The 113505-nt window shown below is 61.1% G+C and carries 110 protein-coding genes and 1 pseudogene (1 of these 111 only partly in view); 54 read left to right on the top strand and 57 right to left on the bottom strand.

Annotated features, from left to right (window positions below):
• Positions 1 to 1296, bottom strand: partial view of a ricin-type beta-trefoil lectin domain protein gene (locus M5B42_RS32210; protein WP_248747461.1) — the 5' portion only. The gene continues 726 nt to the left of window position 1, outside the view; the window shows 1296 of its 2022 coding nt (coding positions 1–1296); the start codon lies at positions 1294 to 1296; its stop codon lies beyond the left edge, outside the window.
• A gap of 485 nt (positions 1297 to 1781) precedes the next feature.
• Here M5B42_RS32210 and M5B42_RS26355 point away from each other — a divergent pair, with 485 nt between their 5' ends.
• The 3 genes from M5B42_RS26355 to M5B42_RS26345 all read left to right on the top strand — a co-directional run bounded on the left by M5B42_RS26355 (position 1782) and on the right by M5B42_RS26345 (position 4304).
• A complete protein-coding gene (locus tag M5B42_RS26355; RefSeq protein WP_103496265.1) occupies positions 1782 to 2789 on the top strand; it encodes a methionine ABC transporter ATP-binding protein in 1008 nt (335 codons plus the stop codon).
• Positions 2789 to 3463 (top strand): methionine ABC transporter permease, encoded by a 675-nt coding sequence (locus M5B42_RS26350; RefSeq protein WP_248747460.1) that lies wholly within the window; start codon positions 2789 to 2791, stop codon positions 3461 to 3463. The genes M5B42_RS26355 and M5B42_RS26350 overlap by 1 nt, the downstream gene beginning before the upstream one ends.
• Positions 3464 to 3530: 67 nt before the next feature.
• Positions 3531 to 4304, top strand: a complete 774-nt coding sequence (locus M5B42_RS26345) for a MetQ/NlpA family ABC transporter substrate-binding protein (RefSeq protein ID WP_103496263.1) — start codon at positions 3531 to 3533, stop codon at positions 4302 to 4304.
• A 134-nt stretch (positions 4305 to 4438) separates the two neighbouring features.
• On the opposite strand, the gene M5B42_RS26340 is transcribed toward M5B42_RS26345, so the two are convergent.
• Positions 4439 to 5299 (bottom strand): LysR family transcriptional regulator, encoded by an 861-nt coding sequence (locus M5B42_RS26340; RefSeq protein ID WP_152736531.1) that lies wholly within the window; start codon positions 5297 to 5299, stop codon positions 4439 to 4441.
• A gap of 105 nt (positions 5300 to 5404) precedes the next feature.
• On the opposite strand from M5B42_RS26340, the gene M5B42_RS26335 reads away from it, so the two are divergent.
• Positions 5405 to 5830, top strand: a complete 426-nt coding sequence (locus M5B42_RS26335) for a VOC family protein (RefSeq protein ID WP_103496261.1) — start codon at positions 5405 to 5407, stop codon at positions 5828 to 5830.
• A gap of 3 nt (positions 5831 to 5833) precedes the next feature.
• Here the strand turns inward: M5B42_RS26335 and M5B42_RS26330 are convergent, their stop codons facing one another.
• The 5 genes from M5B42_RS26330 to M5B42_RS26310 are packed head-to-tail and all read right to left on the bottom strand — an operon-like array spanning position 5834 to position 9748.
• Positions 5834 to 6469, bottom strand: coding sequence for an SCO family protein (locus tag M5B42_RS26330; protein ID WP_248747459.1), 636 nt, complete (start codon positions 6467 to 6469; stop codon positions 5834 to 5836).
• Complete coding sequence (gene cyoE / locus M5B42_RS26325; protein WP_248747458.1) at positions 6466 to 7365, bottom strand: heme o synthase; 900 nt, start codon at positions 7363 to 7365, stop codon at positions 6466 to 6468. Before cyoE ends, M5B42_RS26330 begins: the two co-directional genes overlap by 4 nt.
• Positions 7353 to 8432 (bottom strand): COX15/CtaA family protein, encoded by a 1080-nt coding sequence (locus tag M5B42_RS26320; protein ID WP_248747457.1) that lies wholly within the window; start codon positions 8430 to 8432, stop codon positions 7353 to 7355. The genes cyoE and M5B42_RS26320 overlap by 13 nt, the downstream gene beginning before the upstream one ends.
• Before the next feature lie 10 nt (positions 8433 to 8442).
• Positions 8443 to 9036 carry a hypothetical protein gene (locus M5B42_RS26315; protein WP_103496257.1) on the bottom strand — a complete coding sequence of 198 codons (594 nt, stop codon included), beginning with the start codon at positions 9034 to 9036 and terminating at the stop codon, positions 8443 to 8445.
• Positions 9002 to 9748 (bottom strand): SURF1 family protein, encoded by a 747-nt coding sequence (locus M5B42_RS26310; protein ID WP_152736535.1) that lies wholly within the window; start codon positions 9746 to 9748, stop codon positions 9002 to 9004. The genes M5B42_RS26315 and M5B42_RS26310 overlap by 35 nt, the downstream gene beginning before the upstream one ends.
• 71 nt (positions 9749 to 9819) lie before the next feature.
• On the opposite strand from M5B42_RS26310, the gene M5B42_RS26305 reads away from it, so the two are divergent.
• Complete coding sequence (locus M5B42_RS26305) at positions 9820 to 10023, top strand: twin transmembrane helix small protein (RefSeq protein ID WP_100939991.1); 204 nt, start codon at positions 9820 to 9822, stop codon at positions 10021 to 10023.
• Positions 10024 to 10043: 20 nt separating this feature from the next.
• Here M5B42_RS26305 and M5B42_RS26300 read toward each other — a convergent pair whose 3' ends face one another.
• From M5B42_RS26300 to coxB, 4 genes are all read right to left on the bottom strand, one after another.
• On the bottom strand, positions 10044 to 10934 hold the full coding sequence (locus tag M5B42_RS26300) for a cytochrome c oxidase subunit 3 (protein WP_103496255.1): 891 nt from the start codon (positions 10932 to 10934) through the stop codon (positions 10044 to 10046).
• Positions 10935 to 10967: 33 nt separating this feature from the next.
• Positions 10968 to 11516, bottom strand: coding sequence for a cytochrome c oxidase assembly protein (locus M5B42_RS26295; RefSeq protein WP_103496254.1), 549 nt, complete (start codon positions 11514 to 11516; stop codon positions 10968 to 10970).
• Positions 11517 to 11519: 3 nt separating this feature from the next.
• Positions 11520 to 13118, bottom strand: coding sequence for a cytochrome c oxidase subunit I (gene ctaD / locus M5B42_RS26290; protein ID WP_100939988.1), 1599 nt, complete (start codon positions 13116 to 13118; stop codon positions 11520 to 11522).
• 82 nt (positions 13119 to 13200) lie between these two features.
• Positions 13201 to 14331 carry a cytochrome c oxidase subunit II gene (coxB, locus tag M5B42_RS26285; RefSeq protein WP_248747456.1) on the bottom strand — a complete coding sequence of 377 codons (1131 nt, stop codon included), beginning with the start codon at positions 14329 to 14331 and terminating at the stop codon, positions 13201 to 13203.
• Between the two features lie 372 nt (positions 14332 to 14703).
• On the opposite strand from coxB, the gene M5B42_RS26280 reads away from it, so the two are divergent.
• Positions 14704 to 15354, top strand: a complete 651-nt coding sequence (locus tag M5B42_RS26280) for a hypothetical protein (RefSeq protein ID WP_248747455.1) — start codon at positions 14704 to 14706, stop codon at positions 15352 to 15354.
• A 209-nt stretch (positions 15355 to 15563) separates the two neighbouring features.
• Here the strand turns inward: M5B42_RS26280 and M5B42_RS26275 are convergent, their stop codons facing one another.
• From M5B42_RS26275 to M5B42_RS26250, 6 genes are all read right to left on the bottom strand, one after another.
• A complete protein-coding gene (locus M5B42_RS26275; protein ID WP_248747454.1) occupies positions 15564 to 17099 on the bottom strand; it encodes a SulP family inorganic anion transporter in 1536 nt (511 codons plus the stop codon).
• A gap of 95 nt (positions 17100 to 17194) precedes the next feature.
• Positions 17195 to 17926, bottom strand: a complete 732-nt coding sequence (locus M5B42_RS26270; protein WP_103496250.1) for a carbonic anhydrase — start codon at positions 17924 to 17926, stop codon at positions 17195 to 17197.
• A gap of 255 nt (positions 17927 to 18181) precedes the next feature.
• A complete protein-coding gene (locus M5B42_RS26265; RefSeq protein WP_248747453.1) occupies positions 18182 to 19240 on the bottom strand; it encodes a PA0069 family radical SAM protein in 1059 nt (352 codons plus the stop codon).
• A 213-nt stretch (positions 19241 to 19453) separates the two neighbouring features.
• Positions 19454 to 20728 carry a cytochrome c gene (locus tag M5B42_RS26260; protein WP_248747452.1) on the bottom strand — a complete coding sequence of 425 codons (1275 nt, stop codon included), beginning with the start codon at positions 20726 to 20728 and terminating at the stop codon, positions 19454 to 19456.
• A gap of 12 nt (positions 20729 to 20740) precedes the next feature.
• Positions 20741 to 22525, bottom strand: coding sequence for a GMC family oxidoreductase (locus tag M5B42_RS26255; RefSeq protein ID WP_152736541.1), 1785 nt, complete (start codon positions 22523 to 22525; stop codon positions 20741 to 20743).
• A gap of 2 nt (positions 22526 to 22527) precedes the next feature.
• Positions 22528 to 23268 (bottom strand): gluconate 2-dehydrogenase subunit 3 family protein, encoded by a 741-nt coding sequence (locus M5B42_RS26250; RefSeq protein ID WP_152736542.1) that lies wholly within the window; start codon positions 23266 to 23268, stop codon positions 22528 to 22530.
• Between the two features lie 301 nt (positions 23269 to 23569).
• On the opposite strand from M5B42_RS26250, the gene M5B42_RS26245 reads away from it, so the two are divergent.
• On the top strand, positions 23570 to 24214 hold the full coding sequence (locus M5B42_RS26245) for a dual specificity protein phosphatase family protein (protein ID WP_152736543.1): 645 nt from the start codon (positions 23570 to 23572) through the stop codon (positions 24212 to 24214).
• On the opposite strand, the gene M5B42_RS26240 is transcribed toward M5B42_RS26245, so the two are convergent.
• The 3 genes from M5B42_RS26240 to prlC all read right to left on the bottom strand — a co-directional run bounded on the left by M5B42_RS26240 (position 24192) and on the right by prlC (position 28716).
• Complete coding sequence (locus M5B42_RS26240; RefSeq protein WP_248747451.1) at positions 24192 to 26216, bottom strand: M3 family metallopeptidase; 2025 nt, start codon at positions 26214 to 26216, stop codon at positions 24192 to 24194. The genes M5B42_RS26245 and M5B42_RS26240 overlap by 23 nt on opposite strands.
• 137 nt (positions 26217 to 26353) lie before the next feature.
• Positions 26354 to 26641, bottom strand: a complete 288-nt coding sequence (locus M5B42_RS26235) for a YheV family putative zinc ribbon protein (RefSeq protein ID WP_248747450.1) — start codon at positions 26639 to 26641, stop codon at positions 26354 to 26356.
• Positions 26638 to 28716 (bottom strand): oligopeptidase A, encoded by a 2079-nt coding sequence (gene prlC, locus M5B42_RS26230; protein ID WP_247263085.1) that lies wholly within the window; start codon positions 28714 to 28716, stop codon positions 26638 to 26640. The genes M5B42_RS26235 and prlC overlap by 4 nt, the downstream gene beginning before the upstream one ends.
• A 62-nt stretch (positions 28717 to 28778) precedes the next feature.
• On the opposite strand from prlC, the gene M5B42_RS26225 reads away from it, so the two are divergent.
• The gene (locus tag M5B42_RS26225; RefSeq protein ID WP_177103933.1) at positions 28779 to 29327 is read left to right on the top strand and encodes a gamma carbonic anhydrase family protein; all 549 of its coding nucleotides are present in this window, start codon (positions 28779 to 28781) and stop codon (positions 29325 to 29327) included.
• Positions 29328 to 29354: 27 nt separating this feature from the next.
• Positions 29355 to 29999 carry an HAD family hydrolase gene (locus tag M5B42_RS26220; RefSeq protein WP_248747449.1) on the top strand — a complete coding sequence of 215 codons (645 nt, stop codon included), beginning with the start codon at positions 29355 to 29357 and terminating at the stop codon, positions 29997 to 29999.
• A 119-nt stretch (positions 30000 to 30118) separates the two neighbouring features.
• On the opposite strand, the gene M5B42_RS26215 is transcribed toward M5B42_RS26220, so the two are convergent.
• Positions 30119 to 31168: an aminopeptidase gene (locus M5B42_RS26215; RefSeq protein WP_248747448.1), complete on the bottom strand. Its 1050-nt coding sequence runs from the start codon at positions 31166 to 31168 to the stop codon at positions 30119 to 30121.
• A gap of 176 nt (positions 31169 to 31344) precedes the next feature.
• Here M5B42_RS26215 and M5B42_RS26210 point away from each other — a divergent pair, with 176 nt between their 5' ends.
• A complete protein-coding gene (locus tag M5B42_RS26210) occupies positions 31345 to 31761 on the top strand; it encodes a hypothetical protein (protein ID WP_103496241.1) in 417 nt (138 codons plus the stop codon).
• Positions 31762 to 31763: 2 nt separating this feature from the next.
• Here M5B42_RS26210 and M5B42_RS26205 read toward each other — a convergent pair whose 3' ends face one another.
• Complete coding sequence (locus M5B42_RS26205) at positions 31764 to 31997, bottom strand: DUF1161 domain-containing protein (RefSeq protein WP_103496240.1); 234 nt, start codon at positions 31995 to 31997, stop codon at positions 31764 to 31766.
• 128 nt (positions 31998 to 32125) lie between these two features.
• A complete protein-coding gene (locus M5B42_RS26200) occupies positions 32126 to 32557 on the bottom strand; it encodes an OsmC family protein (protein WP_103496239.1) in 432 nt (143 codons plus the stop codon).
• 220 nt (positions 32558 to 32777) lie between these two features.
• Here M5B42_RS26200 and M5B42_RS26195 point away from each other — a divergent pair, with 220 nt between their 5' ends.
• Positions 32778 to 33779, top strand: coding sequence for an LLM class flavin-dependent oxidoreductase (locus M5B42_RS26195; protein WP_248747447.1), 1002 nt, complete (start codon positions 32778 to 32780; stop codon positions 33777 to 33779).
• Positions 33780 to 33833: 54 nt separating this feature from the next.
• On the opposite strand, the gene M5B42_RS26190 is transcribed toward M5B42_RS26195, so the two are convergent.
• Positions 33834 to 34064: a DUF1161 domain-containing protein gene (locus M5B42_RS26190; protein WP_248747446.1), complete on the bottom strand. Its 231-nt coding sequence runs from the start codon at positions 34062 to 34064 to the stop codon at positions 33834 to 33836.
• Positions 34065 to 34199: 135 nt separating this feature from the next.
• Positions 34200 to 34415, bottom strand: coding sequence for a dodecin (locus M5B42_RS26185; RefSeq protein ID WP_100939968.1), 216 nt, complete (start codon positions 34413 to 34415; stop codon positions 34200 to 34202).
• A 162-nt stretch (positions 34416 to 34577) separates the two neighbouring features.
• Here M5B42_RS26185 and M5B42_RS26180 point away from each other — a divergent pair, with 162 nt between their 5' ends.
• A complete protein-coding gene (locus M5B42_RS26180) occupies positions 34578 to 34904 on the top strand; it encodes a DUF883 family protein (protein ID WP_103496236.1) in 327 nt (108 codons plus the stop codon).
• Here the strand turns inward: M5B42_RS26180 and M5B42_RS26175 are convergent.
• Positions 34901 to 35794, bottom strand: coding sequence for a LysR family transcriptional regulator (locus tag M5B42_RS26175; RefSeq protein ID WP_248747445.1), 894 nt, complete (start codon positions 35792 to 35794; stop codon positions 34901 to 34903). The two genes, M5B42_RS26180 and M5B42_RS26175, sit on opposite strands and share 4 nt — an antisense overlap.
• Positions 35795 to 35906: 112 nt before the next feature.
• On the opposite strand from M5B42_RS26175, the gene trpB reads away from it, so the two are divergent.
• From trpB to M5B42_RS26155, 4 genes are all read left to right on the top strand, one after another.
• Positions 35907 to 37127, top strand: a complete 1221-nt coding sequence (trpB, locus tag M5B42_RS26170) for a tryptophan synthase subunit beta (protein ID WP_100939965.1) — start codon at positions 35907 to 35909, stop codon at positions 37125 to 37127.
• Positions 37127 to 37933 carry a tryptophan synthase subunit alpha gene (gene trpA, locus M5B42_RS26165; RefSeq protein ID WP_103496234.1) on the top strand — a complete coding sequence of 269 codons (807 nt, stop codon included), beginning with the start codon at positions 37127 to 37129 and terminating at the stop codon, positions 37931 to 37933. Before trpB ends, trpA begins: the two co-directional genes overlap by 1 nt.
• 192 nt (positions 37934 to 38125) lie before the next feature.
• Complete coding sequence (locus M5B42_RS26160) at positions 38126 to 38407, top strand: hypothetical protein (protein ID WP_248747444.1); 282 nt, start codon at positions 38126 to 38128, stop codon at positions 38405 to 38407.
• A 143-nt stretch (positions 38408 to 38550) separates the two neighbouring features.
• On the top strand, positions 38551 to 38991 hold the full coding sequence (locus tag M5B42_RS26155; protein ID WP_248747443.1) for an anti-virulence regulator CigR family protein: 441 nt from the start codon (positions 38551 to 38553) through the stop codon (positions 38989 to 38991).
• Positions 38992 to 38995: 4 nt separating this feature from the next.
• On the opposite strand, the gene M5B42_RS26150 is transcribed toward M5B42_RS26155, so the two are convergent.
• Complete coding sequence (locus tag M5B42_RS26150; protein WP_152736554.1) at positions 38996 to 39322, bottom strand: DOPA 4,5-dioxygenase family protein; 327 nt, start codon at positions 39320 to 39322, stop codon at positions 38996 to 38998.
• 35 nt (positions 39323 to 39357) lie between these two features.
• Positions 39358 to 40308: a LysR family transcriptional regulator gene (locus M5B42_RS26145; RefSeq protein WP_103496230.1), complete on the bottom strand. Its 951-nt coding sequence runs from the start codon at positions 40306 to 40308 to the stop codon at positions 39358 to 39360.
• Positions 40309 to 40422: 114 nt separating this feature from the next.
• Between M5B42_RS26145 and betC the strand changes: the two genes are divergently transcribed.
• The 3 genes from betC (at position 40423) to M5B42_RS26130 (ending at position 44741) form a co-directional block, all read left to right on the top strand.
• Positions 40423 to 41937, top strand: coding sequence for a choline-sulfatase (gene betC / locus M5B42_RS26140; protein WP_177103944.1), 1515 nt, complete (start codon positions 40423 to 40425; stop codon positions 41935 to 41937).
• 19 nt (positions 41938 to 41956) lie between these two features.
• Positions 41957 to 42877: a choline ABC transporter substrate-binding protein gene (gene choX / locus M5B42_RS26135; RefSeq protein ID WP_248747442.1), complete on the top strand. Its 921-nt coding sequence runs from the start codon at positions 41957 to 41959 to the stop codon at positions 42875 to 42877.
• A 295-nt stretch (positions 42878 to 43172) separates the two neighbouring features.
• The gene (locus M5B42_RS26130; protein WP_248747441.1) at positions 43173 to 44741 is read left to right on the top strand and encodes a SulP family inorganic anion transporter; all 1569 of its coding nucleotides are present in this window, start codon (positions 43173 to 43175) and stop codon (positions 44739 to 44741) included.
• A gap of 73 nt (positions 44742 to 44814) precedes the next feature.
• Here M5B42_RS26130 and aroE read toward each other — a convergent pair whose 3' ends face one another.
• Entirely contained in the window at positions 44815 to 45636 is an 822-nt protein-coding gene (aroE, locus tag M5B42_RS26125; protein ID WP_248747440.1) for a shikimate dehydrogenase, read from the bottom strand.
• Complete coding sequence (gene hemF, locus M5B42_RS26120) at positions 45636 to 46556, bottom strand: oxygen-dependent coproporphyrinogen oxidase (RefSeq protein WP_103497201.1); 921 nt, start codon at positions 46554 to 46556, stop codon at positions 45636 to 45638. The genes aroE and hemF overlap by 1 nt, the downstream gene beginning before the upstream one ends.
• A gap of 179 nt (positions 46557 to 46735) precedes the next feature.
• Between hemF and M5B42_RS26115 the strand changes: the two genes are divergently transcribed.
• Positions 46736 to 47713, top strand: coding sequence for a quinone oxidoreductase (locus M5B42_RS26115; RefSeq protein ID WP_248747439.1), 978 nt, complete (start codon positions 46736 to 46738; stop codon positions 47711 to 47713).
• Positions 47714 to 47881: 168 nt separating this feature from the next.
• Here the strand turns inward: M5B42_RS26115 and M5B42_RS26110 are convergent, their stop codons facing one another.
• From M5B42_RS26110 to M5B42_RS26100, 3 genes are all read right to left on the bottom strand, one after another.
• A complete protein-coding gene (locus M5B42_RS26110) occupies positions 47882 to 48439 on the bottom strand; it encodes an L-threonylcarbamoyladenylate synthase (RefSeq protein ID WP_103497199.1) in 558 nt (185 codons plus the stop codon).
• Positions 48440 to 48486: 47 nt separating this feature from the next.
• On the bottom strand, positions 48487 to 49587 hold the full coding sequence (dprA, locus tag M5B42_RS26105) for a DNA-processing protein DprA (protein ID WP_152736560.1): 1101 nt from the start codon (positions 49585 to 49587) through the stop codon (positions 48487 to 48489).
• A gap of 113 nt (positions 49588 to 49700) precedes the next feature.
• Complete coding sequence (locus M5B42_RS26100) at positions 49701 to 50723, bottom strand: LysM peptidoglycan-binding domain-containing protein (protein ID WP_103497197.1); 1023 nt, start codon at positions 50721 to 50723, stop codon at positions 49701 to 49703.
• Positions 50724 to 50875: 152 nt separating this feature from the next.
• Here M5B42_RS26100 and def point away from each other — a divergent pair, with 152 nt between their 5' ends.
• The 5 genes from def to M5B42_RS26075 all read left to right on the top strand — a co-directional run bounded on the left by def (position 50876) and on the right by M5B42_RS26075 (position 55514).
• Positions 50876 to 51382 (top strand): peptide deformylase, encoded by a 507-nt coding sequence (gene def / locus M5B42_RS26095; protein WP_103497196.1) that lies wholly within the window; start codon positions 50876 to 50878, stop codon positions 51380 to 51382.
• A gap of 142 nt (positions 51383 to 51524) precedes the next feature.
• Positions 51525 to 52469 carry a methionyl-tRNA formyltransferase gene (fmt, locus tag M5B42_RS26090; RefSeq protein ID WP_248747438.1) on the top strand — a complete coding sequence of 315 codons (945 nt, stop codon included), beginning with the start codon at positions 51525 to 51527 and terminating at the stop codon, positions 52467 to 52469.
• Positions 52466 to 53776 carry a 16S rRNA (cytosine(967)-C(5))-methyltransferase RsmB gene (gene rsmB / locus M5B42_RS26085; protein WP_248747437.1) on the top strand — a complete coding sequence of 437 codons (1311 nt, stop codon included), beginning with the start codon at positions 52466 to 52468 and terminating at the stop codon, positions 53774 to 53776. The genes fmt and rsmB overlap by 4 nt, the downstream gene beginning before the upstream one ends.
• Positions 53777 to 53798: 22 nt before the next feature.
• Entirely contained in the window at positions 53799 to 55172 is a 1374-nt protein-coding gene (gene trkA, locus M5B42_RS26080; protein ID WP_103497193.1) for a Trk system potassium transporter TrkA, read from the top strand.
• Positions 55173 to 55190: 18 nt separating this feature from the next.
• On the top strand, positions 55191 to 55514 hold the full coding sequence (locus M5B42_RS26075) for a hypothetical protein (protein ID WP_103497192.1): 324 nt from the start codon (positions 55191 to 55193) through the stop codon (positions 55512 to 55514).
• On the opposite strand, the gene M5B42_RS26070 is transcribed toward M5B42_RS26075, so the two are convergent.
• The 3 genes from M5B42_RS26070 to M5B42_RS26060 form a co-directional block, all read right to left on the bottom strand.
• Positions 55501 to 55746 (bottom strand): PilZ domain-containing protein, encoded by a 246-nt coding sequence (locus M5B42_RS26070; protein WP_100939945.1) that lies wholly within the window; start codon positions 55744 to 55746, stop codon positions 55501 to 55503. The two genes, M5B42_RS26075 and M5B42_RS26070, sit on opposite strands and share 14 nt — an antisense overlap.
• A gap of 74 nt (positions 55747 to 55820) precedes the next feature.
• Positions 55821 to 56708 carry a lysophospholipid acyltransferase gene (locus M5B42_RS26065; protein WP_177103960.1) on the bottom strand — a complete coding sequence of 296 codons (888 nt, stop codon included), beginning with the start codon at positions 56706 to 56708 and terminating at the stop codon, positions 55821 to 55823.
• 38 nt (positions 56709 to 56746) lie between these two features.
• Positions 56747 to 57310, bottom strand: coding sequence for a DNA-3-methyladenine glycosylase I (locus M5B42_RS26060; RefSeq protein ID WP_248747436.1), 564 nt, complete (start codon positions 57308 to 57310; stop codon positions 56747 to 56749).
• A gap of 81 nt (positions 57311 to 57391) precedes the next feature.
• Between M5B42_RS26060 and glyQ the strand changes: the two genes are divergently transcribed.
• The 4 genes from glyQ to M5B42_RS26040 are packed head-to-tail and all read left to right on the top strand — an operon-like array spanning position 57392 to position 61791.
• Positions 57392 to 58345, top strand: coding sequence for a glycine--tRNA ligase subunit alpha (gene glyQ / locus M5B42_RS26055; protein WP_053253611.1), 954 nt, complete (start codon positions 57392 to 57394; stop codon positions 58343 to 58345).
• Positions 58342 to 60396, top strand: a complete 2055-nt coding sequence (gene glyS, locus M5B42_RS26050; protein ID WP_248747435.1) for a glycine--tRNA ligase subunit beta — start codon at positions 58342 to 58344, stop codon at positions 60394 to 60396. The genes glyQ and glyS overlap by 4 nt, the downstream gene beginning before the upstream one ends.
• Before the next feature lie 9 nt (positions 60397 to 60405).
• Complete coding sequence (gene gmhB / locus M5B42_RS26045) at positions 60406 to 60939, top strand: D-glycero-beta-D-manno-heptose 1,7-bisphosphate 7-phosphatase (protein ID WP_152736566.1); 534 nt, start codon at positions 60406 to 60408, stop codon at positions 60937 to 60939.
• A gap of 57 nt (positions 60940 to 60996) precedes the next feature.
• Positions 60997 to 61791, top strand: coding sequence for a lysophospholipid acyltransferase family protein (locus M5B42_RS26040; protein ID WP_248747434.1), 795 nt, complete (start codon positions 60997 to 60999; stop codon positions 61789 to 61791).
• 334 nt (positions 61792 to 62125) lie between these two features.
• Here the strand turns inward: M5B42_RS26040 and M5B42_RS26035 are convergent, their stop codons facing one another.
• Together M5B42_RS26035 and M5B42_RS26030 are read right to left on the bottom strand one after the other, a co-directional pair.
• The gene (locus M5B42_RS26035) at positions 62126 to 63748 is read right to left on the bottom strand and encodes an MFS transporter (RefSeq protein ID WP_103497186.1); all 1623 of its coding nucleotides are present in this window, start codon (positions 63746 to 63748) and stop codon (positions 62126 to 62128) included.
• A gap of 101 nt (positions 63749 to 63849) precedes the next feature.
• The gene (locus M5B42_RS26030) at positions 63850 to 65499 is read right to left on the bottom strand and encodes a GMC family oxidoreductase N-terminal domain-containing protein (protein WP_248747433.1); all 1650 of its coding nucleotides are present in this window, start codon (positions 65497 to 65499) and stop codon (positions 63850 to 63852) included.
• 137 nt (positions 65500 to 65636) lie between these two features.
• Between M5B42_RS26030 and M5B42_RS26025 the strand changes: the two genes are divergently transcribed.
• Complete coding sequence (locus M5B42_RS26025) at positions 65637 to 66524, top strand: LysR family transcriptional regulator (RefSeq protein WP_103497184.1); 888 nt, start codon at positions 65637 to 65639, stop codon at positions 66522 to 66524.
• A gap of 12 nt (positions 66525 to 66536) precedes the next feature.
• On the opposite strand, the gene M5B42_RS26020 is transcribed toward M5B42_RS26025, so the two are convergent.
• The 13 genes from M5B42_RS26020 to M5B42_RS25960 form a co-directional block, all read right to left on the bottom strand.
• Positions 66537 to 67808, bottom strand: a complete 1272-nt coding sequence (locus M5B42_RS26020; protein ID WP_248747432.1) for a TerC family protein — start codon at positions 67806 to 67808, stop codon at positions 66537 to 66539.
• A gap of 25 nt (positions 67809 to 67833) precedes the next feature.
• Positions 67834 to 69072 carry a divalent metal cation transporter gene (locus M5B42_RS26015; protein ID WP_248747431.1) on the bottom strand — a complete coding sequence of 413 codons (1239 nt, stop codon included), beginning with the start codon at positions 69070 to 69072 and terminating at the stop codon, positions 67834 to 67836.
• Between the two features lie 71 nt (positions 69073 to 69143).
• The gene (locus M5B42_RS26010) at positions 69144 to 70025 is read right to left on the bottom strand and encodes a protease modulator HflC (protein WP_103497181.1); all 882 of its coding nucleotides are present in this window, start codon (positions 70023 to 70025) and stop codon (positions 69144 to 69146) included.
• Positions 70022 to 71077: an FtsH protease activity modulator HflK gene (gene hflK, locus M5B42_RS26005; RefSeq protein ID WP_177103984.1), complete on the bottom strand. Its 1056-nt coding sequence runs from the start codon at positions 71075 to 71077 to the stop codon at positions 70022 to 70024. Before hflK ends, M5B42_RS26010 begins: the two co-directional genes overlap by 4 nt.
• 187 nt (positions 71078 to 71264) lie before the next feature.
• Positions 71265 to 72332 carry a chemotaxis response regulator protein-glutamate methylesterase gene (locus tag M5B42_RS26000; RefSeq protein WP_103497180.1) on the bottom strand — a complete coding sequence of 356 codons (1068 nt, stop codon included), beginning with the start codon at positions 72330 to 72332 and terminating at the stop codon, positions 71265 to 71267.
• A complete protein-coding gene (locus M5B42_RS25995; RefSeq protein WP_248747430.1) occupies positions 72301 to 72819 on the bottom strand; it encodes a chemotaxis protein CheD in 519 nt (172 codons plus the stop codon). The genes M5B42_RS26000 and M5B42_RS25995 overlap by 32 nt, the downstream gene beginning before the upstream one ends.
• A 14-nt stretch (positions 72820 to 72833) precedes the next feature.
• Positions 72834 to 73640, bottom strand: a complete 807-nt coding sequence (locus M5B42_RS25990) for a protein-glutamate O-methyltransferase CheR (protein ID WP_248747429.1) — start codon at positions 73638 to 73640, stop codon at positions 72834 to 72836.
• Positions 73641 to 73662: 22 nt separating this feature from the next.
• Positions 73663 to 74196, bottom strand: a complete 534-nt coding sequence (locus M5B42_RS25985; RefSeq protein WP_248747428.1) for a chemotaxis protein CheW — start codon at positions 74194 to 74196, stop codon at positions 73663 to 73665.
• A 41-nt stretch (positions 74197 to 74237) separates the two neighbouring features.
• Positions 74238 to 75899, bottom strand: a complete 1662-nt coding sequence (locus M5B42_RS25980) for a methyl-accepting chemotaxis protein (protein ID WP_248747427.1) — start codon at positions 75897 to 75899, stop codon at positions 74238 to 74240.
• The gene (locus M5B42_RS25975) at positions 75896 to 78154 is read right to left on the bottom strand and encodes a chemotaxis protein CheA (protein ID WP_248747426.1); all 2259 of its coding nucleotides are present in this window, start codon (positions 78152 to 78154) and stop codon (positions 75896 to 75898) included. The genes M5B42_RS25980 and M5B42_RS25975 overlap by 4 nt, the downstream gene beginning before the upstream one ends.
• Positions 78155 to 78212: 58 nt before the next feature.
• Positions 78213 to 78512: an STAS domain-containing protein gene (locus tag M5B42_RS25970; RefSeq protein ID WP_103497174.1), complete on the bottom strand. Its 300-nt coding sequence runs from the start codon at positions 78510 to 78512 to the stop codon at positions 78213 to 78215.
• A gap of 42 nt (positions 78513 to 78554) precedes the next feature.
• Complete coding sequence (locus M5B42_RS25965; RefSeq protein WP_040071872.1) at positions 78555 to 78923, bottom strand: response regulator; 369 nt, start codon at positions 78921 to 78923, stop codon at positions 78555 to 78557.
• Positions 78924 to 78932: 9 nt separating this feature from the next.
• Positions 78933 to 80144, bottom strand: coding sequence for a methyl-accepting chemotaxis protein (locus M5B42_RS25960; protein WP_248747425.1), 1212 nt, complete (start codon positions 80142 to 80144; stop codon positions 78933 to 78935).
• A 354-nt stretch (positions 80145 to 80498) separates the two neighbouring features.
• On the opposite strand from M5B42_RS25960, the gene M5B42_RS25955 reads away from it, so the two are divergent.
• On the top strand, positions 80499 to 81758 hold the full coding sequence (locus M5B42_RS25955) for an ATP-binding protein (protein ID WP_349292790.1): 1260 nt from the start codon (positions 80499 to 80501) through the stop codon (positions 81756 to 81758).
• A gap of 178 nt (positions 81759 to 81936) precedes the next feature.
• On the opposite strand, the gene gyrB is transcribed toward M5B42_RS25955, so the two are convergent.
• From gyrB to dnaA, 4 genes are read right to left on the bottom strand one after another with little or no spacing between them, the layout of a single operon-like run.
• Positions 81937 to 84354, bottom strand: coding sequence for a DNA topoisomerase (ATP-hydrolyzing) subunit B (gyrB, locus tag M5B42_RS25950; protein WP_103497171.1), 2418 nt, complete (start codon positions 84352 to 84354; stop codon positions 81937 to 81939).
• A 4-nt stretch (positions 84355 to 84358) separates the two neighbouring features.
• Positions 84359 to 85462: a DNA replication/repair protein RecF gene (gene recF / locus M5B42_RS25945; RefSeq protein ID WP_100939924.1), complete on the bottom strand. Its 1104-nt coding sequence runs from the start codon at positions 85460 to 85462 to the stop codon at positions 84359 to 84361.
• A 35-nt stretch (positions 85463 to 85497) separates the two neighbouring features.
• Positions 85498 to 86601, bottom strand: a complete 1104-nt coding sequence (gene dnaN, locus M5B42_RS25940) for a DNA polymerase III subunit beta (RefSeq protein ID WP_177103994.1) — start codon at positions 86599 to 86601, stop codon at positions 85498 to 85500.
• Between the two features lie 38 nt (positions 86602 to 86639).
• Positions 86640 to 88160 carry a chromosomal replication initiator protein DnaA gene (gene dnaA, locus M5B42_RS25935; RefSeq protein ID WP_248747424.1) on the bottom strand — a complete coding sequence of 507 codons (1521 nt, stop codon included), beginning with the start codon at positions 88158 to 88160 and terminating at the stop codon, positions 86640 to 86642.
• A gap of 566 nt (positions 88161 to 88726) precedes the next feature.
• On the opposite strand from dnaA, the gene rpmH reads away from it, so the two are divergent.
• From rpmH to M5B42_RS25820, 23 genes and pseudogenes are all read left to right on the top strand, one after another.
• Positions 88727 to 88861: a 50S ribosomal protein L34 gene (gene rpmH, locus M5B42_RS25930; RefSeq protein WP_003213577.1), complete on the top strand. Its 135-nt coding sequence runs from the start codon at positions 88727 to 88729 to the stop codon at positions 88859 to 88861.
• 13 nt (positions 88862 to 88874) lie between these two features.
• Positions 88875 to 89282, top strand: coding sequence for a ribonuclease P protein component (gene rnpA / locus M5B42_RS25925; RefSeq protein WP_178129707.1), 408 nt, complete (start codon positions 88875 to 88877; stop codon positions 89280 to 89282).
• Entirely contained in the window at positions 89275 to 89520 is a 246-nt protein-coding gene (gene yidD / locus M5B42_RS25920) for a membrane protein insertion efficiency factor YidD (protein WP_100939920.1), read from the top strand. The genes rnpA and yidD overlap by 8 nt, the downstream gene beginning before the upstream one ends.
• A 2-nt stretch (positions 89521 to 89522) precedes the next feature.
• A complete protein-coding gene (gene yidC, locus M5B42_RS25915; RefSeq protein WP_248747423.1) occupies positions 89523 to 91205 on the top strand; it encodes a membrane protein insertase YidC in 1683 nt (560 codons plus the stop codon).
• A gap of 82 nt (positions 91206 to 91287) precedes the next feature.
• Positions 91288 to 92658 carry a tRNA uridine-5-carboxymethylaminomethyl(34) synthesis GTPase MnmE gene (mnmE, locus tag M5B42_RS25910; RefSeq protein ID WP_103497166.1) on the top strand — a complete coding sequence of 457 codons (1371 nt, stop codon included), beginning with the start codon at positions 91288 to 91290 and terminating at the stop codon, positions 92656 to 92658.
• A 668-nt stretch (positions 92659 to 93326) separates the two neighbouring features.
• On the top strand, positions 93327 to 95219 hold the full coding sequence (mnmG, locus tag M5B42_RS25905; protein WP_100939917.1) for a tRNA uridine-5-carboxymethylaminomethyl(34) synthesis enzyme MnmG: 1893 nt from the start codon (positions 93327 to 93329) through the stop codon (positions 95217 to 95219).
• Positions 95216 to 95860 (top strand): 16S rRNA (guanine(527)-N(7))-methyltransferase RsmG, encoded by a 645-nt coding sequence (gene rsmG / locus M5B42_RS25900; protein WP_103497165.1) that lies wholly within the window; start codon positions 95216 to 95218, stop codon positions 95858 to 95860. The genes mnmG and rsmG overlap by 4 nt, the downstream gene beginning before the upstream one ends.
• A gap of 18 nt (positions 95861 to 95878) precedes the next feature.
• Positions 95879 to 96673: a ParA family protein gene (locus tag M5B42_RS25895; protein ID WP_248747422.1), complete on the top strand. Its 795-nt coding sequence runs from the start codon at positions 95879 to 95881 to the stop codon at positions 96671 to 96673.
• A gap of 9 nt (positions 96674 to 96682) precedes the next feature.
• Positions 96683 to 97555: a ParB/RepB/Spo0J family partition protein gene (locus M5B42_RS25890; RefSeq protein WP_103497163.1), complete on the top strand. Its 873-nt coding sequence runs from the start codon at positions 96683 to 96685 to the stop codon at positions 97553 to 97555.
• A 157-nt stretch (positions 97556 to 97712) separates the two neighbouring features.
• Positions 97713 to 98120 carry a F0F1 ATP synthase subunit I gene (locus tag M5B42_RS25885; protein WP_103497162.1) on the top strand — a complete coding sequence of 136 codons (408 nt, stop codon included), beginning with the start codon at positions 97713 to 97715 and terminating at the stop codon, positions 98118 to 98120.
• Positions 98121 to 98136: 16 nt separating this feature from the next.
• Positions 98137 to 99009: a F0F1 ATP synthase subunit A gene (gene atpB / locus M5B42_RS25880; protein ID WP_103497161.1), complete on the top strand. Its 873-nt coding sequence runs from the start codon at positions 98137 to 98139 to the stop codon at positions 99007 to 99009.
• 133 nt (positions 99010 to 99142) lie between these two features.
• Positions 99143 to 99400 carry a F0F1 ATP synthase subunit C gene (gene atpE / locus M5B42_RS25875; protein WP_002555987.1) on the top strand — a complete coding sequence of 86 codons (258 nt, stop codon included), beginning with the start codon at positions 99143 to 99145 and terminating at the stop codon, positions 99398 to 99400.
• Positions 99401 to 99458: 58 nt separating this feature from the next.
• On the top strand, positions 99459 to 99929 hold the full coding sequence (locus M5B42_RS25870) for a F0F1 ATP synthase subunit B (RefSeq protein WP_103497160.1): 471 nt from the start codon (positions 99459 to 99461) through the stop codon (positions 99927 to 99929).
• Between the two features lie 12 nt (positions 99930 to 99941).
• Positions 99942 to 100478 (top strand): F0F1 ATP synthase subunit delta, encoded by a 537-nt coding sequence (locus tag M5B42_RS25865; protein ID WP_103497159.1) that lies wholly within the window; start codon positions 99942 to 99944, stop codon positions 100476 to 100478.
• A gap of 21 nt (positions 100479 to 100499) precedes the next feature.
• Positions 100500 to 102044, top strand: coding sequence for a F0F1 ATP synthase subunit alpha (gene atpA, locus M5B42_RS25860; RefSeq protein WP_100939909.1), 1545 nt, complete (start codon positions 100500 to 100502; stop codon positions 102042 to 102044).
• A gap of 50 nt (positions 102045 to 102094) precedes the next feature.
• Complete coding sequence (atpG, locus tag M5B42_RS25855; protein WP_152736580.1) at positions 102095 to 102955, top strand: F0F1 ATP synthase subunit gamma; 861 nt, start codon at positions 102095 to 102097, stop codon at positions 102953 to 102955.
• Between the two features lie 27 nt (positions 102956 to 102982).
• Positions 102983 to 104359: a F0F1 ATP synthase subunit beta gene (gene atpD, locus M5B42_RS25850; protein WP_100939907.1), complete on the top strand. Its 1377-nt coding sequence runs from the start codon at positions 102983 to 102985 to the stop codon at positions 104357 to 104359.
• A 45-nt stretch (positions 104360 to 104404) separates the two neighbouring features.
• On the top strand, positions 104405 to 104830 hold the full coding sequence (locus tag M5B42_RS25845; protein ID WP_040071848.1) for a F0F1 ATP synthase subunit epsilon: 426 nt from the start codon (positions 104405 to 104407) through the stop codon (positions 104828 to 104830).
• 112 nt (positions 104831 to 104942) lie between these two features.
• Positions 104943 to 106310 carry a bifunctional UDP-N-acetylglucosamine diphosphorylase/glucosamine-1-phosphate N-acetyltransferase GlmU gene (gene glmU / locus M5B42_RS25840; RefSeq protein WP_248747421.1) on the top strand — a complete coding sequence of 456 codons (1368 nt, stop codon included), beginning with the start codon at positions 104943 to 104945 and terminating at the stop codon, positions 106308 to 106310.
• A 120-nt stretch (positions 106311 to 106430) separates the two neighbouring features.
• On the top strand, positions 106431 to 107207 hold the full coding sequence (locus tag M5B42_RS25835) for a DeoR family transcriptional regulator (protein WP_103497205.1): 777 nt from the start codon (positions 106431 to 106433) through the stop codon (positions 107205 to 107207).
• A gap of 3 nt (positions 107208 to 107210) precedes the next feature.
• The gene (glmS, locus tag M5B42_RS25830; RefSeq protein WP_152736582.1) at positions 107211 to 109046 is read left to right on the top strand and encodes a glutamine--fructose-6-phosphate transaminase (isomerizing); all 1836 of its coding nucleotides are present in this window, start codon (positions 107211 to 107213) and stop codon (positions 109044 to 109046) included.
• A gap of 559 nt (positions 109047 to 109605) precedes the next feature.
• Positions 109606 to 109866: pseudogene (locus M5B42_RS25825) on the top strand (transposase); the annotation flags it as partial.
• Between the two features lie 222 nt (positions 109867 to 110088).
• Entirely contained in the window at positions 110089 to 111438 is a 1350-nt protein-coding gene (locus M5B42_RS25820; protein ID WP_248747420.1) for an IS110 family transposase, read from the top strand.
• 90 nt (positions 111439 to 111528) lie between these two features.
• On the opposite strand, the gene M5B42_RS25815 is transcribed toward M5B42_RS25820, so the two are convergent.
• The gene (locus M5B42_RS25815; RefSeq protein WP_248747419.1) at positions 111529 to 111834 is read right to left on the bottom strand and encodes a hypothetical protein; all 306 of its coding nucleotides are present in this window, start codon (positions 111832 to 111834) and stop codon (positions 111529 to 111531) included.
• Positions 111835 to 112037: 203 nt separating this feature from the next.
• The coding region (locus M5B42_RS25810) for a hypothetical protein (RefSeq protein WP_248747418.1) at positions 112038 to 113505 on the bottom strand (1468 nt) is incomplete at its 5' end.

Raw genomic sequence — 113505 nt, 5'->3', positions numbered from 1 at the left:
GGCCTGGCGCATCATCGGCGTCATGCGACTCTCTGTCAGAATCGGCCCGTTGGCGGTGACCCTGTCAATCAACGCACTTCTGAGACGAGGTGCGATGGGGGCCACCCAATGCGCGCCGCGGTTATTTGACGATGCCAACAACGAGTAGTCCTTGAAGCTGGTCGCCAGGGTTTTGCTATTGGTGTGCTCATAACTGGCACCCAGACTGAAAGGGGATTTGGCCACGTAGGTGGCCTTATCCGTCGCTCCGGGTCCGAATTCGGCACCTACCGAGCCACCGATGGTGAAACCACGGGTCTGCGTCTCGTTGTAACTGAACTCCGTTCGGCCATCACTCGGGGGAGCAAATCTCACCAGGCCCGGACCGGCACCGGCGGCCTCGACCACATGGCTTACCCGGTACGTCTGGGGCAGATAGGAGGCCCAGAGATTCCTGACACCGGGTATCGGTGTGAGAATGCCATTTCTCTCCGATTTAATCGTCGTCGGATTACCCTTGATAATAATGAACTTCTTGTCTTGAGCGCGCAGGGCACTTCTGATGATCTCGATATTGGCCAATGTCGAGACTTCACCCCTGCGGCCCGTTTGAGACAAGTTGAATGTCAGGCTCGGCACCGCTGTAAAATCCGAAGAACTTACTTGCACCGGAGCACCGGCAGGTAGATGTTCTGCCGATCCCTGTAATGTCGCGACGCCTTCTTCCGCCTCAGTGGCCGTATGCCCATCTTGCCCGGACTGCCACTTCAGCACTTGTTCTTCGAGTGCGGCAATCTGTTCCTGCGTGTTCAAATCATCGAAACCCTGGACCTCTACCTGGGCGTTATTTTTTCGGTAAAACAGCGTATAGCGCGAGGAACCGGCGATACCAAACAAAGCGGCAACCTGCCCCTTCAACTCGGCATTATCACCGTCCATTTTCAGCAAAACAGGTATCTGCTCGGCAAACAGCTGACCCACCTTGGCCTGAACGTCCTCATCTTGCGTAACGGCCGCGATATCCAGATAAGCCAAAGCAATACCTGCCCGCTGCCGCTCTATCTCCTCGGGCTCCAGGGCATCGGCCATCAGGCGTGGCCAGGCCTCAAACGTCTCCGGAAGCACCTGTGCGGAAGGGGGGCCGAACATCAGCAGTTTTTGAGAGGAGATAATATTCTGGGCGCTCGACGAACCCGTCGAACTATCACTGGCGGCTGCGATATTATGAATCGACAGGGCAAGCAAACCCATAACCATGGTCTTGAGTGGTTTCAATGCGATCACCTTATTTATTGTTTCCAAACTTATCGGAAACACGGAAATTCCGTGTCAAACAAATAAAACGACTAAGGCCATCCATTGCTTTCCGGCTAAACACTCAATTCACAAATTTCAATCAAGAAACTTGTAACACCCGAAGATAACACCCCACTTCGGGAGCCGGATTAGTTAAAAGCCTACTTGAACAAAAACAACAAGTCTCGGAAAAAGCCGATTCAAAATATTAACATCCAGAAGCCGAATTGGATCCACTCGCTACTATAAGACCCTGAACTTCACACAAAAGAAACCTCCTACACAACACAGCACAATCGATGTAAACCCGTTACCCGCTGATGGGGAGACTGCCAGCCAATACCGCCACTCGACGGCGCCCGGCGCGACGACCGCCGCTGATCGAGATATGCCCAAATTAAAGGTAGAATGCGAAATAAATGCTAAGACGACCTATACGGACAGGCTAAAATGCCCGCCCGGCTAACCGCTGACCTTTTTCCATTGCGCCCCACAAGGTTCGCTACGTGATCGAGTTTCATAACGTCCATAAAACCTACCGGGTCGCCGGTAAGGATATTCCCGCCCTGCACCCCACCAACCTGCGGGTTGAGAACGGCCAGGTCTTCGGCCTGATCGGTCATTCCGGCGCAGGAAAAAGTACCCTGCTGCGTCTGATCAATCGCCTGGAAGCCCCCAGCGGCGGCCAGATCATCGTCGACGACGAAGAGGTCACGGCGCTCGACGCCAATGGCCTGCGGCGTTTCCGCCAACAGGTCGGGATGATCTTCCAGCACTTCAACCTGCTGGCCTCCAAGACCGTGGCCGACAACGTCGCGCTGCCGCTGACCCTGGCCGGCGAGCTGTCCCGGCGCGAGATCGACCAGCGGGTCGCCGAACTCTTGCAACGGGTCGGCCTGTCCGACCACGCGAAGAAATACCCGGCCCAGTTGTCCGGCGGCCAGAAGCAGCGGGTCGGCATTGCCCGCGCCCTGGCGACCAAGCCGAAGATCCTGCTGTGCGACGAAGCCACCAGCGCCCTCGACCCGCAAACCACCGCGTCGGTCCTGCAACTGCTGGCCGAGATCAATCGCGAGCTGAAGCTGACCATCGTGCTGATCACCCATGAAATGGACGTGATCCGCCGGGTCTGCGACGTGGTCGGGGTGATGGATGCCGGCGTGATCGTCGAACAGGGTCCGGTGGCCGAGGTGTTCCTGCACCCCAAGCACCCGACCACTCGCCGCTTCGTCCAGGAAGACGAACAGATCGACGAAAGCGAGCAGCGTGACGACTTCGCCCATGTGCCGGGCCGTATAGTGCGTCTGACCTTCCAGGGCGAAGCCACCTACGCGCCGCTGCTGGGTACCGTCGCCCGTGAAACCGGCGTGGACTACAGCATCCTTGCCGGGCGCATCGACCGCATCAAGGACACCCCTTATGGGCAACTGACGCTCGCCGTCACCGGCGGCGACATGGAGGCCGCCTTCGCGCGCTTCACCGCCGCCGACGTCCATATGGAGGTACTGCGCTGATGGACCTGTTTCTGAGTTTCTTCGCCAACGTCGACTGGGCGGATATCTGGGAAGCCACAGGCGATACCATGCTGATGCTCGGCACCTCGCTGGTGTTCACCATCCTGCTGGGCCTGCCCCTGGGGATCCTGTTGTTCCTCTGCAGCCCGCGCCAGTTGCTGGAGCAGAAGGCTACCTACGCGATCCTGGCCTTCGTGGTGAACGTGGTGCGCTCGCTGCCATTCATCATCCTGCTGATCGTGATGATTCCGTTCACCGTGCTTCTCACCGGCACCTCCCTGGGCGTGGCCGGGGCCATCCCGCCGCTGGTGATCGGCGCCGCGCCGTTCTTCGCGCGGCTGGTGGAAACCGCGCTGCGCGAAGTCGACCGGGGCATTATCGAAGCCACCCAGGCGATGGGCGCGACCACCCGCCAGATCATTCTCAATGCGCTGTTGCCGGAAGCCCGGCCGGGCATTCTCGCGGCGATTACCGTGACCGCCATTACCCTGGTGAGCTATACCGCCATGGCCGGTGTGGTCGGTGCCGGCGGCCTCGGCGACCTGGCGATCCGCTATGGTTACCAGCGTTTCCAGACCGATGTCATGGTGGTCACGGTGATCATGCTGATCGTCCTGGTGCAGGTGCTGCAGAGCATCGGCGACCGGCTGGTGGTGCACTTTTCCCGTAAGTAAAATCCGCCTTTTACACCTGAATAAGCCGGCCCCAGGCCGGCATGCGCCCCTCACATGGAGTCGTTCGATGAAAAAACTGATTGCTGCCTTTGCCGCCGTTGCCGCCCTCTCGGCCCACGCCGCCGAAACCCTGACCGTTGCCGCCTCGCCGGTCCCCCACGCGGAAATCCTCGAGTTCGTCAAACCGGCCCTGGCCAAGGAAGGCGTGGACCTGAAGGTCAAGGTCTTCACCGACTACGTGCAACCGAACGTGCAAGTGGCCGAGAAACGCCTGGACGCCAACTTCTTCCAGCACCAGCCGTACCTGGATGAGTTCAACAAGAGCAAGGGCACCCACCTGGTCAGCGTTGCCGGCGTGCACGTGGAGCCGCTGGGCGCCTACTCCAGCAAGTACAAGAAACTCGCCGACCTGCCAGGCGGCGCCAATGTGGTGATCCCGAACGACGCCACCAACGGCGGCCGCGCCCTGCTGCTGCTGCAGAAAGCCGGCCTGATCAAGCTGAAGGACGCCACCAACATCCTGTCGACGCCCAAAGACATCGTCGAGAACACCAAGGACCTGAAGATCCGCGAACTGGAAGCCGCCACCCTGCCGCGCGTGCTGACCCAGGTCGACCTGGCCCTGATCAACACCAACTACGCCCTGGAAGCCAAGCTGGACCCGGCCAAGGACGCACTGATCATCGAGGGTAGCGACTCGCCGTACGTGAACATCCTGGTGGCCCGCGAGGACGACAAGGATTCGGACGCGATGAAGAAGCTGGTCGCGGCGCTGCACAGCCCTGAAGTGAAAGCCTTCATCCTCGAGAAGTACAAGGGCGCGATCGTACCGGCGTTCTAAGCCACACAGTTAAGACCGAACACCGTTCCTGTAGGAGCAGGGCTTGCCCGCGAAGCTTTTAGTGGCCTTCAGGGCCGCGGGCAAGCCCTGCTCCTACAAGGGTTGGTGCCGTTTGCAAGGAATCGAACAGGCCGTTATACCGGCTGACGCAGACACTCCAGCAGACAATCCAGCGCCGGCTGCCGCTGGGCGCGACGCAACACCGCAATCAACTGCCGCTCGAAAGTCAGCTCGCCCAACCCGATCACCCGCAACTGATCCGCCCGCTGCAACCACAGTCCCGCCCGTGGCACCAGCGACACCCCCAGCCCGCACTCCACCATCCGCGCAATCGCTTCCAGCTCATCCAGCTCCAGCGCATCGCGTACCTGTATCCGCTGTTCCCGCAGAAACTGACTGACCAGCCGCCCGCCAAAGGATGCCCGGTCATACCGTACGAACGGCTGCTCGGCGAGCAATTGCAGCGGGTCATCACCCGGCAGATGCAGCGGCGCGATCAACACAAAGGGCTCGCTGGCCAGGGGAATCTCCAGCAACTCCTTGGGCAGCTCGAACGGCGGCTTGATCAACAGCGCCAGGTCCAGCTCACCGGCATCCACCTGGCCCAGCAGATTGAGGGAAACGCCCGGCACCAGCTTCAACTCCACCCGTGGCGCCGCCTGGCGAAAGCGCGGCAAGGCCTGGGGCAACAAACCGGTCTGCACCGTGGCAATGGCGCCGATACGCAACTCCCCCTGCCACTCGGCGGCGCTCGTCGACAGGGCCATCTGCCCGTACAAGGCGAGGATCTGCTCGGCCAGGGGCAGCGCATGGCGACCCGCCGCATTCAGCACGGCGGCCCGCCCACTGCGGTCGAACAGGCGCACCCCGAGGTTCTGCTCCAGCACGCGCATCTGCGCGCTGACCGCCGACTGGGTCAGCCCCACCTGCTGGCCGGCGGCGACAAAGGTGCCTTCGCGGGCAACGCGGATAAAGGTCTTGAGTTCACGAAGCATGGCTTACTCAACAAAAATAGTCGGGCTCGGAAACAAGAATATGCGCTTTTCAGCAAAATAATCATCGCTACACTGAAAGCTCCTTCCCCCAGCCTGGTATCCGACATGGCGCTTTCACCCTTCCACCTGGCAATCCCGGTCCATGACCTGGCCGCGGCCCGACATTTCTACGGCGATGTTTTTGCCTGCCCGGAAGGACGCAGCAGCGATCACTGGGTGGACTTCGACTTCTTTGGTCATCAGTTGGTGATTCACTACCAGGCCAAGACGGCGGCCCAGGAACAGGCGTTGAGCAACCCGGTGGACGGCCACGACGTGCCGGTACCGCATTTCGGCGTGGTGCTGGAATGGGAAACCTGGGAAGCCCTGGCCGAGCGCCTGAAAGAGAAGGGCACCCGGTTCGTGATCGAACCCTACGTGCGCTTCAAGGGGCAGGTGGGTGAACAGGCAACCATGTTCCTGTTCGACCCGTGCGGCAATGCCCTGGAGTTCAAGGCCTTCAAGGATATCGGGCAGATGTTTGCCAAATAGCGGCTACCTGCGCGTGAGCAACCCCGGCAACTGCGCCACCAGCTTCTGGTTGTTCAGCGGCGCGCGGATAAAGCCGCGCTGGGTACCGTCCGGCCCGACGATCGCCAGGTTGCCACTATGGTCGACGGTGTAGTTGGGCTTGCTGGTGTCCGCCGGAATAAACGGAATGCTCAGCGCATTGGCGACCTTCTGCAGGTCGTCGATCGAACCCGCCGTCAGCCCGCGGAAATCCGGATCGAAATACCCCAGGTACTGCTTGAGCTGCTGCGGCGTATCGCGGTTCGGGTCGACGCTCACCAGGATCACCTGCAACTGGCCGACCACGTCCTTGGGCAACTCGCTCTTGATCTGGCGCAGCTGGGCGAGGGTGGTCGGGCAGATGTCCGGGCAGAAGGTGTAGCCGAAGAACAGCAGGCTCCACTTGCCCTTGAGCTCGTCGACCTGCACCGGCTGGCCGTTCTGGTCGGTCATCTTCACCCCGGGCAGCGAACGGCTCTGGGGCAGCAGGATAATCCCGGCGTCGATCATCGCCGTGGGCTCGCCCTGGCGCTGGTTATGGATCACTTTGTTGACCGTCAGGCCCAGGACCAGGGCCACCACGGCGACAAGAATAAAAACGGTTTTCTGAACTCGAGTCATAGATTCAACAATAGGTAGTGATCGACAAGCAGCGCGATAAACAGCAGGAACAAGTAGTAGATAGAGTACTTGAAGGTGCCGATCGCCGCATGCGGCTGACTGCCACGGTACAGCACCCACGCCCAGTGCAGGAAGCGCGCGCCCAGGAGCGTGGCGCAGACCAGGTAGAGCAGGCCGCTCATGTGGATCACGAACGGCAGCAGGCTGACCGCCAGCAGGACACAGGTGTAGAGCAGGATATGCACCTTGGTGTAATGCTCGCCATGGGTCACCGGCAGCATCGGGATATCCGCCTTGGCGTACTCTTCCTTGCGGTGGATGGCCAGGGCCCAGAAATGCGGCGGGGTCCAGGCGAAGATGATCAGCACCAGCAACAGCGGTTCGGCGCTGACATGACCGGTGGCCGCGACCCAGCCGAGCAACGGCGGCGCCGCCCCGGCCAGGCCGCCGATCACGATATTCTGCGGCGTGGCGCGCTTGAGAAAGCCGGTGTAGATCACCGCGTAACCGAGCAGGGACGCCAGGGTCAGCCAGGCCGTCAGCGGGTTGGTGAAACTCAGCAGCAAGGCCTGCCCGAGCACCGCGAGGACCAGCGCGAAACTCAGCGCCGCCGCCGGCGATACCCGGCCCTGGGCCAGCGGCCGCTTGTGGGTGCGGGCCATCAGCGCATCGATGCGCCGATCCACCACATGATTGACCACCGCCGCGCCGCCGGCACACAGGGCGATGCCCAGGTTGCCGAACACCAGCACGGTCCAGGGCACGCCGGCACGGGTCGCGAGAAACATGCCCACCAGCGAGGTGATCAGCATCAGCACCACCACCTTGGGTTTGGTCAGCTCCAGGTAGTCGCGCCAGAGCGCCTGGGCCTGAGCCTCACCGATTACAGTCGCCACGGCATTTCTCCCTTGATCGTGATGGGCGCATGGACCGCTTTGATCGGGCTCAGACGCCAGCGTGCCGGCGCTTGCGCGCGCACCCGGACCAGCGCGGTACGCGCGTGGTAGTTGACCAGCACCAGCGTCAGCAACAAGGCCGCGCCGCCGGCATTGTGCGCCACGGCCACCGGCAGCGGCAGATGAAAGTAGACATTGCTCAGGCCCAGGCAGATCTGCGCCGCCAGCGCCAGCAGCAGCAACCCGGCGAGCCGGGTCATGCCCACCGCCCGCAGTTGCCAGGCCAGGCCTAGCAGCACCAGGGTCACCAACAGGGCGCCGATGCGGTGGGTCAGGTGAATGGCCGCGCGCGCATCGCTGTCGAGCTGGCCGCCCAGGTAGTTGGGGCCGATATGCTGGGTCAGGTGGAAACCGTTGGCGAAATCCGCGTTCGGCCACCATTGCCCGTGACAGGTCGGCAGGTCGATACAGGCCACCGCCGCATAATTGGAACTGACCCAGCCGCCGAGGGCGATCTGCAGAATCACCAGCAGCAACCCGGCCGTGGCCCAGCGCTGCAAACGCCGTGGCACCGCCAGCGCCGGCAGCACGCCGGACAGGCGCAAGGTCAGCAGGAACAGCAGGCTCAAGGTGGCAAAACCGCCGAGCAGATGGGCCGTGACCACCTGGGGCCAGAGCTTGAGGGTGACCGTCCACATGCCGAAGGCCGCCTGGGCGAAGACCACTCCCAGCAGGAACAGCGGCAGCTTCAGTGGTTGCCCGTCACGCCGGCGTTCATGCCAGGAGCGTGCGGCCAGCAGCACGATCAGCAGCCCCAGGGTCCCGGCGAAGTAGCGATGGACCATCTCGTTCCAGCCCTTGTGGGCTTGCACCGGGGTATCGGGAAAATGCAATTCGGCATGGGCCAGTTGGACTTCGCCCTTGGGCACGCTGATAAAGCCGTAGCAACCCGGCCAGTCGGGGCAGCCCAGGCCGGCATGGGTCAGGCGGGTGTAGGCGCCCAGCAGGACGACAATCAGCGCCAGCAGCGTGGCGAACAGCGCGAGGCGAAATCCAGGTTTGGCCATGACGATGCCCTCATCCGATATTCGACAGTTTCAACAGTTGCACCAGGTCGTTGAGCAGGTCCTTGCCGTTGACCCCCGCGTCATAACGCAGCACCAGGTTGCCGTGGGGATCGACGATCCACAGTTGCGCCGCGCCGTTGCCCTTGGCCTCCCGGTTGTAGGCCGCAAGATCCAGCGGGTAGCGTTGCAACTGCGGGTATTCGCGCTTGAGCTTGGCGTCGTAGAACGTCTCCAGGGGTTGCGCCGTCGCCAGGGCATGGCTGGCCCGGGAAGCATCGCGGCCCAGGGCGATCTGGATCTGCCGCGCCAGGTAGACCAGTTGCTGGCAGTCCGCGGCACAGTCCCCCGGCGCGGTCACCAGCATCTGCCAGCGCTGCTCGTCGGTCTGCACGCCCAGGTCGGCACGGCTTTCGCCATTGCCGATCAACTCGCCGTGATAACTGCGGCTCTCCGGCACCCAGAACTGCAACTTGTACATCCCGGTGGCGAGGACCATCGGGCCGATCACCACCAACAGAATCATGATCAGTTGCCAGCGACCGCGGGCACGCCGTGGCGGGGTCGGGGCTTCAGCTGTGTTCAGTGGATTCATGGCCGCTCCCATGGTGTTTCTCCCTTGCGTTATGCCATCCGAGGTAGAGATAAAGGCCGAACAGCGCCAGTGCCATGGCGAACCACTGCACGGCATAGGCCACATGTTTTTCCGGCCCCATGCCTTCGGAGACCACCGGCCAACCGGCCTCATAGGCCGCCGGGCCGGACTCCTGGCGCAGTTCGTAGTTGAAACCTGTGCGTCCCAGCTCCGCCCAGAGCTTGTCCGGGTCGATCGCGGTCACCAGCCGTGGCCAGCTCGCATTGGCCGGGTCGCTGCCCAGTTGGAAGGTCGCGCCAGGCGAGACATACACCCAGGCGCCGATCTCCAGCCGTTGCGCAGGGGTGCTGAACACCGGCGGCGTGCGCCGATCCGGCCAGGGCAACCAGCCCCGGTTGACCAGCAGCCACAGGCCGCTGGCCTCGTCGTGGAACGGCTGCAACAGCTCGACGCCGACCCGGTCGTCGCGCATGCGGTTATCCAGCAGGTAACTGTGTTCGGCGTCGAACTGCCCGCTCAATCGCACCCGCCGGAAAGCCGGATCGGTCATGGCTTTCAACTGGTCGCCCGCCACCGGTTCGGAAGTGCGACGCTGGGCATGGTTCTCCAGCAGCACGCGTTTCTGCTCGCTGCGACTCAGCTGCCAGAACCCCAGGCAGACCAGCAACGGCAGCAGCACAAGCACCACCAGGGTCGGCGCGATGCCGGGCTGGAAGCGCCTCATGAGCGCGCTCCTGCGGCCGTTATTCGACTCGCTATACTCAATTGCATGCGCATCTCCCCCGGAGTCTCACCATGTTGAAAGCGGCGATTGTCCTGATGCTGTTGGCCACGGTGGCCAGCCTGTTCAGCGGCCTGTTCTTCCTGGTGAAGGACGACGCGCACTCCAAGCGCCTGGTCCATGCCCTCACCGTGCGGGTCGGGCTTGCCGTGATCACCCTGGCCTTGATCACCTGGGGCTTTTTCAGCGGCCAACTGGTGTCCTCGGCGCCCTGGTAGGAACCCTGGCCCGGCAAGGCTCAAAGCACGTAGACGAAGACGAACAGGCCGATCCAGACCACGTCGACGAAGTGCCAATACCAACTGGCCGCTTCAAAACCGAATTGATGCTCGGCATTGAAGTGCCCGCGCATGACCCGCATCAGCATCACGAACAGGATCAGGGTGCCGATGGTCACGTGGGCACCGTGGAAACCGGTGAGCATGAAGAAGGTCGCGCCGTAGATGCCCGAGCCCAGGGTCAGCCCCAACTCGTGATAGGCATGCATGTATTCCTTGGCCTGGAAGCTCAGGAACGCGATCCCCAGCAGCACGGTGATCGCCAGCCAGATCTTCAGCGCGCCGCGATGGCCGTTCTTCAGGGCATGGTGAGCGATGGTCACGGTGACGCTGGAACTGACCAGCAACACGGTATTGAGCAGCGGCAAGCCCCAGGGACTGATAGTTTCCCTGGGTCCGGGAAAGAGCTTCGGATCGGGGTTGTTCAGCAAGGGCCAGGCATTCTGGAAGTTCGGCCACAACAGGTGGGCGATCCCTTTCGCGCCACCGTCACCGGCCAGCCAGGGCACCGACAGATTGCGCACATAGAACAGCGCGCCGAAGAAGGCGATAAAGAACATCACCTCGGAAAAGATGAACCAGCTCATGCCCCAGCGGAACGAGCGGTCCATCTGCGGGCTGTAGAGCCCGGCGCGACTTTCCTTGATCACCGTGCCGAACCAGCCGAAAAGCATATAGGCCAGCAGCAGTCCGCCGACGAAGAAAATCAGCGGGCCGTGGGAATCCGGGCGCGCCGCCTTCAGGTCGTTGAACCAGGTGCCCAGACCGAACATCGTGGTCAGCATGCCCGCCGTGGCAATGATCGGCCACTTGCTCTGGGCCGGTACGTAGTAATGCTCATGAATCGCCATTTATTGTTCTCCTTATCGGGCACGCCAAATGTCCTAGCCGCCCGTACCCGCCACGGGCGGATTGCGGGCGGTGATGTCGAACAGCGTGTAGCCCAGTGTCAGTTGCTTCACATCCTTGGGCATGTCGCGGTCAACGATGAAACGTACCGGCATCTCGATGCGCTGCCCGGGCTGCAGGGTCTGCTGGGTGAAGCAGAAGCATTCGGTCTTGTGGAAATACACCGCCGCATTCGCCGGGGCGATGCTCGGGATGGCCTGGGCCTTCATCACATGGTCGGTGGGGTTGTAGGCCACGAAGAGCATCTCGTTGACGGCACCGGGGTGCACGGTCAACTGGTTGGCCTTGGGATAGAACTCCCAGACCATGTCGACGGCATTGGTCGAGAGAAACTGCACGCCGATCTTGCGCGACAGGTCGACCACCTGCTCACCTTCATACTGCCCGGCGGTCTTGCCGTTGATCCCGAAGGCCTTGCACATCACGTCGTAGAGCGGCACCAGGGCAAAACCGAAGGCGAACATCGCTACCACCACCAACAACAGGCGTGTGACCAGGCGCTTGAGCGAGATCGAGTCGGCCATGATCTATTTCACTTCCGGCGGCGTGGTGAAGGTGTGGTACGGCGCCGGTGACGGAATGCTCCACTCCAGGCCTTCCGCGCCATCCCAGGGCTTGGCCGGGGCCGGCGGGCCGCTGCGGATGCACTTGATGACGATAAACAGGAACAGCAGCTGGGTGACCCCGAACATGAAGCCACCGATCGAGGAGACCATGTTGAAGTTGGCGAACTGCAGGTTGTAGTCCGGCACCCGCCGTGGCATCCCCGCAAGGCCCACGAAATGCATCGGGAAGAAGGTCAGGTTCATGCCGATGAACGACAGCCAGAAGTGCAGCTTGCCGAGGGTTTCGTCGTACATGTGACCGGTCCACTTCGGCAGCCAGTAGTAGGTGGACGCGAAGATCCCGAAGATCGCCCCCGGCACCAGCACGTAGTGGAAATGCGCCACCACGAAATAGGTGCCGTGGTACTGGAAGTCCGCCGGCGCCATCGCCAGCATCAGCCCGGAGAAGCCGCCGATGCTGAACAGGATGACAAAGGCCACCGCAAACAGCATGGGCGTCTCGAAGGTCAGCGAACCTTGCCACATGGTGCTGACCCAGTTGAACACCTTCACCCCGGTCGGCACCGCGATCAGCATGGTCGCGTACATGTAGAACAGCTCGCCGACCAGGGGAATGCCGACCACGAACATATGGTGGCCCCAGACGATGAACGAGAGGAAGGCGATGCTCGCCGTGGCGTAGACCATCGAGGTGTAGCCGAACAGCGGCTTGCGGGAAAACGCCGGGATGATCGCACTGACCGCGCCGAACGCCGGCAGGATCATGATGTACACCTCGGGGTGGCCGAAGAACCAGAACACGTGCTGGAACAGCACCGGATCGCCGCCACCGGCGGCGCTGAAGAAGCTGGTGCCGAAATGGATATCCATCAGCATCATGGTCACCACACCCGCCAGCACCGGCATCACCGCGATCAGCAGGAACGCGGTGATCAGCCAGGTCCAGACGAACAGCGGCATCTTCATCAGGGTCATGCCCGGCGCACGCAGGTTGAGAATGGTCGAGATCACGTTGATCGCGCCCATGATCGAACTGATGCCCATCATGTGGATGGCGAAGATAAAGAAGGTCACGCTTTCGGGCGCGTAGGTGGTCGACAGCGGCGCATAGAAGGTCCAGCCGAAGTTCGGCCCGCCGCCGGGCATGAACAGGGTCGAGACCATCAGCGAGAAGGCCGCCGGCAACAGCCAGAAGCTGAAGTTGTTCATCCGCGGCAAGGCCATGTCCGGCGCGCCGATCATCAGCGGGATCATCCAGTTGGCCAGGCCGACGAAGGCCGGCATCACCGCGCCGAAGACCATCACCAGGCCGTGCATGGTGGTCATCTGGTTGAAGAACGCCGGCTCGACAATGTGCAGCCCCGGCTGGAACAACTCGGCGCGGATCACCATGGCGAAGGAGCCGCCGAGCAGGAACATGGCGAAGCTGAACCACAGGTACAGCGTGCCGATATCCTTGTGGTTGGTGGTCAGCACCCAGCGCATCAGGCCCTTGGCGGGACCGTGGGCGGCGTGCTCATCGTGGCCGCCATGGCCATGGTCATCGATCACTGCACTCATGTCCTGTCTCCTGCAAACGGGGGAACGGCTTGGCCCGGGAGCCTCGGCTCCGACCGGTTCAGCGAACACGCAACGGAGCTGTTCATTTGCTGCCCTCCGCCTGCTTCAGTGCCAGGACTTCCTTGGGCGTGACCATGTCGCCCTTGTTGTTGCCCCAGGCATTGCGTTCGTAGGTCACGACGGCGGCGATATCGACTTCCGACAACTGTTTGCCGAAGGCCGCCATGGCCGTGCCCGGCTTGCCGAAGAACACCCGGTGCAGGTGGTCTTCCTTGGGACCGGTGGCGATTTTCGAGCCCTTGAGTGACGGGAACATCGGCGGCAGGCCCTGGCCCTCGGCCTGGTGACAGGCCACGCAGGTGGTGTGGTAGACCTTGTCGCCGCGCTCCTTGAGCTCGTCGAGGGTCCACTCCTTGCTGGTCAGTTCCTTGAGCTTGGCGGACTCGGCCTTGCGATCGGCCAGCCAGCTGTCGTAGTCGGCCTTGGTGCGGACATCGACCACCACCGGCATGAAACCGTGGTCCTTGCCGCACAGTTCGGAGCATTGCCCGCGGTAGAGGCCGGGCTTGTCGATCCGGGTCCAGGCTTCGTTGAAGAACCCCGGAATGGCATCGCGCTTGACCGCCAGGGCCGGCACCCACCAGGAATGGATCACGTCGGCGGAGGTCACCAGGAAACGCACCTTGGCGCCCACCGGCAAGACCAGCGGCTGGTCGACTTCCAGCAGGTAGTTTTCGCCCTTGGGCACCTGGTTATGCATCTGTTCGGCGGGGGTGGACAGGTTGCTGAAGAACTCGACATCCTGGCCCAGGTATTTGTAGTGCCATTTCCACTGATAGCCGGTGATCTGGATATCGACGTCCGACTCACTGGTGTCATACATCTTGATCAGCGTGGCGGTCGCGGGAATCGCCATGACCACCAGGATCAGCAAGGGCACGATGGTCCAGAGGATTTCCACGGTGGTGCTTTCATGGAACTTGGCCGCCACCTGGCCGGTGGAGCGTCGGTGCATGATCATCGACCAGAACATCGCACCGAACACGATGATGCCGATCACCACACAGATCCAGAAAATGGTCATGTGCAGATCGAAGATCTCGTGACTGACTTCCGTCGCTCCTGGCGCCATATTCACGGTCCAGGCGGCATGCGCCTGACTGAATATCGACCACAACAGGAGGCCCATCCAGACTCGTGGATGTCGCATCATTGCGGGTTCCCCTTATCGTTCTTGTTATCCCGCCGGCTTTCACCTGCGGCCAAGGGAATGGTCGTACTGCGTAAGCGGACCATTCGGCCGGGCCTGCAACAGCTGCCGGGCGTCAACAGCTAACTCCCTACGAAATCGAGTATAGACAGCGACCGGGACAGCGCCATGCGATCTGGGAAATGAACTGAAGGCGACTTTGCATCAGGCTGGAGGCCACGAATTACCTGGGGCAGAGCAGAAATGACGGCAAACCGATATAACCCACGCATATAAGCATGAAATAATTATTACAAATGCGTCTGAACATCTTTTATAACCCAGCTACTTTGTACTCTCCCTATTTTCCCTTTGCCGTCCCCCCCTGGAGTTTTCATGAACACCGCCGCATTGCGCGAGCAGATTCAACGTGCCCATCAACACGAGGCCGGTAGTGGCCAGTTGACGCGTCAACTTGAAGTTCAATTGCCGCACCTTCACCCCGCTATTCAACTGCCGGATGTTGACGCCAAAGGCGTGCTGACCCGGTTTGTCAAAGCCTATATCGACCTGGTTCCCGACCTGCTGGATGCGGCCAATGAAGTAGCGCGCGAAGCCGGTATCGAGTCGCAGATCAAGCCGGTGCTGAAAATCGCCGAGCAGTTTTTCCTGCAGCCCCCGGCGATCCTGGAAGGCCATGTCGGGCTCGACGGCCTGCTGGACGAAGCCTATCTGGCGCATCGCCTGGTGGAGGAGGTCAATGACTTGTACATCAAGCATTTCGGCCAGCCGTTGATTCCCTCGGACATTACCGTGGCCAACCTGATCGCCCACCAGTTGATCGGCGAGACGTTCGCCAACCAGCTGGATGAAGCGGTGCATCACGCGGTCGATGAGATGCTCAATGAAGAAAGTTTTGCCCTGGAGTCGGTGGAAACCTATCGCGAGCGCCTGCACAGCCCGGACACCGAGGCGGCGTGGAAGCGCTGGCCGTGCCTGTCGCGCCAATTGGGCGTGGGGCTGGAGCTGGAGCAGCCGGGCGCTTGAACCGACAACGCTATTGATCGCAAGCGAACGCGATCCGCTGCCGACGCGCTCTCCTGTAGGAGCCGAGCTTGCTCGCGATCGGCTGCGCAGCAGTCGTAAAACCTGCGCATGCGGTGCATCTGGCACACCGAGTCAGCCGGATTGCGGCCGCTGCGCGCCCGATCGCGAGCAAGCTCGGCTCCTACAGGTTTTGTGGCGTTTTACCATCGTCAGGCTGCGGCGGAACCGATACCGCTGGTGGTCCGCAGCCGCCCTTCCAGGCGCCGTTTCAAGCCATGGGCCTCGATCACCAATCGCGAACCCTTGGCCCGGTTGGCGCGGTCCCACTCCTCCAGCAACTCCAGGCAAGAGTGGTCGATATAGCTCAGGTTGCCCAGCGGCACGTGCACCACCGTGCCCGTGGGAACCGTCGACAGCACCCGGGTCAGCGCAGGCACCTTGAGAAAGGTCGCCGCTCCCAGCAGGCGCAGCTCCATCTCACCCTCGGCAGGCAAGTCCACCAGGCTGATTTTCAGGCGCGAGGCTTTCCAGGCCAGCTTCGCCAGGGTCAGGCCGAAACCGATCAACACACCCGTCAACAGATCAGTGCAGACAATCGCCAGGGCCGTGGCCCCATAGGTCAGCATCGGCATGCGCCCGTAGCGCCCCAGGCCGCGAAAGACCTTGAGGTCCACCAGCTTGATGCCCGTATACACCAGCACACCCGCCAGGCTCGCCACCGGAATGCTTTGCAGCACGCTGGACAACAGCAGCACAAAGGCCAGCAGCCACAAGCCATGGAACATCGTCGACAGGCGGGTCCGGGCACCGGCCTGGACATTCGCCGAACTGCGCACGATCACCCCGGTCATGGGTAGCGCCCCGAGCAAGCCGCAGAGCATGTTGCCCACCCCCTGCGCCGACAGTTCGCGGTCGAAGTCCGAACGCTGGCCGTCGTGCATGCGGTCAACGGCGGCGGCTGAGAGCAGGGTTTCGGCGCTGGCGATAAAGGCCACGGCAAAAGCCGCGATCAGCAGGTTGGGATCGGCCAGGTTGAGCAGGTCGGCGGGCCGCAGCCAGTCGATGGCCTCGGCCAGGTTGGCGGGGACTTCCACGCGCTTGACCGACAGCGCCAGCAGCAGGCTCGCCAGGGTCGCCAGGCCCACGCCAAGCAGTGCACCCGGAACAAAGCGCAGGGCATGGGGTTTGCGCTTGTCCCAGAGCCACATCACCAGGATGGTTCCCAGGCCCAGCGCACCGGCCTGCCAGCCGCTACCTTCGCCGGAAAACGCCTGGCCCACAGCGGCGGGGAAGCCCAGCAGGTTGTCCAGCCCCGAGGGTAGGGGAGAGCCGTCGAGCATCACATGGACCTGGGACAGCACGATCAACACACCGATCCCGGCAAGCATGCCGTAGACTACCGCCGGGGCGGTCACCCGGAACCAGCAGCCCAGGCGCAGGCGGCCAGCCAGTAATTGCAATACGCCGGCCAGCAACAGGATCGGCCCGAGCATGGCCATGCCGTGCTCGCGCACCAGTTCGAACACCAGCACCGCCAGGCCCGCGGCCGGACCGCTGACCTGCAACGGCGAACCCGCCAGCCAGCCCACCACCAATCCACCGATGATGCCGGTAATCAGCCCTTTGGCCGGCGGCATGCCGGACGCGATGGCGATCCCCATGCACAGCGGCAGGGCCACCAGGAATACCACCACGGAAGCCAATAGCTCCCGTGGCAAAACCGCTTTCAGTTGTGCAGCACGCATGATCAATCTCCCGAGGATTTCTTCAGGCATGGCCAAGCCCGACCGCTCGAACGTCGGTCGTGGCTGAACCCAATGGATGGAGGAGGCTTCAGGCGCTAGAAGCGGGCTTTGGGCGTCGCACTCGGGATCGGATGAGTGCCATCGAGGGGCAGGAAGCAGGCCCGATCGGCGTCATACGCTTTGATTTCGCTGGTTTCGATGTTGTAGATCCAACCATGGATAAACAGGTGACCGTTGGCCATGCGCGAGGCTACCGAAGGGTGCGTGCGCAAGTGCTGCAACTGGGCGATAACATTTTCTTCGGTCAGCACCTGCATGCTTTCACTTTCGTTGGCACAGTTGCAGTTTTCATGGACCATGGTCTTCGCCACTTCGGCATGGCGCAGCCAAGCCTTGACCGTGGGCATCTTTTCCAGGCTGTCGGGGTTGAGCACCGCACGCATGGCGCCGCAGTCCGAATGCCCGCAGACGATGATGTGCTGCACGCCGAGGGCCAGCACCGCGTACTCGATGGCGGTCGAGACACCGCCGTTCATCTGCCCGTAGGGCGGCACCACGTTACCGACATTGCGGGTCACGAACAGGTCGCCGGGCGAGCTATGGGTAATGAGCTCAGGCACGATCCGCGAATCCGCGCACGTGATGAACATCGCCCGGGGGCTCTGGGCCGTGGCGAGCTTCTTGAACAGCTCCTCCTGCTGCGGAAAGATTTCATGATGAAAATGCAGGAAGCCATCGACGATATGCTGCAACGCCGCATCGGCGGTTTCGGCCCCGGGGAGCCCTGGTGCCGACGCAGCCGACGGCTGTTTATCCTTGTCACTCATGATTCATCCTCTTTTCTGACGGATTGAAGGGGATTTTCCTGATTGGGCTCGCTCATGGCCAGCACCCATCGGATCAATACGCCCGATTCCTTGAACGCACCTGTACACAACAGGCAGCTTCACCCTAGTCGCGAAAACTTAACTCAAGCTGAATCAGAGGCTCTAGGACGGACGTTCCAGAAGTTTCTTAGGCGGCTTACCCGAGAGTATAGGCGCAGGCCAAACGCCATCAGACACCTTTGTCCGGATCCCGACTCAGAGTAACGACATTTGCCCTCCGGGGGGACAAAACGCCGTGCAATCGAGGTTGTAACCTTCGCGGCGGTTGAGGCCCAGGCGCTTGATGGCCTTGGCAAAACGTTGCGCCAACAGGTCGGCAAACGGCCCTTCGCCGCGCATCCGCGCACCGAACCGGCTGTCGTAGAGCTCGCCGCCGCGGGTCTGGCGAATCAGGCTCAAGACATGGGCTGCCCGTTGCGGATAGTGGGCGGCGAGCCACTCCTCGAACAGCGGCGCTACCTCCAGGGGCAGGCGCAGCATCATGTAGGCGGCGCTCTGGGCACCGGCGTCGCGGGCCTCGGTGAGCAGGCTTTCCAGCTCGCTGTCGTTGATCATCGGAATCATCGGCGAACATAAAACGCCAACCGGGATACCCGCTTCACCCATGACCCGGATCGCCCGCAAGCGCGCCTTGGGCGCCGCCGCACGGGGCTCGAGGATGCGCTTGAGTTCGTCGTCGAGGCTGGTCAGGCTGATCATCACCGCCACCAGGCGCTGCCGTGCCAGTTCCGTGAGCAGGTCGAGGTCGCGCAGGATCAGCGAGCCCTTGGTGACGATGGTCACCGGATGCCGATAACGCAGCAACACCTCGAGGATCCGCCGGGTGAGCTGGTGCTCGCGTTCGATCGGCTGGTAGGGATCGGTATTGGAGCCCAGGTTGATCGGTGCGACGCGATAGCCCGGCCTGGACAATTGCTGCTCCAGCACGGCGGCGGCGTTGGTCTTGGCGATCAGCCTGGTTTCGAAATCCAGGCCTGGGGACATATCCCAGTAGGCATGGCTGGGGCGTGCGTAGCAGTAGATGCAACCGTGCTCGCAGCCGCGATAGGGATTGATGGAGCGGTCGAAGGGGAGGTCCGGCGAGGTGTTGCGGGTGATGATGGACTTCGCCGTCTCGATGCGCACCTCGGTGCCCTGGGTCAGCGGAACCTCCTGGTACCAGCCGTCGTCCTCGGCCACCGAACGATGGGGCGCGAAGCGGTTGTGCGGGTTGGTCGCGGTGCCACGGCCACGGGGTGGGAGCGGGGTGAACATGGGAAAGGCTCCATTACTGTATCTATATACAGTAATAGAGCCAGGCGGATCTGCCTAGCACCGTCTGGCAGAGGCACCATAACGGCCACGCCGAACGCGGACCTTGTGGGAGCCTGGCTTGCCAGCGATGGCGGCCGTGAGGACACCGCAAGACTCAAGGGCCTCATCGCCGGCAAGCCGGCTCCTACAGGGGTCCGTGGTGCTCTTGGGATCTTATGGCTTGGCCGGCATATCCTCCTTGCGCAACGCCGCCACATCGCTGGCCTTCACCGCGCCGCCCTGATTACCCCAACTGCCGCGAATGAAACCGACCACGTCCGCCACTTCCTGGTCCGACAATCGCCAGGCAAACGCCGGCATGGTGAAGTTCGAAGGTGCGGTGTGGGTCGCCGGCAAGGTGCCGCCCTTGAGCACGATATGGATCAACGACGTCGGGTCCGCCGATTGCACCACCGGGTTACCGGCCAACGCCGGGAACACCCGGGTATAGCCGTGACCGTCGGTACGGTGGCAGGCCGCGCAGTTGTCGATATAGACCGACGCCCCCGGCTTGCTGTCATCACCTTTCCACAGGGCTTGTGCGACCTGCGGCTCATAGGCGTGAGGCGCGTCCTGCGGATCCACCGGCGGCAAGCTCTTGAGGTAGCGGGCAATCGCCGTCAGATCGTCATCGCTCATGTATTGCATGCTGTGCACCACCACATCGCTCATGCCGCCGAATACCGCGCTGCGATCGCTGCGACCGGTCTTGAGGAACTGCACCAGCTGCCCTTCGTTCCAACTGCCGAGGCCATCCTTATGGTCGCCGCGCAGGCTTTTCGCGATCCAGCCCTCGAGCGGCGCGCTGCCCGCCAGGAAGGCACTGCCGTCATTCGCGCTCAAGGCTTTTTCCTGCATGGTCAGGGCCCGTGGCGTATGGCAGGCACCGCAATGGCCGAGCCCTTCGACCAGATAGGCGCCACGGCTCACCACCGGGTCAGCGCCGCTGCCGGCCTGGTATTCGGCGACCTTGGGCGCAAACACCCAGCGCCAACCCGCCAACGGCCAGCGCATGCTCAGCGGCCAGGGGATATCGACAGCCTTGTTGTCCTGGGCCACCGGCGCCACGCCCTTCATGAAGTAGGCGTACAGCGCCTGCATATCGCTGTCGCTGACCCGGGCATAGGACGGATAGGGCATCGCCGGGTAAAGCGTACTACCGTTCTTGGCGACACCATGGCGGACCGCCTGGTCGAAATCCTCGAAGCTGTAGGCGCCGATCCCACTTTTATCCGGGGTGATATTGGTCGAATAGATCGTGCCGATGGGCGTCTGCATCGGCAGCCCGCCGGCGAACGGCTGGCCGCCCTTGGCCGTGTGACAGGCCACGCAGTCCCCGGCTCGCGCCAGGTATTCTCCCTGCTTGATCAGGGCCGACGGATCGGCCTCGGCGGCGCTGACCGCGCCATTGCCCAACAACGCCAGGGTGGCGATAACCAGTGCTTTCATGTTTATCGCTCCTTATGCCTGGACCAACGGGCCGGGATTTTTCAGGTACTGCTCGCGGATCGCCCGGGCCGACCAGTAGGTCAGCGCCGCCACCAGGCCGGTGGGGTTGTAGCCCAGACCCTGGGGGAAAGCCGAAGCGCCAGGGACAAAGACGTTGTGCACATCCCAGCATTGCAGGTAGCGGTTCAGGGCGCTGGTCTTCGGGTCGGTGCCCATGATCGCGCCACCGTTGAGGTGGGTGGTCTGGTAGGACGACGTGTTGAAGTGCTCACCGACCTGCTTGCCCAGCAGGGCAATGGACTTGGGGTTCATCGCCTCGGCGACCTTGCTCAGTTTGTCGACCATGAAGCGGTTCATCTTGATGTCGTTTTCCTGCCAGTCGAAGGTCATCCGCAACAGCGGCAAGCCGTAGGCATCACGGTAAACCGGGTCGAGATCCAGGTAGTTGCCCCGATAGGACTGGTGCGCACCGTGGGCATCCATCGACACCTGGTGGGTGTAGTAATCGGCCGTGGCACGTTTCCAGGCACTGCCCCAGGCTGGTGTGCCCGGCGGGTTCGAAGTCCCGGCAATCGGCCGGCTGCCGGCCTGGTTGACCCACATCGGCGACCCGCCGACAAAGCCATGGGGGCCGTGGTCGAAGTTATCGGCGTTGAAATCGTCGATCGCCACACCGTTGCCGCCGGCACCGATAAAGTTGTTGGTGTGCACGTCCTTGTCGAAGAAGGCCTTCACGGTGGCCATGTTCTGGTAGGCGAAGTTCTTGCCCACCACGCCTTCACCGGTGACCGGATCGTAGGGCTTGCCGATGCCGGACAGCAGCATCAGCCGCACGTTATGGAACTGGAAGGCGCCGAGAATCACCAGGTCCGCCTCTTGCTCCACCTCGCGGCCCTGGGCGTCGATGTAGGTCACGCCGGTGGCCTTGCGCTTGGTGCTGTCGAGATTGACCCGTAGCACGTGGGAATTGGGCCGCAGTTCGAAGTTCGGCACCTGGCGCAACGCCGGCAGGATGTTCACGTTCGGCGAGGCCTTGGAATACATGTAGCAGACATAACCGCTGCAGAAGCCGCAGAAATTGCACGGGCCCATCTGCGCACCGTAAGGGTTGGTGTAGGGCCCTGAAGTATTTGCCGACGGCAGATTGTAGGGCTTGTAGCCGACTTCACTGGCGGCTTTCTGGAACAGCTGCGCGGAGTAGGTGTTCTTCTGCGACTCCAGCGGAAAGGGATTGGAACGATCCGGCGCGTAAGGGTTGCCGCCCTTGCCCTGGCCGACCAACTGGCCCTTGACGGTCCAGGCCTGGCCCGAAGTGCCGAAGACCTTTTCGGCATGGTCGAAGAACGGTTCCAGCTCTTCGTAACTGACGCCGAAGTCCTGGATGGTCATGTCCTTGGGAATGAAGTGTTTGCCGTAGCGCTCTTCGTAGTGACTGCGGATGCGCAACTCGATGGGGTCGACCCGAAAGTGCACGCCAGACCAGTGCAGCCCCGCACCACCCACGCCATTGCCCGGCAGGAACGCGCCGAGCTGGCGGTTCGGCAGGGCGACGTCATTGACGCTATGGCGAATGGTGACGGTTTCCTTGGAGATATCCTGGAAGAGTTTCTTGCGCACGCTGTAGGTGAGCTCGTCGATCACCTGTGGGTAATTGCCGTCTGGGTAGGTGTCCTGCATGGGACCGCGTTCCAGGGCCACGACATTGAGCCCGGCTTCGGTCAGTTCCTTGGCCATGATCGCCCCAGTCCAGCCGAAACCGACGATTACCGCGTCGACCTTCTTCATTTGAATCGCCATGCTCATGCCCTCTCGCCGCGAATGGATACAGCCGGGAAGGGGTATTGCTCGTTGCGTTCAACCCAATCCATAAAATCGGCGCGGGCGCCGGGAAAGCCGATCATGGTCCAGCCGACCAGACCTTTGTTGCCGCCATGGATCGGGTCGCTGAAGAAACCTTCCTTGGTGTTTTGCAGCAGGAAGCTGAAGAAAATCTTCGGCGGGACACTGTCGAAATCGGCGTCTCCGACCTCCAGTCGCTTGAGCAAGGCATCCTGGGTAGCGCTGTCTTGCGCGGCAAAGGTTGAACCGTGCAGCTTCTTGCACCAGGCCTCCGTAGCAGCGATGCCCAGCCGATAGATCTCGCGGGGCACCAGTTTGCTTTGCCAACCCATCTCCGGCGGCGCATCGGCGGCGAAGGGCCCCTGCATAAACCACAAGGCGCCACTGGCGTAAGGGGTGTTCATTTGCCGGTCGATAAATTCCGGCACACCAGCTTCCAGGGCACCCGGCCCCTGGGCATCGGCCGGAATCAATCGGGCCACGGCGGCATTGAGAAAAGCCCATTCCTCGGCGGTGAAGAAGCTCGGCTCGTAATGCCCGCTGTTGACCGGAGCCTTGTCGGCGGCCGCTGGCGTCACTTGCGAGGCGGCTTGCAGGACACTGCTGCCCAACGCGCTGCTCGCCACGGTGACCACCGGGATCAAGGTCAGGGTTTTGCGCAGGAACTCACGCCGCGGGTTATCTCGATCTTGATCAGACATGGCGTTACCTCTCTCATCTTGCACGCACGGATTATTCGGTCACTTCAATTGAGCAACCTGTCTTTTTCGGGTAGCGGTCTCTATCGAGACACCTCGAATTGAGAACACACTGGCAACCTTTAGTTACAAATGATAGCAGCCTAAGCATCAGGATGAATCGATTCAGCTAAAAATCTCGACCTTTTCCGCCCCCATTCCACCCCTCTCACAAATCTTTGACGCTCGACTCACGGGCTTTTGATCCGTAAAAAACAATGCTATAGGGCAATATCGAGTTCTCTTTTCCGGGCGCCGTCCATCTATGTCGATCGTTCGCTGGTTTTCCCTCCTTGGCCTGATGCTGATCAGCGGTCTGGTGCTGCTCGCCGCCCAGGCCGGCGACAACAGCAGCCAACGCCCGCCGCAATGGGCCACGCCGGTGGGCAACCAGTACAACCTCAACCAGATGACCCCGACGCTCTATCGCAGCACCTTGCCCGACAGCAATGCCGTGCCGATCCTGGCCAGGCTGAACATCACCACGGTCATCAACTTCCAGCCGGAGGCCGACTCCAGCTGGCTGTCGGCCCCGAACATCAAGCAGGTGCAACTGCCCTACCGGATCGGCCATGTCGATGACGCCGACGTGTTGACCGTCTTGCGCGCGATCAAGGACGCCGAGGACCGGGGTTCGGTACTGATCCACGACCGGAAGGGCACGGAACGCACCGGCCTGATGGCGGCGATGTACCGCGTGGTGGTGCAGGGCTGGAGCAAGGAGGAAGCCCTGAGCGAAATGATGATGGGAGGGTTTGGCGACACCCCGCACTTCAAGGACAGCATCCGTTACATGATGCAGGCGCCGGTCGACAAGCTACGCGAGGCCCTGGCCAGCGGCGCGTGCAGCACCAGTCCCTACGCTACCTGCGCGGTGCAGAGCTGGCTCAAGTCGGCACAGGTGCAGTGAGTTCATCGAGGGTTCGTCCCAGAAACGCCTCAATGGATTTCAGGATGGGCCGGGAACCGCCCGGCGCGAAGACCAGCTCGCGCAGGCGCCTGCCTTCCACGGGATCGAAGAGCCCCTGCTCTTCGAAACGGCTGAACACCGCCCTCGCCAGCATCTGCCCCCAGGGATAGATGAAATAGGCGGCGTCCGTGCCGGTGACCAGGTGACTGAAACTGTAGACCTGACGCACATCGCTCGGTGCCGGCAGCGACAAGACCTCATCGCGCACCCGTGCGCTGCGCTCCAGGACGCTTTGCTCCCGGGCGGGGTTCTGGTGCAGCTCCAACGCGAGCGCGGCAAGAATCAGGGTACTGGCCGACTTCAAGCCGTTGCCGGTGGTGAGTGAAATCATCAACCGGTCGGCCTGATCGGCAGAAAGCGCGGCGCCGGTCTGGTGGTGCCGACTGATCTCGACGAGATAGGCAGGCGAATGACACCAGCACTCCAGCAACGCCGAGAAGAACTCGCCAGCATCCCTGGCCGAATCGGTACCGGACAAGCTCCAGCAAGGAGAGCGGTCCAGCAACTGATGCAGGCAGTGCCCGAACTCGTGGAACAGTACCCGCATCTGTCCGTGCTTGAGCAGCAGGGGCTTGTCAGCCGCGGGCCGCGGAAGATAACAGTACAGCACCACGACCGGCAGGGTCAGGCTGCGGCCCTCGACCGATAGCAGCCGATGGCGCAGCGCATACATCGCGCCGCTCCTGGTGGTCTTCTCCTCGCGGGCGAACAGATCGAGGAACAGGTAGCCTATCGCCTGCCCATACTCGCGAACCTCGAACGGGCGGACGTCGGGGTGCCAGGTATCCAGTTCGTCGCGGGCGATGAATTCAACGCCGAACAGGCGAGCGGGGAGTGCCAGCAGGCTTTTCAGAACCTGCTCGAGTTCGAAGTAGGCGCGACTTTCATCCTCGCTGATCGCGCCCTTGTGCAGGCGCAGCTGCTGGCTATAAAAGGGCCGGTCCCAGGGTTTCAGCTCCGTCAGGCCCTGCTCGGCGGCAAACGCCTCCAGTACCTCCACTTCGCGGATCCAGCCTGGTTTTTCCGCGGCCACCAGTCGGCGCAAGAATCCCTCGACCTGCTCGGCAGAACTCAACGAAAGGCTTTGCAGTTGCAGTGCCGCGCTGTTGGCGAAGCCCAGCAGCTCAGCCTTCATGAAGCGCAATTGCAGCAACTCGTCGAGCACGGGCGTATTGTCATGGTCCGTTTCGGCATCGCTGGCACGGCTCACAACGGCCTCATAGACCTGCTGGCGCAGCTCGCGCCCTCGCGCATCCCGAAAGATCGAGCTGACCGCCTGCGGATCGTCGATGTTCAACCACCAACCGGCAAAGTTCGACTCGTGGTACAGCTCCATATGGACCTTGTCCTCGTCCGAAACGCCCTCCAGGGTACTGTCGTCGCTGAAGTACAGGCTGCCGTCTTCACTGGCGATGCGCACATTGTTGAGGAAGCGCAATTCCAGTTGCCGGATTCGCGCGTCCAGCGCCCGCAACCGGGTCTTCTGTTCCTCGGACAAATGCGCCCCCGCCAGCCGGCAATCCAGCACGACCCGCTGGAGCGCGGCGACACGCGTGGCGTCGAACAGGCGCGCGTTCGCGCTGCCCGCCAGGCGTTCGTAGAGTTGAAAGAGCCCGGGATGCTGGCTGACTTCAAGGCGGTAAGCGAGATAACGCCGGCGGCAACTGTGGAACGCCTCTCCCCACACGGGGTAGGGACGGGCGGTACTCAAGGCGGTAATGACGCCCATAAGCCCCGCCAGGCGCCCCCGCAAGGCGTCGACCGGTACGAAGAAGTCGTCCCAGGTCGGGTTTTCGCTCTGGTTCGCGATAATCTCGTCGATCGCGCTCCAGTGGTGTTTGATCAGCGCCTCGAGCGCCGGCAGCAGGTGCTCGACACGCACCGATGAATAGGCCGGCAGATCAGGCGGCTGCGCGTGCAGCAAAGGGTTGAAGGTCCCCACGGTTCACTCCTGGACAGGCACGGACCGCCAGCGGGTCCGCTCAAGGCCACAGTCTGGGGTAGCAGGCGCTTGCGCGAGTGGTACAGGGATAAGACATCCCCGGGCCTTGGACGGCCCGGGAAAGCGGAGCGGCGGGATTACTTGTCGTCGGGCTTTTTCAGCTTCGGATTTGGGAAAAACTGCACGGTCTGGACCTTATTGTCCTGCGGGGCCTTGGCCGGTGCGGTATTGACCCGCGTGCCCAGCTCCTTGGGCACCGACAAACCCTGTTCATTCAGGGTGTCGGCATAGCCGCAAGCCACGCACTCACGGTGCGGAACGTCGTCTTCGCTCCACATCATCAGCTTGTCCTGCTCGCTGCACGCCGGGCAGACCGCCCCGGCGATAAAGCGCTTCTTGGTCTTGATCACGGGTGCCTCGCTCATGCCGCGGCATCCTCGCTCAGGCCGCTATGACGCAAGAGTGCGTCAATCGACGGCTCGCGGCCACGGAAGTCGACGAACAGCACCATCGGCGCCTGGGAGCCACCGCGGGCCAGGATCGCTTCACGGAAGGCACGACCGGTCTGTTCGTTCAGCACACCCTCTTCCTCGAACTTGGAGAAGGCGTCGGCCGACAGCACTTCCGCCCATTTGTAGCTGTAGTAGCCCGCCGCGTAACCGCCGGCGAAAATATGCGCAAAGCTGTTGGGAAAGCGGTTGTAGGCCGGCGGACGCATCACCGAGACCTCGTCGCGCACGCCTTCGAGGACCTGTGCCACGCTGCGGCCGTCGCCGTGGGTGGCATGCAGTTCGAAGTCGAACAGCGAGAATTCCAGCTGGCGCACCATCATCAGCCCGGACTGGAAGTTCTTTGCCGCGAGCATTTTTTCCAGCAGGTCCTGGGGCAGCGGTTCGCCGCTTTCGTAGTGACCGGAGATCAACGCCAGGCCTTCGGGCTCCCAGCACCAGTTTTCCATGAACTGGCTCGGCAGCTCCACGGCATCCCAGGCCACGCCATTGATACCGGACACGCCGGCATGGTCGATACGGGTCAGCAGGTGGTGCAGGCCATGGCCGAATTCGTGGAACAGGGTGGTGACTTCGTCATGGGTCAGCAGGGCCGGCTTGCCGCTGTCGGCCGGGGCGAAGTTGCACACCAGGTTGGCCACCGGGCTTTGCAGGACGCCATCAACCGTACGCCGACGATCACGGGCACCGTCCATCCAGGCCCCGCCACGCTTGTTGGCGCGGGCATAGAGGTCAAAGAAGAAACGCCCGACGTGCTGGCCGTTTTCCTTGATTTCGAACAGGCGGACATCCGGGTGCCAGGTGTCGAAACCGCTCTGCTCGGCAATCTCGATGCCGTACAGGCGCTGGACAATGGCGAACAGCCCGCCGAGCACCTTGTCGATCGGGAAGTAGGCGCGCAGGGCTTCCTGGGAAACGCTGTAGCGTTGCTCACGCAGCTTCTCGCCGTAGTAACCGCTGTCCCAGCTTTGCAGCTCGGCACAGCCTTGTTCGGCGGCGTAGGCCTTGAGTTGTTGCAGGTCCTGGGCGGCAAACGGCTTGCTGCGCTTGGCCAGGTCGCGCAGGAAAGTCAGCACCTGGTCGCTGGAGTCGGCCATCTTGGTCGCCAGGCTCAATTCCGAGAAGCTGGCGAAACCCAACAATTGCGCCAGTTCCTGGCGCAGGTCGAGGATTTCTTCCATCACCGGACCGTTGTCGTACTGGCCGGCATTCGGTCCCTGGTCCGAGGCACGGGTGCAGTAGGCGGCGTACACCTCTTCGCGCAGGGCGCGGTCCTGGGCGTAGGTCATCACCGCGTAGTAGCTCGGGAATTCCAGGGTGATCAACCAGCCGTCCAGGCCCTTGGCCTGGGCCGCGGCGGCCATTTGCGCCTTGGAGGAGTCGCTCAGGCCGGCAAGACCGGCCTCGTCGGTGACGTGCCGGGTCCAGGCCTGGGTCGCGTCGAGCAACTGGTTGGAGAAGCGGCTGCCCAGTTCGGACAGCTTGCTCTGCACCTCGGCGTAGCGCTTTTGCTGCTCGGGCGGCAGGTCGATACCCGACAGGCGGAAGTCGCGCAGGGAGTGTTCGAGAATGGTTTTCTGGCCGACGTCGAAGCTGGCGGCCTGCGGGCTGTTCGCCAGGGCTTCGAAGGCCTGGAACAGTTCGCGGTTCTGGCCCAGCTCCGTGGAGTAGGCGCTCAAGGCCGGCAGGCAGGCCTCGTAGGCTTCGCGCAACTCAGCGCTGTTGCACACGGCATTCAGGTGGCTGACCGGACTCCAGGCGGCGCCCAGACGATCGTTGAGTTCATCCATCGCCAGGATCAGCCCGGCCCAGGTAGGCTGTTGGCCTTGAGTGGCGAGGATTTCGGCGATGGCCGCGCGGTTGTCCGCCAGGATCTGTTCGATGGCCGGCAGCACGTGTTCCGCGCGGATCGCCGAGAACGGCGGCAGGTCGTAGGACTGCAGAAGAGGGTTGTTCACGCTCACGGTTGGCACCTTGGCTGGAAGAAACATGGGCCCATCTTAATTACAATCGACGTCGACCGCAGCTATCAACCAAAGAGAGAGCGCCTATCGTGACCCTTCGTACCTATCAGAACCTCACGCCGGCACTCGGTGAACGGGCCTTTGTCGACCGTTCGGCGGTGGTGATCGGCGACGTCGAAATCGGCGCCGACAGCTCCATCTGGCCGTTGACCGTGATCCGCGGCGACATGCACCGCATCCGCATCGGCCAACGCACCAGCGTGCAGGACGGCTGCGTGTTGCATATCACCCACGCCGGGCCTTTCAACCCCGAGGGTTTCCCGTTGCTGATCGGCGACGACGTGACCATCGCCCACAAGGTCATGCTGCATGGCTGCACGGTGGGCAGCCGGATTCTGATCGGCATGGGCAGCATCGTCATGGACGGCGCGGTGATCGAGGACGAGGTGATCGTCGGCGCCGGCAGCCTGGTGCCGCCGGGCAAGGTCCTGGAAAGCGGCTTTCTCTATGTCGGCAGCCCGGTCAAGCAGGCGCGCGCGCTGACGGACAAGGAACGGGCGTTTTTCACCTACAGCGCGGCGAACTACGTGAAGCTCAAGGACCTGCACATGGCCGAAGGTTATCACCAGGCCGTTTGATTATTTTTTGTACAGCCAGGACATTCCATGCATTACCAGACGATTCTCTTCGACCTCGACGGCACCCTGACCGACCCGCGCGAGGGCATCACCCGTTCGATCCAGTACGCGCTGGGCAAACTGGGGATCGACGAGCCGGACCTCGGCAAGCTCGAACACTTTATCGGCCCGCCGTTGTTGCAGGCGTTCATGCAGTTCTACGGGTTTGACGAGGCCAAGGCCTGGGAGGCGGTGAACTTCTACCGGGAGCGCTTCAAGGTGACCGGGCTGTATGAGAACCGGGTGTACGAAGGGGTCATGCCGTTGCTGGAGCTGCTGGGCGGGCAGGGGCGCACCTTGTATATCGCCACGTCCAAGCCCTGGGTGTTTGCCCGGGAGATTGCCCGGCATTTCGATTTTGCCCGGCACTTCAAGATGATCTACGGCAGCGAGCTGGATGGCACGCGGACCGACAAGGTCGAGCTGATTGCCCACCTGATCGCCGAAGAAGGGCTGGAACCGAGCGATACGCTGATGATCGGCGACCGCAAGCACGACCTGATCGGCGCGCAACGCAATGGTCTGGATGCGGCGGCAGTGGGGTATGGGTTCGGCAGTTTCGAGGAGTTGAGTGCGCAGCAGCCGGCTTATCATTTCCAGACGTTGGCGCAGTTGCATCGGGCGTTTGTGTAAGACGTGAAACCGTGTCGCCTGCATCGCGAGCAAGCTTGCTCCTACAAGATATCGGTCGTCCGCAACTTATTGGCACGACACAAACATTGTAGGAGCAAGCTTGCTCGCGATGGCGCCCTTCAGCCAGGCATCAGCTTGCGCAACGCCGCCGTACGATCGCCAACCGGCAAGCCCCCCAGCTTTTCCACAGCCTTGAAGAACGATGGCCAGTCGCCATTCACCTGCTTGAACAACGCCGCAAACGCCGGCACCCACTGGTCATACAGCCCGAAGGGCAGCAGCTTGGCGTTATTCAGCGGCCCGTTGATCCAGGCGTCATAACGCTTGTCACCCGCCCACTGACTCGCCTGCATCTGGTGGTACTCGTCCCGCAAGCGCTGGAACTCCTGCGCCTTGCGCTCACGCATCTGCTCGACCGGCAAGGCCTGCGCATACAACTGCTGCAAGCGCGTCCGGGTCTTCAGCACCAGCTCGATAAACTGATCCTTCTGCGCTACATCGTTGACCTTGGCCGGCGGCAAGCCTCGCGCCGCCCGCCATTGCCGCGTGCCTTCCTGTTCGACGAAGTTGGCATAGGACTCATTGAACTCGGTGTCGTCCTTCACATAAAAACGCTGGTGCGCCAGTTCATGAAAGATCAGCGTCGCCAGGCGCTCGTCGCCCCAGGTCATCATCGAACTGATAATCGGATCGTCGAACCAGCCCAGCGTCGAGTAGGCCTCGACCCCGCCGATATACACGTCCATGCCCTGCTGCTTCTGCAGCGCCGCCTCACCCCGCGCCGCGCCCTGGTTGTAATAGCCGCGATAGGCCACGCAACCGGCAATCGGGAAACAATGCTGCTGCGGGGTCAGGGAAAATTCCGGCGTGGCAAAGACATTCCAGACCACATAAGGGCGTTTGATATCCGCATACAAGCGGTAACTGCGGTTGTCCGGCAGGTGCAGATGCTCGCTGGCAAAGGCCCGCGCCTGCTGGGACTGGGCCAGGTGTTCGCGCAGTTTCGGGTCCCGGGCCGGATCGGCAATCACCTCGGCCACCGGCTCCCGGGCGTGCAACAGGCTCAACTGGCCACCGGCCAGCTGGCTATAATAATTGAGACTGCTGCAACCACCGAGCAACAGCAGCAAGGCGCCTATCGAACCGCGTACCACGGGCCTGAACATCATGGGAATCACCTGCAGGGAGCAGACACAAGACTAGCGCGCGGGCTGAAGGCTTTTCCATGAAGATTATCGAGGTTGAGGTGTTCACCGCAGGGAGGCCCCACCACAAGCTTCACGCCCGGGCGTCCCGATACCCCTGAACGCAGGTATGCTGATCTCCTGAACAGAGTGGAAACATCATGCGCAAACATCTCCCCGTACTCTTCGCCCTGGCCAGCCTGGGCGGCTGTATCAGTCCGTTACCGGCGGTGAATCCGCAAATGGCCTGGGTCGACCTGGACACCCACACCGGTACGGTGATCATGGCCGAAAGCCTGGACAAGCAGCGTCTGCGCGACGGACGCTTTTTCCAGGTCACGCCGGGCAGCCATGACCTCCTGGCTCGTTTCGATTACGAGGTCTATATCGGCGGCATGGCGATGAACACCGACCCGCCGAACCGGCTGTGCTACCTGAGCGTGCACTACGACCACTTCGAAGCCGGCCGGCGCTACCGCCTGGAGGGTATAGCCCTGGGCTTCAACGCCAGCGCGCGGCTGTACAACGACAAGGGTGAAGTCGTGGCGGAGCAGAACAATGTGTTCTGCATTCCGTAGCTTCAGCGGTCGTTCTTCTGGTAGATGATTTTCTTGCTGCCGCCTTCACAACTGCCCACGACCATGTTCTGGTCGTGGACTTCATCCCTGGCAACGATCTCCAGGGTGTAGGAACTGACGCCGGCCGCCTGGATCTTGGTTTCGATCTCGGACTTGAGCTCTTCACACGGCTTGGTCGCGGCCAGGGCCGAGGTGGCCAGCACGCAACAGAAAATCCCCAGGGCAATACGTTTCATGGTCGAACTCCTTGACTACGGCAGCGCGTCGCCAGGGCGTACGCGCAAACTGCCACAGTTCATTCGACCACACTTGCGCCAGCCAAGTTCTGAGCCGCCTCACATCCCTGGGTCTTGCCAGTGCACAATCAGTGCACCAAGGTCCCGGTGAGGCTGATCTTCGCGTTCAACACCTTGGACACCGGACAACCTTCCTTGGCCTTTTTGCTCAGCTCATCGAACTGCTGCTGGCTGGCGCCGGGGATTTTCGCCTTGAGAATCAGGTGCACCGCGGTGATCGCAAAACCACCGTCAACCTGGTCCAGGGTCACTTCGGCCTGGGTGTCGATACTGTCGGCCTTGAGCCCGGCCTCGCCGAGAATCATCGAAAAGGCCATGGAGAAACACCCCGCGTGGGCGGCGCCGATCAGTTCTTCCGGGTTGGTGCCCTTGCCGCCTTCGAAACGTGCCTTGAAACCGTAAGGCGCTTCACGCAACACCCCGGTTTCCGTGGAAATGGAACCAATACCGGTTTTCAGGTCGCCTGCCCAATGAGCCGATGCTTTCTTCGTGATACTCATAGCTGCCTCCTCAAAAGCCGGCGCGAAGGGTTCACGCCGGGGTCAAGGTTCTGAGGATAGACGCTGGATTAAAGTTCACCCTGTCAGACTCATCTGAAAAAAATGCCGGTTAAAAACAGCGCCCCCCTTGAAACTCGGGTATATGCCCACATTCCCTGGAGACCGGCAGGTTTTTCGACAGCAGACGAAGCCTGCGTACCCTCACAGGAGTAGCAGGCTCATGAAGCGACTGTCCGACGTCAAGTTTTCCACCCTCGACCTGGTGCCCGTGCGCCAGGACGGCAGCCCGAGCCAATCCCTGCGCAATTCGCTGGATCTGGCCCGTCATGTGGAAAAGTTCGGCTACCACCGCTTCTGGGTCGCCGAGCACCACAACATGGACGGGATCGCCAGTTCGGCGACGTCCGTGCTGCTGGGTTACCTGGCGGGCGGCACCTCGACCATTCGCGTCGGTTCCGGCGGCGTGATGCTGCCCAACCATGCGCCCCTGGTGATCGCCGAACAGTTCGGCACCCTGGAAAGTCTCTATCCCGGCCGTATCGACCTGGGCCTGGGCCGCGCCCCGGGTTCCGACCAGATGACCGCCCGGGCCCTGCGCCGCGAGCGTTCGGGCAGCGCCGACGACTTCCCCGAAGATGTCACTGAGCTGATGGGTTACCTCGGCCCACGCACACCGGAACAACGGGTCATCGCCATGCCGGGCACCGGTACCCAGGTGCCGGTCTGGCTGCTGGGTTCGAGCCTGTTCAGTGCACAGCTGGCCGGGGAGCGGGGTTTGCCCTACGCCTTCGCCTCACATTTCGCACCGCGCTACATGCATGAGGCGATTCGCGTCTACCGCAATCACTTCAAGCCTTCGGCGGTGCTCGACAAACCCTACGTGATGCTCGGCGTACCGCTGGTGGCCGCGGATACCGATGAAAAGGCCGACTACCTGGCGACCTCGGTGTACCAGCGCATCCTCGCGCTGATGCGTGGCCAGAGCCTGGTGCAACGGCCGCCGGTGCAGACCATGGATGGCCTGTGGCTGCCCCATGAAAGAGAAGCGGTGGCGAGTTTCCTCGGCCTGGCGATGGTCGGCAGCCCCGAGAAGATCCGCGCCAAGCTGGAAGTCCTGATCGAGCAGACCCAGGCCGATGAGCTGATCTTCACCTGCGACCTGTATGAACATGCCGATCGACTGCATTCCTACGAGTTGCTGGCGCAGGTCATGAAGGGCTGACGGCCAGAAACAGAAAAGCCGGCGCCTGGCGCCGGCTTTGATCCCCACTCACGCTTATTTGCGCTTGTAGACGATTTCCTTCTTGCCCGCCTCGCAGCGGCCAACGGTCTTGCCATCGGAACCGGAATTGCTGGCCTTATCGACGATCTGCAGCGAATAGCCATGGATCCCTTTGGCTTCAATCTTGTCCTTGATTTCCTTCTCCACCACGTCACATGGCTTGCCCGCCGCAAGGGCGGTTCCCGCCAGACTCAACAACGCTACCGCCAGCACAAGCTTCTTCATCGATCATATTCCCTGGTCAGATCAAAAAAAGTGCGTCGGCTTTTGGGCGACGCACTGGGGGGCTATTTAGCGCCCTCTGTATAGCAATCAATATGGCAGTCGGCCAGTCTATAAGTTCAAAAGGCCAGTATTTGTTCAGCTATTGGCGATTCTGAAGCCGACTTTCAGGGTGACCTGGAAGTGCGCGGCCTTGTTGTCCTTGATATGCCCACGGGTATCAAGCACCTCGAACCATTCCAGATGCTTGATGCTTTTACCGGCTTCGGCCAGGGCATTGTTGATGGCGTCTTCGATACTGGTGGGGGAAGAACCTACCAGTTCGATTTTCTTGTAGGTGTGGTGGTCGCTCATGCTGTTCTCCTAAGTCCCGGGGGCTGTCCAGAGAGCCTAGCAGTGATTTTTCCCACAGCTCGCTGTCGAGTGATTTCGTGATCCGCTGCAGATTTTCTGCACTTTCACACAACGCTGAAGTCCCAATCTGCACACGCCACTCAACTGCGGGAGAACGCCGATATGGCCAGCAACGCACTACGCAAAGCCTCATTGCAAAGCATGGAAGCCGAAATCGAGAGCCTGCTCAAGTCCCTCGAAAGCCTCAAGGACGACGCCTCGGACGAGTCGCGCAAAACCCTCAAGGCCCTCAAGAGCAATGCCGAGAACGCACTCAAGCATTCACGTCACCTGCTCAGCGATGCCTATGAAGAGGTCAAGGTCAGAACCCGCGAAACCGGGATTGCGACCCGTGATTATGCCCAGGAACATCCGTGGACAACCGCCGGTGTCGCGGTGGGTGCGCTGGGGCTTTTGGCCGCTTACCTGTTGTGCAAACGCGGCGATTAAGCCCTGTGTTCCAACTCGGTCTTGAGCCATTGGGCCAACTGCTGGGCGCGTCCGTCCGTGGCGCGCCGGGGTAGCCACAAGGCCAGCCGCCCCGGGGTTTCATTGAAGCCCCAGGGCGCCACCAGCCGACCGCCACGCAAATCGTCCGCGACCAGCGGCTGCGGCGCGATCGCCACCCCCAAACCGGCCACCGCCGCTTCGAGCAGGTAGTACAGATGCTCGAAACCCTGTCCGTACTTCAACTGCGCCGCATCGATACCGTTCTGCCGCGCCCAGCTGGGCCAGGCCTGGGGTCGTGAGGTGGTGTGCAACAACGCTTCACCCACCAGGCCACGGGCCGGGGACCGCAGCAATGACTCGTAGCGGGCAAAATGCGGACTCATGACCGGGCCGATGCGCTCGCTCGCCAGTTCTATAACCTGCATATCCGCCGGCCATGGCGGCTCGGCGAACAGCAGCAGGGCATCGAGCCCCGGCTTGCGCGGATCGAGATCGCCTTCACCCGCCGACAGGTGCAGGCGCAGGTCGGGCAAATCGGCATTCAGCCGCCCCAGTCGCGGAATAAACCAGCGCGCCAGCAGGCTCCCGGAACAGCCCAGCACAAAGGGCGCATCCGCCGTGTTCTGGGTCAACTCGGCGCAGACCGCCCGCAGCCGCTCGAACGCCTCGAAACTGGCGTCGCGCAGGCGAATGCCCGCATCTGTGAGTTTCAGGCCGCGGCCTTCCTTGGCGAACAGGCTCAGGCCCAGATGCTCCTCAAGCACTTTCAACTGCCGGCTGACCGCTCCATGGGTCACATGCAGCTGTTCGGCGGCCTGACTGACGCTGTTCAAGCGGGCGGTGGCCTCGAAGGCGCGCAAGGCATTGAGCGGGGGAAGGTCACGGCTCATGGTATCTGTGAGTTTTCCTGACAGGTTACGGCGATCTTATCGGTTTTCATCCGCGCCTGTCATGGTTAGAGTGAACCCCATCGAACATTCAATCGCCCACCTGGAGCCTCCCATGACCCAGTCCAACCTGCGCAACGGCCCCGACGCCAACGGCCTGTTCGGCGCATTCGGCGGCCGCTACGTGGCCGAAACCCTGATGCCGCTGATCCTCGACCTGAACCGCGAATACGAAGCCGCCAAGATCGATCCTGCGTTCATCGAGGAACTAGCCTACTTCCAGCGCGACTACGTCGGTCGTCCGAGCCCGCTGTACTTCGCCGAACGCCTGACCGAACACTGCGGCGGCGCGAAGATCTACCTCAAGCGCGAAGAGCTGAACCACACCGGCGCCCACAAGATCAACAACTGCATCGGCCAGATCCTGCTGGCGCGGCGCATGGGCAAGAAACGCATCATCGCCGAGACCGGCGCCGGCATGCACGGCGTGGCCACCGCCACCGTCGCCGCGCGTTTCGGCCTGGACTGCGTGATCTACATGGGCACCACCGACATCGAGCGCCAGCAGGCCAACGTGTTCCGCATGAAGCTGCTGGGCGCCGAAGTGATCCCGGTGGTCGCCGGCACCGGCACCCTGAAGGACGCAATGAACGAAGCCCTGCGCGACTGGGTGACCAACGTCGACAGCACCTTCTACCTGATCGGCACCGTCGCCGGCCCGCACCCGTATCCGGCCATGGTCCGCGACTTCCAGGCGGTGATCGGCAAGGAAACCCGCGACCAGTTGCAAGCCCAGGAAGGGCGCCTGCCCGACAGCCTGGTGGCGTGCATCGGTGGCGGCTCCAACGCCATGGGCCTGTTCCACCCGTTCCTCGATGACACCAGCGTCGAAATCATCGGCGTCGAAGCGGCCGGCCACGGTATCGAAACCGGCAAGCACGCCGCCAGCCTGAACGGCGGCGTCCCGGGCGTGCTGCACGGCAACCGGACCTTCCTGCTGCAGGACGACGACGGCCAGATCATCGATGCCCACTCGATTTCCGCCGGCCTCGACTACCCCGGCATCGGCCCGGAACACGCCTGGTTGCACGATATCGGTCGCGTCCAGTACACCTCGATCACCGATCACGAAGCCCTGGCCGCGTTCCACCAGTGCTGCCGTCTCGAAGGCATTATCCCGGCCCTGGAAAGCGCCCATGCCCTGGCCGAAGTGTTCAAGCGGGCGCCGACCCTGCCCAAGGATCACCTGATGGTGGTCAACCTGTCCGGTCGCGGTGACAAGGACATGCAAACCGTCATGCACCACATGCAACAGTCCCAGCAGGAGAAACACTGATGAGCCGCCTGCAAACCCGCTTTGCCGAGCTGAAAGAACAGAACCGCGCCGCCCTGGTGACCTTTATCACCGCCGGCGACCCGGGTTATGACACCTCCCTGGCGATCCTCAAGGGCCTGCCCAAGGCCGGTGCCGATGTGATCGAGCTGGGCATGCCCTTCACCGATCCGATGGCCGACGGCCCGGCGATCCAGCTGGCGAACATCCGTGCCCTGGGCGCCAAGCAGAACCTGGCAAAAACCCTGCAGATGGTTCGCGAGTTCCGCGCCGAGAACAACGACACCCCGTTGGTGCTGATGGGTTACTTCAACCCGATCCACCACTACGGCGTACCGCGTTTTATCGCCGATGCCAAGGCCGCCGGTGTCGACGGCCTGATCGTGGTCGACCTGCCGCCGGAACATAACGGCGAGCTGTGCGACCCGGCCCAGGCCGCCGGCCTGGACTTTATCCGCCTGACCACGCCGACCACCGACGACGTGCGCCTGCCCACCGTGCTCAACGGCAGCTCCGGCTTCGTCTACTACGTGTCGGTGGCCGGTGTGACCGGTGCCGGCTCGGCGACCCTGGAACATGTCGAAGAAGCGGTGGCCCGCCTGCGTCGTCACACCGACCTGCCGATCAGCATCGGTTTCGGTATCCGCACCCCGGAGCAGGCCGCGGCCATCGCCCGGCTGGCGGACGGCGTGGTGGTCGGCTCGGCGCTGATCGATCACATCGCCAACGCCAGCAGCGATGAGCAGGCCATCGATGGCGTGCTGAGTCTCTGCGCGGCCCTCGCCGAAGGCGTACGTACCGCGCGCTGACTCGCGCGGCACGGCACAGAGGGATCCAGGACCACCGCCCTGGGTCCCTTTTTCATGGGCGCCGACCTGAGCGTTTATTGACAGAACTGCGCTGTCAAAGGGGTAATCATTACATGCTCTTTCCGGGAAATACCGGCAAGAGACGGCCGCGCAGGAGCGCTGGATCGTTACCTATGAACATGGATGCCCCCTATGACCCTTGCTGTCGCCTGTACCTTCCTCGATCACCTGTCCGTCACTGAAGTCCCACGCCCAAAGCGGCTCAGGTCGGTCACTTCGCGTCCACGCCAAACGCCGCCACCACGACAAGACCTGTCCAGCCTGTTCGCGTTCGAAGCCCTGGCGCCCAGTGCCACGAACCTGGCCTCCGATCCCGCAAGAACCGTTGGCGAGCCAGCGAACGATGCCTCCTTGCGCGAACGCCTCGAAGCCCTGCGACACGGCATGAGCGAACAGCATGATCGCTGGCGATAACGTCGGCGCCGGCCAAAGGTAAAGTTCCTGATACAAAGGAATCTAAATGCCACCATGTGGACTAATAAAGTATGACCCGGGGGTTTGAAGCCAGATCTTCACCCCTATTCGATGTATTGCCCGTGTGGTGAGGAATGCCCCCGATGAAAATGTCCAAACGCCTGATGGCCGGTCTCGGTCTGCTGGTACTGAGCGCCAGTCCGCTGCTGCATGCCGAGGATCAATGGCACGGCGAAGACCATGATCACGGTGGCTATGACCAACGGGGTCCCGACAGAGGCCCGGACAGAGGCCATGACGAACGCAATATGCACCGTCCGCCCCAGGACTTCGGCCCGGTCCGGCAGATCATTCATGATGACCGTGAACACTTCGGCCGTGGCGCGCCACCGCCACCGGGCTATCGTCTGGAACGCGGCCGGCCGCTGCCACGGGGCTACGAAGGCGAGCGCCTGGACGACCGGGCACTGAGCCGCCTGCCGAGGTATGAGGGTTACGAGTGGCGGCGCATAGGCAATGACGTGGTCCTGATTACCATCGGCACCGGGGTTGTCTACGAGATTCTCGACGGCGTGCTGAACTGACCGCCTAGAACAGCGACAGATCCAATGGCCTGACCGCCCCCATCCAGATCCCATGATCGCGATGGTCGGCCAGGTCATCGCCGGTCAGGGGATGGATGAACACCACCAGGCCCTTGCGGTGCAACGCCAGCCACGGCAAGACCACGCCGATATATTGCGCTTCGAACGCCAGTTGGCAGCTCCAGTCCGGATGAGGTCCCACCGGGCGCTCGTGCACCCGTCCCATCTGCAGTGGAAAGGTCGTCGCCGCCAGCTCACATAGCTCACGGGCCTGCTCCAGGGTCGAAGCATCGAAATAGATGTGGGCGTGATAACCCTTGATACGTTGCATGCCGCTCTCGTTCAGCGTCGGTTAATGGCCTAACGCTACACCGCAATCGAGGGCAAGCCCAGCCCCACCAGCGATTGCGCACTGTCGGCCTGCTCGGCCATCAACCAGTCGAAGAAACGCTGGATCAGCGCGCCACGCCGTTTACGCTGGGGCAAGACCACGTAATAGCCAAAAGTGGAAATCGCCGTCTGGCTGATCGGCCGGCATAACAATCCCTGCTCCAACAGATTATCCACCAGGTGACGCCAGCCGATGGCCACGCCCTGGCCGCCGATCGCCGCCTGGATCAGCAAGGTGTAGTTGTCGAAGCGCAATTGCCCCGGCGCCGGTGCCGTGGTCAGTCCCAGTTCGCGAAAAACCCCGCTCCAGTCGAACCAGTGGCTGCTGTTTTCGCCCTTGAGGTGCAGCAGGGGAAACTCCAGCAGGGCCTCGGTGGGCAGCGGCAGCTCACGGCCCTTGAGCAATTGCGGGCTGCACACCGGGAACACTTCCTCGCTGAACAGCCAATGACTCTCGCCCTGCTTGAAACGGCCCTTGCCGAACAACACCGCCACATCGATATCAGTGCGCAACATGTTGTGGCTACGCTCACTGGTCACCAGGCTGACATCGACCTGCGGATTGGCCGCATGAAAACGGTGCAGGCGCGGCATCAACCAATAGGCGGCAAAAGCAAAGTCGGTAGCGACCTGCAGCACCTCGTGCTGACGCTGGGCGGTGACCGCGCTCAAGCCACTGTCGATGCTCTGCAAACCGGCCTGCACCTGCTCGAACAGAATCGAGCCGGCTTCGGTCAACTCGATGCCCCGGTAGATGCGGTCGAACAGGCGGGTGGTCAACTGGTCTTCCAGGCGCTTGATCTGCTGGCTGATGGCCGGCTGAGTCGTGCCCAGCTCCACCGCCGCGGCGGTAAAGCTGTGATGACGGGCCGCCGCTTCAAAGGCCCGGAGCAGATCGAGGGACAGGTCACCCAGCGCTTCATACATAAGCTGTACTTATCCTAGTCATTGTTTGGCAGGGGCTTTACCACAGATTCCGTGGGCCACATGCTGGATCACAGCACTATCGCATAACAATTCACTATGGAATGCCGCGATTACATGAAGCGCAAGAACATTCTCTTCATCATGGCCGATCAAATGGCCGCGCCCCTGTTGCCGCTCTACGGTGCATCGCCCATCAAGCTTCCGAACCTGAGCCGCCTGGCCGCCGAAGGCGTGGTCTTCGATGCCGCCTACTGCAACAGCCCGCTCTGCGCGCCTTCACGTTTTACCCTGGTCAGTGGCCAGTTGCCGAGCAAGATCGGTGCCTACGACAACGCCGCCGATTTCCCCGCCGACGTACCGACCTATGCCCACTATCTGCGGCGCCTGGGCTATCGCACCGCGCTGTCGGGCAAGATGCACTTCTGCGGGCCGGACCAGTTGCATGGCTACGAAGAGCGCCTGACCAGCGATATCTACCCGGCGGACTATGGCTGGGCGGTGAACTGGGACGAGCCCGACGTGCGGCCGACCTGGTACCACAACATGTCCTCGGTGCTGCAGGCCGGTCCCTGCGTGCGCACCAACCAGCTGGACTTCGATGAAGAGGTGGTCTTCAAGGCGCAGCAATACCTGTTCGACCATGTGCGCGAAGACGGCAACCAGCCGTTCTGCCTGACCGTGTCCATGACCCACCCCCACGATCCCTACACCATTCCCAAGGCCTTCTGGGACCTGTATCGCGACGAAGATATCCCGTTGCCGCAGACCCCGGCCCAGGACAGCCTCGATCCGCATTCCCAGCGTCTGCTCAAGGTCTACGACCTGTGGGACAAGCCGCTGCCTGTGGATAAGATCCGCGATGCCCGTCGTGCCTACTTCGGCGCATGCAGCTATATCGACAGCAACGTCGGCAAACTCCTGCAAACCCTGGAGGAAACCGGGCTGGCCGAGGACACGGTGATCGTGTTCTCCGGCGACCACGGCGACATGCTCGGCGAGCGCGGCCTCTGGTACAAAATGCACTGGTTCGAAATGTCCGCGCGGGTGCCGCTGCTGATCAGCGCCCCGGGTCAGTTCGCCGCCGGACGCGTCAGCGCAGCGGTCTCCACCGCCGACCTGCTGCCGACCCTGGTGGAACTGGCCGGCGGCACGCTGCAGGCCGAGCTGCCGCTGGACGGGCGCTCGCTGGTCCCGCACCTGAAAGGCGAGGGCGGCCACGACGAAGTGTTCGGCGAATACATGGCCGAAGGCACCATCAGCCCGCTGATGATGATTCGTCGCGGCGCCTACAAATTCATCTACAGCGAAGACGACCCCTGTCTGCTCTTCGATATCCACCATGACCCACGCGAGGAGGAAGAACTTAGCCAATCAGCGCCGCACCAAGCACTCTTCAACGACTTCCTGGCCGAAGCCCGGGCGAAATGGAACATCCCGGCGATCCACCAACAGGTGCTCGCCAGTCAGCGCCGGCGGCGTTTCGTCGCCAGCGCGCTGACCCAAGGAAAGCTGAAGAGCTGGGATCACCAGCCACTGGTGGACGCCAGTCAGCAATACATGCGCAACCATATCGACCTCGACGATCTGGAACGCAAAGCGCGTTATCCACAACCCTGCCAAAATCAATAACGAACGTAAGGGGAAGGCGATGAAGAAGTTATCCACAGCACTGACGGTAGGCCTCCTGGCCATGAGCAGCCTGAGTGCCTATGCCGAGCAGAGCTGCGACACGGTGAAAATGGCCGATCCGGGCTGGAGCGATATTGCCGCGACCAACGCCATCACCAGCCTGCTGCTGGATGGCCTGGGCTACAAGGCCAAGGTCGACACCCTGGCGGTGCCGATCACCTATGGCGGTCTCAAGGACGGCCAGGTGGATGCATTCCTCGGCAACTGGATGCCGGCGCAGCAGGGTTTCTACGACAAGTTCGTGGCCAACGGCGATGTCACGCAACTGGCGAAGAACCTCGACGGCACCGAATTCACCCTGGCGGTCCCGGATTATGTCTGGGACGCGGGTGTGCATAACTTTGCCGACCTGAACAAGTTCGCCGACAAGTTCGACAAGAAGCTCTATGGCATCGGCTCCGGGGCCCCGGCCAATATCTCGCTGGGGGAGATCATCAAGAAGAACGAGTTCGACCTCGGCCAGTGGAAACTGGTGGAGTCCAGCGAGCAGGCTATGTTGGCTGAAGTGGCCCGTTCGGTGAAGAAGCAGAAGTTCGTGGTGTTCCTCGGCTGGACCCCGCACCCGATGAACGTGCAGATGAAGATGCATTACCTCAAGGGTGGCGAGAAGTACTTCGGTGATACCGGCAGCGTCTACACCGTGACCCGCAAGGGTTATGCACAGGCCTGCCCGAACGTCGGCAAGTTGCTGAGCAACCTGAGCTTCACCCAGGACATGGAAAACAGCATCATGGCCGAGGTGGCGAACAAGAAGCTGACCAATGCCGACGCGGCCAAGGCCTGGATCAAGGCCAATCCGGCGGTGCTGGACAAGTGGCTGGACGGGGTCAAGACCGTGGATGGCCAGGATGGGTTGTCGGCGGTGAAGGCCAAGCTCTAACGGCCAACACACAATCCGACGTGTAGGCTTGCTGGCGATGGTGGCCTTGAGGGCTGTGCAACGTTCAAGGGCCTCTTCGCGAGCAAGCTCTGCTCCTACAGTTAGGCGGCGAGCACAGGCATTGTGCACGGCACAAAATCTGTAGGAGCCTGGCTTGCCAGCGAAGAGGCCCGTAAGCCTTGCATCGACTGTCTGGTCCATCGCCAGCAAGCCGGCTCCTGCAGGTCGGTGTTTCACCGCGAAAATCTCAGATATACCCCTCACCCTGACACCGCCTCATCCGACCGAGAGACCCATGGGCTGGACCAACCGCCACAAACTCCTGCCATTTCTCAGCTGGTTGCCCCGGCAAACCCGCGCCAGCGTCAGCCGTGACCTGATCGTCGGCCTGAGCGGCGCCATCCTGGCCCTGCCGCAATCGGTCGCCTACGCGCTGATCGCTGGCCTGCCACCCGAATACGGCCTCTACGCGGCCATCGTCCCGGTACTGATCGCCTGTCTCTGGGGCTCGTCCTGGCACCTGATCTGCGGGCCCACGGCCGCCATTTCGATTGTCCTGTTCGCCAGTGTCAGCCCCCTCGCGGTACCCGGCAGCCAGGACTACGTGACCCTGATCCTGTTGCTGACCTGCATCGCCGGGATCTTCCAGTGGCTGCTGGGCATGCTGCGCTTCGGCGCCCTGGTGAACTTCGTCTCGCATTCGGTGGTGCTGGGTTTCACCCTGGGCGCCGCCGTGGTCATCGCCCTCGGGCAGCTGCCGAACCTGCTGGGGCTCAATATCCCCAACCAGGCCACCGCCCTGAACAGCCTGCTGCAACTGAGCCAGCACCTCGGCGAACTGGACAAACCCTCGCTGCTGCTGGGGCTGGGCACCCTGATCCTCGGCTTTACCCTCAAATCCCTGCTGCCACGCTGGCCGACCCTGCTGATCACCCTGGTCCTGGCCAGCACGCTGGTCTGGCTGTGCCCGGGCCTGTTCGGGCATGTGCAACTGGTCAAGGGTTTTATCGGCCGGTTGCCGCCGTTCAGCGCCTTGCCGCTGGACCTGGAGACCATCCTGCGCCTGCTGCCCAGTGCCGTCGCGGTGGGCATGCTCGGGCTGGTGACCAGCCTGTCGATTGCCCGCTCGTTGTCCGCACGTTCGCAACAATTGCTCGATGCCAACCAGGAGGTCCGCGCCCAGGGCCTGTCGAACATGATCGGCAGCCTGTTTTCCGGCTACCTGTCCGCTGGCTCGTTCACCCGCGCCGCGCTGAGTTATGAGGCCGGGGCCTGCTCACCGCTGGCCGGGGTGTTTTCCGCGCTCTGGGTGGCGCTGTTCGCCGTGACCGGCTCGGCGCTGATTGCGCATATCCCGATCCCGGCAATGGCCGGCAGTATCCTGCTGATCAGTTGGGGATTGGTGGACCGGCGGGGGATTCGGGCACTGTTCCGAGTCAGTCACGCCGAGTTCGCGGTGATGGCCCTGACCTGCGTGGCGACCTTGCTGCTGGAGTTGCAGACGGCGATTTACGCCGGGGTGCTGGCCTCGCTGTTTTTCTACCTCAAGCGCACCTCGCAGCCACGGGTGCAGCATTGGCGCGATGGCGACGAGGATGTGTTGCGGGTGGGGGGGTCGATCTTTTTCGGTGCCAGCCATTACCTGCAAGTGCAGTTGCAACGGTTGCACGGGGTGAAGGTGGTGATCGAGGCGCAGCAGATCAACTTTATCGATTACTCGGGGGTTGAGATGCTGCATCAGGAAGCCCGGCGGTTGATACGCGAAGGCCGTAGCCTGACCCTGAGACGGGCGCGGGCGCCGGTGGTGGAGGAGTTGGTCAAGCTGGAGGGTGTGGATAAGTGCCCGATCCTGTTTGAGGATTGAGCACACGACACGATCTTGTAGGAGCCATCGCCGCGATGGCGTCCTCAGGGGCGGTGCAAGACTTTCGGGCCTCCTACAAGGCCAGCAACCGCCGCAACTCCGCCAGCACCGGCGCCGTATCCGGCCGTACGCCGCGCCACAGCAGGAAAGCTTCCGCCGCCTGCTCAGCCAACATGCCCAGGCCATCCATCGACACCGCCGCGCCATGCTCGCTCGCCCAGCGACAGAACGCCGTCGGCTCCTTGCTGTACATCATGTCGTAGCAGAAGGTCTTGCCCGGCTCGATCAGGCTCGGTGCAATCGGCGGCACATCCCCCGACAGGCTCGCCGAAGTGGCGTTGATGATCAGGTCCACCGGCTCCCGCAGCCAGTCAAACCCACTGGCGGACAGCGGCCCCAGGTCGGCGAACAGCTCGGCCAGCAACTCGGCCTTCTCGATGGTCCGATTGGCGATGATCACCGAAGCCGGCTGCTCCGCCAGCAACGGTTCCAGCGCCCCACGTACCGCACCACCGGCACCCAGCAGCAGGATACGCTTGCCCTTCAGGCTGAATCCGGCATTCACCGTCAGATCGCGCACCAGCCCGGCGCCGTCGGTGTTATCGCCCAACAAACTGCCATCAGCCAGCTTGCTCAGGGTATTCACCGCCCCGGCCCGCTGCGCCCGGGCCGTCAGGCTGTTGGCCAGACGATAGGCCTCTTCCTTGAACGGCACCGTCACATTGGCCCCGCGCCCTGCTTGGAAAAACGCCCGGGCACAACCGGAAAAATCGTCAAGGGGCGCCAGCAGGGTGCTGTAGACCAACTGCTGGGCCGTCTGCTCGGCGAACAGACGGTGAATCAACGGCGACTTGCTGTGGCCGATGGGATTGCCGAAGACGACATAACGATCCATCAGACAGCACCCTCCGCCAGCCAGTCGCGATCCTGCAGGAAGTATTCGGTCAACCGCGCCTCTTCACTGCCCGGCTCGGCCTTCCAGTCGTAGCCCCAGCGCACTTGCGGCGGCAACGACATCAGGATCGATTCGGTGCGACCACCCGATTGCAGGCCGAACAACGTACCGCGGTCGTACACCAGGTTGAACTCCACGTAACGACCACGACGGAACTCCTGGAACTCGCGCTGCTGTTCGGTCCAGGCCTGGGCCTTGCGCCGCTGCACGATCGGCAGGTAGGCCTCGATATAGGCGTCGCCGATCGCCCGCATGAAGGCAAAGCTGGTGTCGAAGTCCCACTCGTTCAGGTCATCGAAGAACAGGCCGCCGATACCGCGCGGCTCGTTGCGGTGCTTGATGTGGAAATAGCTGTCGCACCAGGCCTTGTAACGTGGGTAGACATCGGCGCCAAACGGCGCACAGGCGCGCTCGGCCACCCGGTGCCAGTGCACGCAGTCTTCTTCATTGCCGTAGTAGGGCGTCAGGTCGAAACCACCGCCGAACCACCAGACCGGTTCCTCGCCTTCCTTCTCGGCGATGAAAAACCGCACATTGGCGTGGGACGTCGGCACGTGGGGGTTATGCGGGTGAATCACCAGGGACACGCCCAGGGCCTCGAAGCCACGCCCGGCCAGTTCCGGCCGATGGGCACTGGCCGACGGCGGCAGGCCGTTGCCGAAGACGTGGGAGAAGTTCACGCCGCCTTTCTCGATGACCTGGCCGTTGCCGATCACCCGGGTCCGACCGCCACCACCGGCGGGGCGGGTCCAGGCGTCTTCGACGAAACGCGCGCCACCGTCTTCGGCCTCCAGGGCGGCACAGATACGGTCTTGCAGGTCGAGCAGATAGGCTTTCACGGCCTCGGTGCGGGTAGTCATGACTTCACCTTGATCGGGCAAAGCTACTCGGCACATCGGACGGCCGGTAGCAAAGAGGCGCGTAGCATAGCACCGCGTTTGTACTCATCGCAGTTGACGAAGGTCAAGCGAAGGAGTCCGATAGGGCCCTTGCATCGCGCTGCACGGCGCCCCTTTGTGAAATGTCCAAGGAGAGAAAGATGGCCAAACGTATCCTGTTTCGCGCCCATGGCGGCCCGGAAGTCCTTGAGTATGTCGACTACACCCCCGCCGAGCCGGGCCCGCAGCAGGTGCGGGTACGCAACCACGCCATCGGCCTGAACTTTATCGACACCTATCTGCGCAGCGGGCTGTATGCACCACCAGCCATGCCGTCGGGCCTGGGGGCCGAGGGGGCGGGCGTGGTCGAGGCGGTCGGCAACGAGGTCAGCCAGTTCAAGGTCGGTGATCGCGTGGCCTATGGCAGCGGTCCACTGGGCGCCTACAGCGAAGTGCATGTGCTGCCGGAAGCCAACCTGGTCCATCTGCCGGACAGCATCAGCTTCGAACAGGCCGCCGCGGTGATGCTCAAGGGCCTGACGGTGCAGTACCTGTTGCGCCAGACCTATGAGTTGAAAGGCGGTGAAACCGTGCTGTTCCATGCGGCGGCCGGCGGTGTCGGCTTGCTTGCCTGCCAGTGGGCCAAGGCCCTGGGCGTGAAGCTGATCGGTACCGTCAGTTCGCCGGAAAAGGCGGCGTTGGCCAAGTCCCTCGGCGCCTGGGAAACCATCGACTACAGCCATGAAGATGTGGCCAAGCGGGTGCTGGAACTGACCGATGGCAAGAAAGTGCCGGTGGTGTATGACGGCGTGGGCAAGGACACCTGGCTGACTTCGCTGGACAGCCTGTCGCCCCGTGGGCTGATGGTCAGCTTCGGCAATGCCTCGGGCGCGGTGGATGGGGTCAACCTGGGGATTCTGGCGGCCAAGGGCTCGCTGTATGTGACCCGGCCGACACTGGCGACCTACGCCAACAACGCGGAAAGCCTGCAGATCATGGCGAAGGATCTGTTCGGGATGATCACCAGCGGCAAGCTGAAGATCGAGATCGGCGCGCGGTACAGCCTGGCGGAAGCGGCCAAGGCCCACACCGAACTGGCGGCACGGCGGACTACCGGGTCGACGGTGCTTTTGCCTTGATCGGGGTGGATGGCCGCTGCTGATGCAGCGGTTCGCCAGCAAGCTGGCTCCTACAGTATTTGTGTCGTAGCACCTTTTTGTGATCGACACCGTCCCTGTAGGAGCCAGCTTGCTGGCGATGAACGATAACGCGGTCCCCTTGTGGGAGCTGTGCTTGTCGGGCCGAACTTACGCCGGACGCACCACCTTGCCGGTCGCCAGGTCGCGGATCAGGCTCGGGTTCTTGCGCCCGCCCAGGTTACCGCCCAGCACCAGGTCGATCTGCCCTCGGAAATACTGCTCCACGCGAATCCGCGTGCGCGCCGCCGGCCGCCCCTGGGGATTGGCCGAAGTGGAAATCAGCGGCCCCACCAACGAACACAGATCCCGTACCAACGGATGATCGCTGACCCGCAGGGCCACGGTGTCATGCACACCGGTGACCCACTCCGGCAGCAAGTCCTGATGCGGCACCAGCCAGGTATTGGGCCCCGGCCAGGTACTGGCCATGCGGTCGATCCAGTCTTCCGGGAAATCCTCGAAGAGAAAATCGAACTGGCGGATATTGTCGGCGATCAGGATCAAACCCTTGTCCACCGAACGATTCTTGATCGCCAGCAAGCGGTCCACCGCCTCTTCGTTCCAGGGATCGCAACCCAAACCCCAGACCGCCTCGGTTGGATAGGCAATCACCGCTCCTGCGCGAATTTCTCGTGCGGCTTCTTGCACACGCCAACTCTTGACCATTACTCGTTCTCCGGATTCAAAGCTGCTCGCAGTTTACTCAGGTAAACCTACCTCGCGCGAGCTAACCAGCGTCCGTTTTCATTGGCAACCCGGCCTTCAAGCTCCAGTTCGGTCAGCGCCGCCAAGACTCGCGGTAATGCCCAGCCACAGGCGTTGGCCAGGGCCTCACTGCTTTGCGGTGCGGCATGCAGCAAGCCTAGCAGCGGATGCTCGGGCACGGCGGGAATCGCGCTGGCGGTCACTCGCTGCCAACCGCGCAGGGGTTCGAGGATATGTTCGACGGTTTCCACCAGTACCGCACCGTCGCGGATCAACTGATGACAGCCCTTGGCGCCGGGGTGATGGATCGAGCCGGGAATCGCATACACCTCGCGCCCCTGTTCCGCCGCCAGCCGCGCGGTGATCAGCGAGCCGCTGGCGACACTGGCCTCCACCACCAGCACACCCAGGGACAAGCCGCTGATAATCCGATTGCGCCGGGGGAAGTTGCTCGGATGGGGCGGCGCCTCCAGTGGCAACTCGGAAACCACGGCGCTGCCATGGGCAATCATCGCTTCCGCCAATCGCCGATGGCGCTGTGGATAAAGATTTTCCAGGCCAGTGCCAAGTACGCCGATCGTTCGCCCGCCGACGTCCAGGGCCGCCTGATGGGCCGCCCCGTCGATCCCCAGCGCCAGCCCGCTGGTGATGACAAAACCGGCACCGGCCAGGCTCCGGGAAAAGGCCGCCGCCGTATCCATGCCCGGCTTGGATGCACGCCGACTGCCAACCAACGCCAACTGCGGTTGTTCCAGAATGGCAGGATCGCCGGCCACGAACAGCAGCGGCGGCGCGTCGTCCAGTTCGGCGAGAAGGGCGGGGTAATCGGCCTGGTCCCACATCACCAGATGACAAGCCGGGCGCTCTAGCCAGCGCAATCCAGCGCTGGCAGCGTCCCGCACTTCAGGACTGCGGCGCGCCTCGGCACAGGCCGCCGGCAAGCCCAGCGCACGCCAGGCAGCGGCGGGTGCACCGAGGGCCGCCGAGGCCGAACCGAAGGCTTGAATCAGGGTTCGAAAGCGCCGCGGACCGAGTTCCGGCAGACGATGCAGACGCAGGCGGGCTTCCAGCTCCGCCGGGGACAGGGAGGTACAGTTGGACAACGACATCGGATCATCCTTGATCTGTGGCGGTCCTGGAACAGCTGGAACAAGCTGTGGATAACTCTGTGGGTAACCTGTTTAGCCTGCTAACGGAATCGGCCCTGCGTTATCGTCCGGCGCTACGGGTTGCGCACCTTGTCCATGACTGTCAGGGACCGCGTGGCAGTGAGTACTAAACCATAGCTGAGCTTTTCGTAGGTGCGGAACACCATCAGCAGGCCCGAACGCTCGTCGGGGACCTTCACCCGCTGCCCGGTGACCTGGTCGTGCACGGTCTCGCCGGTCTTCATCACCGCTAGAACGTTGCCTTCGACCAGGCCATCGCGTCGACCTTTATCGATCGTGACCACGTCCATGACGCCGATCTGTGTAACACCCCGTGGCACATCTATGATCGTGCCGCGGATCTGCGCTTGCGGCGCGCTGGGCATGAACGTCGAATTGACCGGGCGCTCTTCGCTGACGAACAGGCGGTCCCCCAGGCGAACTTCCTGGGTGGTGCGGCGCAGGTTCAGGGTGCCGATATCGCCTTCGGTCGCCACCAGCTCGCCGGTGCCGACGTCGTCGGCGTTGATCCCCAGGAACTCCTTGGTCTGCGCGTCGGTATAGACCTTGCCCTGGCGGAACAGGCCATACACCGAGTGCGCCGGATCGAACACGCCACGGGCGTAGATCCGGTCGCCCATGCCGCTGAGCACCCGCTCATTGTTGCCGGCCAGGATATACGGGGCTTTCTGGAAGTCATTGGGGCTGTCGACAATGCGGTTGCTCAACAGGAACGCGTTGATCTTTTCCAGCGGAATGCTCGGAATCGCCTCGGCCACCGGCGAGCGGCGCACCTGCGGCGACAGTTTCACGGTCCCCCGCGACACACCGCGATCCACGACCAATCGTGGCTGACCGTCGACGAATTGCAGCGTCAGCGTATCGCCGGGGTAGATCAGGTCCGGATTCGCCACCTGGGGATTCGCGTGCCAGATTTCCGGCCACTTCCACGGCTCACTGAGAAACTTGCCGGAAATGTCCCAAAGTGTGTCACCGCGCACCACCGTATAGCGCTGTGGATAACCGTCCTTGAGTTGCACTTGCGCCTGCACGACGCCGGTAACAGCCAGCAACAGGGCGAGTAGTGTTTTCCTCATGCAGTGAATCCCTTTATTATGTGCCTTCGCGTGAAACGCCAGAGCCCCCGCGGCTCGCTCCCAAGGAGAACGTTTTACAACGGTAGCCGATCCCACCGGGACATTTCGGCAACCGTCTCTGACTTTACCTCACAAGTGCAGCAAATACGCCTATGGCCATTTTAAACATCCTCGAATTTCCAGACCCGCGCCTGCGCACCATCGCCAAACCCGTGGCCGTGGTGGACGACCAGGTGCGGCAGCTGATCGATGACATGTTTGAAACAATGTATGAAGCCCCGGGCATCGGCCTGGCGGCGACCCAGGTCAATGTGCACCAGCGCATCGTGGTCATGGACCTGAGTGAAGATCGTAGCGAACCCCGGGTGTTCATCAACCCCGAGTTCGAAACCCTGACCACCGACGTCGACCAGTACCAGGAAGGCTGCCTGTCGGTGCCGGGTTTCTATGAGAACGTCGATCGCCCGACCCAACTGCGGGTCAAGGCCCTGGACCGCGACGGCAAGCCGTTCGAGCTGGAGGCCGAGGGCCTGCTGGCGGTGTGCATCCAGCATGAGTGCGATCACCTGAACGGCAAGCTGTTCGTCGATTACCTGTCTACGCTCAAGCGCGACCGGATCAAGAAGAAACTGGAAAAGCTGCACCGCCAGAACGCCTGATCCGCCCCTTCCTGTATCTCCTGTAGGAGCGAGCTCGCTCGCGATGGACGTCAACGATAACGCGGGGTACCTGATACCCCGCGCTGCCCCGGCCACCCTCGCGAGCAAGCTCGCTCCTACAGTATCCAAGCGAGCCCTTTTTATGTCTGAGCCACTGCGCATCGTCTTTGCCGGCACCCCCGAATTCGCCGCCGAACATCTCAAGGCCCTGCTCGACAGCCCTTACCAGATCGTCGCGGTCTACACCCAGCCGGATCGTCCGGCGGGCCGTGGGCAGAAGCTGATGCCAAGCCCGGTCAAGCAACTCGCCCTGGAGCACGGCATTGTCGTCCTGCAACCGCCGACCCTGCGCAATGCCGAAGCCCAGGCCGAACTGGCGGCGCTCAAGCCGGACCTGCTGGTGGTGGTCGCCTACGGCCTGATCCTGCCGCAGGTGGTGCTGGATATCCCGCGCCTGGGCTGCATCAACAGCCACGCCTCGCTGTTGCCGCGCTGGCGCGGTGCCGCGCCGATCCAGCGCGCCGTGGAAGCCGGCGATAGCGAAAGCGGCGTAACCGTGATGCGCATGGAAGCCGGGCTCGACACCGGGCCGATGCTGCTCAAGAGCGTCACCCCGATCAGCGCCGAAGACACCGGCGGCACCTTGCACGACCGCCTGGCCGAACTCGGCCCGCCCGCCGTGCTCCAGGCCATCGCCGGTCTCGCCGCCGGGACCCTCGAAGGTGAAGTCCAGGACGACAGCCTTGCCACCTACGCCCACAAGCTGAACAAGGACGAGGCGCGCATCGACTGGAATCGTCCGGCGGTGGAGCTGGAGCGACTGATCCGCGCCTTCAACCCCTGGCCGATCAGCCACAGCACCCTCAGTGGCGAAGCCCTGAAAGTCCTCGCCGCCAGCGTCGCCGAAGGCCAGGGCGCGCCGGGTGAAATCCTCGCCGCCAGCAAGGACGGCCTGATCGTCGCCACCGGCACCGGTGCCCTGTGCCTGACCCGCCTGCAACTGCCCGGCGGCAAGGCGCTGAACTTCAGCGACCTGTTCAACAGCCGCCGCGAGAAGTTCGCCCTCGGTACGGTGCTCGGCCAATGAACCCGCGTCTGGCCGCCGCCAAGGCACTCACCGCCGTCCTCAACGGCAAGGCCTCGCTCAACAGCTCGTTGCCGCTGCAACTGGACAAGGTCGAGGCCCGTGATCGCGGCCTGACCCAGGACCTGGCGTTCGGCACCGCGCGCTGGCAGCCACGCCTCTCGGCGCTGGCGGCCAAGCTGCTGCAAAAACCCTTCAAGGCCGCCGACGCCGACGTCGAAGCCCTGCTGCTGGTCGGCCTCTATCAACTGCTCTACACCCGCGTTCCGGCCCACGCCGCCATCGGCGAAACCGTCGGTTGCGCCGAAAAGCTGAAAAAGCCCTGGGCCAAGGCCTTGATCAATGCCGTGCTGCGCCGCGCCCAGCGGGAAGGCGAGGCGCTGCTCGCCGAGCTGGAACATGACCCGGTGGTCCGTACCGCCCACCCGCGCTGGCTGCAAAAATCCCTCAAGGCCTTCTGGCCGGAACAGTGGGAAGCCATCTGCGCGGCGAACAACGCCCATCCGCCGATGATCCTGCGGGTCAATCGCCGCCATCACTCGCGCGATGCCTACCTCAAGCTGCTGGGCGACGCCGGGGTCATCGCCCACGCGTGCGTCTACAGCCCGGACGGCATCGTGCTGGAAGAAGCCTGTGACGTACGCAACCTGCCTGGCTTCAATGAAGGCTGGATCAGCGTCCAGGACGAAGCCGCGCAACTGGCCGCCGACCTGCTGGACCTGGCCCCCGGCCAACGGGTGCTCGACGCCTGCTGCGCCCCCGGCGGCAAGACCTGCCATATCCTCGAAGTCCAGCCACAACTGGCCGGCGTGGTCGCCGTGGACCTGGAGGCCAAGCGCCTGGTGCGGGTACGCGAGAACCTCGCGCGCCTCGGCCTGGACGCCGAACTGATCGCCGCCGACGGCCGTGATGTCGCCACCTGGTGGGACGGCAAGCCGTTCCAGCGCATCCTGCTGGACGCGCCGTGCTCGGCCACCGGCGTGATCCGCCGCCATCCGGACATCAAGCTGACCCGCCAACCCGACGACATCGCCGCCCTGGCCGCCTTGCAAGGCGAGCTGCTGGACGCGATGTGGACGACCCTGGAAGTCGGCGGCATCCTGCTCTACGCCACCTGCTCGACCCTGCCGACCGAGAACACCGAAGTGATCGAGGCGTTTCTCGCCCGCACCTCCGGTGCCCGTGAACTGGATATCGCCGGGGACTTCGGCCTCAAGCAGCCCCACGGTCGCCAGTTGCTGGCCCAGCAAGGCGGACACGACGGTTTCTACTACGCCAAGCTGATCAAGATCGCCGCCGCGCGCGGCTGAGCCGGGACAACGGAGCGCCCCGATGAAAATCATCATCCTCGGTGCCGGCCAGGTCGGCGGCACCCTGGCCGAACACCTGGCCAGCGAAGCCAACGACATCACCGTGGTCGACACCGACGGCGAGCGCCTGCGCGACCTCGGCGACCGCCTGGACATCCGCACCGTGCAGGGCCGCGCCTCGTTTCCGACCATCCTGCGCCAGGCCGGCGCGGATGACGCCGACATGCTGGTGGCGGTGACCAACAGCGACGAAACCAATATGGTCGCCTGCCAGGTCGCCCACACCCTGTTCCACACCCCGACCAAGATCGCCCGGGTCCGCGAGGCGGCCTACCTGACCCGCGCCGGGCTGTTCGACAACGACGCGATTCCGGTGGATGTGCTGATCAGCCCGGAGCAGGTGGTCACCCACTACATCAAGCGCCTGATCGAACACCCGGGGGCCTTGCAGGTGATCGACTTCGCCGAAGGCAAGGCCCAGTTGGTGGCGGTCAAGGCCTACTACGGCGGGCCGCTGGTGGGGCAACAACTGCGCCAGTTGCGCGAACGCATGCCCAACGTCGACACCCGGGTGGCGGCGATCTTCCGCCGCGACCGGCCGATCATGCCCCGTGGCGACACGGTGATCGAAGCCGACGACGAAGTGTTTTTCATCGCCGCCAAGGCCCATATCCGCGCCGTGATGGGCGAAATGCGCCGTCTCGACGAGCGCTACAAGCGCATTGTTATCGCTGGCGGCGGGCAGATCGGCGAACGGCTGGCCGAAGCCATCGAAAGCCGTTACCAGGTCAAGATCATCGAGAAAAACCCGGCCCGTTGCCGCCACCTCTCGGACAGCCTGGACAGCACCGTGGTGCTGCAAGGCAGCGCCTCGGACCGCGACCTGCTGCTGGAAGAGAACATTGCCGACACCGATGTGTTCCTGGCCCTGACCAACGACGATGAGGCCAACATCATGTCGTCGCTGCTGGCCAAGCGTCTGGGGGCGAAGAAGGTCATGACCCTGATCAACAACCCGGCCTATGTCGACCTGGTCCAGGGCGGCGAGATCGATATCGCCATCAGCCCGCAACTGGCGACCATCGGCACGTTACTGGCCCATGTGCGCCGGGGCGATATCGTCAGCGTGCACTCGCTACGGCGAGGGGCGGCGGAGGCCATCGAGGCGATTGCCCATGGCGACGCGAAGTCGAGCAAGGTGGTGGGTCGGGCCATCGCCGATATCGCCTTGCCGCCAGGGGCGACCATCGGTGCGATCATTCGCGACGAAGAGGTACTGATCGCCCACGATGCCACGGTGATCCAGGCCGGCGACCATGTCATCCTGTTCCTTGTGGATAAAAAACAGATCCGCGATGTGGAAAAGCTGTTTCATGTCGGCCTGAGCTTTTTCTGACCCATACCGAGGATCACCATGCTCGAATCACTGGAAAAAATGCTCGCCAAGGGTGTGGATAACTCACTGCTGCGCTTCGGCCTCGGCAAGGGTTACCTGGACCTCGGGGAAAACACCAAGGCCGCCGAACACCTGCAACGCTGTGTCGGTTTCGACCCGAAATACTCCGCCGCCTGGAAACTGCTGGGCAAGGCGCATCAGGCCGCGGGCGACAATGCCGCCGCCAGAGAAGCGTGGGAACAGGGACTGGAAGCTGCCCGCGCCCATGGCGACAAGCAGGCGGAAAAGGAAATGACGGTGTTTCTGAAAAAGCTCGAAAAAGCCGCGCTCAAAGATCAATAAAGCGCAGGCCGATGCCGTCGGCGTCGACCCGGACCACTTCCATCCGAATCCGCGGCGCCACCGCGGGCAGACCCTGCACCTGGCCATAGACCACCGCGCCGGTGGTCAGGCGCGACAAGCTCGGGTGCGTCACATACACACCTTTACTGGATAGATTGCGCGTGTGCCCCAGGCACTCGCCGATGCTGGGGTGTTGGATCTTGATGCGTAGAGAATTCTTGTTATTGGACATCTACTGCGTCCTGAAAATACATCTGTGGATAAATCCCCGTCGCTGACTTATCCACAGATCATGCCAATCCTGTTTCAATACCAGCGCTTCTCACCCGCCGGACGTCGGCGAAAGCGCTTCATGCTCCACATGTACTGGTCCGGATAAGCCCGCACATAACGCGCCACCACCTGGCTCATGGCGGCCACGGAGGTCTCTGTATCGGTGCTGTACATGGCTTCGGGCGCAGCTTCGAGGATCACCTTGAAACCCGAACCGTCGGGCAGGCGCAGCGCGTGGAGGAACACCCCCACCGCCTTGCCGCCGGCGAGCATATTGGGCACGAACTTGCTGGTCAGCGCCGTGGTGCCAAGGAAAGGCACGAATACCCCGGCGGATTCGGCCGGTTCCGGGTCAGCGGGGATGCCCACCGCACCACCTTTGCGCACTTCCTTGATCACACTGAGGATGCCTTCCTTGGTGGAGGCGGCCACCCGGTTGCCCAACTGCACCCGCTGCTTGCGCAACAGTTCGTCCACCGCCTTGAGCTTGGGCGGACGGTAGAAAATGATCGGCTTGCACTGGCTGCAATAGAAGTGATTGAGCACTTCCCAGTTGCCCAGGTGGCTGGTGATGCCGACCACGCCCTTGCCCGAGGCCAGGGCCTCCTTGAGGATGTCCAGGCCTTCGACTTCACGGACCCGCTCCATCGAGCGATGGGCCGGCCAGATCCAGGCACAAGCGCTTTCGGTAAAGGACTTGCCGATACCCATCAGGCTGCGACCGACCAACTGCTCGCGGGCCACCGGGTCGAGCTCCGGGAAACATTTCGCCAGGTTGATCCGCACCACGTCCCGGGAACGGTTGGGCAGCTTCCACATCAGCCAGCCGATGGCCGCACCCACCCGTTGCACAGCGCACCAGGGCAGCAGGGCAAACAACCGCAACGCCCCCACCAGCATGGCGCCTTTAAACTTGTCCACAGGCCACTCCTGTCGTGATCGAGCTTGTTATCAGCCGGCTATTGTAACCGTGGCGTGGCCAATGTGGCGTAGCGATCACAATCGGTGGTGTGGTCCATGACCATGCCCGACGCCTGCATGAAGGCGTAGCAGATGGTCGGGCCGACAAATTTGAAGCCGAGTTTCTTCATCGCCTTGCTCATGGCCTCGGCCTCGGGCGTGACGGCCGGGACCTCGCCGCGCACCTGGAAATGATTGATCTTCTGCACCCCGCCGACAAAGGACCAGAGCAGCGCCACCGGGTCCTCCAGCGTCAGCCAGACCTGCGCATTGCGCCGCGCGGCATTGAGTTTCAAGCGATTACGGATAATTCCGGGATCGAGCATCAGTTGCTCGATATCGGCGTCGCCCATGGCCGCGACTTTGTGCACATCGAAACCGAACAGCACCTTCCGATAGTGCTCGCGTTTCTTCAGGATGGTGATCCACGACAAACCGGCCTGGAACCCTTCGAGCAAAAGCAACTCGAACAGACGCTGCCCATCGTGCAGCGGCACGCCCCACTCCTGATCGTGATAGGCCATGTACAAAGGATCGTCGTTGCACCAAAAGCAGCGTGGCATAAGGCTCCAGGGGGCGTGCGCGTGGCCGAATCGGGTATACTCCCGCCTTTTGAATCGCAGCCCAAGTAACAGGTGAATTTCGTGAGCCAGCCTACGCCAGCCGTGCGTACCTTCCAAGACTTGATCCTCGCCCTCCAGCAATACTGGGCCGAGCAAGGTTGTGTGGTACTTCAGCCCTACGATATGGAAGTAGGCGCCGGCACCTTTCATACCGCCACGTTCCTGCGCGCCATCGGCCCGGAAACCTGGAACGCCGCCTACGTACAGCCCAGCCGCCGCCCGACTGACGGCCGCTACGGCGAAAACCCGAACCGCTTGCAGCATTACTACCAGTTCCAGGTGGTCCTCAAGCCGAACCCGGACAACTTCCAGGAACTGTACCTGGGCTCGCTCAAGCACGTGGGCCTCGACCCGCTGGTGCACGACATCCGTTTCGTCGAGGACAACTGGGAATCGCCGACCCTCGGCGCCTGGGGCCTGGGCTGGGAAGTCTGGCTCAACGGCATGGAAGTCACCCAGTTCACCTACTTCCAGCAGGCCGGCGGCATCGAGTGCTACCCGGTCACCGGCGAGATCACCTACGGTCTGGAGCGCCTGGCGATGTACCTGCAGGGCGTCGATTCGGTCTACGACCTGGTCTGGGCCGACGGCCCGTTCGGCAAGGTGACCTATGGCGACGTGTTCCACCAGAACGAAGTGGAGCAGTCGACCTACAACTTCGAACACGCCAACGTCGAGAAGCTGTTCGAACTGTTCGATTTCTATGAAAGCGAAGCCAAGCGCCTGATCGAGCTGGACCAGCCGCTGCCGTTGCCGAGCTATGAAATGGTCCTCAAGGCCTCGCACACCTTCAACCTGCTGGATGCACGCCGGGCGATCTCGGTCACCGCGCGTCAGCAGTACATCCTGCGGGTCCGTACCCTGGCCCGTTCCGTGGCCCAGGCCTACCTGATGGCCCGGGCCAAACTGGGCTTCCCGATGGCGACCCCGGATTTGCGTGACGAAGTGTTGGCTAAGTTGGAGGCAGCACAATGAGTGCTCAAGATTTTCTGGTTGAACTGGGCACGGAAGAGCTGCCACCCAAGGCCCTCAATACCCTGGCCGAGGCCTTTCTCGCCGGTATCGAAAAGGGCCTGCAAAGCGCCGGCCTGAGCTTCGAAAGCAAGCAGGTCTATGCCGCGCCACGCCGCCTGGCGGTACTGCTGACCCAGCTGCAAACCCAGCAGCCGGACCGCAGCATCAACCTCGACGGGCCGCCACGCCAGGCCGCCTTCGACGCCGAAGGCAACCCGACCCAGGCCGCCCTGGGTTTTGCCAAGAAATGCGGCGTGGAACTGAGCGAAATCGACCAGAGCGGGCCGAAGCTGCGCTACACCCAGAGCATCCAGGGCAAGCCGACCGCCAGCCTGCTGCCGACCATCGTCGAGGATTCGCTGAACGACCTGCCGATTCCCAAGCGCATGCGCTGGGCCGCGCGCAAGGAAGAGTTCGTGCGTCCGACCCAATGGCTGGTAATGCTGCTCGGTGACCAGGTCATCGACTGCACCATCCTCGCCCAGAAAGCCGGTCGCGACTCCCGTGGTCACCGCTTCCATCACCCGCAAAGCGTGCGCATCACCTCGCCGGCCAACTACCTGAGCGACCTGCGCGCCGCCTATGTGCTGGCTGACGCCAGCGAGCGTCGCGAGCTGATCAGCCAACGCACCACCGAGCTGGCGACCCAGCAGGAAGGCACGGCGATCATGCCGGCGGACCTGCTCGACGAAGTCAGCGCCCTGGTCGAATGGCCGGTGCCGCTGGTGTGCTCCTTCGAGGAACGTTTCCTCGACGTGCCGCAAGAAGCCCTGATCACCACCATGCAGGACAACCAGAAGTACTTCTGCCTGCTGGACGTCGACGGCAAGCTGCTGCCGCGCTTTATCACCGTCGCCAACATCGAGAGCAAGGACCCGCAACAGATCATCGCCGGTAACGAGAAAGTCGTTCGCCCGCGCCTGACCGACGCCGAGTTCTTCTTCAAGCAGGACAAGAAGCAGAAGCTCGAGCAGTTCAACCTGCGTCTGCAGAACGTGGTGTTCCAGGAAAAACTGGGCAGCGTCTACGACAAGGCCGAACGTGTCTCCAAGCTGGCCGCTTTCATCGCCCCACGTATCGGCGGCGACGCCCAGCGCGCGGCCCGTGCCGGCCTGCTGTCGAAATGCGACCTGGCCACCGAGATGGTCGGCGAGTTCCCGGAGATGCAAGGTGTCGCCGGTTACTACTACGCCCTCAATGACGGCGAGCCGCAAGACGTGGCCCTGGCCCTGAACGAACAGTACATGCCGCGCGGTGCCGGTGCCGAACTGCCGGGCACCCTGACCGGTGCGGCAGTGGCGATTGCCGACAAGCTCGACACCCTGGTCGGGATCTTCGGCATCGGCATGCTGCCCACCGGTAGCAAGGACCCCTATGCCCTGCGTCGCGCCGCCCTCGGCGTGCTGCGCATCCTGATCGACAAGAAGCTGGACCTCGACCTGATCGAGACTGTGGAATTCGCGGTCAAGGCCTTCGGTGCCCGGGTCAAGGCCGCCGGCCTGGCCGATCTGGTGCTGGAGTTCATCTTCGACCGTCTGCGTGCCCGTTACGAAGACGAAGGCGTGGACGTGGCGACCTACCTGTCGGTGCGTGCCCTCAAGCCGGGTTCGGCGCTGGACTTCGACCAACGCGTGCAAGCCGTGCAGAAATTCCGCCAGTTGCCGGAAGCGGCGGCCCTGGCAGCGGTGAACAAGCGTGTATCGAACCTGCTGAGCAAGGCCGAAGGCAGCATCCCGAGCACCGTGGAAGCCAAGTACTTCGACAACGCCAACGAGTTCTCGCTGTACGCGGCGATCCAACAGGCGGACCAGGCGGTCCAGCCGATGGCCGCGGCGCGTCAGTACAACGAATCCCTGGCACGCCTGGCCGCCCTGCGCGAGCCGGTGGATGCGTTCTTCGAAGCGGTGATGGTCAATGCCGAGGACGCCAAGGTCCGCGCCAACCGTTATGCGCTGCTGGCGCGTCTGCGAGGCCTGTTCCTGGGTGTCGCCGATATTTCGCTGCTGGGCTGAGGGCGCGTCTTGAAGCTGCTGATTCTCGATCGGGACGGGGTGATCAACCAGGACTCCGACGCCTACATCAAGTCGGTGGAGGAATGGATTCCGCTCCCCGGCGCGATCGAAGCCATTGCGCAGTTGAGCAGGGCCGGCTGGACGGTGGCGGTGGCCACCAACCAGTCCGGCATTGCTCGCGGCTACTACGACATTGCCACCCTGGAAGCCATGCACGAGCGCCTGCGTTCGTTGGTGGCGCAACAGGGGGGTGAACTCGGGCTGGTGGTGTATTGCCCGCACGGGCCGGATGAGGGTTGCGCCTGTCGCAAACCCAAGCCCGGCATGTTGCGTACCATCGCCGAGCATTACGGGGTGTCGTTGGCTAGTCTATGGTTTGTCGGCGACACCCTCGGTGACTTGGAGGCGGCGCGGGCCGTCGACTGTCAGCCTGTTTTGGTAAAAACCGGTAAAGGCGAAAAGACACTGGGTAAAACCCTGCCGGTGGGCACCCTGGTTTTTGACGATCTGGCGGCGGTTGCCGCAGAACTTATCCACAACTGAAGCTCTTCTGACCTCCTGACCAAGGACTGTTCGGGAAGCGCTTTTTATAGGCGGGCAATGCCCGCAACGGTAAATGCCGCTATGTCGATCCTGCAGGCCATCAGAACCTTTTTCTTTTACCTGCTGCTGGGCACCAGTTCGCTGTTGTGGTGCTCCCTGAGCTTTTTTATCGCGCCGTTCCTGCCGTTCAAGGCACGTTATCGCTTTATCAATGTGTACTGGTGCCGTTGTGCCCTGTGGCTGACCAAGGTCTTCCTCGGCATCACGGTCGATATCAAAGGGGCGGAGAATGTGCCCGAGCGCCCTTGCGTGATTCTGTCGAATCACCAGAGCACCTGGGAAACCTTCTTCCTCTCGGCCTATTTCTCGCCATTGAGCCAGGTGCTCAAGCGTGAGTTGCTGTATGTGCCGTTCTTCGGCTGGGCCATGGCCATGCTGCGGCCGATCGCCATTGACCGGGACAACCCGAAGGCAGCGCTCAAGCATGTGGCGAAAAAGGGCGACGAGTTGCTCAAGGACAATGTCTGGGTGCTGATCTTCCCGGAAGGCACGCGTGTGCCGTTCGGAACGGTCGGCAAGTTCTCCCGGGGCGGTACGGCACTGGCGGTAAACGCCGATCTGCCGGTACTGCCGATTGCCCACAACGCCGGCAAGTTCTGGCCGAAGACCGGCTGGCTGAAGAAACCCGGCACCATCACGGTGGTGATCGGCAAGCCGATGATGGCCGAGGGCAGCGGGCCACGGGCGATTGCCGAGCTCAATGACCGGGTCCAGGCCTGGAACGAGCAGGCGCAGCGGGACATGGGCTCATTGCCGCCGGCGCCGGTGGTAGAGACGCCTGTCGCCATTTGATGGGATTGTGGATAACTTGTGCACAAGATTTTGATTTCTTTCAGAAATACGATGTAAGCATATGATTTTATTGCTTATTTCTCTGTATGACTTTCTGCTGTAAATCGTGCATAAGTTTTTTCGGGCGATAAAAAAACCGGCTTTGATGCCGGTTTTTCAAACTGAAATAGGGTCCACCGCTCGACGCTCGATTAGCGACGAAGAGGCCTTTGAGATCGCCACAACCCTGTAGGAGCCTGACTTGCCAGCGAAGGGGCCCGCAAGGACGCTAAAAGCTTCGCGGGCAAGCCCTGCTCCTACAGGTTTCGTGGTGTCTGCAAAGTCGTCGGCAACCTCAGACCTTGTCCAGATCCACGCCCTTGGTTTCCTTCAGGCAGAACAACCCCACCACCAGGCTGACTCCGGTGACCAGCACCGGGTACCACAGGCCATAGAAGATATCCCCGGTGTAGACCACCAGCGCAAAGGACACCGTGGGCAGGAACCCGCCGAACCAGCCGTTGCCGATATGGTAGGGCAGCGACATGGAGGTGTAGCGGATGCGCGTCGGGAACAGCTCGACCATCACCGCCGCCAGCGGGCCATAGGTCATGGTGGCAATCAGAATCAGCAAGACGATCAGCAGCACCACCATCGGCTCATTCACTGACGCGCTATCGGCCTTGGCCGGATAACCCGCCGTGGTGATTGCCGAACGCATCGCCGCTTCGTCGTACCCGCTGATCTTCTGTTCTCCCACCGAGACCATCACATTCGTCCCCGGTGCCGCGGCTTGCGAGCTGTAGGGCAAGCCCTGCTTGACCAGGAAGGTCTTGACCTTGTCGCACGGGCTGTCGAAACGCGCCTTGCCCACCGGGTCGAACTGGAAGGTGCAGCTCGCCGGATCGGCCAGCACCACGATCGGTGCCTGGCGGCTGGCCGCGTCGATCTGCGGATTGGCGTAATGGCTCAAGGCTTTGAACAGCGGGAAATAACACACGGTCGCCAGCAACAGGCCGAACATCAGGATCGGCTTGCGACCGATCTTGTCCGACAGCCAGCCGAACAGCACAAAGAACGGCGCACCGATCACCACGCTGATGATCAGCAGGGTATTGGCCTGGGTCGGGTCCATCTTGAGCATCTGGGTCATGAAGAACAGCACGTAGAACTGCGCGGTGTAGAAGGTCACCGCCTGCCCGGCGTTGATGCTGAAGAGGGCGGTCAGGACGATCTTCAGATTCTGCCAGGAGCCGAAGGATTCACGGATCGGCGAGCGGCTGACCTTGCCCTGGGCCTTCATTTTCACGAAGGCCGGCGACTCGTGCATGCTCAGGCGGATCCAGGTGGAAATCGCCAGCAGGAAGATCGACAGCAGGAACGGCAGGCGCCAGCCCCAGACTTCGAACTGATCGCCACTGATATAACGGCTGGCGAGTACCACCAGCAGGGACAGCAGCAGGCCCAGGGTCGCGGTGGATTGAATCCAGCCGGTATACGAACCGCGTTTGCCGGTCGGTGCGTGCTCGGCCACGTAAGTCGCGGCGCCGCCGTATTCACCGCCGAGCGCCAGGCCCTGGAGCATGCGCAGCAGGACCAGGATGATCGGCGCGGCGATACCGATGCTGGTGTAGGTCGGCAACAGGCCGACGGCAAAGGTGGAAAGGCCCATCAGGATGATGGTCATGAGGAAGGTGTATTTGCGCCCGATCATATCCCCCAGGCGCCCGAATACCAGGGCACCGAAAGGCCGGACCAGGAAGCCCGCGGCAAAGGCCATGAGGGCGAAGATAAACGCCGTGGTGTCGTTGACCCCTGCAAAGAACTGCTTGCTGATCACCGCCGCCAGGGCGCCATAGAGAAAAAAGTCATACCACTCGAAAACCGTCCCGAGGGATGACGCAAAAATGATCTTTCGTTCTTCCCGGCCGGTGTTCGCGATAACGCGCACGGGCTGTTGCTCGATGTAGTCCGACATTTGCCATGTCCTCGGCCCTGGGGGCCACAGTGATTATTGTTGTTGTTCCACTGTGGATTCCGGCTGACCGCCACCGGAATCCGCTTTTTGCTGTATGGATGCTAGGTGCCCGCCGGGATCTGCGCTGCTTGAATATCAGAAATGGCCGAGACATCCGCCAGAATCATCTGCGCCGCCTTCTCGGCAATCATCACCGTCGGCGAACAGGTATTGCCGGAGACGATATTCGGCATGATCGACGCATCGGCAACCCGCAACCCCGACACGCCGTGCACCCGCAGCCGGGCATCCACCACATCCAGTGCGCCATTGCCCATCCGGCAGGTGCCCACCGGGTGAAAGATCGTCGTACCGATCCGCGCGGCCGCCTCATGCAACTGTTCTTCGGTTTGCAGCGCCGCCCCGGGCAGGTATTCCTCGGGTTTGAAGCGCCGCAGGGCAGGGGAGTCGACAATGCGCCGGGTCAGCCGGATCGCCTCGGCCGCGACTTTCAGATCCTCGGGATCGCTCAGGTAATTCGGATCGATCAAGGGCGCCACATCGGGATCAACCGAACGAATATCGATCCGCCCCCGGCTCAAGGGGCGCAGGTTGCATACCGAAGCGGTGAAGGCCGGGAACCGATGCAGCGGTTCGCCGAAGCGCTCCAGCGACAAGGGCTGCACGTGGTACTGCAAATTGGCCGAGGCCCGCTCCGGCGAGGACTTCACGAACGCCCCCAACTGGCTGGGAGCCATGGCCAACGGACCACTGCGGTCGTAGAGATAACGCAGGCCCATGCCGACTTTGCCCCACAGGCTATTGGCGACCTGATTGAGGGTGCGGGCATTGCTGAGTTTGTAGATCAGGCGCAGTTGCAGATGATCCTGCAGATTGCCGCCGACCCCCGGCAGTTCGTGGCGCACTGCGATGCCGAGGTTTTCCAGCAAGGGCCGCGGGCCGATGCCCGAACGCTGGAGAATGCCGGGAGAACCGACCGAACCGGCGCACAGGACAATCTCGCGCCGAACATTGAACACATGTTCCTCACCCTGCCAGCGTGCGACGACGGCGCTGGCGCGGCCGTTTTCCAGGTTCACCCGGTCAACCTGGACACCGGTCAGGATCGTCAGGTTGGGACGCTTGAGGATTGGCCGCAGAAACGCTTTCGACGAGTTCCAGCGCACACCGGAACGCTGGTTGACCTGAAAGTATCCACAGCCCTGATTATCGCCCGCGTTGAAATCGCTGACGCTGGCAATGCCGTTTTCCGCGGCGGCATCGCGGAAGGCATCGAGGATCGGCCAGGAATAGCGCTGCTGTTCGACCCGCCACTCGCCCTGGTCGCTGTGGAATTCGCTGGCACCGCCAAAATGGTTTTCGCTGCGCTTGAACAACGGCAGGACATCGTTCCAGGCCCAGCCCGGATTGCCTTGCGCGGCCCAGCTATCATAGTCGCCGGCCTGGCCACGCATATAGATCATGCCGTTGATGGACGAGCTGCCGCCCAGCACCTTGCCACGCGGGTAGCCGAGGCTGCGGCCTTGCAGGCCGGGTTGCGCTTCGGTCTTGAAGCACCAGTCGGTACGGGGATTGCCGATGCAGTAGAGATACCCCACCGGCACATGAATCCAGGGGTAGTTATCCTGGCCGCCGGCTTCGAGCAGCAGGACATTTTTCTGCGGGTCGGCGGACAGCCGATTGGCCAGCACACAGCCAGCGGGCCCGGCACCGACTATCACGTAGTCATAGGGCAGGTGGGCGGATGACATAGGCAACCTCGCCTTTTTTATTGTTCTTGTCTCCCTTCATGTTATTGATTAGTTTCGAGATGAAAACCTTCATTTTTGCGCAAGTACTGTGCGTTTTCAAGCAAGGCCGTGAACCCCATGATTCACAAGGAAGCCCCATGTTCGACTGGAACGACCTGCGTTTTTTTCTCGAGCTGCAGCGCAGCGGACGTCTGCTGACCGCGGCCAAGCGACTGAACACCACCCACAGCACCGTGGCCCGGCATATCGAAACCATCGAGCAGAGCCTGGGCACCGCGCTGTTTGTCCAGCATGCCCAGGGCTACGAACTGACGCCCTCGGGCCAGGCCTTGCTCAAGCATGCCGAGGCCATGGAAAACGTTGCCTTGCTGGCCCAGGAGGAAATCACCCAGGCCATCGCGCCCCTGGGCAAGATTCGCCTGGGGGTGACCGAAGGGATCGGCATCATGTTTCTCACCCCGCGCATGGGCAGCCTGTACGAACGTTATCCGGGACTGGAAGTGGAACTGGTGGCAGTGCCGCGTTTCGTCAGCATCCTCAACCGCGAGGCGGAAATCAGCATCCACCTTGACCGACCGAATGCCGACCTGTTGATCACTCGCAAACTGACCGACTATCGTCTGGCGCTGTATGCCAGCCCGGACTACCTCGCCCGGGCGCCGGCCTTGCAGCACCGGGATGATCTGTCGCAGCACAACTGGATCGGCTATGTCGACGACCTGCTGTTCAGCGAGGAGCTGCTGTTCCTCAACAACTTCTGCCGCACACCGAATGTGATTTTTCGCAGCACCAGCGTCATAGCCCAGCAACAGGCGGCGCGGGCCGGGCTGGGCATTGCGGTGCTGCCCAACTACATGGCCAAGGGCGACCCGCAGCTGGTGCGCGTGCTCCCGGAGGAGACCATCCAGCGCAGCTACTGGATCAGCACCCGACGGGAATTGCATAAGTCCGTGCGCTTGCGGGTGGTGTGGGATTTTCTGCTGGCGTTGTGTGCGAGTGAGCAGGGTGTGTTGCTGGCACCGTGAAAATATCGACCCTCAGCTTTTCTTGAAACACTCCATTTGCGAAAAGCTCCCCCCATTGATGCGAATGGAGGTGGCATCATCATTGGTGATTTCCTGGGGCGGCGTAAAGCCGAGCATCGAAGAGGCCCGGGTCGCGTTGATCCACTCCAGCCGGCCCTTGATCAGTGCGCCGTCGAGCGAACCAGCGCTGCTGTGGATACGTACGGTGTCCTTGCCATGCTGGTAGAAGAAGACAAACGGCCCGTTCAAGCCTGGGCACTCGTAGCTGCTCAACAGCCTGGGCGTCGGCATATAGCCGCTGTTGATGATGCCGACATAGATCACCGCATAACCGATATACGCCAGCAGCGGAACCGCCGCCAACGCCCCGGCCCAGTACCATCGGCGCTTGCGGCTGGATTCGCCTGGCAAAGGCTCGACAGGAGAGTTATCCACAGGCGGCAAAGGCACCTCGGGAGGGAGTAACTCGGCGGCCATGGGTTCACGAACCCCGGGGATATCCTCTGCCGTCGCGACCACCCGAGCCACACTGGCCGCCAACGGTTCGGCGAGCACAGGCTCATCCATGGGGGCATGGCGCAAAACCGGCTCGGGCCTGGGCAGCAAACGCAGGTTGCGCTGGATGATCCGGCTCTCCACCAACACAAAAATCGCACAGGCCAGCGGCATCGCCAGCACCAGGCCCGGTGCCTGGGTCGCCACCCAATCGGCGATCAGCGGGTCGGACATGCCGATATCCCCGGCCACCCAGCCCAACAAGGCGCCGCCCGCCGGGATCAACCAGGGATAACGCTTGAACAACCCGGTCACAAATAAACTGCCGTACATCAACATCGGGATGCTCAGCAGCAACCCCAGCACCAGAATCCCGATGTTGTCCTGGGCGACGGCGGCCAGGGCCACCACATTGTCCAGGCTCATGGTCAGGTCGGCAAAGACGATAAGCCCGACCACCGACCAGAGTGTCGACCCCGGACGCTGCGGCAAGTGTTCGGCGTCTTCTTCCCCCACCAACAACTTGATGGCAATGACTACCAGCGCGACCATGCCTGCCAGTTTCAGGCAAGGCACCTTGAGCAACAGGCTGATCACCGAGGTGAACAGGATCCGCAACCCGACCGCCACGCCCATCCCGGCGAACAGCGCCTGGCGCATCTGCCGGGCCGGCAGGTGGCGGCAGGCCAGGGCGATGACCACGGCGTTATCGCCGCTCAGCAGCAGGTCGAGCAGGAACACCTGCAACGTCAGGTTGATCCCCTGCATACCGGTATCCAAGCCGATCATCTTGCCGCTCCCGCAACCATCGTCATCAATTCAAAAAACCTCCTACACCACAGAACAGACCTGCGAGGGAGGCAAATCCGAATACCAGGCCCACCACCCGCGCATACCAACCCCGTAACCTGAACGCACCGGCCAACTGCGTACGGGCCAGCCAATAGAGCAGGCCGAGTACCGCCGGCAGCAACAATGCGTTGACCACCCCGGTGAAGATCGACAGTTCGACCAGATTGACCCCGGAACCCACCAGCACCCCGGCCCCCAGCAACATGGCACCGAATGCCGCGTAGAACCAGGGGGCGTCGGCGGGACGCTGCTCCAGGGAATGCCGTCGGCCAGTGGCCTCGCCGACGCCCCAGGCCACGGTCAGGCAAACCACGATGGTGGCCACCAGCGCGCCCCCGGCCAGCCCCATCGCAAAAACCCCGCGCCCGACTGTCTGGCCCAGGGAAGCGGTAAAGGCATCGGCCAGTTGCGGCACGCTGGTCAAGGTGAAGGACGCGTCGGAGCGGTTGAAACACGCCGCCGCGGCAATCACCACGGCAGCCGTGAGAATCTGGCAGAGGGTCGCGCCGAGAAAGGTTTCGATGCGCGCCGCTTTCAGGTGCCGGGCGCCCAGGCCTTTGTCGATCAGCGCCGACTGTTGGTAGAACACCGTCCACGGCATGACGCTGGTACCCAGGTTGGCGGCCACCAGGTAAAGGTAGGAACTGTCGTGAAATGGCATCTGGTACCACTGCGCCGCGATTTGCCGAGGGTCAGGGTGAGCGTTCCAGGCCACGGCGATAAAGGCCACGCCGAACAGGCCCAGGCAAATCGCAATACGTTCGACACCCTGGTAGGAGCCGGTACAGACCATCGCGAAAATCAGCACCACCAACACGCCGATGGTTTCCCATAGCGGTACGCCGAACAGCTCGCCGACCCCGGCCAGTCCGCTCAATTCGGTGACCAGGGCACCGAAACAACTGAGCACCAGCGTTGCCAGGGACAACAACGCAATGCCACGACCAAACCGCAGGCGCACCAGTTCACCGAAGCCCTTGCCCGTTCCCAGCCCCAGGCGGATCGAGAGTTCCTGGGCGGTATACAGCAACGGAATAATGAGGAACTGCAGCAACAGCAGCCGATAGCCCCATTGCGCACCGCTCTGCGCGGCGGTGATCACGCTGCCGGCCTCGGTGTCCGCCAGCATCACCACCAGCCCCGGACCGACGGCGGCGGCCATCAGGCGCAGCCGGCTCGAGCGGATTGAAATGCTTGGCATCATGTCTGTTCCCGGCTCATGGCGTGCGTCCGTGGATGGCAAAAAAACCGTTCATCAACCCTCGGTGGGCGTCAGGGTCGGCTATTCACCTGCGGGCCGCTTTTGAAATCCTTGAGGAACGCCGTATCCGGTGACAGCACCAGCGTCGGCGCGGACTCGGACAAGGACTGCCGATAGGTCTGCAGACTGCGGTAGAGCTTGTAGAACTCGGGGTCCTTGTTGAACGCCTGGGACGAGATCTGGTTCGCCAGGGCATCGGCTTCACCATGGGTGATGCGGCTTTGCCGTTGCGCTTCGGAGATCAGCACCGCCCGTTCACGCTCGGCATTGGCCTGGATCTGTTGCGCCCACTCGAAGCCCTGGGCGCGAAGCTCCTTGGCCTCGCGCTGACGCTCGGATTTCATCCGGTCATAGATCGCCTGGCTGGTTTCGAACGGCAGGTCAGCGCGATGAAAACGCACTTCGGTGACCTCGATGCCCAGGGGCCTGGCCTTCTCCACCACCTCGCTCTGGATATGCTCGACAATCTTCGGCCGCTCGGCGGACAACAGCGACTTGAGCATCACCTGCCCCAGCTCGCGGCGCAGCGACGAGCTGACCAACTGGGCCAGTTGCGCATTGGCCTGGTCCACCGTACGCAGGGCCTGATAGAAACGCAGCGGGTCGACGATGCGATAACGCGCATAGGTTTCCACCTCCAGGCGTTTCTGGTCACCGAGGATCACCTGCTCGGAAGGCGGTGCCAGGGTCAGGATGCGGGTGTCGTAATAGATCACGGTGTCGATCAGCGGCACCTTGAGTTTCAGCCCCGGCGTACGCACCGGCGCGGTCGGCGCGCCGAGCCGGACCACCAGGGCCTGCTGGGCTTCATCGACGGTATACAGCGAGGCGCCGAGGGTCCACAGGACAACCAGCGCGAGGATCACCAGGGCCATACGAATCCGCGGTTTCATCGGGTCTGCTCCTTGGCCGGGCGCTTGTCCTGTTCCGACAGCGGCATATAGGGCACCACGCCCGAGACACCTTTGCCGGACGTATCGATGATCACCTTGGAGGCTTTTTTCAGCACTTCATCGGTGCTTTCCATATACAGGCGCCAGCTGGTCACCTCCTTGGCCTGTGCATAACTTTCGTACACCGCCAGGAAGCTTTTCGCGTCGCCTTCGGCCAGATTGACCGCCTGGGCCTTGTAGGCCTCGGCTTCCTGGTTGATATGGGACGCTTCGCCCCTGGCCCGCGGAAGAATGTCGTTGGCGTAGGACTCGGCCTCGTTGCGCGCGCGCTCCTGGTCGGCCCGGGCCCGCTGCACATCGTTGAACGCATCGATCACCGCCGGTGGCGGATCGACGCGCTGCAACTGGATCTGGGTGATCAGCACGCCGGCTTTTTCATCGTCGAGCAAGCCTTGCAACAAGGTCTTGGTTTCCTCGGCGATCTCCTGGCGCTTGTCCGACAGGGCCGCCTGGATCGGCGTACGCCCGATCACTTCGCGCAGGGCACTCTCGGCGGCCAGCTTGATGGCGAATTCGGGCTTGTCCATGCTGAACAGAAACTGCCCGGCGTCCTTGATCCGCCAGAACACCGCGCAATCGGCCTCGACGATATTCTCGTCGCCGGTGAGCATCTGCTTGTCGCGGGACAGGCTGCTGTCGTTCAGGCCGAGCGCGGGAGCGTGGCCCAATTGCAGCTGGTTGACCGTGGTGACCTTGGGCAGCAACACCGTTTCGATAGGGAAGGGCAGGTGGTAATGCAAACCCGCCTCGGTGGTGTCGACCCATTTGCCGAAGCGCAGGACGATACCTTGCTCGTCGGGCTGGACCTTGTAGATGCCACCGACGATCCAGACAAACGCCAGCAACCCGACCACCAGTGCCAGACCTTTGCCTTGCAGTCCCGTGAGGGCAACGAAACGATTGGCTTTGAGGCCCATCGCGCGGGCTTGCTCGCCCAATGAGGCGGAAGACTTTTCCGGTTCCAGGGGAGTCAAGGGCTGCGGGTCGGACATGGTCTTATCCTGGAGGCGGCTGGCCGGGGAAACGGATCAAAGATTCTATTACTAAATATTGCGCAACATCATACAGCCGAGTCCTGAATGACTCCTGACTTGGCGCAATGATTGAAGCGCCTGGATTGCAAATGTGCTGATTGGGAAATATTCCCAGGAGAAGAGCTGGAACCGGAGTGAACCCAGGCTACTTGCCCAGCACCGCCAGATGCATGTCTTGCAAGGACAGGACACGTTTGGCGGCACCCAGCTTGATGGCTTCCCTGGGCATGCCGAACACCACGCAACTGGCCTCGTCCTGGGCCACGGTCGCGGCACCGGCATCGGCCATTTCCTTGAGGCCACGGGCACCATCGTCGCCCATGCCGGTCATGATGATGCCGGTGGCGTTCTTCCCGGCGAACTTGGCTACCGAGCGAAACAGCACATCCACCGACGGCCGATGGCGATTGACCAGCGGGCCGTCCGCCACCTGCACGTGGTAGTAGGCGCCGTTACGCACCAGCATCATGTGCTTGCCGCCCGGGGCGATCAGCGCCAGGCCGGGCAACACCCGATCATTGTTCTGCGCCTCGCGGACTTCAATCTGCGACAGCCCGTTGAGGCGCTGGGCAAAGGAGGCGGTGAATTTCTCCGGCATATGCTGAACGATGACGATCCCCGGGCAGACTCTGGGCAGTACGGTGAGCAGCGCCTCCAGCGCCTGGGTCCCACCCGTGGACGTACCGATGGCGACAATGCGCTCGGTGGTCTGGGCCATCGCCTGGCTGCCGGCCGCCGACAACATCGCATCGGCGCTCAGCTTGCTGGCCACCTCAAGGCGCGGTGCGGCGGCGCGCGGTGCGAGGTTCCTGACATTGGCACCGGCCGCGCCACGAACGGCGCCGAGCAGATGGGCGGCGGACTCCAGCAGGAAGTTCTTAACGCCGCCTTGTGGCTTGGTGATGATATCCACAGCTCCGGCCGCGAGCGCCTGCAAGGTGGTCTCGGCGCCGCGTTCGGTCAGCGAGGAGCAGATGACCACCGGGGTGGGGCGCTCGGCCATGATCTTTTTCAGAAAGGTGATGCCGTCCATGCGGGGCATTTCCACATCCAGCACAATCACGTCCGGCCAGGCCTTGGCCATTTTATCCATGGCGAAGATCGGGTCGGCGGCGACCGTCACTTCGATATCCGGGGCCTGGCCGAGAATCGCCATCAGCACCTGCCGGACCACGGCGGAATCATCGACCAGCAAAACGCTTATTTTTTTCATGACTGCCTTCCAGCGTTTGCAAAGAGAGATGCCGAACCCAGACATCGCCGCTCCAGGTGTCGAAGACCAGGCTGCGGTGCCCGGTTCCCCCCAGGTCCATGGCACTGGGTGACAAGCGCAGACGCTCGGCGATTTGGGTGACGGCCGCGCAGTTCAGGCCGGCGATATCACCGGCGGCATAGTCACGCGACTGTTGCGGAAACATCTCACCACCACCGAACAACTTCAGCTGATACTCGCGGGCCTCGCTCCGATAGCCCTGAATGTGCAGCATCAACCATTCGAAAGCTTCGTCGACATAACTACCGTCCAGGACCTCGCCGCGCTGTCGGCGGCCGGGCAGCAGGCAATGGGATATCCCGCCGAGCTTACGCACCGGATGCCAGAGGATCATGGAAACACACGACCCCAACAGGGTGTGGATACGGGTAGGGCTGTTGCGAAAGCACAGACTTCCGGGAGCCAGGTAGATTTCTTCGACGTCCATGGCAATAGCGGCCTTCATGGCTTTTGATAGATGGAGGGAGCCACCAGCTTGAACGCGTCACTGACGCCGTGCAGGCTTTCCGAATGGCTGATGATGAAATAACCGCCGCGCCGCAGAAACGGCAAGAGACGGTTGACCACTTTGCGCTTGGTCTCCTGATCGAAGTAGATCATTACGTTACGCAGGAAAATGACCTCGAACTCCCCCAGTTGCGGCAGGGTGTCGTTCAGATTGACCTGGATAAAGCTCACCCGCTGACGCAGGCTCTTGTCGATCAGGAAGGTGCCGCTCTGCTGACCAATGCCTTTGAGGCAATAGCGGCTCAGCAGCGCGGGCGGCAGGTTGCTCGCCCGTTCCATCGGATAGTGCCCGCTGCGGGCCTTGGCCAGCACCTGGGTACTGATATCCGAGCCGATCACCTCCCACGGCGTGCTGCCCAGGCCCTCGGCCAGGGTCATGGCCAGGCTGTAGGGTTCTTCGCCCGAGGAACTGGCCGCGCTCCACACCCGGAAGGTCTTTCCCGGCGCGGCGCGGGGTAATACCTGTTGGCGCAGGAAGTCGAAGTGCTTGGGCTCGCGGAAGAAGTAGGTCTCGTTGGTGGTCAACAGGTCGAGGGCCACCTGCAGCTCACCAGCGTTCTCCTTGCCCATGATCAGTTTGAAATAGGCATCATAACTGTCCAGTTCGTGATGCTTGAGGCGCTTGAACAGACGCCCGGCGACCAGGGCCTTTTTCGCGGCCGACAAGCTGATGCCCGCCGCGCCGTAGAGCCAGGCCTGGAACTGGGTGAATTCACGATCCTCGAGCTTGATGCCGTTCAACCTGATACTCCTTGTTCACCACTTACGGCACCGGGTGCACGTGGCTGCCACCGACCTCCGCCAGCTGCGACATCTCATCCACCGACAACACCCGGTCAACGTCCAGGACGATGACGAACTTGCCTTCGACCTTGGCCATGCCACTGATGAAATCGGCGCGAATGCGCGCACCGAAGCTCGGCGGCGGTTCGACCTCGGCCGCCGGAATTTCCAGCACCTCGGACACTGTGTCGACCAGCAAGCCGATATCCTGGGCCCGGCCGTCATCATCGCTGGCTTCGATAATCACCACGCAACTGCGCCGGGTCACGCTCGAACACTGCTGCCCGAAGCGCGCGCCCAGGTCCACCACCGGCACCACGGCACCGCGCAGGTTGATCACGCCACGGACGAAGGCGGGCATCATCGGCACTGGCGTGACATGGCCGTACTCGATGATTTCCTTGATTCCCAGGATGCCGATGGCGAACATCTCGCCGGCCAGCAGAAACGTCAGGTACTGCGCCTCCTGCGTTGGCACCGCCACCGCCTGGCGGGTAGTCATTAATGCACCCATGTTGCTCTCCTGCATGAAAAGGGTCCGCGTCCAGGCGTCGCTCAGAACCGGGTGAACTCGCTTTCGTCAGGGCCGACGGCCTGGGCGAAACTCTTGTGCAGGGCCGGTTGCGGTGCCCGTACGACCGATCGCGCCATGCCACCGGCCGCGCGCGATTTGCCTTGCGCCACGTTCACGCTCGCATTGGCCGCCTCCAGCGTGAAAAAGCTCATCGCCTGCTGCAGCTGTTCAGCCTGGCTGCTCATCTCTTCGGCCGTGGCGGCCAGCTCTTCGCTGCTTGAAGCATTTTGCTGAGTGACCTGGTTGAGCTGGTTCATCGCGGTATTGATCTGCGCCACGCCGGCGGCCTGTTCTTCGGAGGCGGCGGTAATTTCCTGGACCAGATCGGAGGTCTTGTTGATCGAAGGCACCATTTCATCCAGCAAGCGTCCGGCCCGTTCGGACATTTCGACACTGCTGGTGGACAGCTCGCCGATCTCCTGCGCGGCCACCTGGCTGCGTTCGGCCAGTTTGCGCACTTCCGCCGCCACCACCGCGAAGCCTTTGCCATGTTCCCCGGCGCGCGCCGCTTCAATGGCCGCGTTCAAGGCCAGCAGGTTGGTCTGGTAGGCAATGTCGTCGATGATGCTGATGCGCTGGGCGATTTTCTTCATCGCCTGGACGGTCTGCTGCACGGAATCACCGCCATCGGTGGCTTCCTTGGCCGCCTTGCTCGCCATGCCGTCGGTGACCTTGGCGTTCTCGGTGTTCTGGTTGATGCTGGCGCTCATCTGCTCGACGGAGGCACTGGTCTCCTCGACACTGGCAGCCTGCTCGCTGGTGGCCTGGCTCATGGACTGCGCGGTGGCGCTGACTTCCTCGGAGGCGCTGGCCAGGTTGTCGGCGGCGGTGCGCACTTCGCCGATAATCTGCGAGAGCTTGCCGACCATGGTCTGCATCGCCGTGAGCACCTGACCGGTCTCGTCCTTGGAACCCGGTGCAATGGTTACCGCCAGATTACCCTCGGCCAACTGGCCGGCAATACCGGCAGCGGTTTTCAGCGGGGTGGCAATGATCCGCGAAATGAACAACGCCAGGGCAATGCCAATAAGCAAGGCCACGATCACCGCGGCCATGATCGACATCCGTCCATTGGCATAGATCTCGTTACCCCGTTGATTGGCGGCCGTTGCCCCGGTGTCGTTGAGTTCGATTATTTTCAGCAGATCGGCGGATATCAATTCGAAGGTTCGCTTCGAGTCCCCCCTGAGAACAGCCATGGCTTGCTCCCGCCCACCTTCCTGCCGGGACTCGGCGAGCATCTTCTTGCTGCTGGCCAGGTAGGTCTCCCAGTCGTTCTTGAACGTATCGAACAGCGCTTGTTCCGCGGGGCCGGAAATCAGGCCGTCCTTCTCATAACGGACAATACGGGTGTCGACCTCCTTGCGGGCATCGGCAGTCTCCTGTTCATACTGAGCCCGCTCCGTCGAATCTTCGGCCAGCAGATAACGAATCTCCTTGATCCGATAGTTGGCGACAAAAAACCGAATGCCCGAGGACAGGCGCACGGAGGGCAGCCAGTTGTCGCGCATGTCGGTGGCCGTCTGGTTGACCTGGCCCAGTTGAATGACAGCAAACGCTCCCATCAGCGCCATCAGGACCAACACCAGCAGAAACGAAGCGATGAGCTTGGTTGCTATTCTCAGATCGTAGAACCATTTCATTGAAGAGCCCCTCCATGTGCGGTGTGGTTGGCAGAGTTGCCAGGTTTGCTATCGGTCAAGGAATAAACAGCGGCCTGCCGGGTTTCACGCTGGACCAGCTCCCCCAGCAGCGCCGGAACATCGAGAATCAGCGCGACCTCGCCGCTGCCCAGGATGGTGGAGCCACTGATGCCACGCAGTGCATTGAACAACTGGCCGAGGGGTTTGATGACGGTCTGGAACTCCCCCAGCAGGTCATCGACCACCAACCCGGCCTTTTGCTCGGCACAACGCACCACCACCACGTTCTCGCGGCGCACGTTATGCCCCACATGGCCGAAGTGGTCCCGTAGACGCACCAGCGGCAGGACTTCCCCGCGCAGGTCCAGGTAGTTGTTCCCCGACATGTCCTGACGCTGCCGGGCATCCAGTTCGATGCACTCCTGGACCATTTCCAGCGGCACCACGTAGTGGATCTGGCCGATGCCCACGAGGAATCCGTTGATGATCGCCAGGGTCAATGGCAGGCGGATACGAATGACCGTGCCCTGTCCGGGTTGGCTATCCAGATCCACCGTGCCACGCAGGAGGGTGATGTTGCGCTTGACCACATCCATGCCCACGCCGCGCCCGGACAGGTTGGTCACCGCTTCGGCGGTGGAAAACCCTGCTTCGAAAATCAGGTTGTAGATTTCCTGGTCCGTCAGGTTCGCCCCGACAGGGACCAGGCCGCGCTCGACGGCTTTTTGCAGAATCCGGTCGCGGTTCAGCCCGGCGCCGTCGTCGGCGATTTCCAGGACAATGCTGCCCGAATCGTGAAAGGCGTTGAGCTGCAACCGGCCCTTGGCGGGCTTGCCGGCGGCCTCGCGCAGCGACGGGGATTCGATGCCGTGATCCATCGCATTACGCAGCAGGTGCATCAGCGGATCGCCGATTTTTTCCACCACGGTCTTGTCCAGCTCGGTATCGGCGCCGCTGATCAGCAGTTCGATGTCCTTGCCCAGTTCCTGGCTGACATCCCGGACCACACGACGGAAACGGTTGAAGGTGTCGCCGATGGGGATCATCCGCAGGTGCAACGCGCCGTCGAGGATTTCCTCCACCAGTCCCGACACCACCGAAGTGGATTCCTGCAACGGCCCGTTCGAGCTGCCGCGCGCCAACAGGTTGGCCCCGGCGCTGGCGATGACCAGTTCGCCCACCAGATTGATCAGCTCGTCCAGCTTGTCGGCATTGACCCGGACAAAGCGAGCCTCGACCGCCGTAGCCTGGGGGGGCTGCTCGCGCTGCCGGCCCTGTTTTTCCAGTGCGGACTGCACCACGGCCGGTTCGACCACCCGCTGTTCAATCAGGATTTCCCCCAGTGGCATGGCCGCTGTCCCGGCCGCCTCGGCATGCTCGCGCTGGGCGCGCAAACCGTCTTCCAGTTCCTTGGCCGTCAGTGCGCCACATCGGGTCAGGATTTCCCCCAGTCGAGCCGGTTCTTCAGGCAGTGCATTGATAAGTCGCAGGTACTCTTCCATCCGACTGTGGGGCGCCAGGATATGGATCTGGCAGTCGTCACGCACGAAATCGAAGGCCTCGGCGATGGTTTCACGGCTGGCATCGGAATCCAGGTCGATCTCGAAGCCCAGGTGACAGCTCTCGGCATCGAACTGCTCCAGGGCGGGCAGGGTATCGGCGAGAGTGACGATATGGACGATCTCGCCCAGGGTATTCAGGTAGCGAAGAAAGGACAGCGGATCCATGCCATTGCGAAACACATCCGCGCCGAAACGCAGGGAAATGTGCCAATAGCCAGAGCTGACCGAGTCCTGGCCGGGTACCGGCTGGGCCACCGGGATATCGATCAACGCCGGCACCACAGACGCCGCCCGGGCGGCCTGGTAGTTCTGCAATCCCTGGCGCAGCGCCACCTCACGCTCCTGGGCGCTGTCGCTCATCGCCTCACCCGCGCCGGCCACGACCTCAACCAGCTCCAGCATATGGTCGGCACTTCTGAGCAGCAGGGCGATCAACTCGCCATCGACCTGGATGGCCCCGTCGCGCAAGCGATCGAGCACGTCTTCGACGATATGGGTAAACCCGACGATGGGGCTCAAGCCGAACAGTCCGGCGGACCCCTTGATGGTATGCGCCGCACGGAAGATCGCGCCGATGGCATCGTTGTCGTCGGGTTCGGACTCCAGCTGCAACAACGATGACTCCATGTCCTGAAGCAGCTCGCGTGCTTCGACGATGAAAGTCTGCTGTGCCTGGTCGAGATTGATCGTCACGATAGAGTCCTTTTTATCGCCCCGGGGTCAGAGAACCGCGGAAGCTTGTAGCCCTGGATCACGGCTGCCCCAGCGTCCCGCCCAGGTCGCAGAGTTCGAATACCTCAAGCACTGCCGGGCTGTGTCCGCTCAGTTGCAGCGCAACGCCCGTACGCAAGGTTTCACGCTTGGCGAGCATCAACAGTTGCAGGCCCGCGCCATCGATTTCAGTGACCTGCGAGAGGTCGATCTCCAGGGGGCTGCCCAGCGTCAGGAACGGCGCCAGTTCCCCATAGAGTTCTGCGGCGGTATAGATTGTCATCTCGCCTTCGATCCCCAGGTGTGGAGTCGAAGTATCTGCTTGGCAAATGATCGGCATGCGCGAATCTCCCTGTTTGCCCGGTCCTGGTAGTGCCCAGGCTCAGGGCAGGATCAGCTTGGATACGGCAGCGAGCATTTGCGCCGGCTGGAACGGCTTGACCACCCAGGCCCGTGCCCCCGCAGCCTGTCCCTCCTGCTTCTTGCTTTCCTGGGATTCGGTGGTGAGCATGATGATCGGGGTGAATTTGTAGCTGGGCAGCTTTTTCACCTCCTTGACGAAGGTGATGCCGTCCATGTTCGGCATGTTCACATCGCTGATGATCAGGTGAATTTTCTGCCCGGTCAGCTTGCCCAGGGCGTCCTTGCCGTCACTGGCTTCGATTACGTCGTATCCCGCGCTTTTGAGCGCGATGCTGACTACCTGACGAACACTGCTTGAATCGTCGACCACCATTACATTCTTTGCCATGACCGGCTCCTAAAAGAAGGTGATTTCCTGGGTACTCGTGGGTTTATTGACGTTGACCTTGCCCGTGCGGTGATTGCGCCGCTGTTCATCGGTGGCGTAGGTCAGCTCCATTTCCGCCAGCCAGGCGGGAGCATCGACCACCACCGTGGAACCCGGCACCTGGGCTTCGCGCAAGTGGCGGAGCAGGGCTTCCATGTTGTTGCGGACCTGGGCGAGGATCTGGCTGACCCGGTCCTGGAATTGCAGGTTGACCAGCACTTCGGTGACCTCATCGCGAATCCCCAGGCCTTCGCGTTGCAGCAGGGCCGCGGATTCTGAGAGTTGGCCGGTGATGTTCTTGAAACGTTCAAGGACACCCTGGATGCTGGCTTCCGACTCGGCCACCGAATCCTTGTCGTGATCGGTACTGCTGGCCGCGGCCTCCACCAGTTGGGTGATGGCGCCGTTGATGATGTCGACCTTGGCGGACATTTTCTGCCCGGTTTCGCTGGATTGGCTGGAGAGGGTCCGCACCGCATCGGCCACCACGGCAAAGCCACGCCCGGCTTCCCCGGCGCGGGCGGCTTCAATGGCGGCGTTGAGCGCCAGCAGGTTGGTCTGCTGGGCGATGGCCGCCACTTCACCGGCCATGGCCCGCAGTTCGCCGGTGTAGCCGGTGAGGTTGCGGACCTGTACCAGCATCTCGTCGCGACTTTTCTGAATGGTTTTGAGCGACTCGATCACATGCAGCAACTCGGCATCGCTCTGGGCCAGGACCTCCAATGCACTGCCCTGGTTGTGGTCGGCCAGATCGCCCGCCGTCGCCTGGGAGTTATCAACAGTCTGTTGCAAATGTTCGGCGATGGCGCTGAAACGGCTGGTCAGTTCAATGATGGCGGTTTCGGTCTCGGTGCGTGAGCTTTCGATTTGCCGGGACCAGATGGGAATGGCTTCGAGGCAGACCGCCTCCAGGCCACCGGTGGGTGCCGTGTCGGTGGTGGTCTGGGCGGCTTGGGTGTCACTCAACATCCGGGCCGATAATTGCCGGTAGTGGCGCTGGCTCAGGAATCCAACGAAACCGCCCACCAGCAACAAGCCGGCCGACCAGGCCAGGTTGGCGGGACGCCAGTCGCTCAGCAGCAGCACGCACACAGCACAGGCAGCGGGGACCAGGGGCATCCAAAAGAAAGCGCCGGCCTGGGGGATAGGCCGCAAAGTCTGCAGATTGTCGGATGACGACATGGGGTTCCTCCCTGACTCAGTTGAACAAAGCTCCACTGAACAACAAGATTATCCGCCATGACCCGGACCTGCTTGAGCATGGCACAGGGTCAGTCGTCGGATAGTGGTAAAACGTCCAATTTCGGGATAAGGCACAATGCCATCTACCAGCACAGACCCTAGAGTGTAGACGGGCTTGCTGAATACAAAAGAGGAAATTTGCTTTAAATCGTGAAGAGAGGCACATCACCAACGCGCAACCGGGTGGCTATCACGGACAGAATTGATATCTCGACTACATTTCATGTGATGCAGGATCCGAAGGCCACGCTCCAGATTCACGGACGCAGTACATGACGAGATGGGAGAACCGTAATGGATTACCTGACCAACTTATTGCGTTCCGACGGATTCATGCCCCATGGGCACTGCTATTTATGGATACCTGAACTGCTGTGGACGAATATTATTTCGGACACCCTGATTGCGTTTGCCTATATGACGATCCCGATCACCCTTGTCTACTTTATCCGGAAAAGGCGTGATATCCCGTTTGACTGGATGTTCGCTGCCTTTGGGGTATTTATCCTCGCGTGTGGCAGCACCCATGTAATGGAGATATGGACCATATGGCATCCCAGCTACTGGCTCTCGGCCCTGATCAAAGCCATTACCGCGGTCGCCTCCTGTATCACCGCCATACTCCTGATCAAACTGATCCCTGCGGCACTGCTGATCCCGAGCCCGCAACAGCTGGCCAAGGTCAATGACGAATTGAGAAACACCCAGGCCAAACTGGTTTCCACGGCCCGTCAGGCAGGCATGGCAGAAATCGCCACCAACGTGCTGCATAACATCGGTAATGTCCTCAACAGTGTGAATATATCGGCGGAACTGGTCAGCAGCCGGGTGCGCGGCTCCAAAGCCCAGGGGCTGGGCAAGGTGGCTCATCTGATGAGCGAACACGTCGACGATTTGAGCGACTTTCTTACCGGTGACCAGAAAGGAAAGATGCTGCCCGACTATCTGCTCAGGCTGGCGGAGGCCATCACAGCGGAGCGAGAGGCGATTATCGAAGAGCTGGATCAGCTCACCAAAGGTATCAACCATATCAAGGGTATCGTCGCGGCCCAACAGGCCTACGCCGGAGCGTCCAGTTTGCTCGAGCCGGTACAGCTAAAGGATCTGTTTGAGGAAGCACTGAAGATAAGCGCCCCTCCGCATGAGGTGACGGTGCTGAGGGAGTTGGCCGAGGTGCCCGTGCTGTCGCTGGACAAGCGTCGGGTGCTGGAAATACTGATCAACCTCATCAACAACGCCAAGCATGCAATGAGCGGAGTACCCGGACGGCAACACCAGATCATCTTGCGCGTGCATTGGGAGCCAGGAAAAAGCGTTCAGATCCAGGTCGTGGACAACGGCGAGGGCATTGCAGCGGAAAACCTGATACGTATCTTTTCCCATGGATTCACCACTCGCAAAGACGGCCACGGCTTTGGCCTGCATAGCTGCGTGATGGCCGCACATGAAATGGGCGGTAGTTTGACCGTGCGTAGCGAGGGGGTGGGTAAGGGGGCGACCTTTACGCTTGAAATCCCGATAAAAATAACAACGGAGTCTTGGTGCGCAGGGTAGACAGCGTCGGCAGAAAGTCGGCCCGTTGCATGAGCAGACTGCCAGTCTCTAATTTCGGCGCATTTTCAGCCGATGGCACGGCAACGATTTCCTGCAACCTGATCCCGAAATGCTTTACCAAACCAAAAAAAAAAGGCCAATGCTAAGCATTGGCCTTTTTCCATTTCTCGACACCCGATCAGAAATCCAGGTTCGACACCGCCAACGCATTGCTCTCGATAAAGTCACGACGTGGCTCTACCGCATCGCCCATCAGCGTGTTGAAGATCTGGTCCGCACCGACGGCGTCTTCGATCGTCACTTTCAGCATCCGGCGAACCGCTGGGTCCATGGTGGTTTCCCACAACTGGTCCGGGTTCATCTCACCCAGCCCTTTGTAGCGCTGGATGGTGTGGCGCTTGGTGCTTTCGGCCATCAACCAGTCCAGGGCTTCCTTGAACTCGGTCACGGCTTTCTTGCGTTCGCCACGCTGGATGTAGGCGCCGTCATCGAGCAAGGTGCTCAACTGCGCGCCCAGGGTCACAACGGTCTTGTAGTCGTTGCTGCCGAAGAAGTCGCGGTTGAAGGTGACGTAGTTGGACAGGCCGTGGGAGATCAGTTCGACCTCCGGCAGCCAGACGTTACGTTCACGGTCTTCGCGCAGGCTGGCTTTGTAGACCAGGCCGGACTTCTCGTTCAGACGCAGACGGACTTCGTACTTGGCCAACCATTCCTGCATCGCGGCGTGATCGCCCAACTGCTCCAGGCTCACCGCCGGCAGGTAGATGAAGTGCTCGGTCAGTTCCTGCGGGTACAGGCGCGACAGACGCTTGAGGGTCTTCATCACCATGCGGAAGTCATTCACCAGACGTTCCAGCGCTTCACCGGAAATACCCGGTGCGTCTTCGTTCAGGTGCAGGCTCGCATCTTCCAGGGCCGACTGCGTCATGTACTCTTCCATGGCGTCGTCGTCTTTGATGTATTGCTCTTGCTTGCCTTTCTTGACCTTGTACAACGGCGGCTGGGCGATGTAGATGTAGCCACGCTCGATCAGCTCCGGCAGCTGACGGAAGAAGAAGGTCAGCAGCAGGGTACGGATGTGCGAACCGTCGACGTCGGCATCGGTCATGATGATGATGTTGTGGTAACGCAGCTTCTCGATGTTGTACTCGTCACGGCCGATACCGCAGCCCAGCGCGGTGATCAGCGTGCCCACTTCCTGGGACGAGATCATCTTGTCGAAACGGGCTTTTTCCACGTTGAGGATCTTGCCCTTCAACGGCAGGATCGCCTGGGTGCGACGGTTACGACCCTGCTTGGCGGAACCGCCAGCAGAGTCACCTTCCACCAGGTAGAGTTCGGAAAGGGCAGGGTCTTTTTCCTGGCAGTCCGCCAGTTTGCCCGGCAGGCCGGCAATATCCAGCGCACCTTTACGACGGGTCATCTCACGGGCTTTACGCGCCGCTTCACGGGCACGGGCGGCATCGATCATCTTGCCGACCACCAGCTTGGCTTCGTTCGGGTTTTCCAGCAGGAAGTCCGAGAAGTACTTGCCCATTTCCTGTTCGACCGCGGTCTTCACTTCGGACGAGACCAGCTTGTCCTTGGTCTGGGAGCTGAACTTCGGATCCGGCACCTTGACCGAAATGATCGCGGTCAGGCCTTCGCGGGCATCGTCACCGGTGGTAGCGACCTTGTGCTTCTTCGCCAGGCCTTCCGCTTCGATGTAGGTGTTCAGGTTACGCGTCAGTGCGGAACGGAAACCCACCAGGTGAGTACCGCCATCGCGCTGCGGAATGTTGTTGGTGAAGCACAACAGGTTCTCGTTGAAGCTGTCGTTCCACTGCAGGGCGATTTCCACGCCGATGCCGTCTTCACGCTGGACGTTGAAGTGGAACACCTGGTTGACCGGGGTCTTGTTGGTGTTCAGGTATTCAACGAACGCCCGCAGGCCGCCTTCATACTTGAACAGCTCTTCCTTACCGCTGCGCTCGTCCTTGAGGACGATGCCGACACCGGAGTTGAGGAAAGACAGTTCACGAATCCGCTTGGCCAGGATGTCCCAGCTGAAGTGGATGTTCTTGAAGGTTTCGGCGGAGGCCTTGAAGTGAATCTCGGTACCGGTGGTTTCGCTGTCGCCGACGGTTCGCATCGGTTCCTGTGGCACACCGTGGACGTAGGTCTGTTCCCAGATCTTGCCGCTGCGACGCACGGTCAGCACCAGCAATTCGGAGAGGGCGTTCACTACCGACACACCCACGCCGTGCAAACCGCCGGAGACTTTATAGGAGTTGTCGTCGAACTTACCGCCGGCGTGCAGCACGGTCATGATGACCTCGGCCGCGGAAACGCCTTCTTCTTTATGCACGTCTACCGGAATGCCGCGACCGTTGTCGCGTACGGTGATGGACTCATCCGGGTGGATGATGATGCTGATTTCGTCGCAATGGCCGGCGAGGGCTTCGTCGATGGAGTTGTCGACCACCTCGAACACCATGTGGTGCAGACCGCTACCATCATCGGTGTCGCCAATGTACATACCGGGACGTTTGCGTACGGCATCCAAACCTTTCAGCACCTTGATGCTGGTCGAGTCGTACGTATTTTCTTCGCTCATGCCTTCACTCCCGATGGTCGTGGGTCTGGGTGATACAGCCTTGTTCCACGTGGAACAAAGCGACTGGCGTTTCCGTCTGCCAGCCTTCCCTCAATAATTCGTGGTCTACACAGGTGATAAACACCTGGCAGCGTAAGTCTTCCAGCAAGCGACAGAGTGCACGACGGTGTTGCTCGTCCAGCTCGGACGGCAGGTCATCCACCAGATAAATACACTGACCGCGCCGGGCCTGACTGACCAGGTGCCCCTGAGCAATGCGCAAGGCACAGACCACCAGTTTCTGCTGACCCCGGGACAAGATGTCCGCGGCATTGTGTGCGCCCAATCGAAGACGCAAATCAGCTCGCTGTGGTCCGGCTTGGGTGTGACCCATTTGCTGGTCCCGGTGCAGGGAAGAGGCGAGCACGGCGCTCAGTTCCTTCTCTTTGTCCCAACCACGGTAATAGCTCAGCGTTAAGCCCTCGAGTTCGACTAGCTCGCTCAAGGTTTGCTCAAAGACTGGTTTCAAGACTTTGATGTAAGCGCGGCGGTATTCATCGATTTCGGCGCTGGCCAGACACAGTTCCCGGTCCCAGGCCGCTTGCGAAGCGGCGTCAAGTGTACCATGCCGCAGCCATGAGTTCCGCTGCCGCAGGGCCTTCTGCAAGCGCTGCCAGGTCGACATGAAACGAGGTTCCACGTGGAACACACCCCAGTCGAGGAACTGTCGACGGATCTTCGGGGCCCCTTCGAGCAGGCGGAAGCTGTCCGGGTTGATCAGTTGCAGCGGCAGGATTTCCGCCAGTTGCGCCGCGCTCTTGGCGTTCTGCCCATCGATGCGGATCTGGAATTCACCCTGGCGGTCCCTCGATATCCCCAACGCGCTGTGCCCACCCTCAGCCAACTCCACCTGGCCGAAGACCGTGCAGGCAAGTTGTTCGTACTGGATCACCGGTAGCAGACGGGTACTGCGAAACGAGCGCGCGAGCCCGAGCAGATGCAGCGCTTCGAGCACGCTGGTTTTTCCGCTGCCGTTGGCGCCGTAAAGGATATTGATACGCGGGGAGGGGGAGAAGGTCACCGGCTGCAGATTACGCACCGCGGTGACCGAAACACGACTGAGGGACATCTAGCGTTGGCTGGACATGGGCAGGCGCGACACCGTTACAGGCGCATCGGCATGACGACGTAGGCGGAGTCGTCGTTGTCCGACTCCTGCACCAGCGCGCTGCTGTTGGAGTCGGACAGGATCAGACGCACCTGCTCGGTGGTCATCACGCCCAGCACGTCCAGCAGGTAGCTGACGTTGAAGCCGATCTCCAGCGAACCGCCGTTGTAGTCGACGCTGATTTCTTCTTCCGCTTCTTCCTGCTCAGGGTTGTTGGCCTGGATCTTCAACTGACCGCTGGCCAGTTGCAGACGGATACCACGGTACTTCTCGTTGGACAGAATCGCGGTACGGCTGAAGGCTTCACGCAGTGCCTGGCGATCGCCGAGGACCAGCTTGTCGCCGCCTTTTGGCAGAACACGCTCGTAGTCCGGGAACTTGCCGTCCACCAGTTTGGAGGTGAAGGTGAATTCGCCTGTGGTTGCACGGATGTGGTGCTGACCGAGAACGATGCTCACGTTGCCTTCCGGCTCGGTCAGCAGGCGGGCCAATTCGAGGATGCCTTTACGCGGCACGATCACCTGGTGGCGATCCGGCTGACCGATATCGGCCTGCATCGAGCACATGGCCAGACGGTGACCGTCGGTGGCCACGGCACGGATAATACCGGCCGATACTTCCAGCAGCATGCCGTTGAGGTAGTAACGCACGTCCTGTTGGGCCATGGCGAAGCTGGTGCGTTCGATCAAGCGACGCAGCTTGCTCTGGGCGAGCTGGCAAGTCAGCGAGCCCGGGCCTTCTTCCACTGTCGGGAAATCGTTCGCCGGCAGGGTGGACAGGGTGAAGCGGCTACGACCGGCTTTCACCACCAGCTTCTGCTCGTCGAGCTTGATATCGATCAGGGCGTCGTTGGGCAGGCTCTTGCAGATGTCCATCAGCTTGCGCGCCGGTACGGTGATTTCACCCGGTTCCGCTGGCTCTTCGAGTTGGACGCGACCGACCAGCTCGACTTCCAGGTCGGTACCGGTCAGCGACAGTTGCTGGCCTTCGACGACCAGCAACACATTGGAGAGCACCGGCAAGGTCTGGCGGCGCTCGACGACGCCTGCGACCAGTTGCAGGGGTTTCAACAGGGCTTCGCGTTGAATAGTGAAATGCATGGTCTAGTCCCTTGCCTTAATAAGCTGCGCTGGTGTCATCAAGTGGTCAGTGTTCGCAGCAGGTTCTTGTAGTCCTCGCGGATGTCCGCGTCGGATTCCTTAAGTTCGTTGATCTTGCGGCATGCATGCAAGACCGTAGTATGGTCGCGACCGCCGAAGACATCACCAATTTCAGGCAAGCTGTGGTTGGTGAGTTCCTTGGACAAGGCCATGGCGACCTGGCGTGGACGTGCCACCGAGCGCGAACGGCGCTTGGACAGCAGGTCGGAAATCTTGATCTTGTAGTATTCGGCCACCGTGCGCTGAATGTTATCCACAGACACCAGCTTGTCTTGCAGCGCCAGCAGGTCCTTCAGGGATTCGCGGATCAGCTCGATGGTGATGTCGCGGCCCATGAAGTGCGAGTGAGCAATCACCCGCTTCAGCGCGCCTTCGAGTTCACGGACGTTGGAACGAATACGTTGGGCAATGAAGAACGCCGCGTCGTGGGGCAGTTCGACTTTCGCCTGGTCGGCCTTCTTCATCAGGATCGCGACCCGGGTTTCCAGCTCCGGCGGCTCGACCGCCACGGTCAGGCCCCAGCCGAAGCGCGACTTCAAGCGCTCTTCCAGGCCTTCGATCTCTTTCGGATAACGGTCGCTGGTCAGGATCACCTGCTGACCGCCTTCAAGCAAGGCGTTGAAGGTGTGGAAAAACTCTTCCTGGGACCGTTCCTTGCGGGCAAAGAATTGAATGTCGTCGATCAGCAAGGCATCCACCGAACGGTAGAAGCGCTTGAACTCGTTGATGGCGTTGAGCTGCAAAGCCTTGACCATGTCCGCGACGAAACGCTCCGAATGCAGGTAGACCACCTTGGCATTCGGGTTCTTCTTTAATAGGTGGTTACCCACGGCGTGCATCAAGTGGGTCTTACCCAGGCCGACGCCGCCATAAAGGAAGAGCGGGTTGTAGCCGTGCTTGGGGTTATCCGCCACCTGCCAGGCCGCGGCCCGGGCCAATTGGTTGGACTTACCCTCGACGAAGTTCTCAAAGGTAAAGGTGCGGTTCAGGTAGCTGGTGTGCTTGAGCGCGCCTTCTACCTGGACAGTGCGCTGTTCGGCGCGCACCGGGGCCTGTTGCGAACTGGCGCCGGCCATCGGATCGAAGCTGTCGCGGGACGGTTCCTGGCTGACCTCGACCGCCGTCTTCGGGGTCGGTGCCGGCTGCGCGGTCGGCATGGCAGTCACCACAACGGGCGCGGGAGCACTGGCGGCCATGGCCTGGGAAGCCGCGGCGGCCAACGGGGCATTGGGCGCGGCACGCGGAGCGGAACTGCGCTTGCTGCCTATTAATAAGGAAAGCGCAGGCGCCAGGCCGTTGCCATGCTCGTTCAACAGTTCGAGCAAACGTCCCAGGTACTTTTCGTTGACCCAGTCGAGCACAAAACGGTTCGGTGCATAGACACGCAACTCGTCGCCTTCGGCTTCGACCTGTAGTGGACGGATCCAGGTGTTGAATTGCTGGGCAGGCAGCTCATCACGCAGAAGCTCCACGCACTGCTGCCAAAGTTCCACTGACACGGATATCCCCTAAGTTGAAAGCCGGTGAGGCAAAAACAAGCGGCCATTGTACCGGCAGGCCGAGCACTTATCCACATGTAGGTTGCAGGGACAACCTGAAGAATCAACCGCTTATCGGTGGACAAAGCGACCAATGGTATGTGCATAAGCTCTGTGGATAACCGCCCCTGAGGGCGTTGCACAAGTGGGGGCGAAAGTCTGTGGGTAACTGGCCTGTGGATAACATGGCATTCCACCCACAGCTTATCCGACAGCGCGGCACAGGCGGAGCACCGCTTACCCACCCAGTTGTCATCCTCTGTACAGTAGGTGTTTCATGGCCTAAAGGTACTTATCCACAGATAATGGCCTCCTAAGCTTCTATAAGCTTTACAGAAAAGCTTTAAATAATTCCCTTCTTTATTCTTATATCTAGGTCATGGTGGGTACCAGGCAGATCGGGCCGAATATCTATATGAAGTAAAAGCTGGTTGGAAATTGACCTGCGGGCTTGCTTTCTCTAGAATCCCCGGTCTCTTAAAACGGGGGCCATTCCGGCCCGTTGTGACGAACCAGGTAGCAACGCCATGAAACGTACTTTCCAACCCAGCACTATCAAACGCGCCCGCACCCACGGCTTCCGTGCTCGCATGGCCACCAAAAACGGTCGTGCCGTCCTGTCGCGTCGCCGCGCCAAAGGCCGTGCTCGTCTGGCAGTTTGATAATCCGGCGCGGGTGGTGAGTCAGGACTTCAGTCGGGAAAAGCGTCTGCTTACTCCTCGGCATTTCAAGGCAGTCTTTGACTCCCCCACCGGCAAGGTTCCGGGGAAAAATCTCCTGCTCCTTGCGCGCAACAACGATCTGGATCATCCCCGTCTGGGGCTGGTTATCGGTAAAAAGAGCGTCAAGCTCTCCGTTGAGCGCAATCGCCTGAAACGTCTGATGCGCGAGTCGTTCCGACTGCACCAGGATTCACTGGTCGGCTGGGACATCGTTATCGTCGCGCGCAAAGGTCTGGGCGATATCGAAAACCCTGAATTGATCCAGCATTTCGGCAAACTCTGGAAACGCTTGGCCCGTACGGCGCCAGCGGTACCGGTAGTCAAAACCGAAACTGTGGGGGTAGACAGCCCAGATGCGTAAACTGGCCCTCGTTCCGATCCAGTTTTATCGCTATGCCATCAGTCCCTTGATGGCCAATCACTGTCGTTTCTACCCCAGTTGTTCTTGCTACGCGTATGAAGCCATCGAAACACATGGACTCCTGCGCGGTGGCTGGCTGACCGTTCGTCGCTTAGGTCGCTGTCATCCGTGGAATGCCGGTGGTTATGACCCGGTTCCACCAATCCCTACCTCCCGTTCTTCTTCGATGGCCGAGTAATCATGGATATCAAACGCACGATCCTGATCGTCGCCCTGGCAATCGTGACCTATGTCGGGGTCCTCAAATGGAACCAGGACTACGGTCAGGCTGCCCTGCCGACCCAGAATGTCGCTTCCAGCACCACCGTTCCCGGCTTGCCGGACTCGGTAGCTGGCAACAAAACAAGCGCCAGTGATGACATTCCACGTGCAGCCAATGACACCAGCGCACCTGTTGAAACGCCGGTGGCTGTCAGCAACGACCTCATCCATATCAAAACGGATGTGCTCGACCTGGCTATCGATCCAAAAGGTGGGGATGTTGCCCAGCTGAAGCTGCCGCTTTATCCACGTCGTCAGGACCATCCGGAAATTCCTTTCCAGTTGTTCGACAACGGTGGCGAGCGCACCTACCTGGCCCAGAGCGGCCTGATTGGCGCCAACGGCCCGGATGCAAGTTCGGCCGGTCGCCCGCTGTACGCTTCGGCACAGAAAAGTTATCAACTGGCTGACGGTCAGGACCAACTGTCCGTCGACCTGAAATTCAGCGAGAACGGCGTCAATTACATCAAGCGTTTCACCCTGAAACGCGGCCTGTATGACGTAACCGTGTCTTATCTGATCGACAACGAAAGCGCCCAGCCCTGGTCGGGTGCGATGTTCGCCCAGCTGAAACGTGACAACAGCGCCGATCCTTCCTCCAGCACCGCCACCGGCACCGCGACCTACCTGGGCGCCGCCCTGTGGACAAGTTCGGAGCCGTACAAAAAAGTGTCGATGAAAGATATCGACAAGGGCCAGCTGAAGGAAACCGTTCAAGGTGGCTGGGTTGCCTGGCTGCAACACTACTTCGTGACCGCCTGGATTCCGGCCAAGGGCGACAGCAATGTCGTGACCACGCGCAAGGATAGCCAAGGCAACTACATCATTGGCTACACCGGTCCTTCGCTGACCCTGGCCCCAGGCCAGAAAACCGAGACCAGCGCCATTCTGTACGCCGGCCCGAAAAGCCAAGCCGTGCTGAAACAGTTGTCCCCAGGCCTGGAATTGACGGTCGACTACGGCATCCTGTGGTTTATCGCCCAACCGATCTTCTGGTTGCTGCAACATATCCACAGCCTGCTGGGTAACTGGGGCTTCTCGATCATTGTCCTGACCATGCTGATCAAGGGTCTGTTCTTCCCATTGTCGGCGGCCAGCTACAAATCGATGGCGCGCATGCGTGCCGTGGCGCCGAAACTGGCGGCACTGAAAGAGCAACATGGCGACGACCGGCAGAAAATGTCGCAAGCCATGATGGAGCTGTACAAGAAAGAGAAGATCAATCCACTGGGCGGCTGCTTGCCGATCCTGGTGCAGATGCCGGTTTTCCTTTCCCTGTACTGGGTGTTGCTGGAAAGCGTTGAAATGCGCCAGGCACCGTTCATCCTGTGGATTACCGACCTGTCGATCAAGGATCCGTTCTTCATCCTGCCGATCATCATGGGCGCAACCATGTTTATCCAGCAGCGTCTGAACCCGACTCCGCCGGATCCGATGCAGGCCAAGGTGATGAAGCTGATGCCGATCATCTTCACCTTCTTCTTCCTGTGGTTCCCTGCAGGTCTGGTGCTGTACTGGGTTGTGAACAACTGCCTGTCCATCACCCAACAGTGGTACATCACACGTAAGATCGAAGCGGCTACCAAGAAAGCCACTGCGTAACCTACTCTGTGGATAACCACTCAAAACGCCCCCTAGTGGGGCGTTTTGCTATCTGTCATTTCCTAGTGTCGAGACCTGCGTCATGAGCATTCCTCGGGAAACCATCGCTGCCGTTGCCACTGCCCAGGGCCGTGGCGGGGTCGGTATTGTCCGAATTTCCGGGCCTTTGGCGCACACCGCGGCACTGGCCATCGCCGGTCGCGAGTTGAAACCGCGCTACGCCCACTACGGTCCGTTCCTGGATGGCAGCGGTGATGTGCTCGATGAAGGCATCGCGCTGTATTTCCCGGGTCCGAACTCCTTTACCGGTGAAGATGTGCTCGAGCTACAGGGCCACGGTGGTCCGGTGGTCCTGGATATGCTGCTGCAACGTTGCCTGCAGCTGGGCTGTCGGTTGGCCCGGCCAGGTGAATTCAGCGAGCGGGCCTTTCTCAATGACAAACTCGACCTGGCCCAGGCGGAGGCGATTGCCGATCTGATCGAGGCCAGTTCCGCACAGGCAGCCCGCAATGCCCTGCGTTCATTGCAAGGTGCGTTTTCCATGCGTGTGCATAACCTCACCGAACAACTGATCGGCCTGCGGATCTATGTGGAAGCGGCCATCGACTTTCCCGAGGAGGAGATCGACTTTCTCGCCGACGGTCATGTGCTGGCCTTGCTCGATGCGGTGCGCAACGAGTTATCCACAGTGATGCGTGAAGCCGGGCAGGGTGCCTTGTTGCGCGACGGCATGACGGTGGTAATTGCCGGCCGGCCGAATGCTGGCAAGTCCAGCCTGCTCAATGCCCTGGCCGGACGCGAGGCGGCGATCGTCACCGAGATTGCCGGCACCACCCGCGATGTTCTGCGTGAACATATCCACATCGACGGCATGCCCCTGCACGTGGTGGATACCGCTGGTTTGCGGGATACCGACGACCAGGTGGAAAAAATTGGCGTGGAACGTGCGCTCAAGGCCATTGGCGAAGCCGATCGGGTTTTGCTGGTGGTGGACGCAACAGCACCGGAGGCTGTGGATCCTTTTGCCTTGTGGCCGGAATTCCTCGAACAGCGGCCTGATCCGGCCAAGGTGACCTTGATCCGCAACAAGGCTGACCTGAGTGGCGAGGCCATGGCGATGGAAGTCAGCGAAGATGGCCATGTCACCATCAGCTTGAGCGCCAAGGTCGGTGGCGAGGGACTGGAGCTGTTGCGCGAGCACCTCAAGGCCTGCATGGGTTATGAACAGACCTCCGAAAGCAGCTTCAGCGCCCGTCGCCGTCATCTGGAAGCCCTGCGGCATGCCAGCGCGGCCCTGGAGCACGGTCACGCACAGTTGACCTTGGCGGGTGCTGGCGAGCTGTTGGCGGAGGATCTGCGTCATGCTCAGCAGTTCCTCGGCGAGATTACTGGCGCATTCAGCTCGGATGACCTGTTGGGGCGGATCTTTTCCAGCTTCTGCATCGGTAAATAGTCTTACCTGCAGCAACCGTATCCCTTGTAGGAGCAGGGCTTGCCCGCGAAAGCGTTCCTGAGATCGCTAAAAGCTTCGCTGGCAAGCCATGCTCCTACAGGTTTCGTTGTGTTCCCAAGATCGAATGCCGCTACGTCAGGTATTGCGGCGCCCTAAGATCGCTCTCGCTCCTACATTTCTTTGCCGGCCGGATGATTCCAGATCGTTCCGGCGGCTTTCGGCTGCCTGGGATTTACCCCATCAGACGTTTTTCTGTGGATTAAGCCCTGTGAATAACCCTGCCTCAGCTCGGTTGATAACAGGGCCTGAAAACTGAGGATGAACCCGTCTGTGGATAACCACCGGTTTAATCCACAGGCTCAGGCCGGTTATCCCAAACCCTCGTGGCCAGATGACCACAGACTTTTGAATCTCTGTACACATTGATAAATAAGGCCTGTAGCACCTTATCCACAGAAAGGGTGCCCACTAAGAATAAACATAAAAACAAAGATCTTATAAATTTCTTTCTTTTTAATTTCTATTATTCGCGAGTCATCCACAGCTGGTTAAATTTTGTGCAAAGGGTTCTTTAGGAGGGGGGAAGTCCCTATACTTGACGACCTGGCTCAAAAAAGTGGGCCGACCCTATTCCTAATTACCTACTTGAAGCAGGCACGAGGTGCGTGGTGGATTTCCCTTCCCGTTTTGAAGTGATCGTCATCGGCGGCGGTCATGCCGGTACCGAGGCAGCACTGGCGTCCGCACGCATGGGGGCAAAAACCCTGCTGCTGACGCATAACGTGGAAACCCTCGGTGCCATGAGCTGCAACCCCGCGATCGGCGGGATTGGCAAAAGCCATCTGGTCAAGGAAATCGATGCCCTCGGCGGCGCGATGGCCATCGCCACCGATAAGGGCGGTATCCAGTTCCGTGTCTTGAACAGCCGCAAAGGCCCAGCCGTACGCGCTACCCGCGCCCAGGCCGACCGCGTTCTGTACAAAGCGGCTGTACGCGAGATCCTGGAGAACCAGCCGAACCTGTGGATATTTCAACAGGCCGCTGACGACCTGATCGTCGAGCAGGACCAGGTTCGCGGTGTCGTCACCCAGATGGGCCTGCGTTTCTTCGCCGAATCCGTGGTTTTGACCACCGGGACCTTCCTCGGCGGACTTATCCACATCGGCATGCAGAACTATTCCGGCGGCCGTGCCGGCGACCCACCGTCGATTGCCCTGGCCCAACGTCTGCGGGAACTGCCATTGCGTGTCGGCCGCCTGAAAACCGGTACGCCACCGCGCATTGACGGTCGTTCCGTGGATTTCTCGGTGATGTCCGAACAACCTGGGGATACACCGATCCCGGTGATGTCGTTCATGGGCTCGAAAGAGCAGCATCCACGGCAGGTCAGTTGCTGGATTACCCACACCAACGCCCGCACCCACGAAATCATTGCTGCGAACCTCGATCGTTCGCCGATGTATTCCGGGGTGATCGAAGGCATCGGTCCGCGTTATTGCCCGTCCATCGAAGACAAGATCCATCGCTTTGCCGACAAGGAAAGCCATCAGGTCTTTATCGAACCCGAAGGCCTGACCACCCATGAGCTGTACCCGAACGGGATATCCACATCCCTGCCGTTCGACGTGCAGTTGCAGATCGTCCAATCGATCCGCGGCATGGAAAACGCCCATATCGTGCGTCCCGGTTATGCCATCGAATACGACTACTTCGATCCCCGTGACCTGAAGTACAGCCTGGAAACCAAGGTGATCGGCGGTCTGTTCTTCGCCGGGCAGATCAACGGCACCACCGGTTACGAAGAAGCCGGCGCCCAAGGTTTGCTCGCCGGGGCCAACGCCGCATTGCGCGCCCAGGGCAAGGACAGCTGGTGTCCGCGTCGCGACGAGGCGTACATCGGTGTGCTGGTCGACGACCTGATTACCCTCGGTACCCAGGAACCGTATCGGATGTTCACTTCCCGCGCCGAATACCGTCTGATCCTGCGCGAAGACAACGCCGACCTGCGCCTGACCGAGAAAGGTCGCGAGCTGGGTCTGGTCGACGACGTGCGTTGGGCCGCTTTCTGCAAGAAACGCGAAAGCATCGAGCTGGAAGAACAGCGCCTGAAAAGCACCTGGGTCCGCCCGGGCACCGAGCAGGGCGATGCCATTGCCGAGAAGTTCGGCACGCCGCTGACCCACGAATACAATTTGCTGAACCTGCTGAGCCGTCCGGAAATCGACTACGCTGGTCTGGTCGCCGTGACCGGGCAGGGCGCCGAGGATCCGCAAGTCGCCGAGCAGGTCGAGATCAAGACCAAATACGCCGGTTATATCGATCGCCAGCAGGACGAAATCGCTCGTCTGCGCGCCAGTGAAGACACCAAGCTGCCTGTGGATATCGAGTACACCGGTATTTCCGGGCTGTCCAAGGAGATCCAGAGCAAGCTCAGCGCAACCCGTCCGGAGACCCTGGGCCAGGCTTCGCGAATCCCCGGTGTGACGCCGGCGGCGATTTCCCTGTTGATGATTCACCTGAAAAAACGCGGCGCCGGCCGTCAGTTGGAGCAAAGCGCTTGAGTTCGTTGGTTACTTCGCAACACGCAGAAGAGTTATCCACAGGTGCCCGCCAGCTCGGCATCGAGTTGAGTGAAACCCAGCACGCCTTGCTGCTGGGTTATCTGGCCCTGTTGATCAAATGGAACCAGGCCTACAACCTCACCGCCGTTCGCGATCCTGACGAAATGGTCTCGCGCCATCTGCTCGACAGCCTGAGCGTGATGTCCTTCGTCGAAAACGGCCGCTGGCTCGATGTCGGCAGCGGCGGCGGGATGCCGGGGATACCCCTGGCGATCCTGTTTCCCGATTCACAAGTGACCTGCCTGGACAGCAACGGCAAGAAAACCCGTTTCCTGACCCAGGTCAAACTCGAACTCAAACTGGATAACCTGCAAGTTATCCACAGCCGGGTCGAAGCCTTCCAGCCGCCGCAGCCGTTCAACGGGATCATTTCCCGGGCCTTCAGCAGCATGGAGAACTTCACCGGCTGGACTCGCCACCTCGGCGACGCTGATACACGCTGGCTGGCAATGAAGGGCGTCCATCCCGCCGATGAGCTGGTAGCATTGCCGGCAGACTTCCACCTCGATAGCGAACACGCCTTGGCCGTACCCGGTTGCCAAGGCCAACGCCATCTGCTGATACTGCGCCGCACGGCATGATTGGGAACACAAGCAAGAATGGCTAAGGTATTCGCGATAGCGAACCAGAAAGGTGGCGTGGGCAAGACCACCACCTGCATCAACCTCGCAGCATCCCTGGTCGCCACCAAGCGTCGGGTGCTGCTGATCGACCTCGATCCACAGGGCAACGCCACCATGGGTAGCGGTGTGGATAAGCACGGCCTGGAAAACTCCATCTACGATGTGCTGATCGGCGAATGCGACCTGGCCCAGGCCATGCACTTCTCCGAGCACGGCGGTTATCAACTGCTGCCGGCCAACCGCGACCTGACGGCGGCCGAAGTGGTGCTGCTGGAAATGCAGATGAAGGAAAGCCGTCTGCGCAACGCCCTGGCGCCGATTCGCGAGAATTACGACTTCATCCTCATCGACTGCCCGCCGTCGCTGTCGATGCTGACCCTCAATGCGCTGGTGGCCGCCGATGGGGTAATTATCCCCATGCAGTGCGAATACTTTGCCCTGGAAGGACTCAGCGACCTTGTGGATAACATCAAGCGCATCGCCGAGTTGCTCAATCCGGAGCTGAAAGTCGAAGGCTTGCTGCGGACCATGTACGACCCGCGTCTGAGTTTGATGAACGACGTTTCGGCACAGCTCAAGGAGCATTTCGGTGATCAGCTGTACGACACCGTGATCCCGCGCAACATCCGTCTGGCCGAAGCTCCCAGCTACGGCATGCCAGCGCTGGCATACGACAAACAATCCCGTGGCGCCGTGGCCTACCTGGCCCTGGCGGGCGAGATGGTTCGTCGTCAACGCCGTACTTCACGCACCGCAGCCCCGGCAACTTAAGGAATCCCCATGGCCGTCAAGAAACGAGGTCTCGGACGTGGACTGGATGCACTGCTGAGTGGTCCGACTGTCAGTTCGCTGGAAGAACAGGCCGTCCAGGCCGATCAACGGGAGTTGCAGCACCTGCCGCTGGACCTGATCCAGCGCGGCAAGTACCAGCCGCGCCGCGATATGGACCCCCAGGCACTGGAAGAACTGGCGCAGTCGATCAAGGCCCAGGGTGTGATGCAGCCCATCGTGGTACGCCCCGTCGGCGGCGGTCGCTTTGAAATCATTGCCGGCGAACGCCGCTGGCGCGCCAGCCAGCAGGCCGGGCAGGAAACCATTCCGGCCATGGTCCGCGACGTGCCAGACGAAACCGCCATCGCCATGGCGCTGATCGAGAACATCCAGCGCGAAGACCTCAACCCGATCGAGGAAGCCGTGGCCCTGCAGCGCTTGCAGCAGGAGTTCCAGCTGACCCAGCAACAGGTCGCCGAAGCCGTGGGCAAGTCCCGCGTAACCGTGGCTAACTTGCTGCGCCTGATCGCGTTGCCGGAAGTGATCAAGACCATGTTGTCCCACGGCGACCTGGAAATGGGTCATGCCCGGGCCTTGCTCGGTTTGCCGGATGACCGGCAGGTCGAAGGGGCGCGACATGTTGTCGCACGGGGTCTCACGGTGCGCCAAACCGAGGCACTGGTTCGCCAGTGGCTGAGCGGCAAACAGGAGCCTGTCGAGCCCGCCAAGGTCGACCCGGACATCAGTCGCCTGGAACAGCGCCTGGCAGAGCGGCTGGGCTCTTCGGTGCAGATTCGCCACGGCCAGAAAGGAAAAGGCCAATTGGTGATTCGCTATAACTCCCTGGATGAACTACAAGGGGTACTCGCCCATATCCGCTAAATCTGCTGAAACATTTCCTCATGTAGCGAGCAGTCGGAAATCACTACCCGACAGTTGAATAGGGGCTGAACCGCCCCTATACTCTGCGCGCATTTTGTCGGCACAATTTATGCCAAGTTATTGATGGTTGGCAGCCGACCCTTGAGGAGCGTGAGTGATGGAAACCCGCAGGCCAAACAGGTTGCCGTTCCATCGCTTGGCGGTATTTCCGGTTTTGTTGGCCCAGTTTGTCGTTTTGCTGGTGGCCGCTGTGGCGCTTTGGCAATGGCGCGGTGTCGTTGCCGGATACTCAGGACTCTGCGGAGGCCTGATAGCCTTGCTCCCCAATGTGTATTTTGCTCACAGGGCCTTTCGGTTTTCCGGCGCCCGAGCAGCCCAGTCCATCGTCCGGTCTTTTTATGCCGGCGAGGCGGGTAAATTGATTTTGACGGCAGTGCTGTTTGCACTGACGTTCGCAGGTGTGAAGCCATTGGCGCCGATAGCAGTCTTCGGCGTCTTCGTGCTGACCCAGTCGGTCAGCTGGTTCGCACCCGTGCTAATGAAAACAAGACTTTCGAGACCTTAGGGCGTTTGAGGCAACCATGTCAGCAGAAACAACCGCTTCGGGCTATATCCAGCACCACCTGCAGAACCTGACCTTCGGTCAGCTCCCTACTGGCGGCTGGGGCTTTGCCCATTCCGCAGCAGAGGCCAAGGCCATGGGCTTCTGGGCATTCCACCTGGATACTTTGGGCTGGTCTGTCGCACTGGGCCTGATCTTCATCCTTCTTTTCCGCATGGCGGCGAAGAAAGCCACCTCCGGTCAACCCGGCGCCCTGCAGAACTTCGTCGAAGTCCTGGTCGAGTTCGTCGACGGCAGCGTGAAGGACAGCTTCCATGGCCGTAGCCCGGTGATTGCACCGCTGGCCCTGACCATCTTCGTCTGGGTGTTCCTGATGAACGCCGTCGACCTGATCCCGGTCGACTGGATTCCACACCTGGCGATGCTGATCACCGGTGACGAGCACATCCCGTTCCGCGCCGTGTCGACCACCGACCCGAACGCGACCCTGGGCATGGCCTTCTCGGTCTTCGCACTGATCATTTTCTACAGCATCAAGATCAAGGGCCTCGGCGGTTTCATCGGCGAACTGACCCTGCACCCGTTCGGCAGCAAGAACATCTTCGTTCAAGCCCTGCTGATCCCGGTGAACTTCCTGCTGGAATTCGTCACCCTGATCGCCAAGCCGATCTCCCTGGCCCTGCGACTGTTCGGCAACATGTATGCCGGCGAGCTGGTGTTCATCCTGATCGCCGTGATGTTCGGCAGCGGCCTGCTCTGGCTCAGCGGCCTGGGCGTGGTGCTGCAATGGGCGTGGGCAGTGTTCCACATCCTGATCATCACCCTGCAGGCGTTCATCTTCATGATGCTGACCATCGTCTACCTGTCGATGGCACACGAAGAAAACCATTAAGAGCCGTCTCGGCGGCTCTGATGTCCCCGGCGCTTCGGCGCGGGGTGGCCCCGCAAGGGGCCGCGAAACGATTTGTTTTACCGCTTTAAATTAAAAAAACCTAAACCATACGACGTAAAAGTCGGGAGGAAAGATGGAAACTGTAGTTGGTCTAACCGCTATCGCTGTTGCACTGTTGATCGGCCTGGGCGCACTGGGTACCGCAATTGGTTTCGGCCTGCTGGGCGGCAAGTTCCTGGAAGGCGCCGCGCGTCAGCCAGAAATGGTCCCAATGCTGCAAGTCAAAATGTTCATCGTTGCCGGTCTGCTCGACGCCGTGACCATGATCGGTGTCGGTATTGCTCTGTTCTTCACCTTCGCGAACCCCTTCGTCGGTCAACTCGCTGGCTGATCACTCGGATGTTTCGAGTTGATTGGTGTGATGGACAACGAACGAGCGAGGTGTTGGCGTGAACATTAATGCGACCCTGATTGGCCAGTCCGTTGCGTTCCTCATTTTTGTACTGTTTTGCATGAAGTTCGTGTGGCCTCCGGTCATTGCGGCACTGCACGAACGTCAGAAGAAGATCGCGGATGGACTGGACGCTGCCAGCCGAGCAGCTCGCGACCTGGAGTTGGCCCAAGAGAAAGCGGGTCATCAACTGCGCGATGCGAAAGCTCAGGCAGCCGAAATCATTGAGCAAGCCAAGAAACGCGGTAACCAGATCGTCGACGAGGCCCGTGAACAGGCTCGCGTCGAAGCTGACCGTGTGAAGGCTCAGGCTCAGGCCGAGATCGAACAGGAACTCAACAGTGTCAAAGACGCGCTGCGCACCCAATTGGGTAGCCTGGTCGTCGAAGGTGCTGGGAAGATTCTGGGCCAGACAATCGATCAAAACGCGCACGCAGAGCTGGTTAAACAACTGGCTACTGAAATCTAAGCGAGGGCGATCATGGCAGAACTGACCACGTTGGCCCGACCTTACGCTAAGGCGGCCTTCGAGCACGCTCAGGCCCACCAGCAACTGGCCAATTGGTCAGCCATGCTCGGCCTGGCAGCAGCGGTGTCGGAAGACGACACCATGCAGCGCGTGCTCAAGGCCCCGCGACTGACGAGCGCAGAAAAGGCCACCACGTTCATTGACGTGTGTGGCGACAAGTTCGATGTCAAGGCACAGAATTTCATCCATGTCGTTGCTGAAAACGACCGTCTCCTGCTGTTGCCGGAGATCGCCGCTCTGTTCGACCTGTACAAGGCCGAACAAGAGAAATCGGTAGACGTGGAAGTCACCAGTGCTTTTGCATTGAACCAAGAACAGCAAGACAAACTCGCCAAGGTTCTCAGTGCACGACTCAATCGGGAAGTGCGCCTGCAAGTTGCGGAGGACGCCGCCCTGATTGGTGGCGTCGTGATCCGCGCCGGCGACCTGGTTATCGATGGCTCGGTTCGCGGCAAACTCGCGAACCTGGCCGAAGCATTGAAATCTTGAGTTTGAAGGGGCAGCAGAGCAATGCAGCAACTCAATCCTTCCGAAATAAGTGAAATTATCAAGGGCCGCATCGACAAGCTCGATGTGACCTCCCAAGCCCGTAACGAAGGCACTGTCGTCAGCGTGTCTGACGGTATCGTGCGGATTCACGGTCTGGCCGACGTCATGTACGGCGAGATGATCGAGTTTCCGGGCGGCGTCTACGGTATGGCCCTCAACCTCGAGCAAGACTCCGTAGGTGCCGTGGTACTGGGCGCTTACACCAGTCTGGCTGAAGGCATGAGCGCCAAGTGCACCGGCCGCATCCTCGAAGTTCCGGTCGGTAAGGAACTGCTGGGTCGCGTTGTCGACGCACTGGGTAACCCAGTTGATGGCAAAGGTCCGCTGAACAACACCGAGACCGACGCGGTCGAGAAAGTTGCTCCAGGCGTGATCTGGCGTAAGTCGGTAGACCAGCCTGTACAGACTGGCTACAAGGCTGTCGATGCCATGATCCCGGTCGGCCGTGGCCAGCGTGAGCTGATCATCGGTGACCGTCAGATCGGTAAAACCGCTCTGGCGATCGACGCGATCATCAACCAGAAAGACAGCGGCATTTTCTGCGTCTACGTGGCTATCGGTCAGAAACAATCGACCATCGCCAACGTGGTTCGCAAGCTGGAAGAAAACGGCGCCCTGGCCAACACGATCATCGTGGCGGCCAGTGCTTCGGAATCTCCTGCGCTGCAGTTCCTGGCACCGTACTCCGGTTGCACCATGGGCGAATACTTCCGCGACCGCGGTGAAGACGCGCTGATCGTTTATGACGATCTGTCCAAGCAAGCAGTGGCCTACCGCCAGATTTCCCTGCTGCTGCGCCGTCCACCAGGCCGTGAAGCCTACCCAGGCGACGTGTTCTATCTCCACTCCCGTCTGCTGGAGCGCGCATCCCGCGTTTCGGAAGAGTACGTAGAGAAGTTCACCAAGGGCGCAGTGACTGGCAAGACCGGTTCCCTGACCGCGCTGCCGATCATCGAAACCCAGGCTGGCGACGTTTCCGCGTTCGTTCCGACCAACGTGATTTCCATCACCGACGGTCAGATCTTCCTGGAATCGGCCATGTTCAACTCCGGGATCCGTCCTGCTGTGAACGCCGGTGTTTCGGTATCCCGCGTAGGTGGTGCCGCTCAGACCAAGATCATCAAGAAGCTGTCCGGTGGTATCCGTACCGCCCTGGCTCAGTACCGTGAACTGGCGGCATTCGCCCAGTTCGCTTCTGACCTGGACGAAGCGACCCGCAAGCAACTTGAACACGGTCAGCGCGTTACCGAGCTGATGAAGCAGAAGCAATACGCGCCAATGTCGATTGCCGACATGTCGCTGTCGCTGTATGCCGCTGAGCGTGGGTTCCTGACTGACGTCGAAATCGCCAAGGTCGGTAGCTTCGAACAAGCGCTGATTGCTTACTTCAACCGCGATCATGCCGACTTGTTGGCCAAGATCAACGTGAAGGGTGACTTCAATGACGAGATCGACGCTGGCCTGAAGGCTGGTATCGAGAAGTTCAAGGCCACCCAAACCTGGTAAGCCGCAGCGGGAGCCGCAAGGCTCCCGCTTGCTAACCTGATAGGTGTTACATGGCAGGCGCAAAAGAGATTCGCAGTAAGATTGCGAGCATCAAAAGCACGCAAAAGATTACCAGCGCCATGGAAAAAGTGGCGGTCAGCAAAATGCGCAAGGCACAAATGCGCATGGCTGCTAGCCGTCCTTATGCGGAGCGTATCCGCCAGGTAATTGGGCATCTGGCCAACGCCAACCCGGAATACCGCCACCCGTTCATGGTCGACCGCGCCGTCAAGCGCGTCGGCTATGTCGTGGTGAGCAGTGACCGTGGTCTGTGCGGCGGCTTGAACACCAACCTGTTCAAGGCCCTGGTCAAGGACATGGCGGTAAACCGCGAAAACGGCGTCGAGATTGATCTGTGTGTGGTCGGTAGCAAGGGTGCGGCATTCTTCCGCAACTTCGGCGGTAACGTCGTCGCCGCTATCAGCCACCTGGGTGAAGAGCCGTCGATCAACGATCTGATCGGCAGCGTCAAGGTGATGCTGGATGCCTACCTGGACGGCCGTATTGACCGCCTGTCCGTGGTGTCCAACAAGTTCATCAACACCATGACCCAGCAGCCTACAGTGGAGCAGTTGATTCCTCTGGTGGCGACCCCGGATCAAGAACTCAAGCACCACTGGGACTATCTCTACGAACCGGACGCCAAAGAGCTGCTTGACGGCCTGATGGTGCGTTACGTGGAGTCGCAGGTCTACCAGGCGGTGGTCGAGAACAACGCGGCTGAACAAGCGGCGCGGATGATCGCGATGAAGAACGCTACCGACAACGCCGGTGATTTGATCAGCGATTTGCAGCTGATCTACAACAAGGCGCGTCAGGCTGCGATCACCCAAGAGATCTCGGAAATCGTCGGCGGCGCTGCCGCGGTTTAACGGTTCAAATATTCAGAGGATCCAGCTATGAGTAGCGGACGTATCGTTCAAATCATCGGCGCCGTTATCGACGTGGAATTTCCACGCGACAGCGTACCGAGCATCTACAACGCGCTGAAAGTACAAGGCGCGGAAACCACCCTGGAAGTCCAGCAGCAGCTGGGCGACGGCGTGGTGCGTACCATTGCGATGGGTTCCACCGAAGGCTTGAAGCGCGGTCTGGACGTTGTCGACTCTGGCGCTGCCATCTCCGTACCGGTCGGTAAAGCGACCCTGGGCCGGATCATGGACGTCCTCGGCAACCCGATCGACGAAGCTGGCCCGATCGATACCGAAGAGCGCTGGGGCATTCACCGTCCTGCGCCTTCCTTCGCGGAACAAGCAGGCGGCAACGACCTGCTGGAAACCGGCATCAAGGTTATCGACCTGGTTTGCCCGTTCGCCAAGGGCGGTAAAGTCGGTCTGTTCGGTGGTGCCGGTGTCGGCAAGACCGTAAACATGATGGAACTGATCCGTAACATCGCCATCGAGCACAGCGGTTATTCCGTGTTCGCCGGTGTGGGTGAGCGTACCCGTGAGGGTAACGACTTCTACCACGAGATGAAGGACTCCAACGTTCTGGACAAAGTGGCACTGGTTTACGGTCAGATGAACGAGCCGCCGGGCAACCGTCTGCGCGTCGCCCTGACCGGCCTGACCATGGCCGAGAAGTTCCGTGACGAAGGTAACGACGTTCTGCTGTTCGTCGACAACATCTACCGTTACACCCTGGCCGGTACCGAAGTATCCGCACTGCTGGGCCGTATGCCTTCGGCAGTAGGTTACCAGCCGACCCTGGCTGAAGAGATGGGCGTGCTGCAAGAGCGCATCACTTCGACCAAGAACGGTTCGATTACCTCGATCCAGGCCGTCTACGTTCCCGCGGATGACTTGACCGACCCGTCGCCGGCGACCACCTTCGCCCACTTGGACGCCACCGTCGTACTGTCCCGTGACATCGCCTCCCTGGGTATCTACCCAGCGGTCGATCCTCTGGACTCGACTTCGCGCCAGCTGGACCCGAACGTGATCGGCAACGAGCACTACGAAACCGCTCGCGGCGTTCAGTACGTGCTGCAGCGTTACAAAGAGCTGAAAGACATCATCGCGATCCTGGGTATGGACGAGCTGTCGGAGACCGACAAGCAGTTGGTATCCCGCGCTCGTAAGATCCAGCGCTTCCTGTCGCAGCCGTTCTTCGTGGCTGAAGTCTTCACCGGTGCCTCGGGTAAATACGTTTCCCTGAAAGACACCATTGCTGGCTTCAAAGGCATCCTCAACGGTGACTACGACCACCTGCCAGAACAAGCGTTCTACATGGTTGGCGGCATCGAAGAAGCGATCGAGAAAGCCAAGAAACTGTAATCCCGGCGCCCGGCAACGGGCGCTAATTTAGGTTGAGGCAATCAGATGGCTATGACAGTCCATTGCGATATCGTCAGTGCGGAAGGGGAGATCTTCTCCGGCCTGGTCGAGATGGTGATTGCGCACGGTGCACTGGGTGATCTTGGTATCGCCTTGGGTCACGCGCCGCTGATCACTAATCTGAAACCGGGTCCGATCCGCCTGATCAAGCAAGGCGGGGAAGCCGAGGTGTTCTACATCTCCGGTGGTTTCCTCGAGGTTCAGCCGAACATGGTCAAGGTGCTTGCCGATACCGTGCAACGCGCTGCCGACCTGGATGAAGCCTCCGCTCAGGAAGCCGTCAAGGCTGCCGAGAAGGCCCTGCATGAACGTGGCGCGGAGTTCGATTACGGTTCCGCCGCCGCACGTCTGGCCGAGGCGTCAGCTCAGCTGCGCACCGTCCAGCAGATCCGCAAGAAGTTCGGCGGTTAAGCCAGGGCTTGTTGTGTGATTGATTAAAAAGGGTAGCCTCGGCTACCCTTTTTTCTTTTCCGCGTTTATCACGTGGTCACAGTCGCTGACCACCCAGGATTGGTAGCCAGTCATGTCTCTCGAAATCGTTATCCTTGCCGCGGGTCAGGGCACCCGTATGCGCTCTTCGCTGCCTAAAGTGCTGCACCCGGTCGCGGGCAATTCGATGTTGGGACATGTTATCCACAGCGCCCGACAACTTGATCCACAGCGTATCCATGTGGTGATCGGCCATGGCGCCGACCTGGTGCGCGAGCGCCTGGCCGCCGATGACCTGAATTTTGTCCTCCAGGACCAGCAGCTTGGCACCGGCCATGCCGTGGCCCAGGCGGTGCCGTTTATCAGCGCCGACACTGTGCTGATCCTCTACGGTGACGTGCCCTTGATCGAAGTCGAGACCTTGCGCCGTCTGCTGGAACAGGCCGGTCCCGAGCAGCTTGGGCTGTTGACGGTCGAGCTGGACAACCCGACCGGTTATGGCCGGATCGTGCGCGATGCCGCCGGCAAGGTCGCCGCCATCGTCGAGCAGAAGGACGCCAGCGCGGCGGAACTGACCATCACCGAAGGCAACACCGGGATTCTCGCCGTGCCGGCCAAGCGTCTGGGTGAGTGGATGAGCCGCCTGTCGAACAACAATGCCCAGGGCGAGTACTACCTGACCGATGTGATTGCCATGGCGGTGGGTGATGGCCTGGCAGTCGCCACCGAGCAACCCCAGGATGCGATGGAAGTGCAGGGCGCCAACGACCGCCAGCAGTTGGCCGAGTTGGAACGTAACTACCAGCTGCGCGCGGGTCGGCGGCTGATGGCCCAGGGCGTGACCCTGCGCGATCCGGCGCGCTTCGATGTGCGCGGCGAGGTGACGGTCGGGCGTGATGTGCTGATCGATATCAACGTGATTCTCGAAGGGCGGGTGGTGATCGAGGACGACGTGGTTATCGGCCCGAACTGCGTGATCAGGAACAGCACCCTGCGTAAGGGCGTGACCATCAAGGCCAACAGCCATATCGACGGTGCGATCATGGGCGAGGGCAGCGATGCCGGTCCGTTCGCGCGCCTGCGTCCGGGGAGCGTGCTCGACGCCCGGGCCCATGTGGGTAACTTTGTCGAACTGAAGAATGCGCACCTAGGTGAAGACGCCAAGTGCGGGCACCTGACCTACCTCGGCGATGCCGAAGTCGGTGCGCGGACCAATATCGGCGCCGGCACCATCACCTGTAACTATGACGGGGTCAACAAGCACAAGACGGTATTGGGCGAGGACGTCTTCATTGGTTCCAACAACTCGTTGGTGGCGCCTGTGGATATCTCTTCCGGCGCGAGCACGGCGGCGGGGTCGACCATCAACCAGAATGTCGGTGAAGGGCAGTTGGGCGTGGCCCGTGCCCGCCAGCGCAATATCGATGGCTGGAAGCGTCCGGTGAAGATCAACAAGCCCTGAGTTATCCACAGCGCCGGCGCAGGTTGATTTACCCATAGGCAATGATCATTTCACTTGACTAAGTTTCGATTCGAAGGTCTTATTGCCCATATTATCTTTCGAATCGAAACTTAAGTGACCATATCGAAACGCAACACTCCTCAACGTCGCCACAATATCCTGGCCATGCTCAATGACCAAGGCGAAGTCAGTGTGGATGAATTGGCCAGGCGCTTCGAAACCTCCGAGGTGACGATTCGCAAGGACCTCGCGGCCCTGGAAAGCCACGGCCTGTTGATGCGCCGCTATGGCGGCGCAATCACCATTCCCCACGAACTGTTCAGCGACCCGGCCCAGGCGATTTCCCGCTACAAGCAGGCAATTGCCCGAACTGCCGTGGGACGTATCCGTGAGCACGCGCGTATCATTATCGACAGCGGCAGCACCACCGCCGCGATGCTCCCGCAGCTGGGCCAGCAGCCTGGCCTGGTGGTGATGACCAATTCCCTGCATGTCGCCCGTGCCCTCAGTGAACTGGAGCACGAGCCGGTGCTGCTGATGACCGGCGGCACCTGGGACCCGCATTCCGAGTCTTTCCAGGGCCAGGTCGCCGAGCGCGTCCTGCGCTCCTACGACTTCGACCAACTGTTCATCGGCGCCGACGGCATCGATCTGGAGCGTGGCACCACCACCTTCCATGAACTGCTGGGGTTGAGCCGGGTGATGGCGGAAGTCGCCCGGGAAGTGGTGGTGATGGTCGAGTCTGACAAGATCGGCCGTAAGATTCCCAACCTGGAGCTGCCCTGGAGCAGTATCCATACCCTTATTACCGATGATCGTTTGCCCAAAGAGGTACGCGAACAGATTCAGGCCCGTGGCATCACTGTCATTTGCGCGGTTGCCAGCCAGGAGAAATAGAGCATGTGTGGAATTGTCGGTGCAGTTGCTGAACGTAATATCACGGCCATCCTGGTCGAAGGCCTGAAGCGTCTGGAATACCGCGGCTACGACAGCGCCGGTGTCGCCGTTTTCAGCCATAACGGCACGCTGGAGCGCACCCGTCGCACCGGTAAGGTCAGCGAGTTGGAACAGGCCCTGGCCGGCGCTCCCCTGGCCGGTCGCCTGGGGATTGCCCACACCCGCTGGGCAACCCATGGCGCGCCGTGCGAACACAATGCCCACCCGCATTTCTCCGGCTCCGATATTGCCGTGGTACACAACGGCATCATCGAGAACCACGAAGCCTTGCGTGAACAGCTCAAGGGCCTGGGTTACGTCTTTACCTCGGAAACCGACACCGAAGTCATCGCCCACCTGCTGAACCACAAGTTCAAGGACCTGGGTGACCTGACCAAGGCCCTGAAAGCCACGGTCAAGGAACTGCATGGTGCCTACGGCCTGGCGGTGATCAACGCGCAGCAACCGGATCGCCTGCTGGCCGCCCGCAGTGGCAGCCCATTGGTGATCGGCCTGGGCCTGGGGGAAAACTTCCTCGCCTCCGACCAGTTGGCGTTGCGTCAGGTCACTGATCGTTTCATGTACCTGGAAGAGGGCGATATCGCCGAGATCCACCGCGACAGCGTGCAGATCTGGGACATTGATGGTCGTCAGGTCGAGCGCGAAGCCGTGCAGTACCGCGATGGCGCGGAAGCGGCCGAGAAGGGCGCGTTCCGCCACTTCATGCTCAAGGAAATCCACGAACAACCGACCGTGGTCCAGCGCACCCTGGAAAACCGTCTCGGCCCGAACCAGGTCCTGGTACAGGCGTTCGGCCCGCAGGCGGCGGAGTTGTTCGCCAAAGTGCGCAATGTGCAGATCGTTGCCTGCGGCACCAGCTATCACGCCGGCATGGTTGCGCGGTACTGGCTCGAAGGTCTGGCGGGTATCCCGTGCCAGGTCGAAGTCGCCAGTGAGTTCCGCTACCGCAAGGTGGTGGTGCAGCCGGACACCTTGTTCGTCGCCATCTCCCAGTCCGGTGAAACCGCCGACACCCTGGCGGCCCTGCGCAATGCCAAGGAGCTGGGCTTCCTCGGCAGCCTGGCGATCTGCAACGTCAGCATCAGCTCGCTGGTGCGCGAATCGGACCTGACCCTGTTGACCCAGGCCGGTCGTGAAATCGGCGTGGCTTCGACCAAGGCCTTCACCACCCAACTGGTGAGCCTGTTGCTGCTGACCATGGCCCTGGGCCAGGTCCGTGGCACCTTGGCACCGGCTGTCGAAGCCGAACTGGTGGAAGAGCTGCGTCGCCTGCCGACTCGCCTGGGCGAGACCCTGGCCATGGACACCAAGGTCGAGAAAATCGCCGAGCTGTTCGCCGACAAGCACCACACCCTGTTTCTCGGCCGTGGCGCACAGTACCCGGTGGCGATGGAAGGTTCGCTCAAGCTCAAGGAGATCTCCTATATCCACGCCGAAGCCTATCCGGCGGGTGAGCTGAAGCACGGTCCGTTGGCCCTGGTGGACAACGACATGCCGATCGTGACCGTGGCGCCGAACAACGAATTGTTGGAGAAGCTCAAATCCAACCTGCAGGAAGTGCGCGCCCGCGGTGGTCAACTGATCGTTTTCGCCGACGAACACGCCGGGATGGTCAATGGTGAAGGCACTCATGTCATCACCATGCCGCATATCCACGACACCCTGGCGCCGATCCTCTACACCATCCCGCTGCAACTGCTGTCGTACTACGTGGCGGTGCTCAAGGGCACGGACGTCGACCAGCCGCGTAACCTGGCGAAGTCGGTGACGGTGGAGTAAGGCTGCGGGTTTGGCTGTTCTGTTGTCTGCAATAAATAAAGGTTGTCACAAGTAAATAAACCTTGTCACAGCGAAATAAAGGTTGTCACAGAAGCGGTCGTCTCCTTTCGTCTGGGCAACGGCCGCAATTTTTAATAAGGTTCACAATCTGTTTTTGAGGTTGTGATTCTCGATGCCCATTGCTGCGACTCGAGAGCGTGGGATCCCTTCCCTATAGCAATGCTCCTCCCGGGGCGCTGCCACGTAATTTAGGTAGTTCGGTTAGCCAGATGAGCCAGGTTCAATCGTCACCTCGCAAGCTATTGCGCTCGAAGGTTGTTACACAGGAAAAGGTAGATAAACGGATAGCCGCGGGTGATGGCCAAGGGGTCAGAGAGGATTACGTTCCGTGGATCAAGGTACGGGCGTTTCCATCGCGTGGAACCTCCCACATTGTTCCTGGAGTGAAAGTCCATCGAGCTCACCACTTGCTTTCGAATGCGGAATACCACTATCTGTAGTGGTCTACTAACCCCGGACACCCATTTAGGCGAGAATACCCGCCAGATCGAGGTGTCAGATGACCAAACAACGCCGTACCTTTTCCGCTGAATTCAAACGCGAGGCCGCCGACCTCGTGCTCAAGCAAAACTACAGTTTCATCGAGGCTAGCCGCTCGCTCGGCGTTGGTGAATCAGTACTGCGCCGTTGGGTCGGCCAGCTTCAACAGGAACGCACCGGCATCACTCCGCAAAGCAAGGCGCTGACTCCAGAGCAGCAAAAAATCCAGGAATTGGAAGCTCGGATCGCTCGCCTTGAACGAGAGAAATCGATCCTAAAAAACCGCCTCCCCGGTGCTCCGTGGCCCATTGGACTAGAAACACTACGGGCTACACTGATCTCTCTGGACAGTGGTCGCTGGCTTTTTGGAGGCTAAGTCCCCGTCAAAAAACTTGACCCAGGGGAAGCTGCGGACCCGTTAGTGGTGGCACGTTCCGTGACCCCGTTTAGGAAGGTGATTTGATCCGAGTCCCCGTCCAGTTCAACTTGACTGGAGGTGCTCATGAAAAGGCATGATCTGAAGCAGCGTGGGTTACCGGTTATTCATGATCACGCAGCCGGCATTGATATTGGCTCACGCTTTCATGTGGTGGCCGTTCCTGCAGAACTGGCCAAAGAATCCGTTCAAACCTTCCAGGCCTTCACTGCCGATCTCGAGCGCATGGCCAACTGGCTGGTCAGTCTCGGGATCACGACGGTCGCGATGGAATCGACAGGCGTTTACTGGATTCCGGTTTACGAAATACTGGAAGCGCACGGCCTTCAGGTCGTACTCGCCAATGCGCGTGATGCCCGTGCGGTGCCAGGACGTAAAACCGATGTGAATGATGCACAGTGGATTCAACGACTCCATGCCTGTGGGCTGCTTCGTGCCAGCTTTCACCCAGATCGTGAGATTTCGGCTTTGCGCAGCTATTTGCGGCTGCGGGAGCGTCATCTCGATTATGCCGCGGCGCATATTCAGCACATGCAGAAAGCTCTCGCGCACATGAACCTGCAATTGCATCACGTCGTGGCCGATATCACCGGCTTGTCAGGGATGCGGATAATCCGTGCCATCGTCGCAGGCGAGCGCAGCCCCTCCTCGTTAGCGGCGCTGAGTGACAAGCGCTGTAAGGCGGGTATTGATGTGATTGAGGCGTCGCTGGTCGGCAACTACCAGCCCGAGCACGTTTTCGCTTTGACGCAGGCGCTGTCCATGTATGACGCTTATCAAGCGCAGCTACTGGTTTGCGACCAGCAGATTGCACAAACGTTGATTAAGCTCTCGCAGGAAAAGACATTGCCCGCTGAGCCGCTGCCAAAACCACGGCATAACACTCGGCAACCCAACGCGCTCAATTTCGATGTACGTACCTTGCTCTATCAACTGGTAGGTGTTGATCTGACCCAGATCCACGGCATCGGCCCCTACCTGGCTCTTCGGCTGGTCGCCGAGTGTGGCACGGATCTGAGTCGATGGCGGACTTGTCACCATTTCACTTCCTGGCTCACCCTTGCACCCGGCTGTCGCATCAGTGGCGGCAAGGTACTTTCGGCCCATACCCGCAAGACCAAAAATCGAGTGACCGCCCATCTGCGCTTAGCCGCAGTGACGGTCGGCAGAACCAATACCGCATTGGGGGCGTTTTATCGGCGGCTCGCGGCGCGAATCGGCAAAGCCAAGGCGGTCACGGCTACCGCTCGAAAGATCGCGATCCTGTTCTACAACGCCATGCGTTTCGGCATGAATTATCAAGACCCTGGAGCCGATCACTATGAGCAAAAATATCGGGAGCGAGTAGTAAAAGGTCTACACCGACGCGCGGCCGAGTTTGGCTTCACGCTGCAACCGGCGGAGGGTGTTTCTTAGGAAGGCCCAGTCCTTCAGAATATCGCGCCAGATTCGTACATCACCACTTTGAAAAGCTTCACCGCATCCGCGAATCGAAGCGAGGTTCGATCACTGTATAGGAAGCTTCTGCTCGTGCAGGCTTGGCTGCTGGACATCCACGGCAACCTCTTTGCCCCCAAAAACCTTCGCTAGGAACAGCGCCGTCAGCCCACCGAAAAACTGCGCACTGATGAATGGCGGTACGTCTGATATCCGTATCCCCGAGAACGTATCGGTGAACCCGCGAGCAATCGTCACCGCCGGATTCGCAAAGCTCGTAGAGGAAGTGAACCAGTAGGCTGCGACAACATACGCGGCAACCACCTGAGGCACTTTTGCTTTGTGATATTTATCGCACAGCAGAATTGTCAGCACCAATCCCGACGTTGCCAGGTACTCACTGAACCATTGCGACGGCCCTCCCCGTCGTAATAGTTGGAGGAAATCGCTGTTTGGTGCTGTTTTCCAATGACTGAATTATCTCCGCGCGCGCATAGGCGTGTTGTGACATTTGGGAATTGATGCAACGCAGCTGCGCTGCGGCCCCCAAGCAGTCCGTGGCAAACTGAATTGCCGACTCAGGCATGACCAGTACGCGGCACGCTTGGGTCCAGCCTTAAGGACAGTCGGCCGGCTTCATACCAGCAAACCTTCGATCTATCCGGTGTGATTGAAACCAGCCACGGCTTGCTCTGACAGTCCGGAGGGTTCCCATATTCCCTTTCTATCGGGCATGCGCCATAGAAAGGACATGCGGTCTCTTTTAGCTCTGCTGTATTGGCCAGACCGCTGGTGGTGAAGTGCTGCTGAAGATAGTGGATGCTTGATTGTAGTACGGTCAGCTTTTCAAATTCTGAGTCTGCCAGACTCACAATGCTTCCAGGAGCGCCGATCCATTGCAATGTGGCCTCCTGACCTGCCTTTTCCTGAAGGACGAGATGTTCAAGCATGTTTGCAATCGTCCTCTTGAATTCTTCTCCCGTGAGCTTTTCTTTCAAGAATACGAGCTCTATTGACGGAAAATCACCTCGAAGCGTCAGGGCCTTATCGATGAGCTTGGTGTAGATTTCCATCCCTCTGGAGAGTTCGCTGGATCCTTCTGTGATCTGGTGTAGTAGAACAGTGTGAAACTGCTCTGTTCCAAAGCTTTGTCTTCTGAACTCGTTGAGTATGTACTTTTCTACTTTTTTAAACTCTAGAGGGGAGTTGTCTCCGCGCGCCTCATCTTGCTTGATCGCATTGCTGAGATGCCACAGAGCAGTAGAGGGATTGCCGATTAGGAGGCTGAGATTTCCGATTAAGATTCTCTCTGCTGGGGTCGTGCTTCTCCCGATCAGGTGCTCAATAAAAGGGCGATATGCCAGGTATGGAAAGCTTGGTGTTTCGACGTCCAACTGATGCTCAGCTCCTCCTGCAAGCCGGCGCTGCTCTCGTTCTACCTCATAGGCTACCCCCTCGGAAATGAAGTCCAGCCCTGGGCGGAGAGTGAATTCAATGGATTCTCCGTTTTGGGTTTTGGCTTCCGCTGCCGAGTAGTAGGTGCCCAGAGCTCCTAAATTTTCGGAGGCGTGGGAAACATCTATTTGCTCAGGTTGCAGCTCGCTGAACACCCACTCAGTAATCTTGGGCCATTCAAACCCTTTTTCCCGAGGCCTTCCTTCGATGGAGCCGCGAGCATCGTTCATCATCTTGAACGCAAATGCTACGGTGTCATCCAATTCATGATTCTCTGGAGCTGTGAAAAAGCCTAGTTCGTTCGTGTGCCTGATGAACGGCACCATCAATAAAAAGCAGGCCTGCATTGATTGGAGGCCAGCAAGGGTCGATAAATTGTGAAGGTAATGGGTGTATTCGTGAGCGTGCAGCGCGACTGCACCGGGGAAGGGATCGCCAAATTCTGGCTCTAAGTCGCCATCGCAGGTGATCTTGGTAAACAGTGAGTGAACCCGATAAGTACCCATCGTACCGGCATTGAGTACTTCTCTATCGTGATATTCAGACATTCTTGCCTCGCGTATTGGTTCATGTCGGTCAGATGGGGATCGT

Source organism: Pseudomonas sp. MWU12-2037, assembly GCF_023242345.1.
GTDB lineage: Bacteria > Pseudomonadota > Gammaproteobacteria > Pseudomonadales > Pseudomonadaceae > Aquipseudomonas > Aquipseudomonas gingeri_D.
Note: the sequence above shows the minus strand (reverse complement) of the source record. Positions and strands in the feature narration are given on the sequence as shown.

What these genes read in the sequence shown, in the direction of transcription:
- M5B42_RS26350 (WP_248747460.1), top strand. Translation starts at nt 2,789, where the DNA reads ATGGACCTGTTTCTGAGTTTCTTCGCCAACGTCGACTGGGCGGATATC.
- M5B42_RS26345 (WP_103496263.1), top strand. Translation starts at nt 3,531, where the DNA reads ATGAAAAAACTGATTGCTGCCTTTGCCGCCGTTGCCGCCCTCTCGGCC.
- M5B42_RS26340 (WP_152736531.1), bottom strand. Translation starts at nt 5,299, where the DNA reads ATGCTTCGTGAACTCAAGACCTTTATCCGCGTTGCCCGCGAAGGCACC.
- M5B42_RS26335 (WP_103496261.1), top strand. Translation starts at nt 5,405, where the DNA reads ATGGCGCTTTCACCCTTCCACCTGGCAATCCCGGTCCATGACCTGGCC.
- M5B42_RS26330 (WP_248747459.1), bottom strand. Translation starts at nt 6,469, where the DNA reads ATGACTCGAGTTCAGAAAACCGTTTTTATTCTTGTCGCCGTGGTGGCC.
- M5B42_RS26320 (WP_248747457.1), bottom strand. Translation starts at nt 8,432, where the DNA reads ATGGCCAAACCTGGATTTCGCCTCGCGCTGTTCGCCACGCTGCTGGCG.
- M5B42_RS26315 (WP_103496257.1), bottom strand. Translation starts at nt 9,036, where the DNA reads ATGGGAGCGGCCATGAATCCACTGAACACAGCTGAAGCCCCGACCCCG.
- M5B42_RS26310 (WP_152736535.1), bottom strand. Translation starts at nt 9,748, where the DNA reads ATGAGGCGCTTCCAGCCCGGCATCGCGCCGACCCTGGTGGTGCTTGTG.
- M5B42_RS26305 (WP_100939991.1), top strand. Translation starts at nt 9,820, where the DNA reads ATGTTGAAAGCGGCGATTGTCCTGATGCTGTTGGCCACGGTGGCCAGC.
- M5B42_RS26300 (WP_103496255.1), bottom strand. Translation starts at nt 10,934, where the DNA reads ATGGCGATTCATGAGCATTACTACGTACCGGCCCAGAGCAAGTGGCCG.
- M5B42_RS26295 (WP_103496254.1), bottom strand. Translation starts at nt 11,516, where the DNA reads ATGGCCGACTCGATCTCGCTCAAGCGCCTGGTCACACGCCTGTTGTTG.
- ctaD (WP_100939988.1), bottom strand. Translation starts at nt 13,118, where the DNA reads ATGAGTGCAGTGATCGATGACCATGGCCATGGCGGCCACGATGAGCAC.
- coxB (WP_248747456.1), bottom strand. Translation starts at nt 14,331, where the DNA reads ATGATGCGACATCCACGAGTCTGGATGGGCCTCCTGTTGTGGTCGATA.
- M5B42_RS26280 (WP_248747455.1), top strand. Translation starts at nt 14,704, where the DNA reads ATGAACACCGCCGCATTGCGCGAGCAGATTCAACGTGCCCATCAACAC.
- M5B42_RS26275 (WP_248747454.1), bottom strand. Translation starts at nt 17,099, where the DNA reads ATGCGTGCTGCACAACTGAAAGCGGTTTTGCCACGGGAGCTATTGGCT.
- M5B42_RS26270 (WP_103496250.1), bottom strand. Translation starts at nt 17,926, where the DNA reads ATGAGTGACAAGGATAAACAGCCGTCGGCTGCGTCGGCACCAGGGCTC.
- M5B42_RS26265 (WP_248747453.1), bottom strand. Translation starts at nt 19,240, where the DNA reads ATGTTCACCCCGCTCCCACCCCGTGGCCGTGGCACCGCGACCAACCCG.
- M5B42_RS26260 (WP_248747452.1), bottom strand. Translation starts at nt 20,728, where the DNA reads ATGAAAGCACTGGTTATCGCCACCCTGGCGTTGTTGGGCAATGGCGCG.
- M5B42_RS26255 (WP_152736541.1), bottom strand. Translation starts at nt 22,525, where the DNA reads ATGGCGATTCAAATGAAGAAGGTCGACGCGGTAATCGTCGGTTTCGGC.
- M5B42_RS26250 (WP_152736542.1), bottom strand. Translation starts at nt 23,268, where the DNA reads ATGTCTGATCAAGATCGAGATAACCCGCGGCGTGAGTTCCTGCGCAAA.
- M5B42_RS26245 (WP_152736543.1), top strand. Translation starts at nt 23,570, where the DNA reads ATGTCGATCGTTCGCTGGTTTTCCCTCCTTGGCCTGATGCTGATCAGC.
- M5B42_RS26235 (WP_248747450.1), bottom strand. Translation starts at nt 26,641, where the DNA reads ATGAGCGAGGCACCCGTGATCAAGACCAAGAAGCGCTTTATCGCCGGG.
- prlC (WP_247263085.1), bottom strand. Translation starts at nt 28,716, where the DNA reads ATGTTTCTTCCAGCCAAGGTGCCAACCGTGAGCGTGAACAACCCTCTT.
- M5B42_RS26220 (WP_248747449.1), top strand. Translation starts at nt 29,355, where the DNA reads ATGCATTACCAGACGATTCTCTTCGACCTCGACGGCACCCTGACCGAC.
- M5B42_RS26215 (WP_248747448.1), bottom strand. Translation starts at nt 31,168, where the DNA reads ATGATGTTCAGGCCCGTGGTACGCGGTTCGATAGGCGCCTTGCTGCTG.
- M5B42_RS26210 (WP_103496241.1), top strand. Translation starts at nt 31,345, where the DNA reads ATGCGCAAACATCTCCCCGTACTCTTCGCCCTGGCCAGCCTGGGCGGC.
- M5B42_RS26205 (WP_103496240.1), bottom strand. Translation starts at nt 31,997, where the DNA reads ATGAAACGTATTGCCCTGGGGATTTTCTGTTGCGTGCTGGCCACCTCG.
- M5B42_RS26200 (WP_103496239.1), bottom strand. Translation starts at nt 32,557, where the DNA reads ATGAGTATCACGAAGAAAGCATCGGCTCATTGGGCAGGCGACCTGAAA.
- M5B42_RS26195 (WP_248747447.1), top strand. Translation starts at nt 32,778, where the DNA reads ATGAAGCGACTGTCCGACGTCAAGTTTTCCACCCTCGACCTGGTGCCC.
- M5B42_RS26190 (WP_248747446.1), bottom strand. Translation starts at nt 34,064, where the DNA reads ATGAAGAAGCTTGTGCTGGCGGTAGCGTTGTTGAGTCTGGCGGGAACC.
- M5B42_RS26185 (WP_100939968.1), bottom strand. Translation starts at nt 34,415, where the DNA reads ATGAGCGACCACCACACCTACAAGAAAATCGAACTGGTAGGTTCTTCC.
- M5B42_RS26180 (WP_103496236.1), top strand. Translation starts at nt 34,578, where the DNA reads ATGGCCAGCAACGCACTACGCAAAGCCTCATTGCAAAGCATGGAAGCC.
- M5B42_RS26175 (WP_248747445.1), bottom strand. Translation starts at nt 35,794, where the DNA reads ATGAGCCGTGACCTTCCCCCGCTCAATGCCTTGCGCGCCTTCGAGGCC.
- trpB (WP_100939965.1), top strand. Translation starts at nt 35,907, where the DNA reads ATGACCCAGTCCAACCTGCGCAACGGCCCCGACGCCAACGGCCTGTTC.
- trpA (WP_103496234.1), top strand. Translation starts at nt 37,127, where the DNA reads ATGAGCCGCCTGCAAACCCGCTTTGCCGAGCTGAAAGAACAGAACCGC.
- M5B42_RS26160 (WP_248747444.1), top strand. Translation starts at nt 38,126, where the DNA reads ATGACCCTTGCTGTCGCCTGTACCTTCCTCGATCACCTGTCCGTCACT.
- M5B42_RS26155 (WP_248747443.1), top strand. Translation starts at nt 38,551, where the DNA reads ATGAAAATGTCCAAACGCCTGATGGCCGGTCTCGGTCTGCTGGTACTG.
- M5B42_RS26150 (WP_152736554.1), bottom strand. Translation starts at nt 39,322, where the DNA reads ATGCAACGTATCAAGGGTTATCACGCCCACATCTATTTCGATGCTTCG.
- M5B42_RS26145 (WP_103496230.1), bottom strand. Translation starts at nt 40,308, where the DNA reads ATGTATGAAGCGCTGGGTGACCTGTCCCTCGATCTGCTCCGGGCCTTT.
- betC (WP_177103944.1), top strand. Translation starts at nt 40,423, where the DNA reads ATGAAGCGCAAGAACATTCTCTTCATCATGGCCGATCAAATGGCCGCG.
- choX (WP_248747442.1), top strand. Translation starts at nt 41,957, where the DNA reads ATGAAGAAGTTATCCACAGCACTGACGGTAGGCCTCCTGGCCATGAGC.
- M5B42_RS26130 (WP_248747441.1), top strand. Translation starts at nt 43,173, where the DNA reads ATGGGCTGGACCAACCGCCACAAACTCCTGCCATTTCTCAGCTGGTTG.
- aroE (WP_248747440.1), bottom strand. Translation starts at nt 45,636, where the DNA reads ATGGATCGTTATGTCGTCTTCGGCAATCCCATCGGCCACAGCAAGTCG.
- hemF (WP_103497201.1), bottom strand. Translation starts at nt 46,556, where the DNA reads ATGACTACCCGCACCGAGGCCGTGAAAGCCTATCTGCTCGACCTGCAA.
- M5B42_RS26115 (WP_248747439.1), top strand. Translation starts at nt 46,736, where the DNA reads ATGGCCAAACGTATCCTGTTTCGCGCCCATGGCGGCCCGGAAGTCCTT.
- M5B42_RS26110 (WP_103497199.1), bottom strand. Translation starts at nt 48,439, where the DNA reads ATGGTCAAGAGTTGGCGTGTGCAAGAAGCCGCACGAGAAATTCGCGCA.
- dprA (WP_152736560.1), bottom strand. Translation starts at nt 49,587, where the DNA reads ATGTCGTTGTCCAACTGTACCTCCCTGTCCCCGGCGGAGCTGGAAGCC.
- M5B42_RS26100 (WP_103497197.1), bottom strand. Translation starts at nt 50,723, where the DNA reads ATGAGGAAAACACTACTCGCCCTGTTGCTGGCTGTTACCGGCGTCGTG.
- def (WP_103497196.1), top strand. Translation starts at nt 50,876, where the DNA reads ATGGCCATTTTAAACATCCTCGAATTTCCAGACCCGCGCCTGCGCACC.
- fmt (WP_248747438.1), top strand. Translation starts at nt 51,525, where the DNA reads ATGTCTGAGCCACTGCGCATCGTCTTTGCCGGCACCCCCGAATTCGCC.
- rsmB (WP_248747437.1), top strand. Translation starts at nt 52,466, where the DNA reads ATGAACCCGCGTCTGGCCGCCGCCAAGGCACTCACCGCCGTCCTCAAC.
- trkA (WP_103497193.1), top strand. Translation starts at nt 53,799, where the DNA reads ATGAAAATCATCATCCTCGGTGCCGGCCAGGTCGGCGGCACCCTGGCC.
- M5B42_RS26075 (WP_103497192.1), top strand. Translation starts at nt 55,191, where the DNA reads ATGCTCGAATCACTGGAAAAAATGCTCGCCAAGGGTGTGGATAACTCA.
- M5B42_RS26070 (WP_100939945.1), bottom strand. Translation starts at nt 55,746, where the DNA reads ATGTCCAATAACAAGAATTCTCTACGCATCAAGATCCAACACCCCAGC.
- M5B42_RS26060 (WP_248747436.1), bottom strand. Translation starts at nt 57,310, where the DNA reads ATGCCACGCTGCTTTTGGTGCAACGACGATCCTTTGTACATGGCCTAT.
- glyS (WP_248747435.1), top strand. Translation starts at nt 58,342, where the DNA reads ATGAGTGCTCAAGATTTTCTGGTTGAACTGGGCACGGAAGAGCTGCCA.
- M5B42_RS26040 (WP_248747434.1), top strand. Translation starts at nt 60,997, where the DNA reads ATGCCCGCAACGGTAAATGCCGCTATGTCGATCCTGCAGGCCATCAGA.
- M5B42_RS26035 (WP_103497186.1), bottom strand. Translation starts at nt 63,748, where the DNA reads ATGTCGGACTACATCGAGCAACAGCCCGTGCGCGTTATCGCGAACACC.
- M5B42_RS26030 (WP_248747433.1), bottom strand. Translation starts at nt 65,499, where the DNA reads ATGTCATCCGCCCACCTGCCCTATGACTACGTGATAGTCGGTGCCGGG.
- M5B42_RS26025 (WP_103497184.1), top strand. Translation starts at nt 65,637, where the DNA reads ATGTTCGACTGGAACGACCTGCGTTTTTTTCTCGAGCTGCAGCGCAGC.
- M5B42_RS26020 (WP_248747432.1), bottom strand. Translation starts at nt 67,808, where the DNA reads ATGATCGGCTTGGATACCGGTATGCAGGGGATCAACCTGACGTTGCAG.
- M5B42_RS26015 (WP_248747431.1), bottom strand. Translation starts at nt 69,072, where the DNA reads ATGCCAAGCATTTCAATCCGCTCGAGCCGGCTGCGCCTGATGGCCGCC.
- M5B42_RS26010 (WP_103497181.1), bottom strand. Translation starts at nt 70,025, where the DNA reads ATGAAACCGCGGATTCGTATGGCCCTGGTGATCCTCGCGCTGGTTGTC.
- hflK (WP_177103984.1), bottom strand. Translation starts at nt 71,077, where the DNA reads ATGTCCGACCCGCAGCCCTTGACTCCCCTGGAACCGGAAAAGTCTTCC.
- M5B42_RS26000 (WP_103497180.1), bottom strand. Translation starts at nt 72,332, where the DNA reads ATGAAAAAAATAAGCGTTTTGCTGGTCGATGATTCCGCCGTGGTCCGG.
- M5B42_RS25995 (WP_248747430.1), bottom strand. Translation starts at nt 72,819, where the DNA reads ATGGACGTCGAAGAAATCTACCTGGCTCCCGGAAGTCTGTGCTTTCGC.
- M5B42_RS25985 (WP_248747428.1), bottom strand. Translation starts at nt 74,196, where the DNA reads ATGGGTGCATTAATGACTACCCGCCAGGCGGTGGCGGTGCCAACGCAG.
- M5B42_RS25980 (WP_248747427.1), bottom strand. Translation starts at nt 75,899, where the DNA reads ATGAAATGGTTCTACGATCTGAGAATAGCAACCAAGCTCATCGCTTCG.
- M5B42_RS25970 (WP_103497174.1), bottom strand. Translation starts at nt 78,512, where the DNA reads ATGCCGATCATTTGCCAAGCAGATACTTCGACTCCACACCTGGGGATC.
- M5B42_RS25965 (WP_040071872.1), bottom strand. Translation starts at nt 78,923, where the DNA reads ATGGCAAAGAATGTAATGGTGGTCGACGATTCAAGCAGTGTTCGTCAG.
- M5B42_RS25960 (WP_248747425.1), bottom strand. Translation starts at nt 80,144, where the DNA reads ATGTCGTCATCCGACAATCTGCAGACTTTGCGGCCTATCCCCCAGGCC.
- M5B42_RS25955 (WP_349292790.1), top strand. Translation starts at nt 80,499, where the DNA reads ATGGATTACCTGACCAACTTATTGCGTTCCGACGGATTCATGCCCCAT.
- gyrB (WP_103497171.1), bottom strand. Translation starts at nt 84,354, where the DNA reads ATGAGCGAAGAAAATACGTACGACTCGACCAGCATCAAGGTGCTGAAA.
- recF (WP_100939924.1), bottom strand. Translation starts at nt 85,462, where the DNA reads ATGTCCCTCAGTCGTGTTTCGGTCACCGCGGTGCGTAATCTGCAGCCG.
- dnaN (WP_177103994.1), bottom strand. Translation starts at nt 86,601, where the DNA reads ATGCATTTCACTATTCAACGCGAAGCCCTGTTGAAACCCCTGCAACTG.
- rpmH (WP_003213577.1), top strand. Translation starts at nt 88,727, where the DNA reads ATGAAACGTACTTTCCAACCCAGCACTATCAAACGCGCCCGCACCCAC.
- yidD (WP_100939920.1), top strand. Translation starts at nt 89,275, where the DNA reads ATGCGTAAACTGGCCCTCGTTCCGATCCAGTTTTATCGCTATGCCATC.
- yidC (WP_248747423.1), top strand. Translation starts at nt 89,523, where the DNA reads ATGGATATCAAACGCACGATCCTGATCGTCGCCCTGGCAATCGTGACC.
- mnmE (WP_103497166.1), top strand. Translation starts at nt 91,288, where the DNA reads ATGAGCATTCCTCGGGAAACCATCGCTGCCGTTGCCACTGCCCAGGGC.
- M5B42_RS25895 (WP_248747422.1), top strand. Translation starts at nt 95,879, where the DNA reads ATGGCTAAGGTATTCGCGATAGCGAACCAGAAAGGTGGCGTGGGCAAG.
- M5B42_RS25890 (WP_103497163.1), top strand. Translation starts at nt 96,683, where the DNA reads ATGGCCGTCAAGAAACGAGGTCTCGGACGTGGACTGGATGCACTGCTG.
- M5B42_RS25885 (WP_103497162.1), top strand. Translation starts at nt 97,713, where the DNA reads ATGGAAACCCGCAGGCCAAACAGGTTGCCGTTCCATCGCTTGGCGGTA.
- atpB (WP_103497161.1), top strand. Translation starts at nt 98,137, where the DNA reads ATGTCAGCAGAAACAACCGCTTCGGGCTATATCCAGCACCACCTGCAG.
- atpE (WP_002555987.1), top strand. Translation starts at nt 99,143, where the DNA reads ATGGAAACTGTAGTTGGTCTAACCGCTATCGCTGTTGCACTGTTGATC.
- M5B42_RS25865 (WP_103497159.1), top strand. Translation starts at nt 99,942, where the DNA reads ATGGCAGAACTGACCACGTTGGCCCGACCTTACGCTAAGGCGGCCTTC.
- atpA (WP_100939909.1), top strand. Translation starts at nt 100,500, where the DNA reads ATGCAGCAACTCAATCCTTCCGAAATAAGTGAAATTATCAAGGGCCGC.
- atpG (WP_152736580.1), top strand. Translation starts at nt 102,095, where the DNA reads ATGGCAGGCGCAAAAGAGATTCGCAGTAAGATTGCGAGCATCAAAAGC.
- atpD (WP_100939907.1), top strand. Translation starts at nt 102,983, where the DNA reads ATGAGTAGCGGACGTATCGTTCAAATCATCGGCGCCGTTATCGACGTG.
- M5B42_RS25845 (WP_040071848.1), top strand. Translation starts at nt 104,405, where the DNA reads ATGGCTATGACAGTCCATTGCGATATCGTCAGTGCGGAAGGGGAGATC.
- glmU (WP_248747421.1), top strand. Translation starts at nt 104,943, where the DNA reads ATGTCTCTCGAAATCGTTATCCTTGCCGCGGGTCAGGGCACCCGTATG.
- glmS (WP_152736582.1), top strand. Translation starts at nt 107,211, where the DNA reads ATGTGTGGAATTGTCGGTGCAGTTGCTGAACGTAATATCACGGCCATC.
- M5B42_RS25820 (WP_248747420.1), top strand. Translation starts at nt 110,089, where the DNA reads ATGAAAAGGCATGATCTGAAGCAGCGTGGGTTACCGGTTATTCATGAT.